The sequence below is a fragment of the Flavobacterium glaciei genome, from assembly GCF_003350545.1.
Taxonomy (GTDB): Bacteria; Bacteroidota; Bacteroidia; order Flavobacteriales; family Flavobacteriaceae; genus Flavobacterium; species Flavobacterium glaciei.
In genome coordinates this window covers 1-90126 of record NZ_QQBA01000014.1, presented here as the reverse complement: position 1 = coordinate 90126, position 90126 = coordinate 1, and the positions used below count along the sequence as shown (strand labels likewise).

General features: G+C 34.2%; 68 protein-coding genes, 3 tRNA genes and 1 pseudogene. 47 read left to right on the top strand and 25 right to left on the bottom strand.

What is annotated here, in order from left to right; genetic code table 11:
* Nucleotides 1-2984 (bottom strand): DUF11 domain-containing protein (locus DFR66_RS11855; RefSeq protein WP_244199331.1); only part of this gene is annotated, 2984 nt, incomplete at its 3' end.
* A gap of 345 nt (nt 2985-3329) precedes the next feature.
* Between DFR66_RS11855 and DFR66_RS11850 the strand changes: the two genes are divergently transcribed.
* Both DFR66_RS11850 and DFR66_RS11845 read left to right on the top strand, forming a co-directional pair.
* Complete coding sequence (locus DFR66_RS11850) at nt 3330-4802, top strand: sensor histidine kinase (protein WP_114755043.1); 1473 nt, start codon at nt 3330-3332, stop codon at nt 4800-4802.
* An 11-nt stretch (nt 4803-4813) separates the two neighbouring features.
* On the top strand, nt 4814-5467 hold the full coding sequence (locus DFR66_RS11845; protein WP_114755042.1) for a response regulator: 654 nt from the start codon (nt 4814-4816) through the stop codon (nt 5465-5467).
* Between the two features lie 179 nt (nt 5468-5646).
* Here the strand turns inward: DFR66_RS11845 and DFR66_RS11840 are convergent, their stop codons facing one another.
* The gene (locus DFR66_RS11840; RefSeq protein ID WP_114755041.1) at nt 5647-6306 is read right to left on the bottom strand and encodes a hypothetical protein; all 660 of its coding nucleotides are present in this window, start codon (nt 6304-6306) and stop codon (nt 5647-5649) included.
* 329 nt (nt 6307-6635) lie between these two features.
* Between DFR66_RS11840 and DFR66_RS11835 the strand changes: the two genes are divergently transcribed.
* From DFR66_RS11835 to DFR66_RS11815, 4 genes and pseudogenes are all read left to right on the top strand, one after another.
* Complete coding sequence (locus DFR66_RS11835) at nt 6636-7910, top strand: Y-family DNA polymerase (RefSeq protein WP_114755040.1); 1275 nt, start codon at nt 6636-6638, stop codon at nt 7908-7910.
* On the top strand, nt 7901-8341 hold the full coding sequence (locus DFR66_RS11830; protein WP_114755039.1) for a LexA family protein: 441 nt from the start codon (nt 7901-7903) through the stop codon (nt 8339-8341). Before DFR66_RS11835 ends, DFR66_RS11830 begins: the two co-directional genes overlap by 10 nt.
* A 779-nt stretch (nt 8342-9120) precedes the next feature.
* Nucleotides 9121-9801 (top strand): annotated as a pseudogene (locus DFR66_RS11825) (GLPGLI family protein); the annotation flags it as partial.
* A 137-nt stretch (nt 9802-9938) separates the two neighbouring features.
* A complete protein-coding gene (locus DFR66_RS11815) occupies nt 9939-12569 on the top strand; it encodes a carboxypeptidase-like regulatory domain-containing protein (RefSeq protein WP_114755037.1) in 2631 nt (876 codons plus the stop codon).
* Between the two features lie 812 nt (nt 12570-13381).
* Here the strand turns inward: DFR66_RS11815 and DFR66_RS11810 are convergent.
* From DFR66_RS11810 to DFR66_RS11790, 5 genes are all read right to left on the bottom strand, one after another.
* Nucleotides 13382-16549 (bottom strand): efflux RND transporter permease subunit, encoded by a 3168-nt coding sequence (locus tag DFR66_RS11810; RefSeq protein WP_114755036.1) that lies wholly within the window; start codon nt 16547-16549, stop codon nt 13382-13384.
* A gap of 78 nt (nt 16550-16627) precedes the next feature.
* Nucleotides 16628-17695, bottom strand: a complete 1068-nt coding sequence (locus DFR66_RS11805) for an efflux RND transporter periplasmic adaptor subunit (RefSeq protein WP_114755035.1) — start codon at nt 17693-17695, stop codon at nt 16628-16630.
* Between the two features lie 5 nt (nt 17696-17700).
* Nucleotides 17701-19041 (bottom strand): TolC family protein, encoded by a 1341-nt coding sequence (locus DFR66_RS11800; protein ID WP_114755034.1) that lies wholly within the window; start codon nt 19039-19041, stop codon nt 17701-17703.
* 1 nt (nt 19042) lies between these two features.
* Nucleotides 19043-19639 carry a TetR/AcrR family transcriptional regulator gene (locus DFR66_RS11795; protein ID WP_114755033.1) on the bottom strand — a complete coding sequence of 199 codons (597 nt, stop codon included), beginning with the start codon at nt 19637-19639 and terminating at the stop codon, nt 19043-19045.
* A 123-nt stretch (nt 19640-19762) separates the two neighbouring features.
* The gene (locus DFR66_RS11790) at nt 19763-20317 is read right to left on the bottom strand and encodes a YceI family protein (protein ID WP_242008688.1); all 555 of its coding nucleotides are present in this window, start codon (nt 20315-20317) and stop codon (nt 19763-19765) included.
* 164 nt (nt 20318-20481) lie between these two features.
* Here DFR66_RS11790 and DFR66_RS11785 point away from each other — a divergent pair, with 164 nt between their 5' ends.
* Nucleotides 20482-21456, top strand: coding sequence for a polyprenyl synthetase family protein (locus tag DFR66_RS11785; RefSeq protein ID WP_114755031.1), 975 nt, complete (start codon nt 20482-20484; stop codon nt 21454-21456).
* Nucleotides 21457-21596: 140 nt separating this feature from the next.
* A complete protein-coding gene (locus DFR66_RS11780; RefSeq protein WP_114755030.1) occupies nt 21597-21953 on the top strand; it encodes a hypothetical protein in 357 nt (118 codons plus the stop codon).
* Here DFR66_RS11780 and DFR66_RS11775 read toward each other — a convergent pair.
* Both DFR66_RS11775 and DFR66_RS11770 read right to left on the bottom strand, forming a co-directional pair.
* On the bottom strand, nt 21950-22510 hold the full coding sequence (locus DFR66_RS11775) for an outer membrane beta-barrel protein (protein ID WP_114755029.1): 561 nt from the start codon (nt 22508-22510) through the stop codon (nt 21950-21952). The two genes, DFR66_RS11780 and DFR66_RS11775, sit on opposite strands and share 4 nt — an antisense overlap.
* Before the next feature lie 18 nt (nt 22511-22528).
* A complete protein-coding gene (locus DFR66_RS11770) occupies nt 22529-23065 on the bottom strand; it encodes a porin family protein (RefSeq protein ID WP_114755028.1) in 537 nt (178 codons plus the stop codon).
* Nucleotides 23066-23190: 125 nt separating this feature from the next.
* Here DFR66_RS11770 and DFR66_RS11765 point away from each other — a divergent pair, with 125 nt between their 5' ends.
* From DFR66_RS11765 to DFR66_RS11750, 4 genes are all read left to right on the top strand, one after another.
* Nucleotides 23191-25962: a 2-oxoglutarate dehydrogenase E1 component gene (locus DFR66_RS11765; RefSeq protein ID WP_114755027.1), complete on the top strand. Its 2772-nt coding sequence runs from the start codon at nt 23191-23193 to the stop codon at nt 25960-25962.
* Nucleotides 25963-25979: 17 nt separating this feature from the next.
* On the top strand, nt 25980-26573 hold the full coding sequence (locus DFR66_RS11760) for a hypothetical protein (protein ID WP_114755026.1): 594 nt from the start codon (nt 25980-25982) through the stop codon (nt 26571-26573).
* A gap of 74 nt (nt 26574-26647) precedes the next feature.
* A complete protein-coding gene (odhB, locus tag DFR66_RS11755) occupies nt 26648-27874 on the top strand; it encodes a 2-oxoglutarate dehydrogenase complex dihydrolipoyllysine-residue succinyltransferase (RefSeq protein WP_114755025.1) in 1227 nt (408 codons plus the stop codon).
* A gap of 395 nt (nt 27875-28269) precedes the next feature.
* Entirely contained in the window at nt 28270-30120 is a 1851-nt protein-coding gene (locus tag DFR66_RS11750) for a T9SS type A sorting domain-containing protein (RefSeq protein ID WP_114755024.1), read from the top strand.
* Between the two features lie 58 nt (nt 30121-30178).
* Here DFR66_RS11750 and DFR66_RS11745 read toward each other — a convergent pair whose 3' ends face one another.
* Nucleotides 30179-30619: a retropepsin-like aspartic protease gene (locus tag DFR66_RS11745; protein WP_114755023.1), complete on the bottom strand. Its 441-nt coding sequence runs from the start codon at nt 30617-30619 to the stop codon at nt 30179-30181.
* Between the two features lie 143 nt (nt 30620-30762).
* On the opposite strand from DFR66_RS11745, the gene DFR66_RS11740 reads away from it, so the two are divergent.
* From DFR66_RS11740 to DFR66_RS11725, 4 genes are all read left to right on the top strand, one after another.
* A complete protein-coding gene (locus tag DFR66_RS11740) occupies nt 30763-31530 on the top strand; it encodes a TatD family hydrolase (protein ID WP_199755517.1) in 768 nt (255 codons plus the stop codon).
* 65 nt (nt 31531-31595) lie between these two features.
* Complete coding sequence (locus tag DFR66_RS11735) at nt 31596-32732, top strand: 1-acyl-sn-glycerol-3-phosphate acyltransferase (protein WP_114755021.1); 1137 nt, start codon at nt 31596-31598, stop codon at nt 32730-32732.
* A complete protein-coding gene (locus tag DFR66_RS11730; RefSeq protein ID WP_114755020.1) occupies nt 32719-33750 on the top strand; it encodes an asparaginase in 1032 nt (343 codons plus the stop codon). Before DFR66_RS11735 ends, DFR66_RS11730 begins: the two co-directional genes overlap by 14 nt.
* Nucleotides 33751-33805: 55 nt before the next feature.
* Nucleotides 33806-33892 (top strand) — tRNA-Ser (locus tag DFR66_RS11725).
* A gap of 237 nt (nt 33893-34129) precedes the next feature.
* Here DFR66_RS11725 and DFR66_RS11720 read toward each other — a convergent pair.
* The gene (locus DFR66_RS11720; RefSeq protein WP_114755019.1) at nt 34130-34348 is read right to left on the bottom strand and encodes a hypothetical protein; all 219 of its coding nucleotides are present in this window, start codon (nt 34346-34348) and stop codon (nt 34130-34132) included.
* Nucleotides 34349-34640: 292 nt separating this feature from the next.
* Here DFR66_RS11720 and DFR66_RS11715 point away from each other — a divergent pair, with 292 nt between their 5' ends.
* Nucleotides 34641-35369: a porin family protein gene (locus DFR66_RS11715; RefSeq protein ID WP_114755047.1), complete on the top strand. Its 729-nt coding sequence runs from the start codon at nt 34641-34643 to the stop codon at nt 35367-35369.
* Here the strand turns inward: DFR66_RS11715 and DFR66_RS11710 are convergent.
* Nucleotides 35364-35969, bottom strand: a complete 606-nt coding sequence (locus DFR66_RS11710; protein WP_114755018.1) for a hypothetical protein — start codon at nt 35967-35969, stop codon at nt 35364-35366. The two genes, DFR66_RS11715 and DFR66_RS11710, sit on opposite strands and share 6 nt — an antisense overlap.
* 226 nt (nt 35970-36195) lie before the next feature.
* On the opposite strand from DFR66_RS11710, the gene DFR66_RS11705 reads away from it, so the two are divergent.
* From DFR66_RS11705 to DFR66_RS11680, 6 genes are all read left to right on the top strand, one after another.
* Nucleotides 36196-38637: a bifunctional UDP-N-acetylmuramoyl-tripeptide:D-alanyl-D-alanine ligase/alanine racemase gene (locus DFR66_RS11705; protein ID WP_114755017.1), complete on the top strand. Its 2442-nt coding sequence runs from the start codon at nt 36196-36198 to the stop codon at nt 38635-38637.
* 85 nt (nt 38638-38722) lie between these two features.
* Nucleotides 38723-39139, top strand: coding sequence for a large conductance mechanosensitive channel protein MscL (mscL, locus tag DFR66_RS11700; protein ID WP_114755016.1), 417 nt, complete (start codon nt 38723-38725; stop codon nt 39137-39139).
* Between the two features lie 351 nt (nt 39140-39490).
* Nucleotides 39491-40480 (top strand): aspartate-semialdehyde dehydrogenase, encoded by a 990-nt coding sequence (locus tag DFR66_RS11695; RefSeq protein ID WP_114755015.1) that lies wholly within the window; start codon nt 39491-39493, stop codon nt 40478-40480.
* Nucleotides 40481-40633: 153 nt separating this feature from the next.
* Nucleotides 40634-40981 (top strand): hypothetical protein, encoded by a 348-nt coding sequence (locus DFR66_RS11690; RefSeq protein WP_114755014.1) that lies wholly within the window; start codon nt 40634-40636, stop codon nt 40979-40981.
* A gap of 73 nt (nt 40982-41054) precedes the next feature.
* On the top strand, nt 41055-43439 hold the full coding sequence (locus tag DFR66_RS11685; RefSeq protein WP_242008681.1) for a TonB-dependent receptor: 2385 nt from the start codon (nt 41055-41057) through the stop codon (nt 43437-43439).
* Nucleotides 43440-43450: 11 nt separating this feature from the next.
* Nucleotides 43451-44011: a type 1 periplasmic binding fold superfamily protein gene (locus DFR66_RS11680; RefSeq protein ID WP_114755012.1), complete on the top strand. Its 561-nt coding sequence runs from the start codon at nt 43451-43453 to the stop codon at nt 44009-44011.
* Between the two features lie 108 nt (nt 44012-44119).
* Here the strand turns inward: DFR66_RS11680 and DFR66_RS11675 are convergent, their stop codons facing one another.
* Nucleotides 44120-45247 (bottom strand): Fic family protein, encoded by a 1128-nt coding sequence (locus DFR66_RS11675; RefSeq protein ID WP_114755011.1) that lies wholly within the window; start codon nt 45245-45247, stop codon nt 44120-44122.
* A gap of 305 nt (nt 45248-45552) precedes the next feature.
* On the opposite strand from DFR66_RS11675, the gene DFR66_RS11670 reads away from it, so the two are divergent.
* The 5 genes from DFR66_RS11670 (at nt 45553) to DFR66_RS11650 (ending at nt 52467) form a co-directional block, all read left to right on the top strand.
* Nucleotides 45553-47652 (top strand): prolyl oligopeptidase family serine peptidase, encoded by a 2100-nt coding sequence (locus DFR66_RS11670; protein ID WP_394336353.1) that lies wholly within the window; start codon nt 45553-45555, stop codon nt 47650-47652.
* A gap of 422 nt (nt 47653-48074) precedes the next feature.
* Nucleotides 48075-48311, top strand: coding sequence for a hypothetical protein (locus tag DFR66_RS11665; protein ID WP_114755009.1), 237 nt, complete (start codon nt 48075-48077; stop codon nt 48309-48311).
* Nucleotides 48312-48481: 170 nt separating this feature from the next.
* Nucleotides 48482-48877 (top strand): (deoxy)nucleoside triphosphate pyrophosphohydrolase, encoded by a 396-nt coding sequence (locus tag DFR66_RS11660; protein ID WP_242008680.1) that lies wholly within the window; start codon nt 48482-48484, stop codon nt 48875-48877.
* Entirely contained in the window at nt 48874-52014 is a 3141-nt protein-coding gene (locus tag DFR66_RS11655) for a DEAD/DEAH box helicase (RefSeq protein ID WP_114755008.1), read from the top strand. The genes DFR66_RS11660 and DFR66_RS11655 overlap by 4 nt, the downstream gene beginning before the upstream one ends.
* Nucleotides 52015-52152: 138 nt before the next feature.
* Nucleotides 52153-52467 carry an HPF/RaiA family ribosome-associated protein gene (locus tag DFR66_RS11650; RefSeq protein WP_114755007.1) on the top strand — a complete coding sequence of 105 codons (315 nt, stop codon included), beginning with the start codon at nt 52153-52155 and terminating at the stop codon, nt 52465-52467.
* Between the two features lie 86 nt (nt 52468-52553).
* On the opposite strand, the gene DFR66_RS11645 is transcribed toward DFR66_RS11650, so the two are convergent.
* Nucleotides 52554-54137 (bottom strand): L,D-transpeptidase family protein, encoded by a 1584-nt coding sequence (locus DFR66_RS11645; protein WP_114755006.1) that lies wholly within the window; start codon nt 54135-54137, stop codon nt 52554-52556.
* A gap of 488 nt (nt 54138-54625) precedes the next feature.
* Between DFR66_RS11645 and DFR66_RS11640 the strand changes: the two genes are divergently transcribed.
* The 8 genes from DFR66_RS11640 to DFR66_RS11605 all read left to right on the top strand — a co-directional run bounded on the left by DFR66_RS11640 (nt 54626) and on the right by DFR66_RS11605 (nt 61856).
* On the top strand, nt 54626-57082 hold the full coding sequence (locus DFR66_RS11640; RefSeq protein ID WP_114755005.1) for an AsmA family protein: 2457 nt from the start codon (nt 54626-54628) through the stop codon (nt 57080-57082).
* 13 nt (nt 57083-57095) lie between these two features.
* The gene (locus DFR66_RS11635) at nt 57096-57605 is read left to right on the top strand and encodes a nuclear transport factor 2 family protein (protein WP_114755045.1); all 510 of its coding nucleotides are present in this window, start codon (nt 57096-57098) and stop codon (nt 57603-57605) included.
* 374 nt (nt 57606-57979) lie between these two features.
* Entirely contained in the window at nt 57980-58657 is a 678-nt protein-coding gene (trmB, locus tag DFR66_RS11630) for a tRNA (guanosine(46)-N7)-methyltransferase TrmB (RefSeq protein WP_114755004.1), read from the top strand.
* A gap of 46 nt (nt 58658-58703) precedes the next feature.
* Nucleotides 58704-59339 (top strand): LysE family transporter, encoded by a 636-nt coding sequence (locus DFR66_RS11625; RefSeq protein ID WP_114755003.1) that lies wholly within the window; start codon nt 58704-58706, stop codon nt 59337-59339.
* A gap of 52 nt (nt 59340-59391) precedes the next feature.
* Nucleotides 59392-59721 (top strand): MGMT family protein, encoded by a 330-nt coding sequence (locus DFR66_RS11620; RefSeq protein ID WP_114755002.1) that lies wholly within the window; start codon nt 59392-59394, stop codon nt 59719-59721.
* A 202-nt stretch (nt 59722-59923) separates the two neighbouring features.
* On the top strand, nt 59924-61051 hold the full coding sequence (locus DFR66_RS11615) for an Mrp/NBP35 family ATP-binding protein (RefSeq protein ID WP_114755044.1): 1128 nt from the start codon (nt 59924-59926) through the stop codon (nt 61049-61051).
* Nucleotides 61052-61119: 68 nt separating this feature from the next.
* Nucleotides 61120-61359 (top strand): NifU family protein, encoded by a 240-nt coding sequence (locus DFR66_RS11610; RefSeq protein WP_114755001.1) that lies wholly within the window; start codon nt 61120-61122, stop codon nt 61357-61359.
* Nucleotides 61360-61538: 179 nt separating this feature from the next.
* Complete coding sequence (locus tag DFR66_RS11605; RefSeq protein WP_114755000.1) at nt 61539-61856, top strand: 2Fe-2S iron-sulfur cluster-binding family protein; 318 nt, start codon at nt 61539-61541, stop codon at nt 61854-61856.
* 33 nt (nt 61857-61889) lie between these two features.
* Here the strand turns inward: DFR66_RS11605 and DFR66_RS11600 are convergent, their stop codons facing one another.
* The 6 genes from DFR66_RS11600 to DFR66_RS11575 form a co-directional block, all read right to left on the bottom strand.
* Nucleotides 61890-62786, bottom strand: a complete 897-nt coding sequence (locus DFR66_RS11600; RefSeq protein ID WP_114754999.1) for a serine/threonine protein phosphatase — start codon at nt 62784-62786, stop codon at nt 61890-61892.
* A 140-nt stretch (nt 62787-62926) separates the two neighbouring features.
* Nucleotides 62927-63709, bottom strand: coding sequence for a DUF3050 domain-containing protein (locus DFR66_RS11595; protein WP_114754998.1), 783 nt, complete (start codon nt 63707-63709; stop codon nt 62927-62929).
* Between the two features lie 92 nt (nt 63710-63801).
* Nucleotides 63802-64980, bottom strand: coding sequence for an acyl-CoA dehydrogenase family protein (locus DFR66_RS11590; protein ID WP_114754997.1), 1179 nt, complete (start codon nt 64978-64980; stop codon nt 63802-63804).
* Nucleotides 64981-65215: 235 nt separating this feature from the next.
* On the bottom strand, nt 65216-65929 hold the full coding sequence (locus DFR66_RS11585; protein ID WP_114754996.1) for a tRNA1(Val) (adenine(37)-N6)-methyltransferase: 714 nt from the start codon (nt 65927-65929) through the stop codon (nt 65216-65218).
* 90 nt (nt 65930-66019) lie between these two features.
* Nucleotides 66020-66544, bottom strand: coding sequence for a ribosome maturation factor RimM (gene rimM, locus DFR66_RS11580; protein WP_114754995.1), 525 nt, complete (start codon nt 66542-66544; stop codon nt 66020-66022).
* Between the two features lie 15 nt (nt 66545-66559).
* A complete protein-coding gene (locus DFR66_RS11575) occupies nt 66560-67108 on the bottom strand; it encodes a 30S ribosomal protein S16 (protein WP_086454734.1) in 549 nt (182 codons plus the stop codon).
* Nucleotides 67109-67308: 200 nt separating this feature from the next.
* On the opposite strand from DFR66_RS11575, the gene DFR66_RS11570 reads away from it, so the two are divergent.
* Together DFR66_RS11570 and DFR66_RS11565 are read left to right on the top strand one after the other, a co-directional pair.
* Nucleotides 67309-67794: a DUF6252 family protein gene (locus DFR66_RS11570; RefSeq protein ID WP_114754994.1), complete on the top strand. Its 486-nt coding sequence runs from the start codon at nt 67309-67311 to the stop codon at nt 67792-67794.
* Between the two features lie 156 nt (nt 67795-67950).
* Nucleotides 67951-68313 carry an RNA recognition motif domain-containing protein gene (locus DFR66_RS11565; RefSeq protein ID WP_035668600.1) on the top strand — a complete coding sequence of 121 codons (363 nt, stop codon included), beginning with the start codon at nt 67951-67953 and terminating at the stop codon, nt 68311-68313.
* Nucleotides 68314-68462: 149 nt separating this feature from the next.
* Here DFR66_RS11565 and leuB read toward each other — a convergent pair whose 3' ends face one another.
* The 5 genes from leuB to leuC form a co-directional block, all read right to left on the bottom strand.
* Nucleotides 68463-69524, bottom strand: coding sequence for a 3-isopropylmalate dehydrogenase (gene leuB, locus DFR66_RS11560; RefSeq protein WP_114754993.1), 1062 nt, complete (start codon nt 69522-69524; stop codon nt 68463-68465).
* Nucleotides 69525-69557: 33 nt separating this feature from the next.
* Entirely contained in the window at nt 69558-71084 is a 1527-nt protein-coding gene (locus tag DFR66_RS11555; RefSeq protein ID WP_114754992.1) for an alpha-isopropylmalate synthase regulatory domain-containing protein, read from the bottom strand.
* Between the two features lie 59 nt (nt 71085-71143).
* Nucleotides 71144-71740 carry a 3-isopropylmalate dehydratase small subunit gene (gene leuD / locus DFR66_RS11550; RefSeq protein ID WP_114754991.1) on the bottom strand — a complete coding sequence of 199 codons (597 nt, stop codon included), beginning with the start codon at nt 71738-71740 and terminating at the stop codon, nt 71144-71146.
* Between the two features lie 100 nt (nt 71741-71840).
* Nucleotides 71841-72227: a GxxExxY protein gene (locus tag DFR66_RS11545; RefSeq protein ID WP_114754990.1), complete on the bottom strand. Its 387-nt coding sequence runs from the start codon at nt 72225-72227 to the stop codon at nt 71841-71843.
* 40 nt (nt 72228-72267) lie between these two features.
* On the bottom strand, nt 72268-73662 hold the full coding sequence (gene leuC / locus DFR66_RS11540) for a 3-isopropylmalate dehydratase large subunit (protein ID WP_114754989.1): 1395 nt from the start codon (nt 73660-73662) through the stop codon (nt 72268-72270).
* 720 nt (nt 73663-74382) lie between these two features.
* Here leuC and DFR66_RS13935 point away from each other — a divergent pair.
* The 9 genes from DFR66_RS13935 (at nt 74383) to DFR66_RS11495 (ending at nt 89944) form a co-directional block, all read left to right on the top strand.
* A complete protein-coding gene (locus tag DFR66_RS13935; protein WP_158634652.1) occupies nt 74383-74556 on the top strand; it encodes a hypothetical protein in 174 nt (57 codons plus the stop codon).
* A gap of 146 nt (nt 74557-74702) precedes the next feature.
* Nucleotides 74703-75779, top strand: coding sequence for a helix-turn-helix transcriptional regulator (locus tag DFR66_RS11535; RefSeq protein ID WP_114754988.1), 1077 nt, complete (start codon nt 74703-74705; stop codon nt 75777-75779).
* A gap of 423 nt (nt 75780-76202) precedes the next feature.
* Complete coding sequence (locus DFR66_RS11525) at nt 76203-82028, top strand: MBG domain-containing protein (protein WP_114754987.1); 5826 nt, start codon at nt 76203-76205, stop codon at nt 82026-82028.
* A 73-nt stretch (nt 82029-82101) separates the two neighbouring features.
* The gene (locus DFR66_RS11520; protein ID WP_146841199.1) at nt 82102-82935 is read left to right on the top strand and encodes a porin family protein; all 834 of its coding nucleotides are present in this window, start codon (nt 82102-82104) and stop codon (nt 82933-82935) included.
* 213 nt (nt 82936-83148) lie between these two features.
* Nucleotides 83149-87693, top strand: a complete 4545-nt coding sequence (dnaE, locus tag DFR66_RS11515) for a DNA polymerase III subunit alpha (protein WP_114754985.1) — start codon at nt 83149-83151, stop codon at nt 87691-87693.
* Between the two features lie 224 nt (nt 87694-87917).
* Nucleotides 87918-88235: a thioredoxin gene (gene trxA / locus DFR66_RS11510; RefSeq protein ID WP_024980008.1), complete on the top strand. Its 318-nt coding sequence runs from the start codon at nt 87918-87920 to the stop codon at nt 88233-88235.
* A 167-nt stretch (nt 88236-88402) separates the two neighbouring features.
* Nucleotides 88403-89329: a DUF58 domain-containing protein gene (locus DFR66_RS11505; protein ID WP_114754984.1), complete on the top strand. Its 927-nt coding sequence runs from the start codon at nt 88403-88405 to the stop codon at nt 89327-89329.
* 86 nt (nt 89330-89415) lie between these two features.
* Nucleotides 89416-89489, top strand: a tRNA-Asp gene (locus DFR66_RS11500).
* Nucleotides 89490-89867: 378 nt separating this feature from the next.
* Nucleotides 89868-89944 (top strand) — tRNA-Asp (locus tag DFR66_RS11495).
* The last annotated feature ends 182 nt before the right edge of the window (nt 89945-90126 follow it).

Genomic DNA, 90126 nt, shown 5'->3' with positions numbered 1-90126 from the left:
GGCAAATTGGTCACCGTAGGCAGGTCATTGGAGGTAGCTGTCCCCGAAGTATCTTGAACCGAATCCCCTTGTGGATTTTCACCTACCGCAACAGCTGAATTAGTAACCATTCCGGCATCAATATCGGCTTGAGTGATAGTATATTGTAGGGTTACCACAGCTGTTTGTGATGGAGCTAATGTAGCAGGTGTTACAGCTAAATTACTCACTCCTAGTTTAGCATCATTGATAACAATGTTATCTACGGTAACGTTTCCAGAATTAGTTACAGAAAAGGTATAGGTAATAGTATCACCAACTAGAGCTTTAGTAGAATCACCGTTGTAAAGAGCCGTTTTAACCAGCGCTATTTTTGAATCTTGACTTAATGGCGTTGCTGTACATTCAGGACATGTTGAATTTACGGGACATGTAGTACAAGGTGAAGGATCGATAGATGTAGCAGTTATATTTGTGCCTATATTTGTTGTAGCAATAACCGTTGCTAAATTATAAACTACTCCTGCATCAATATCAGCCTGAGTAATATTGTAAGTAGCAGTATAGCTCGTAGTATCAGTAGAACCCGCACTTAAACTAGCAATTGGAGTTCCAACTAACGTAGCAGTGTCGTCTGATAAAGTTACATTGGTTAGAGTTTTAGCGCCTGTGTTTGTTATACTGAACAAATAATTAATTCTATCCCCAACATTTACAATTCCATCAGAATTTGCGTCAACATAAATACCATCTTTAGTTAATGAAATGGATGATAAATTACATTCTAAACCACTTCCAGAACCTCCATCGCTTTCTGATGTATTAACAAAAGCTCCATATACATTTATAGAGTTAATAACACTAGCTACTGAATTTAATGTCAGTTTGATTTCGTCAAAAGGTAAATTGGTTTTAAAACCAAAATTATAAACTCCGGGAGTCGATCCTAAAATATCAATTCCCAAAAGAGATAAATCAATTAATTGACCGGCTGATCTTGCTTCTTGAAAAACACCATTATTATAGGTACTTATTTCCAATGATTGAAGTAAATTCACCTGAGCTAAGGTTCCTAAATCTCTAATAACATATCCTGCAAAAGTTCCTTGAGGATAGGTATATAAATGATCTTTTACCGCAACAGAACCTGAGCCAACTACTCCTGCAATCAAAGTAATATTAGCAAAATCAGTTTCATCAGCGGTTAATAAATTACCAGTATTGTTCACAGCACAACCCACGCAAGCCAAACCATTAATGCCAGTGTTATCAAAATTTATTGTTACAGGAAAAGCTGGATTTGACCAAACATAATTTTCATTACACGCTACAACGGGATCGCATAATCTTTGAAAAACAGCATTGTAAACTTTAACTTCTCCTAAGTTTACAGCAACCAAATTTTGAAGAGTAATTTGAACCTCGTCAAAAGGCATTGTAGAAACAAAACCTATTGTTTGTTTCCCTGTTCCAACTAATAAATCAGTTCCAATAGCTACTAATGCGCCATTACCTGATTTTATTTCTTGTTGAACACCATCCAAATAAGTTGTTATCATTACAGCTTCTAAAGCATCAACATTTAGAAAGGCAGGATTTTCTATTGTATAACCAGCAAAAGTACCTACAGGATAATTAGTGATTTGGTCTTTTACTGATAAGCTTCCGGTTGTTCCTACAGCTACAGACAAATTAACACTTGCATAATTAGTAAGATCAGAATCTATTAAATTATCTTGATTAGTTACTGTACATAAAGCACACACTAAACCATTAATCCCCGAATTGACATTATTAATATATACTGGATATGTTGGCGTAGACAGAGCAGTTTGAAGATTACAAGGTAAAGTGGGTCCTGAGCAAAATTTTTGAAAAACAGCGCCATAAACCCGAGTCGTACCTAAACTCACACCTGCCGTTTGATTGACAGAAAGTTTTACCTCATCAAAATCCTGAGTGCTAATAAACCCTATTTTAAAACGTCCACCTGAAGAAAGTAATGATACATTAGCTACTAAATCAGTTCCAGAAAACTGCTCCCTAAACACTCCATTCAAATAAGTAGACACAACCACATTTCCTAAAGCAGCTAAACTTAAAAGATTTGTGTTTTCTATTTCAAAACCAGCATAGGTTCCTGCTGGATGATCAGTAATCGGGTCTTTTATTGCGATGCTTCCAGAAGCTATTAAACCAACAGTTAAATTAATTGACGCATAATCAGAATCATTAGAGCTAATTGCATTTTCAACATCAGCGACACTGCCCACACTAACCCCAGACACTCCTGTATTAGCCTGACTGATAGCTACTGGATAAGTGGGTAGACTTAATTTAGTAAGGGTGTTACATTCTAAAATGGGTCCAGCACAATATTCTCTTATAACCGCATGGTATATATTTGTAGAGTTCAATAAAGTAACTCCACCATTCAAAACAATTTCAATTGCATCAAATGTTGCGGAAGTATTGAAACCAATAATATAATCACTTGGACTTGTAAGCAAGCCTAAACTCAATAATGATGCGCCTGAGAATGTTTCTCTTAAAACACCGTTATTGTATGTTCTAATGGTTATACCGCCTAATAAATCTAAGTTGAGTAAACCTCCACTAGGTGAAATTTTAAATCCTGCAAAAGTACCAGCAGAAAATGTATCATTTCCATCAGTTACTCTTAAAGAATGATTAGTGCCTGCACTCAAAATTCCAAAACTAGCTGTAGCAAAATCAGTTAGGCTTGCATTTATTAAATTATTGCCATTATTTATACCGCAACCTACTATTGGAATGCATACACCAGTAGTATTTGTGGATACTGATAAATTATCAAAGGTAGTAGATACAAAAGGGGTTGGTATTTCTGCATTACATTGCTGTCCATAGCAATTTAATGACAGCAATAAAAAGCTTAAAAATAAGAACCTTTTATTTAGGTTTGTTTTAAACAATAATGCTTCAATAAAAATGGTATTTAATAGATTTGGGTAGTTTTTTCTCATAATAAAATGAGTTTAATTATAAAAAACAATCAATTTTAAGTTTTAAGTAATTAGTAGGTTTACTTAAAACTTACATTAATAAATACTCTTTTATAAAGGTAAAAAACTGACGGCTAACAAAATAGGGATGATTGCTGATATAAATCTATATTTCAGCAAAATAAAATTTATAAAAAAACGAATAATATTTTATTAAAATTTTTATTAATTCTTACAAAAACGTACCGTTGTATTGATGTGCTTGTACAATAATTGAATAAATATTAAAAAAAATTACTGTTTACGTCATAAAAATTTTTAATTTAGAATAAAATTATTTAACAAATTCACTTAGTAATTTTAAAATTGAAACAGAGCAAGAAAAATACTTTAAATTTTTTAATTGTAACAGTAGCTGCTTGTTCTATGTTAATATTCGTCAATTTTTATACAATAAAAACATTATCGGCTACAAGAGCGTGCCTCAATGGTGTTTCTCGTTATTCTAAAGGACATAATATCGCTACTCGTAATTTAATTAATTATTTATTTACTCTTGACAAAGAATATTTTAGCAAATTCAAAGTGAATCATAGTATTCCAATGGGTGATGCTAAAGCAAGAGTTGCATTGATAAAACAATTAGATGTTGAAACGATAAAACAAGGATTCAGAGAAGGCATGAATGAAGAAGAAGACTTGGATGATATGATCTGGTTTTTCAATTTTTTTCAAGAATTATCATTCTTCAAAAGAGCAATATTAGAATGGGAAGAAGGTGATCTATTAACGCAGAAATTATATCAAATAGGGATAATTATAGAAAAAAAAATAGAAACTAATCAATTAGACTATGCTTCAAAAATTGAGATACTTAAAGAATTAGATTTTATAAATAAAAAAATAGAAATCAAGGAAGATGCTTTTTCTAAATCATTAGTAGAAGGAACAAGAGAAATAGAAAATTATCTTTTACTAGTAAACATTTTTTTCATCTTTGTTATTATTAGCTCTATTGTTATTTATTGCAATGCTATGTTGCAAAAAATAACAATATCTAAACAAGAGTTGAATGAACAAAAAGTGCAACTTGAGTTAATTATCAACGATTTAGAAAAAACAAAGCAGGATTTATCTACTGAAATTGTTCAACATAAAAAAATAATTGGAACCATCAGTCATGATATAAGAAGTCCTTTAAAATACATTCAACTTATTGCAAAAAATTTATGTTCTTATGCCAAGAAAACAAATGATGATTTAATGTTTAGATATGCTAATTCTATTTTCAAATCTTCGTTTCAATTACATGAATTTACTAAAACACTTATTGAATATTCTAAAATATATATTGAGGATCGATATTACGACCGAAAAATTTATTCAGTCTACGATTTGATTGAAGAAAAAAAAGTATTTTTTGAAGATATTGCCGCTAATAATGACACTAAAATTATTAACAAAACTCATTTAAATCTTAAATCTGATATTAATATTAGAATTATTTCTATAATAATCCATAATCTATTGGATAATGCCGTTAAGTACACCAACTCGGGTACTATTGAGGTAGGAGCTCATACGGATTCTGATAAAATTACATATTGGGTAAAGGATACAGGCATGGGAATGACTCAGGACATTATTGATTATTATACAAATCTATTCAAAAATAGAGATACTGAAAAGCTTATTCTAAGTACTTACGGAATAGGTTTGCACCTAGTATTAGAGTTATTAATAATACTGAAAGGAAACATATCATTTTCAAATCCCTCTAATGAAGGAACAACAGTAACAATTGACATCTTTTTAAACTCGAACAAGTCCATAACTTAAATAGGTTAACTATGCAAAAAAAAATTCTTATCGTTGATGACCACTTAGTCGTAAGAACCGGTGTTTCAATCATATTAGAAGAAGGGATTAAAAATGTAGCGATTTCTGAGGCTAAAAATTTTAATGAGACGTTGGATATATTAAAAGAGAATACATTTGACTTAATTATTTTAGACATCAACATCCCAGGCGGCCGAAATACTTTGATGATTGAAGCAATCAGAAATATGCAATCTGACGTTAAAATATTGGTGTTTTCAGTTTATGAGGAGGAAACACATGCTTGTCCTTATATTATTGCTGGCGCTAATGGATATCTCAATAAGTTAAGTGACAAAAAAAAGATAGTGAATGCCGTAGAGACTATTTTAAAAATAGGTAATTATATTTCTCAGGGTATCATTAAAGAACTTGTACAAGCGTCTACAAATAAAAAAAGTATTAATCCATTGGATATATTATCTAAAAGAGAAAGAGAGATTTCGGAATTATTAGTTCAAGGAGACGGGAATATTGAAATAGCTAATAAATTAAACATCCAACTCACAACAGTTAGTACACACAAAAACAAAATGTTTAATAAATTAAACATAAAAAACGTCGTGGAGCTTGTCAGTTTATTTAATAAATCAATAGGTGTTAGTAATGTAGTTAAAAAATCCTAAAATAAGTTACTTGAGGTTGTTTGTCAATATGTAAACAAATTTCAAGTATAATGGATTTATGAAAATGTTTAATTAATAATAAAAAAGGGACTGTCTCTATTCTAATTTGAAACAGCCCCTTTGAATTACCTAATCATCACTTGCGCCAATATTAAAATAGGATTGCAATGAGAGTAATGTTAGTTTTTTCTATTGATAACAATAGGAGCGTTGTTTGATTTTTGTTCCTCTATTTTGTTTTTTGATCCTGAAGATCGGTAATAGAAGGAATCATCATCATTTGAATTATTATTGTTGCCATAGCCTATAGTATTAGGGTTTTGATCATAAAAGAATGGTCTATCACCTTTTACAGTCCCAATTCTATCTATAATTTGTCCTCTGCGGTTGTAAACAATTTCTAATCCACCTACTCGCTCTAGTGCAAACCTATTATAGCTCATGTAAACAGATCCTATTCGTTTTACACGGTCATTAGCATCGTAATTGATAAACACATTACCTACTTGTCTTACACGACCTAGTTGATCATGTTCAATTCTTACTCCATAATTGATGGGACGATTTCTATTTGGTGTTCCGTAGGTTCTATTTACTCTACTGTTTGAGTTTGTTTTGTAAAACATCTTACCTCGAGTTGTAGGTCTGGTATTAAAATCCAGTTGACCATCAGGAAACACATAAAAAGCTATGCCTCGTTCTATGAATGCTATAGGTTCGTCATCGTCAAATAATAAAGACGATTTTGTAATTACAGAGAAATCTTTTTTCTCTGTTGCGTTGGCTACACTACCTCCAAATACGAAGATACTAGCAACTAAAAGGGTAATTTTTTTCATGATACTTCAATTTTGAATTTTGCCTACTCTTGAGCTTTTCGGCTTTCGCTATAACTGTTTAGTTGTATAGGTATATTCAAGTAGCGTGCCAGAAAAAAATAATGGTAATCTGAGACTTTAGTTTTAATTAGTGCTTGTGCAATTTTATTATTGTGTAATATATTTAAAATCAAGAAGTTGAAAAATAAAAAAGAAGTAAAAAAATAATTTAGAAAACAGGATTGTGTTATTGTTTTTTAGAACTTACTTGCTACAACTAGTTATCAACACTGTCCAAAATTAACTTTTGTTACCAATAGAGATCAACGGATATTGAGTAATTTTGTACTATGTACGCACTAGTCGATTGTAATAATTTTTATGCTTCATGTGAACGTGTTTTTCAGCCGAAATTCAACGGGAAACCTGTTGCCATCTTATCTAATAATGACGGTTGCGTTATTTCACGTAGTAATGAAGCGAAGGCAGTAGGAATAGGAATGGGAGCGCCGGCTTTTCAAATTAAAGAGATTGTAAAACTGCATGATGTGCAATTATTTTCTTCAAATTATGCCTTGTATGGTGATTTGAGCAACCGAGTAATGAAGATTTTAGAACAGTTTACACCAAATGTAGAGATTTACAGTATTGATGAAGCTTTTTTAAACTTTGATGGATTGTCACTTGAGGACTATCACCAGTATGGGGTTCAAATGAAGAACCGTATACAAAAATGGGTAGGTATTCCGGTTTGTATTGGCTTTGCCGAAACCAAAGCATTATCAAAAGTAGCTAACAAGATTGCAAAGAAATTTCAAGATAGAACGCAAGGTGTTTATGTTATTGATAGCGAAGAAAAACGAGTTAAAGCGCTTAAATGGACTAAGATTGAAGATGTATGGGGTATAGGATATCGATGGAATAAAAAAATGAAAACTAGAAATATTGCAACAGCCTTAGATTTTACAGCACCCCAACACGAAGCCTGGATAAAGAAAGAAATGGGTGTGCTGGGAATGCGTCTCAAGTATGAACTAGAAGGTAAATCAGTTTTAGACCTTGAGCCTATTGCTACTCAAAAAAAGAGTATTGCTACTACCAGAAGCTTCCCTAAACAAATTGCGGAGTTTGATTTATTACGAGAGCGTGTAGCAACTTTTGCAGCCCAATGCGCAGAGAAATTACGCAAGCAAAAATCATGTTGCCACACCATAATAGTCATGCTAGTTGTAGATAAGCATAGCATACAAACATCTAAATATTATTTTAATTGCGCAGTAACATTGCCATATGGGTCTAACTCTACGTTGACTATTGCTAATGCTGCGATAGCCTTACTTAAAAAGCTTCATGCAGGTAATGAGCATTTAAAATTTAAAAAAGCAGGTGTTATTGTTACTGAACTTATTGATGAAAATAAAAAACAGTTTGATCTTTTTGAGGAAGAAAACCCCAAACACTTGCAACTAATGAAAGTAATTGATGGGTTGAATGCTAAAATAGGCGACAAGAAAATAAAATTAGCCTCGCAGAATTTAAGTTTGACCTGGAATATGAAACAAAACCATTTGTCACCTAGATACACCACCAGTTTTAAAGATATACTTGAAATAAAATGCCAGTAAACAAAACATCCAAACTTACTTTTTACTTTCCTGATTTTGAAAGTGAATTGCGTATTCCTTTTATAAACGAAGGAGTTTCAGCAGGATTTCCATCGCCAGCCGCTGATTTTATGGAAATGAGTATCGACTTGAACAAACAATTGAGTGAAAATCCGCTGGCAACTTTTTATATTAAGGTCAAAGGAAACTCTATGATTGATGCAGGTATTGATGACAAGGATGTACTTGTTGTTGACCGAAGCTTAGAGCCGCAAAATAATAAAATAGCCATTTGTTTCATTGATGGTGAGTTTACCGTTAAGCGCATGAAGGTAGAAAAAGATTGTTTGTATCTCATGCCAGAAAACTCAGATTATCCACCCATAAAGGTCACCGAAGAGAACGAACTTATCATTTGGGGTATTGTGACCTACGTGATTAAAAAGCTGTAGTTACCAAATAATTTTAATTTTTTGATAAAAACAAACGACCTGCTCTTGATAGATGCAGGTCGTTTGTTTTGATGTGGTAAGGTGTTAGTGCTTGGGCAATGTCATTAAGTTAAGGAATAATTCCTATGATTGTGTCATTCCGACGAAGGAGGAATCTCAACAAACGTACGTAACAAACAGAGATTCCTCCTTCGTCGGAATGACAAATAAACACCTAACTTAATGACATTGAGTGCTTGGGTGTAACTCCATCCTCACCTAATTCTCGGTGGTCGTAATCAGGAATTTTTTCAACTTTGTACGCTACATGTACTTTACTAGAAAAGAGCTTTGATTTTCAATATTCTGACAGTAAGTTTTTAAATTATTTTAAAAGAGAGTAAGTTTCTGAAAAACACTAATAATATTGCTAATTAAATGTTAAAGGTTTGTAATTTTTGTTTTTTTATTTTCAGATTTGTCTTGCAATTACATGTTATATTAAGCTCAAAACGTAGTCTTATATTCTTTGTTACTCATACTTATTGGTTAATTTGTATTCACAATAAATGTAAAATTAAGGTAGAAACGATAAAAAATATCGAGAAGGGATAAATGCCAAATTCAACAAACAAAGGTCAAAGCTTTTGCAGAAATGTTATGTAGAGTTTGTTAAATATTGTAAAATAGATCCTTTTTATCTCTTGATAATTTTTGAAATGAGAGAATTATAAAATAAAGTTCTTCCTAAATTGATATGATTTTTGATGCTGAGTTAGCCCTATTTAAAAAAAACAAAAATGAATATAAAATTACTTTTACTGCTAATTATTTTCCAATTTTCAGGAGTTTTAACTTACGCTCAAAATTTCCCAAAAGATACTTTACGGTATGAAATCACCTATGATTATTCATACCAAGTGAACAAAGGGGATACTCTTAGCAAACAGAAAGAGCAAATGGTATTGAAAATCGCCAAAAATTTTTCTTTTTACATTAGTTTGAATAACATGAAATTAAATGATTTGGAGAAAAATTGGAAAGAGTCCGATGGTCTTCCTGATAGAAAATCGCTACCTAAAACAAAACTGCATTATACTATTGTAAAAGAGTTTGCTACTAATCGAACTATTTTTTGTGACAAAATTGGACAAGGTACTTATACATACAGTCAAAATTTAGATACGTTTGATTGGAAATTACAAGAGGAGCAAAAAGAAATATTAGGCTATAACTGTAAAAAAGCAACAACGGAGTTTGCTGGTAGAACTTAAGTTGCATGGTATACCACAGAAATTAGTATAGCCGATGGGCCATATAAATTTCATGGTTTACCGGGTTTAATTTTATCGATTTATGATACCAATAAACATTATCAATTTACTGTTTCGAGTATAAAAAATAGTTCTAGTTTTTGTAATACAGGGGAGCAATTACAAAAACCTACACAAATAACTTATGAAGAGTATAAACAACTAAAAAAGAGATACAAGGAAAAACCATCAACCTTGATTAATTCGGGTGGAATGACTTTTCCAAAAGAAATGCTTGATTTAGCCGATCAAAGAGCCAAGGAGAAGATGAAGTTTGAAAACAATCCTATGGAACTTACAGATTAATGCGAATAGTTTTTTGGTTGCTGTTATTTTTATGTAATTGCCTGTATGCTCAAACCGTAATTAAAGGGCAAATTTCGGATACACGAAGCAAGGTAATTGTTAGTGCTAGTGTATCCATTTATAAAAAATCATCATCTGCTATCATAGCTTATGCCATTACAGATAGTAAGGGTATGTTTGCAATTACCTTTGTCAGTCCTGATCCAAAAGTAGATGTGGAGGTACGCTGTATGGGATATGAAACCGTATCAAGTGCAATTAATAATACTACGCAAACTAAAAATTTCATTCTTTCTGAAAAGTCATTTGTCTTAAAGGAGGTTTCTGTAAAAGCAGCGCCTATTTTACAAAAAGGTGATACGCTGCGCTATTTGGTAAATTCATTTTCAAAAGAGCAAGACCGAAGCATTGGTGATGTGCTAAAGAGAATGCCAGGAATTGAAGTGCTACCTGATGGTAAAATTTTATACCAAGGTAAAGCTATTAATAAGTATTACATTGAAGGTCTAGATTTGTTAGAAGGGAAATACAATTTAGCCAATGACAACCTGCCTTATCAAGAGGTTTCTCAAGTACAAATTCTGGAGAACCATCAGCCTATAAAAACACTGGATAGTTTACAGTTTTCTGATCGAACGGCGCTCAATATCAAACTTAAAAACTCCTATACTTTTACAGGTCAAGCTAGGCTTGGAAGTGGTTTTGGCCCCTTACTTTGGGATGCCAATATTACACCGATGCTTTTCTCTAAAAAAAGACAAATGCTCACTACCTACCAAACGAATAATACGGGAGATAATGTGGCGTCGCAGCTTAAAAAGGTAACAATTGAAGATTTACTAAATCAATTTGAAAACAATTCAGAGAAAATAGATTGGCTTGCAGTACAGCAATTAGCTAATCCGAAATTTTCTGAAAAGAGATGGCTTGATAATTCCATTCACTTATTGTCAAGCAATTATTTGCAGAAGCTAAAGAAAGACTATGAATTGCGTGTGAATGTTTCGTATTTAAACGATTATCAACAGCAAAAGGGTTTTACCAATACGCAGTTTTTTACACCTTCGGGTACAGTTGCATTGCTAGAAGAAAAATACAATCAATTTTATTACAATTCTTTACAAACAAATTTTACACTTCAAAAAAATACAACCAAAAATTATTTTAAAAACAGTCTGGAGTTTCAGGGCTTTTGGGATAGTCAGCGCGGGAATATCGTTTTGAATAACGAAGGTTTAAAGCAGGAGTTGAGTAATGAATATTTTAGGTTTTCAAATAATTTGAAATCAATTTTTTCATTAGGAAAACAAAAGCTTGTACTTTTTTCATACCTAGGTTTAAACAAAACACCACAAGAACTGCGCGTAAATCCCGGACAGTTTGATGGTTTGCTTAACGAAAATAAGCCGTACGACTCCGTTACACAACATACAGATTTACTCACCTATTACACAAACAATACGTTATCGATGATCAAAGCGGTAAAGTATTTTACATTGGAGTCAAAAGTAGGTTTGCAATTAGAAAATCAAAAACTCAATAGTGATATAGCTACATCAACTAATAGCGTTTTAAGTCCTGATTTTTCGAATACTTTAGATTGGTTTCGTTCTAAAATGTATGTTGATTTGCAAACTCAATTTAAAAAAGCGAATTGGCGAATTGAATTGTCAACCCCAATTAATTTGCATTCGTATAAAATAAAAGACGCTCCACTTCAACAGTTGGAAAATGTAAGTCAAACTACTTTTGAACCTAGACTGACAGTGAACTATGATATAAATTCCTATTGGAAAATTAATTCTTCGGCAGGAATTTCGAATCAATTTGGTACTATAAACCAGTTGCATTACGGTTATATTTTACAAAATTACCGAAGCATTAAGAGAATTGATTCTCCCTTGCCACAATCCACAATTCAAAATTTTAATGTGGCAGTCTCATTTAGGAATCCTGTAAAATCACTTTTTTTTAATTCCAGCTACAGCAATGTGCAAAATGAGAATAATTTACTGTACCAAAGTGAAGTTTTAGCAAATGGAGCAGTTGCAATTGAGGCGATTGAACAATTAAATACAAGATACAGTCATAATTTTTCAACCCGAATTGGGAAATATGTTTCAGCAATTAAGTCAAATCTAACGCTTAATAGTAGTTTTGCTTTGCAGGAATTTCAGCAAAGCATTAATGGTAATTTAGTAGATATAGCAAATCAAAATTTAATTTTTGGAAGTAAAATAGATACCGATTTAACAGAATGGCTTAACTTGGAATACGCAGGAAGTTGGACGTTTTCAAATAACAAATTAGAGGAACTAAAACAACCGCAAGTAAAACAACAAAATCATGTTTTGAATCTTAATTTTAATTTGAAGAGTAAACAATATGTAGGTTTAAAAACAGAATATGTAAACACGACCTTGTTCAATGAAAGAAACGAAAATGTATTTGCAGATTTTATTTATCGATACACGATTCAAAAGAAAAAAATTGATTTTGAGATGCAAGTGAACAATGTTTTTGACACCAATAATTTCAAGACCATCAATGTCAATGATTTTAGTTATGTGGCAACTAATTTTCTATTAAGACCAAGGCAATTGTTATTCAAAGTTAGATTTTCGTTGTAAAATTTCTTAATTTAAGGTCTGCATCAATGTTATTCTAAAATAGTTCCATTGTCAGTTCGAGCGCAGTCTAGAACCTTTGTGACATCTCGACTGCGCTCGATGAGACAAAAAAGGCTACAGTAATAAACTAAATGATATTTCCATTGTCAGTCCGAGCGCTGTCGAGAACCGTTGTGACATCCCGACTGCGCTCGATGAGACAAAAAAAGCTACAGAAATAAACTAAATGATAGTTCCATTGTCAGTTCGAGCGCAGTCGAGAACCGTTGTGACGTCTCGACTGCGCTCGATGAGACAAAAAAGGCTACAGTAATAAATCAAATGATATTCATATTGTCAGTTCGAGCGCAGTAGAGAACCGTTGTGACATCTGGACTGCGCTCGATGAGACAAAAAAAGCTACAGTAATAAACTAAATGATAGTTCCATTGTCAGCTCGAGCGCAGTCGAGAACCTTTGTGACATCTGGACTGCGCTCGATGAGACAAAAAAAGCTACAGTAATAAACCAAATGATATTTCATTGTCAGTTCGAGCGCAGTCGAGAACCTTTGTGACATCTGGACTGCGCTCGATGATACAAAAAAAGCTACAGTAATAAACTAAATGATAGTTCCATTGTCAGTTCGAGCGCAGTCGAGAACCGTTGTGACGTCCCGACTGCGCTCGATGAGACAAAAAAAGGCTACAGTAATAAACTAAATAATGTAGTTAAAACAAGAAAACATTTTTTTAATTCCATTAAACATAAGCCAAAAAAAAACGACCTGCATCTATAAAGAGCAGGTCGTTTTTTTATGAAGAGTGAAGGTGTTAGTGTTTTGGTGTAAATCCGTCTTCACTTAATTCGCGATGTTCGTAATCAGCTATCATTTCAGTTTCATAATTTACTTTTTCTCCTTTAGAGAATTTAGCAATTAATTTCTCCATGATTTCATAAATTACCGGAACAATAATCAAGGTCAAAAATAGGGACGAAATCAATCCACCAATAATTACCCAAGCTAATCCGTTTTTCCATTCGGCACCAGCTCCTGATGCTAATGCAATTGGGAACATACCAAATACCATGGCAATGGTAGTCATCAAAATTGGACGAAGACGTGCGTGATTCGCTTGAATTAATGCTGTTCTTATGCTCTCACCAGCAGCTCTTCGCTGATTGGTATAATCCACAAGCATAATCGCGTTTTTACAAACCAGACCAATTAACATAATCACCCCAAGAATAGTAAAAATATTCAGCGTATTATTGGTCAAAGCCAAGGCTAATAGTGCGCCAATAAACGAAAGTGGAATAGCAAACAATACCACAAATGGGTGTACAAAACTGTCATATAACGAAACCATTACAAGGTATACCAAGATAATAGCTGCCAATAAAGCAATTCCTAAGGTTCCAAAACCTTCTGTTTCATTCTCTTTTTGTCCCCCCCAAATATAATCTACACCAACTGGTTTCTTTAAGTTTTCAATTTTTTCTTCCCATTGCGATACAATCGTACCAGAAGCGACACCAACATTTTGGCCTTTAACAGTTACAGACGCTGTTTTGTCTCTACGCTCTAATTGGCTTGGGCCAGAACTTTCAGTTACCGTTGCAAATTGATTTAACTCGATTTGTTGACCCATATCGTTTATGAATATCAAGTTGCTTACATCAGCAATACTTTTTCTATCGAAAGCATTATACTTAATATTGATATCGTACTCGTATTCTCCAGCTCTAAAACGTCCGTCTGTGTTTCCACTAAAAGCAGTTTGCATAGTCATACCTACGGTTTGTAAACTCAAACCAAGTGCCGCCATTTTATCTCTGTCTACTTTTACGCTTACTTCAGGATTTCCGTCCTCTACTGATAATTCAATTTCAGTAGCTCCAGGAATTGTACGTAATTCTTTTTCGGCTGCTTTTGCAAATTTCATAGCGCTTTCTACATCTGGACCTGTTACAATAAGTCCTAAAGTAGCATCTTCAGCTGTTCCTAAAATACCTACGGGAACCGTTTTTACTTTGGCACCCACTAATAATTTTTCTAATTTACGTTTGGTTTTAGCGGCATACACATTTGCAGGTTCATCGCGTTTGTCAAGCCCTACCATTTTCACGTTAATTTCTGATTTATAAGCAGTAGATTGAGAAGCTCCCATGCCACCACTAGTCTGACCCACAATGGTAAATTGACTATGGACAAAATCTTCTTTGTCTAAAAAGGCTTCTGCTTTTTGAGTCATGAAGTTGGTTTGTTCTAGTGAAGCATCTTTTGGCATTTCGATTTGAACTAAAAACTCACCACTATCTGATGCTGCAAAGAACTCACCACCAATAAATCCTGCTGGTACTAATGCAATTGAGCTAAAGAATATAACTAAAACAATGGCAAGTGTTGTTTTATAATGATCCAAAGACCATGTCAGTAATCCAGAGATCCAGTTGATGAAACGGGTTAAATAACTTTCAAAACCAAGAATGACTCTTCCAAAAAGGTTTTTACCTTCAATATGTTCTAATTTTCCGTATCTAGATGATAACCATGGAATAATAGTAAACGAAGCAACTAATGATAATAAAGTGGATATAATTACCGTGACACAAAATTGCGTAATAATATTAGAAACCAGACCAGAACTCAATGCAATTGGTAAAAACACAACCACAATTACAAGCGTAATCGATACTACAGTTCCACCAATTTCGGCTGTACCATCATAAGCAGCTCGAACTTTGTTTTTGCCCATTTCCATGTGCCTGTAAATGTTTTCAAGAACTACAATCGCATCGTCCACAAGAATACCTACAACCAGTGACAATCCTAATAAACTCATTAAGTTTAAGGTGTAACCCATCAAGTAAATCCCAATAAAAGTGGCAATTAACGAAGCAGGGATAGATACCATTACAATCAAAGAGTTTCGAATACTATGCAAGAAAAACAGCATGACAAAAGCCACTAAAAGAACGGCAATAAGCAAATCGTGCACTACAGCATCAGCAGCTTCAAGTGTAAAAACAGTACTGTCTTTTGCAATTTCTAGTTTTAAATCGGCAGCCTTATATTCTTTTTCCAGTTTAGCAATGGTTTTTACCAATTCTTTACTTACAGCAACTGCGTTGGCATCAGATTGCTTGATAATTTGTAAAATAATGGCGCTTTTCTGGTTTACACGAGCCACTTTCTCCGTAATTTTTTGCGTGTCTTGTACATCTGCAACATCGCCTAAACGAACTTGGATTCCACCTCTTGAGGATACAATTAAGTTTCTTAACTCCTCTACGGATTTATACTTTCCAGCTAATCGGATTAATATTTTTTGTTCTCGAGTTTGAATGTTCCCTGTTGGGAAATCCAAGTTAGAGGATAAAATATTTTGTTGCACCTGAGGAATTGAGAGTCCGTAGGCTTGCATTTTTACGGCATCAAGGTTTACTTGAATTTCTCTCTCTTGACCACCAGTTATATTAACTTGAGCTACTCCTTGCACACGAGAAAGTACCGGTGCAAGTTTCTTGTCTATTAAGTCGTAAAAAGCAACTTCGTCCATTTTTCCGTTGGCACCAATGGTCATGATTGGTAAATCGCTTAACGAAAACTTGTTTAATGAAGGCGCCTGAGCGTCATCTGGTAAGTCATTGATGATGGCATTTATTTTACGTTGCGCATCATTCATAGAGATATTTACATCAGCATTAGATGTTAATGTTATCGAAACTGAGGATAAACTTTCAAAAGACTTAGAATCTATTTTTTTGATGTTTTCTAAGGATGAGATGGCATCTTCAATTTTTTTGGTAATGGTATTTTCGACCTCACTAGGTGAAGCACCCGGATAAACCGTTGCAATCGAAATCACGTTGGTTTCAAATTTCGGGATCAACTCATAGCCTAATTGGCTGTAACTAAATAGTCCTCCGAGAGTTAGGATTGTAAACAATACAATCACTAACGACGGACGTTTTATGGATATTTCTGCTAATTTCATATGTTTTAGTTTCAGGTTTCAAGTTTCAGGTTTCAAGTTTTGTAACTTTAAACTTTAAACTTGAAACAAATTTTTAATCTATTTAATAACCTCCACTTTGCTTCCGTCTTGCAAGTTGATTTGTCCTGTTACAATTACTTGTTCTCCTTCTTGAAGGCCGTCTAAAATCTCTACTTTATCACCTAGGATTCTACCAGCGGTTACTGTTTTTAACTTGGCAGTTCCGTTTTCAATTACAAATACTTGGTTGCTACTTACACTACCTACAAAAGCATTTCTTGGAACAATTCTCAAGGCTTGTTTTTGCTGATTTGATGCAAATTTTGCCGTACCGTACATTCCTGCTTTAAGATCTTTGTTGGAATTGTTTGTAATTTCTATTTCTACTGGGAAGTTCAAAGTTTCATCAGCTTTAGCGGCAATGAAAGTTATTTTTCCCGAGAAAGTTTTGTCAGGATAAACGCTTGCAACTACATTAGTTGTGCTTCCTACTCTTAATCCAGCTACTTGACTTTCGTTTACGTTAACTTTCAATTTTAATTTAGATACATTAACAATATCAAACAATTGTGTTGCAGGCATTCCTGTAATGATAGATCCTACTTCAATGTGTTTTTTATTGATGAATCCGCTTATTGGTGCTTTGATTCTAGTGTCACCTACGTTTATGTTTGCTTGAGTCAATTGTGACTTAGCATTTACCATTTGTAATTTTGCTTGATCAAGTTGTTGCTTGGTTACACCACCAGTTTTAAATGCGTTTTCAAATCGGTTGTAATCAGCAACAGCGTTTTGATAAATAGCGTTTGCATTTTGAGCATTTACATTCACGACATCACTACGCACGATAGCAAGAGTTTGTCCTACGCTCACGTAATCTCCTTCTTTAGCTAAAATTTTAGTTATTTTTCCTGATTTTTCAGCAGAAAATTTAAGTTCTTGAACTGGTTCAAAATTTCCGTTTGAAACAAAGTCAAGAGATACTACTTCTATTTTTACCACATCAGTTCTTACGGATATAGTTGCATTTTTCTCTGCTACAATCGCAGTTTTAGCTTCGTTCTCTTGTTTGTTATTGGTAAGTATGTAAGCAATAATTCCTAGAGAGGCAGCAATTACAACTATTGTTATGATAATTTTTTTCATTTTGATTATTTATTGGTTAATGTTTTTAGTTCTCCTTTTGCTTTTATTAATTGTATTTCGGCTAATTTGTAATCTAACAACGCCGTGGTGTAATTGTTTTGGGCTACAACAAGTTCGCTTTCTGCTTCAAGTAAATCAGTAAGTGACGCTAAGCCTTGAATGTAATTGTTGTTCGTATTTGTTAAAACTTCTTGAGCAAGTTTTGAGTTTTCTTTTTGATTGTTGATCGATACAATACTATTCTCGATTTGCGTTTTTGCATTGCTGTATTGTAAATCTAATGCCAGTTTTGTTTCCTCTAAGTCTACCTTTATAGAAGCAAGTTTGTTATCAGCTTGGCTTACTCTTGCTTTTGTTCCAAATCCTGAAAATATTGGAACTCGTAAATTTAGTCCTACAGAAGCAAAGTCTGACCAGTACACACCATCTGAAGGCTTCCTGAACCAAGGCATCTCTGGACCTTGACCGATGAAGTTATATCCAGCATTTAGTGATAAACTTGGATAATAAGCCGCCTCAATAGATTTTTTTTGGTATTCTAATAATTGTTCGTTCTTTTTAAGTAACAAATATTCAGTTCGTGTTGTCGTATCTGCTGCTAATGAAAGTGCGCTTGGTGTAATCTCAAATTCTGTTTCGGGAATAGAAATGGCCGTGGCTACAGGTAAACCCATGAAAAATTTCAAAGCGTTTTCTTGTAGCGTAACAGCGTTCAGAGTTTGCTGGCGAAGTGTATTGATGTTTGAGATACGAACCAGCGTTCTATCTAAATCAATTTTTTTAGCAAGACCGTTATCATATTGTCCTTTTAAAATGTCCTTAACTTTAAGAGTGTTTTTTAAATTATTATCTAATACAGTCAGGTTTTGACGCGTTACGTAAACTTGATAATACGCATTGGCCACGCGCTCAATAACCTGTTCCTCTGTTAATTGTGCGTTTATTTGATAAAACTCTCGTGTCGATTTAGCGGCTTTTAAACCTATAAATACGGCTTGGTCATACAACGCTTGATTTAGGGAAACTCCTGCTGTTGAGTTCCATTTTTGACCAAAAGCGGCTTGAATGGTAGTTCCTGGTGCGCCAAAACCTGCTCCGTCAATTACTGTAGTTTGTAAAATAGGGTTGTAGTTTAAACTTCCGTTTGCTGCTATTTGAGGCAAAGCTCTGGATCGCACTTCTTGAATTTCATATTCTCCTTTTTCTATTTGTAATCTTGCTTTTTTAGCATCGGCTTTGTTTTCAAGAGCATACGTGATAGCATCTTTCAGGGTGAGATTTTTTATTTCTTGTGCATTGATGCTCAGGGAAAGCAGCACGGTCATTAGTATTATTGTTGTTCTCATTTTATAAGCTTGATTTAATTAAATTTTTCTCTAGTTCCAGAATTCCTTTGTCTGTTGCCATGGCTCTGGTATGGTATTGTAGTGCTTCCAACTCAAGTGCAAAGGCTTCTCGTTCTGATCGAATGTTTTCATTTATCGAAAAAATTAATGTGTAGTAAAACTTGATGTAAGCATCTTTATTTAAATCTTTTCGATACAATCCTTGTGCAATTCCTTTTTCGATGTTTTTTCTAAAACAGGTTTCACACATTTCAACTTGATCTGATAACACTTTTTGGTACACTTCGGGGTAGTGTTTTTTGAGTTGGTACACTGGCGAAGTATCTGTGGACTTAAACATGTTTTCAAACATGCGTCTGATTTCAAAATTTTCTTCAATGGCATTAAAATCCTGTGAAGTTATCGTATTGATAATGTTGTTTACTTCGGTATGTATTACTTGAACGCTTTCCTCTACAAGCAATTCTTTATTAGCAAAATACTTGTAGATTGTTTTCTTTGAAATACACATTTCTCCAGCAATATCATCCATAGTGATGCTTTTGAAACCAAGTTTCAAAAACATTTCCTTCGCTTTTGATATAATTTTCTCTTTCATTTTTTTGTTTTTAATCAGTTGTATTTTTTTTAACTGTTAAATTTGATGCAAATATATTTTGGAAACTTTGAAAACAAAAATAGTTTCCTTAAGTTTTATAATTATTTAACATTGACTTTCTTGTTAAGCTGTTAATTCTAAGTTTGCCATAAACTTAATATCTTGCCCTATAGCTAAACCGCTTGTTTGATTAAATGAGGTGTAGTTCAAACCAAAATCCTTGCGATTAATATGACCTGTTATTTCAAAAGCAGCTTTTTGATTGCCATCATACGTGTTGAACCCCGTGAATTCAGCATCAAGCTCTACAACTTTTGTGATGTTTTTGATGGTAAGATTACCTTTCAAAAAGTTAATATTCTTATTTACTTTTTCGAATGAAGTTGACTTGAAACTAATAACAGGAAATTTATTAATTTCAAATAAGTCGTTTAATACCAGTTTAGTATCTATTTGCTCTAGCTTTGAATCTTTGTTATTGATGTCTAAATAAAATTCGATTGAAGCATCTTCTATCTCATTGTCCTCAATATCAATATGTCCGTTAAATTTATTTGTTGAGCCAGCCAGATACGCGATTATCGAATGTCTCATTTTTATCAGAACATCTGATTGATTCGAGTCAACTGTCCATTTTGTTTTCATAATTCGTTGGCGTTGTGTTTGTAATTTATTCAAAGCTGCTATAAATTTAAAAATGTTAAATTTTAGTTGGCAAATGTAACAAGGAAACTTCGAATACTAAAATAGTTTCCAATGTATTTTGATTTATTTAACATTTGTTCACAAAAGGGAGTTTGTAATACAAATTGAATACTGTAAATTAGCCAAAAAATTATTTTATGCATTCCATTTACCAGTATCAAGAGTTTCTTTCGGATTATTTGCAATCTCAATATGAAACTAAAGAACCTAGAAACTTATACGAGCCAATACATTATATTTTAGATCTTGGAGGTAAAAGAATGCGTCCTGTGCTTACCTTGATGAGTGCTGAAGTGTTTGATGCGGATTACAAAAAAGCGCTTCCGGCAGCACTAGCTGTTGAGGTTTTTCATAATTTTTCATTAGTACACGATGATATTATGGACGATGCGCCTTTACGAAGAGGGCATGAAACGGTTCATGAAAAATGGAATATCAACACCGGAATTTTATCTGGTGATGCTATGTTGATTTTAGCTTACCAATATTTTGAGCAATACGAACCCTTAATTTTTAGGGATTTAGCTAAGCTTTTTAGTAAAACAGCACTCGAGGTTTGCGAAGGACAACAATGGGATGTTGATTTTGAAGATCGTACCGATGTGACTATCGAGGAATATCTTAAAATGATTCAGTACAAAACAGCGGTTCTTGTAGCGGCAGCTATGAAAATGGGAGCTATCATTGCAGAAACCTCAGTAGAAAATGCAAATTTAATCTATGATTTTGGTCTTAATTTAGGATTGGCTTTTCAGTTACAAGATGACTTTTTAGACGCTTTTGGAAACCCAGAAACTTTTGGAAAACAAGTTGGCGGCGATATCATTGAAAACAAAAAAACCTATTTATACCTTAAAGCTGTTGCGTTCTCAAATGAAAAAGAAGCGGAAGAACTGAAAAGGTTGTTTTCTAATCAACCAGAAGACAGCACTGATAAGATAGAGCGAGTAAAGGCACTTTTTAATAGTTCTGGTGCGTCTAAAGCTACTCAAGATGCCATTCAAGATTATACGTTTAAGGCATTCCAAACTCTAGATAAGATGAATATTAGTGTAGAGAAAAAGCAAATGTTGAGAACCTTTGGTGAAAACCTGATGGGAAGGAAAGTGTAATTCAATCTCAATCACAGTCTCAAAAATTCAAGAGCATTCTTGATATTGAAAATTGATATTTAGTATTTAAAAAGAAGTAAATTATACCCAATAGCAATATTGAAAATTGAACTAGATATTGCCATCGAAATTTTTAAAATATGTTTGTAGCACCTATAAATACTGATTTACTTCTTGCTGAAGCAGAGGGCGACAACTTGTACTTAAAATTAGTAGAACAACTAAACAAGGATTTTAATTTAGCTAATGAAGCTGTAGATTTCCCGTTGAGTACTTCTCCCACGGAGTTGAAGTTACAATTACATGAAAAAATCTACCGACTCATTCAGTATAAATTTGCGGAGTATCTCAATTTACTTTATATCATTGATGTATCTGAAGATGAAATTAAAAAACTCGATGGCTCAGATTTAGTTGTTCTAGCGGAACAAGTCTCTTTTTTAATTCTAAAAAGAGAATGGCAAAAAGTGTGGTTCAGGAATAAATATTCAAATTAAAAAGAAATATTTACAAAAGGAATCACAGGGCTAGTATAAACGCTTCTTCCTTCTTTATATAGAAAATTATATTTAGCACCAACTGATATTTTACTTGTAATATTATATCCAGCTCCTGCAAATAAGGCAGAGTCCCAATAACTATCGGTGCTTTTCTCTGTTGGAGTATCTATTTTAGTGATAACTCTTAATTCAGAAAATTCTAATAAAGTCGTTAATTTTTTTACTGGATTGTATCGCCCTAATACGTTTGCCCCAAAAGTAGTTGTGTTTTGTAAATTTTTTATTGCTGCGTAACTTCCTTGTAATCCTCCTCCCACTTCTATTTTATCGCTTATAATGTATGTTAAGTTAGGAGAAACATTAATATTTGTACCCCCAACAAAGTTTATTCCGAATCCACAACCGAATTTTAATTTTTCTGGTTTTTTAAAAACAGTTGTATCAGCTACTTTTTGAGTGATACTATCTTTTGAGGTTTGCGAAAATATTTTTGGACAGCCAATAAATAGGCATAAGTAAATGATAATCTTGCAAATGATTTGTTGTTTTTTCATAATTATTTAAGTTTTTTGTTAAAAATAAAATCTCACAAAAGGCATAAAACGGCTTCCGTAAATATTGTTTTCATCTTGAAGGACATTGTAGCGCACACCCATAGTGGCAAATCCTGAGCGGTAACCAGCGCCTAAAAACAAACCAGTATTCCAAAAACTTTGAGAATTACCATTAGATCCATCTGCGTTTACATTTACTCTAAGTTGCTCTAATTCTGCAGAAAGCTGAATTTCTGGTAAAGGATTTAATAACCCAATAACGCTTCCTCCGTATAGGTGTGATGCAAAACTGTTTTGCTGTTTCAAGTATTTATATTGCAAACCAAGTCCTAGAGAGCCATATTCATTTACATTGTAAATGGCGCTGGGTGCCAAAGAAATATCTGTAAACCCCGATCCAAAACCAAGACCTATTCCGCCTCCAAATTGTACTTTGTCCCAAAATTGTGGTTCTGCTGGAGCAGTAGTGTTGTTTTGTTGTGCTTGCATTTCATTAGAAAAAAACAAGACAAACAAGACAAAAAGGGTTTTAAAACGATTGAAAAAGCATTTCATGGTTATAAGTTTTTAGTTTTTTAACAATATATAACGTAAAAGTATCTTAAAATAAATAATAAATTTATTCTATTATTGTACTTTTGCCAAACTATTTTAACAAAAAAGTATATTCACTACATATTATGGATAGGTTTTCATTTTTAAACGCAGCACATACCGAATTTTTCGCACAATTATACGATCAATATTTAGAAAATCCAGACAGCGTTGAGCCAAGTTGGAGAAGTTTTTTTCAAGGTTTCGATTTTGGGATGGCGACTTACAATGAGGAGAACAAAGTGGAACAAATCGCTCATTTTGCGGCAACTAATTCAGATATTAATTTAGTATCGGATAAGCTTCAAAAGGAATTTAATGTATTGAAATTGATAGATGGATACCGTTCACGAGGTCACTTGTTTACCAAGACAAATCCAGTTCGTGAAAGAAGAACTTCATCGCCTACACTTGATATTTCTAATTTCGGACTTTCATCAGCAGATTTAAACACTGTTTTTGATGCTGCAAAGGTTATCAACATACAGCCTTGTACGCTTCAGGAAATTATAACTCACCTTGATACCATATATTGTCAGCACATTGGAGTGGAGTACATGTATATTCGTAATCCAGAAGTGGTGGAATGGATTCAGAAAAAATTAGGGGTCAATGATAATCAACCTAAATTTTCATTGGATGAAAAGAAATCAATTCTAAATAAATTGAATCAAGCCGTTTCTTTTGAAAACTTTTTGCATACAAAATATGTAGGTCAAAAACGTTTTTCTCTTGAAGGTGGAGAATCAATCATACCAGCTTTGGATGCTTTAATAGAAAAAGCAGCCGAAAAAGGAGTAGAGCAATTTGTAATGGGAATGGCACACCGTGGCCGTTTAAATGTTTTGGCAAATATTTTTGGCAAATCAACTCAAGACATTTTTGGAGAGTTTGATGGTAAAGATTACGACCAGGAATATTTTGATGGGGATGTTAAGTACCATTTAGGACTTACCGCTGACAAAGTTACAAGCTCTGGAAAAAATATAAATATCAATTTGGCTCCAAATCCTTCTCACCTAGAAACTGTAGGTGCGGTTATTGAAGGAATTACAAGAGCAAAACAAGACAAATATTTCCCTAACGATTTCTCAAAAGTATTACCAATTGCCGTTCACGGAGATGCTGCAATTGCAGGTCAGGGGATTTTGTATGAGATAGTACAAATGGCACAACTAGACGGTTATAAAACTGGAGGGACAATCCATATTGTAATCAATAATCAAGTAGGTTTTACTACTAATTACCTTGACGCGCGTTCGTCTACCTATTGTACGGATGTTGCCAAAGTAACGCTTTCGCCAGTGCTACACGTAAATGCGGATGATGCTGAAGCCGTAGTACATGCCATGTCATTTGCATTGGATTTCAGAATGCAATTTGGTCGTGACGTTTTTATCGATTTATTAGGATACCGAAAATACGGGCATAATGAAGGTGATGAGCCTCGTTTTACTCAGCCTGTATTGTACAAAATCATAGCAAAGCACAAAAATCCACGTGACATATATATGGATAAGTTGCTTGCAGAAGGTGTTGTTGACAGCACTTTTGTAAAAGGATTGGAACATGAATACAAATCAAACTTGGAGGTAAATTTAGAAGAATCCCGTAAAAAAGATTTGACTATTATTACTCCATTTATGAAAAATGAGTGGAAAGGTTTTGAGCAAGTTTCTGATGCTGAAATGCTTAAAAAAGTAGACACTTCATTTCCTAAAGTAGCATTAGATTCCGTTATAAAAACGGTTTCTACATTGCCATCTGATAAGAAGTTTATCAACAAAATCAGTAAAATTGTTACCGATAGAAAAACTGGATACGACAACAATACCATCGATTGGGGAACTGCAGAGACCTTAGCTTACGGTGCACTTTTGACCGAAGGTTTTGATGTTCGAATTTCTGGTCAGGATGTAGAGCGTGGGACTTTCTCTCACCGTCATGCTGTTGTGAAGGTAGAAGATTCTGAAGAAGAAGTTGTTTTATTAAATGCAGTCGAAAATAAAAAAGGGAAGTTTAATATTTATAACTCTCTTTTATCTGAATATGGTGTGCTAGGATTTGATTATGGGTACGCTTTAGCAAATCCAAATACACTGACCATTTGGGAAGCGCAATTTGGGGATTTCAGTAATGGAGCCCAGATTATGATTGACCAATATATCTCTTGTGGGGAAGACAAATGGAACAATCAAAACGGAATTGTTTTATTATTGCCACACGGTTATGAAGGTCAAGGAGCAGAGCATTCCTCAGCAAGAATGGAACGTTATTTACAACTTTGCGCCAGACATAATATGTATGTTGCTGATTGTACAACACCAGCCAACTTTTTTCACTTGTTGCGAAGACAAATGAAAACCACTTTCCGTAAACCACTTGTGGTGTTTACACCAAAGAGTTTGTTGCGTGATCCAAGATGTGTATCTACAGTAGAGGAATTAGCAACAGGTAGTTTTCAAGAAACATTCGATGATGCAACAGTAACTAAAGCTGATGTGAAAACACTGGTTTTCTGTACAGGTAAATTCTATTATGACATTACTGCCGAAAGAGAAAATAACGGTCGTAAAGATGTAGCAGTTGTTAGAATCGAACAATTATTTCCATTGCCTGTAGAACAATTAAAAGCAATTATCGCTACATATCCAAATGTTGATGATTATGTTTGGGCACAAGAAGAGCCAAAAAACATGGGAGCTTACAGTTACATGTTGATGAATTTTGATTTAGTAAAATGGAGATTAGCTTCACTAAAAGCATATGCAGCTCCAGCGGCAGGAAGTTATACAAGAGCAAAACGCCGTCATGCCGATGCTATAAAAATGGTTTTCGATAAAAATTTATTTAGATAAACTCAAATTTTGTACTTATGAAGAAACTTTTAACCTTATTATTTTTTAGTTTAATTTTCAGTTTTTCTTATTCTCAAGAATTAAAAAAACCTAGCGAAGGAAAATCATTAGTGTATTTTACAAGAGCGACAGCGACAGGTTTTTTGATCAATTTTAAATATTTTGATGGGGAAAAATATTTAGGTAAATTTAATTATGGAAAATACTTGGTTTACGAATGTGAACCTGGAAAACATTTATTTTGGTCTAAATCTGAAAATACTGACTTTTTAGAAGCAGAATTAGAAGCGGGTAAAGTTTATATAATTGATTCGGAACCTCAAATGGGTGCTTTTAAAGCAGCTGTAAAATTAATGCCTTTTGATAATGATTTTAATAATTATAAGAATATCAAAAAGTACGAAAGAAAAAAAGAAGGAATATTAAAAGCTATTTCAGGAGCTAAAGAATATACTATAAGTGAAGATGATTTGGCTGAAGCCAAAAAAGATCAAGAAGATTTAGTGAAACGTTCTATTGAGAAATATACCAAACGAAAAGCAGAAGGAGAAGTTTATCCTACGATGACAGTAAATAGTAATTATGTTTCAAATTTAGAAACAGGCAAATAATTCAATTGCTAGTAAATAAAAAAACATAAGTAATTGTAACAAGAATTAAAATTCATAATTTAAAATAATAGAACATGATTTTAGAAATGAAAGTCCCGTCACCAGGGGAATCTATAAAGGAAGTTGAAATTGCAACTTGGTTGGTAAAAGACGGAGATTATGTAGAAAAAGACCAAGCAATTGCTGAGGTTGATTCTGATAAAGCAACATTAGAATTGCCAGCAGAAGCAAGCGGAATCATTACTTTAAAAGCAGAAGAAGGCGATGCAGTAGCAGTAGGAGCGGTAGTTTGTTTAATTGATACGAGTGCAGCAAAACCAGCAGGTGATGCACCAGCGGCGGCAGTTGAAGCACCAAAAGCTGAAGTTAAAGCAGAAGCACCAAAAGCGGCTCCCGTAGCAGCAGCTCCAGCAGCAACTTACGCTTCAGGAACTCCATCTCCAGCAGCAAGAAAAATATTAGACGAAAAAAATATAGCGCCAGCCTCTATAACAGGAACTGGAAAAGACGGAAGAATAACTAAAGATGATGCCGTAAATGCAGTGCCTTCAATGGGAACTCCTACAGGTGGATCTCGTGGAACAGAGCGTACTAAATTATCTATGTTGCGTCGTAAAGTGGCAGAAAGATTAGTTGCCGCTAAAAACGAAACGGCCATGTTGACTACTTTTAATGAAGTAAACATGACGCCAATCAATTTGATTCGTAATGAATACAAAGATGCGTTCAAAGCAAAACATGGCGGAATAGGTTTAGGATACATGTCTTTCTTTACTAAAGCAGTAACCAGAGCATTGCAACTTTTCCCAGATGTAAACTCAATGATGGATGGTGATCATAAGATTGCTTTCGACTTTTGCGATATTTCAATTGCAGTTTCAGGTCCAAAAGGATTAATGGTTCCTGTAGTTCGTAATGCTGAAAACTTGACTTTCCGTGGAGTTGAAGCTGACATTAAAAGATTAGCTCTTAAAGCACGTGACGGACAAATCACAGTAGATGATATGACTGGTGGTACATTCACTATTACTAATGGTGGTGTTTTTGGAAGTATGTTAAGTACACCAATTATCAATCCTCCACAATCAGGAATTCTTGGAATGCACAACATTATTGAGCGTCCAATTGCTGTAAATGGTAAAGTTGAAATTCATCCAATGATGTATGTAGCATTGTCTTATGACCATAGAATAATTGATGGTCGTGAGTCTGTTGGATTCTTAGTTGCAGTAAAAGAAGCGTTAGAAAACCCAATGGAATTATTGATGGATAACAATCCTAAAAAAGCTTTAGAGTTGTAATATATTATCTTAGTCACTTGACAAAAAAAATTAATCCTATCTTATTTCGAAAGATGGGATTTTTTTTATTAAAATAGAATGGTAAATGTGTAATATATTTAGATTTTTTTTACGTTTACCTTTTTTTATTACAAAAAAAATTACGATTAGTGCATTTATAATTAATTATGAGCTAGGATTTACCTTTACATTACCACAACAATTATAAATAATATATGATTAGCAGTGATATTCTAGTCGTCGAAAAATAGAGTTAAGTGCTAGTAATACTTATGTTTAAAGTTGTTTTTGAGTAAAATATATCTTTGTGTAGTTGTATAGTTTTTAGATACTTTTATTTTATTATCGTAAAAGAATACATTCATAAATTTGAATATAACTAATAACTCTAGATTATGAAAAAAATTACTTTATTCATTTTGCTGTTAATTTTCTCAGTAGGATTTTCACAAAATGCACCCATTACATTTGAAACCGGTGAGTTTGGTTCTACATGGTCATTTGCAACTTTTGAAAATGGTTCAGGAGCTGGATACTCGAAAGTTGCTAATCCATTTCCAGGTGGTATAAACAGTTCAGCAACTGTGGGGAAGTTTGTTGCAGGAACAAGTGCATCTGGTGCTCAGCCATATGCAGGATTTGAAACGGCTCATGCTTCGGGTGCAAATGGCATTGGAACTTTTACTTTGAGTACTTCTAATTGTATCATCAAAATAATGGTCTACAAAACAGTAATTAGTGACGTAGCTTTGAAATTTGCTATAGCGAATGGTGGTGCTCAGCCAGAAATTAAAGTGCCAAACACTAAAATCAACGAATGGGAAGAATTGACTTTTGACTTTTCAGGGAAAATTGGATTAAATGAAACCATCAACATTGATCAAATGATATTCTTTTTGGATTTCAATGCCAGAACAGTTGAAACTACAAGTTATTTTGACAACGTTACTTTTTCTGCAAAAACTGCTGCGCCAACTCCAACAGAACCAATGGTAGCTGCACCAACTCCTACAAAACCAGCCTCAGATGTTATATCGCTGTTCAGTAATGCATATACTAATGTTCCAATTACTACTTGGAGAACAGATTGGTCCGCAGGTAGTACATTAACGGATATGCAAATTGCTGGAAATGACACGAAGAAATATACAAATTTGAATTATTTTGGAGTTGATGTCACTGGTACAATCGATGCGACAGCAATGACGTTTATTCATATTGATATATGGACACCAGATTTAACAGCTTTCAAAATAAAACTGGTTGATTTTGGTCCAAATGGAGTCTATCAAGGAGGTGATGATAAGGAATTTGAAATTACACGTACGCCTACATTATCAGGGTGGAATAGTTTTGACATTCCTTTGTCAGAGTTTACTGATTTGACTACTAGAGGAAATATTGCTCAATTAGTGTTTTCAGGAGCACCGGCTGGAACTGTTTATATTGACAATGTCTATTTTAGTAAAACTGCTGCGCCAGCTCCAACTCCAACAGAACCAATGGTAGCTGCACCAACTCCTACAACTACGTCCGCAGATGTCATTTCTCTATTCAGTAATGCGTATACTAATGTGCCAATTACGACTTGGAGAACAGATTGGTCAGCAGGTAGTACACTAACGGATATGCAAATTGCAGGAAATGACACGAAGAAATATACCAATTTGAATTATTTTGGAGTAGATGTTACTGGTACAATTAACGCTACGCCAATGTTGTATTTTCATATTGATGTATGGACACCAGATTTAACAGCTTTCAAAATAAAACTGGTTGATTTTGGTCCAAATGGAGTCTATCAAGGAGGTGATGATATGGAGTTTGAAATTACACGTACTCCTACATTATCAGGATGGAATAGTTTTGATATTCCTTTATCAGAGTTTACTGGCTTGACTACTAGAGGAAATATTGCTCAATTAGTGTTCTCAGGAGCACCAGCTGGAACTGTTTATATTGACAATGTTTATTTTAGCAAAACAGCTTCTACCTTAAGTGTTCCTACTTTTGAAATTTCAAAAGTGATGATGTATCCAAACCCGGTTACTAATTATTTTACAATTGATGCTAATAGTGAAATAGATAATGTAAGTGTTTATAATGTATTGGGTCAGGAGGTTTTAGTTAGAAGTCCAAAAAGTAATTCTACAACCATCCAAACAAGTCAACTTTCAAAAGGAGTTTATATTGTAAAAACAGTTGTAGAGGGAAAAGTAGCCACCACTAAAATGATCAAAGAATAAGTTTGTTTAGGTTTGTAGTAGAAGTAGAGCGTATTGATTTTCGATACGCTCTTTTCTTTTATTTCAATAAATACAAATAATGGTTGTAATAATCCACAATCGCTTTTCCTTTCATTAAAACATCAGCACCTATTATTCCATGCACTGGTTTTGCTTTGTGTTGTAATAAAGCCTCATTTACGTGTGATAAATCGAAAACAACAATATCAAAAGCGATGTCTTTCCAGGAGCCCAATTTCAATTCGTTTTTTGTGGCAATTTGTGTAAACATTCCGGTAGCGCCAGCACCAGAAGCTTTTGTTTTTGATTTTTTTGCTTCTAATGAAAACAAATCAATACTCTCAAAACCTACGCAACTGTTAGATGCTCCTGTGTCTAAAATAAAATTCCCTGTTATACCATTTATTGTAGCTTTTATCAAAAGATGCTGCGTTTTAGTAATCTTAAATTTTACTTTTTTGTAGTTTTCTTTTTTAAGAATATCTTGAAGATTTTTCATAGTTTCTGTTGGGATTTTGAATCTTTATTTTTCGATAAATAATTATTAAAATTAACATCTTGGTAGTTTACAGGTTTGGGAAACTACGTCTAATAATCGTAATTTTGTACTTCAAACCTGAAAAAACACACTTGGAAACAAATATAGTCATCACCGATACACATACCCATTTATACTCAGAAGAATTTGATCAAGATAGAAACGAAATGATACAGCGCGCTATTGATGCTGGTGTTTCGCGTTTTTTTATTCCTGCAATCGATTCTACTTGTACCGAAGCAATGTATGAATTGCAGAAAAACCATCCCAATAATGTATTCTTGATGATGGGTTTGCATCCTACTTATGTAAAAGACAATTACCTGGAGGAATTGCAACATGTAGAAAATGAACTTGCCAAAAGAAAATTCTATGCAGTAGGCGAAATTGGAATCGATTTGTATTGGGATAAAACTCATTTGCCGCAACAACAAATTGCTTTTAGAAAACAAATTCAATTGGCAAAACAATACAAATTACCTATTGTGATTCATTGTCGGGAAGCTTTTGACGAAATATTCGAAATTTTAGAAGAAGAGAAATCACCAGAATTGTTCGGTATCTTTCATTGTTTTACAGGTACTTATGAGCAGGCACTGCAAGCGATTTCGTATAACATGAAACTAGGAATTGGTGGAGTTGTAACTTTCAAAAATGGCAAAATAGACCAGTTCTTGAATCAAATAGACCTTAAACATATTGTTCTCGAAACGGATTCACCGTATTTAGCACCGATTCCTTTTAGAGGAAAAAGAAACGAAAGTAGCTATATTGTTAATGTGGTAGATAAATTAGCGCAAATTTATAACCTGTCAGTAAATGATATTGCTGCAATCACCACAGAAAATTCTAAAGCTATTTTTGGTATTTAAAGTAGATTTTACCTTATTTTGATATTTTTTTTGTTCATTTGTCCACACAAAAATTGAGAACCAAAATGCAGAAATTTGACGCTATTCGGCCTTTTTATGATTCGGAAATAAATGAAGCACTTCATAATGTGATAAATCATCCAATGATGAAGGCATTAATGAATTTTACCTTTCCAGATGTTGCGGATGAAGTTTGGAAAGAACAACTTCGCAAAACGCATTCTATTCGTGATTTCCAGTGTAATTTCATTTACCAATCGGTCCAAAAAGTATTGGAAAAAAGCTCTGAAGGATTGACGACTTCCGGTTTTGAAAATTTAGAACCTAATACTTCTTATTTATTTATATCAAATCATCGCGATATTCTCTTAGATACAACGTTGTTGAATACTGCTTTGTTTGAGCACAGTTTAGTAATGACTGCCTCAGCGATTGGTGATAATTTAGTCAAAAAAGTTTTTTTGAATACGTTAGCAAAACTGAATCGTAATTTCTTAGTACAACGAGGCTTAACGCCAAGAGAAATGTTGCAAAGTTCAAAGCTATTGTCCGAATATATTGGAAATTTATTACTTCATGAAAACCGTTCCGTTTGGATTGCACAACGCGAAGGAAGAACAAAAGACGGTAATGATGCCACTAATCCGGGTGTTTTGAAAATGCTAGGAATGGGTTCTAATGAAAAGAATTTGATGGATTATTTTAAGAAAATCAAAATCGTACCAGTTTCTATTTCGTATGAATACGATCCAACGGATGCTTTGAAAATGCCTCAATTGATGGCTGAAGCCAATAATGAAGTATATGTCAAGGAGAAGAACGAAGATTTTATGACCATTCTTAGTGGAGCTTTGGGTCAAAAGAAACGAATTCACATTCATGTAGGTAAGGTTTTAGAAAATGAAATAGAGCAAATAAAAGCCAATAACGACAATTCAAATAAGCAAGTTGCTGCGCTAGCGCAGGAAATTGATGATGCGATATTGAGTAATTACAAGTTGTGGCCTACTAATTTTATTGCGTATGATATTGTTCATAAAACAAATGAATATGCCCACTTGTACACTGAAAATGAAAAATCTTTATTTGAACGCCGATTAGAAATGCGCATAGACCATGATAATCCCGTGGCACTTGATGGTTTTTTAGCCATGTATGCTAATCCCGTTGTCAATAAATTAAAATACCATGACATTGCATAAAGCCAAGATACTTTTAATTTATACCGGTGGAACCATTGGTATGCGCAAGGATTTTGAGACAGGAGCGCTCAAAGCATTTAATTTTAATAAATTGTTGCAAAGTATTCCTGAGCTTAAACAGTTAGATTGCGAAATTGAAACGGTTTCATTTGAAGTGCCTATTGATTCCTCTAATATGAATCCTGCTGAATGGTCAAAGATTGCGACCATAATTGAGCAAAATTATACTTCCTACGATGGTTTTGTAGTACTACATGGTTCAGATACTATGTCTTACTCAGCTTCGGCATTGAGTTTTATGCTTGAAAATTTATCAAAACCCGTTATTTTTACGGGATCACAATTGCCAATAGGTGATTTGCGCACTGATGCCAAAGAGAATTTAATAACAGCCATTCAAATTGCATCTTTGCGAGACAATGATGAACCTGTTATTAGTGAAGTTTGTCTTTATTTTGAATACAAATTATATAGAGGAAACAGAACAACAAAGATTAATGCCGAACATTTTAAAGCATTTACGTCTCCTAATTATCCTGAATTGGTAGAGTCTGGAGTACATTTAAAAATAAATCCAGAAATGTTTTTGCCAAAGAGCGCCAATACAACGTTTCAAGTGCATAAAAAACTTGATAATAACGTTGCCATTATAAAAATGTTTCCAGGTATTAGTGAAGCCGTTTTAGCCGCTATTTTTGAAATCCCGAATTTAAAAGGAATTGTTCTAGAAACGTACGGCTCAGGAAATGCGCCTACAGAGCCTTGGTTTCTTAACTTGTTGCAAAACGCAATCAAAGCAGGATTGCATATTGTGAATGTAACACAGTGTTCTGGCGGAAGTGTAAGCATGGGGCATTATGAAACCAGTACCGGGATGAAAGAAATAGGAGTAATTTCGGGGAAAGACATTACTACTGAGGCAGCTATTACAAAACTGATGTATTTATTGGCTCAAGATATTGCTAGTAAGGAATTTAAAACATTATTTGAAACACCATTGCGTGGCGAAATGATTTAAAGTCTGAATTTGCTTTTCTAAGTCAGTTTTTTTTAAGTTATTTGCAATCCCAATTAGAGAGGTGTCCGAGTGGTTGAAGGAGCTAGCCTGGAAAGCTAGTATATGGGTAACTGTATCGAGGGTTCGAATCCCTTCCTCTCTGCAAAAAATATAATGCTTCCTGTAAAGGAAGCATTTTTTGTTTTAAAGCATGGCAAACTTTTTAGTTTCTCGAAGTGTATAAAACAAAAAAAAGGCTCTCTGCCAATGGTCAAGAGCCCTCCCTTTTCGGGCAAAAAGGAATTAGATATCTGTAAATCTATATTTAATAGTTGTATTGTAACTTACAGTAAGGAATTGTGTAAAGTTTCCATTTTTTTTTCTAGCTTGTAAATTAATTTCACACCTTTCGCAAAATTTGCGTGGCTTGAGCCATGTTAAACACAACTGTTGCAGCTTCTGTTCCGGTGTTGCTGTCATAAATGTCTAGCAGCGCCACTTCTGGGACATTCACGTTCAAAAGATGTGAAGCAATGTTTAAATCATTGTTGTCTTGAGCATTTACATTGCTAGCAAATAATCCAGCAACAGTTACAAGTAATAGGTTAACTTTTTTCATGATATTGGGGTTTTTTGATTATTAATATGTCATAAAACTACAATCTATCTCAATTGTGAGGCCTGATTATTCGATAGACCGCATTGAAGTATAGACGAATAAAAGCCTTTGTAAGTTTTTGAGAAAATAGGAAATCAAAAAAGTGTTGGTTAACGGAGAAGGATTAGTTTTATGTTTTTCTTTTCGCTCTTTATCTTTGTTGTCGAGAAAATTCATCAAATAAATGGGTCAAAATCCTATCTTTGTATGGCTATATAGAATAGCACTCGTCAATAAAATATCAAAAGGAAATATGAAAAGGACATCTATCAAGAACAAATCTGTTTGGTTGTTATTAAATTGCTTTCTACTACTTCCTTTTTCGGCAGTTTTTTCTCAAGAAATAACACCAGTAAAAGAAGAAGTTATTCAAATAGATTCTTTGTATCGAGAAGATCAGTTTTATTTTGGTGTAACGTATAATACTTTGATGGATAAGCCAGCTGGAGTGTCACAAAGAAAATTTTCCTCGGGACTATCGGCAGGATTTCTGAGAGACATGCCGATTAATAAAAAACGAACAGTAGCCGTTGCCTCTGGTATTGGTTTTACTTATAATAATTACAATCAAAATCTTGCCATTTCCTCACCTGCGGGAAAACCGATATACACTATTATCGATTCGGAGTTTGAATATGATAAAAACAAGTTCTCTTTACTTTCAGTTGATGTTCCTATTGAGTTCAGATGGAGAACCTCTACTTACGAAAGTCATAAGTTTTGGAGGATTTATGGAGGGTTTAAGATGAGTTATTTACTCTATGACAGGTCTATTTTTAATAGTGCTGATGGTAAAGTAGTGGTGACTGGAAATCAAGATTTTAATAAATTTCAGTACGGGGCTTACATTTCATCAGGTTACAATACGATTAATCTATATGCGTATTACGGTTTGAATTCGTTGTTTAAATCTGCTAAAGTCAATGACGAATCAGTTGCTATGAGATCATTGAATATTGGTATAACATTCTACATCCTATAACCACAAGACTAACAAAAGCAACTGAGGCACAGCTCCAAGGAAAAACCCCAAAATTAATTCTTTGTTTGTGTGTGCTTCCATTTCTAAACGGGAAGAAGCTACAAAACCATTGAGTAGAATCAAAGCGGTGATTAATAATGTGTTTTGAAGTTGAAGGTGTAAGCTTAATCCAATTATAAATACCGTTAAGGAACTGATTGCTATCATGTGAAGGCTTGCTTTTACATTGATAAACAAAAGAATAAGCGCTAAGATAGTACTCAAAAGTGCACCTAGAAGAAAAAAATGCAACTCAGGATATCGATCTATTGTAATGCTTTTTTTTACCAAAAGGATGAGCAAAAAACAGTGAAATATTAATGGAATTTTGCGCTGAGATACTTCGGTTAGCATAATAGAATCTATCTTTCCTATTGTGCGTAATAATAAAAATATCAAAGAAGGTAATAGTACTGTTACCACGAGAACCTGAAAAAAAACAAATAGTTTTTCTTGAAATGCAAACTCAGCATCGTTAAAAGAGAGGTACAACATTGTTGCCATTGCCGGGATGAATATTGGATGGAAAACATAGGAAAACAATGGGAGTATCTTTTTCAAAACGTCATATTTTTATCTTAAAAACAAATATAAGTAATCTGCTAAAATTAGTAAAGCTATTGCTATTGTTTCTTTTTTCTAGAATAATCAGAAATGGGTATAATTATAGTATAACGGAGTCGTCGTTTTGAAAAGAAGTGTTATTTTTGAGAAAGTTTTATAAGTAGCGAACCATTAAAAGAATAATTTCTATTCCAGAAATCTATTGCAATCTCTTTCTAATTCCATGAGCCAGAAAATCCTAAAAAGCATTCAAAATGTCCCTGCTACATTTATTGGTAATAACACTAATTGGGCATTAGAAACCATTTCTATAGATAGTCGTTCTCTGCAAAACGGACCACAAACTTTGTTTTTTGCATTAGTAGGAGCTAATAATGATGCGCATCAATACATCAAGGATTTAATTGCTACTGGTGTTCAGAATTTTGTTGTGACTTATATTCCAAAGGAATGTGAGGGTAAAGCTAATTTTTTTGTTGTACAAAACACCCTGATTGCTTTACAACAATTTGCAGCAAACTATCGCAGTCTTTTTAATTTTCCTATCATCGGACTAACCGGAAGTAACGGTAAAACGATTGTCAAGGAATGGCTCAACTTTTTATTGAGTCCTGATTATAACGTAATCCGAAGTCCTAAAAGTTATAATTCGCAAATTGGAGTTCCTTTATCAATAATTGCGATTAATGAGCAACACAATCTTGGGATTTTTGAAGCGGGTATTTCCACACGTTCTGAAATGGATAAATTACAGGAAATTGTTAAACCTACCATAGGAATTCTAACTAATATTGGAACTGCACACGATGAAGGTTTTGTAAATACAGAGGAGAAAATATCCGAAAAATTGAAACTTTTTAAGCACGTTGAGGTTTTAATTTATCATAAAAATAAAATAATTGATCTTATAGTAGATTCAGAAATCAATCTTTTTTCATGGAGTTTTAATGATAAGAGCGCATCAGTTTTTGTTTCCAAAAAAAGTGTTTTAGACAAGACAGTTTTGAATATAGAATTCGGTCAAGAATATTATGAGATTAAAATTCCGTTTCAAGACGAGGCATCTGTAGAAAATGCCATCACTTGTTTGATGGTTTTATTGTATTTTAAATATGATGAAAAAACCATTCAAAACCGAATGGAATTGTTGTATCCGGTAGAAATGCGTTTAAAAGTCAAGAACGGAATCAACAATTGTAGTATTATTGATGATAGTTACAGCTCTGATTTTCAGTCATTGAAAATAGCGTTGGATTTTCTCGAAAGTCAAAAGCAATACAAGAAGAAAACGGTAATTCTTTCGGATATTTTTCAAAGCGGTTTGTCTAATGACGAATTGTATACTAGGGTTTCCCAGTTGATTGTTTCTAATAAAATTGACCGTGTTATCGGAATTGGAGAAACTATTTCAGCATTCGAAAAGAAGTTTGTCAATTGTGTCAGTTATAAAACCACAGCGGAGTTTATAGCTAAATTTAATGATTTGAATTTTGCTAATGAAACCATTTTAATAAAAGGAGCAAGAACGTTTCAGTTTGAAGAGATTGTTGCGCTGTTAGAAGAAAAGACACATGAAACTGTACTGGAAATCAACCTAAATGCTATTAGTGATAACTTAAATTTTTTTAAATCTAAGTTGAAGCCGAATGTCAAAATCATGGTAATGGTTAAGGCTTTTGGATATGGAAATGGCGGTTTTGAAATCGCTAAATTACTGGAACATCACAAAGTGGACTATCTGGGTGTTGCTTTTGCCGACGAAGGGATTTTGCTTAAAAGCGCCGGAATTCATTTGCCTATTATGGTTTTAAATCCCGAAACGACTAGTTTTCCTGCGATAATCCAACACCAATTAGAGCCTGAAATTTATAGCTTAAAAGGACTTCATGCGTTCCTGAAAATTGCCGAACAAAAGCAGTTAAACCAATTTCCGATACACATAAAGCTCGACACAGGAATGCACCGTTTGGGTTTTGAGGACAATACCATCGATGATTTAATTGCGACTTTAAAAGGAAATCAAACTGTTAAAGTAAAAAGTATTCTGTCGCACATGGCAACAAGCGATAACTTAGAATTTAAAGATTTTGCGTATGCACAAATTGATTTATTCGAAAAATTATCGTCTAAATTGATGTCAGAATTGCAAATAACGCCATTGCGACACATCTTAAATACCTCAGGAATAAGTAATTTCCAAGAAGCCCAGTACGACATGGTTCGATTGGGAATAGGATTGTATGGAGTTTCAAATGATGCCGAAGAACAAAAACAACTTGAAAATGTGGGTACGCTGAAATCAATTATTTCGCAAATAAGAACGATTTCAAAGGGAGAAAGTGTGGGTTATGGCAGACGATTCATTGCGGAGAAACCTACAAAAATTGCCACAATTCCTATAGGATATGCCGATGGAATTTCTAGAGGCTGGGGAAATGAATTGGGATTTGTGATGATAAAAAATGCTAAGGCTTATATCGTTGGCAGTATTTGTATGGATATGCTTATGGTTGATGTTACTGATATAGAATGTTTAGAAGGAGATCAGGTGATTATTTTTGGCGAATGCCCAACAGTTTCCTATATCGCAAAAAAATTAAATACAATCCCTTATGAAATACTCACTAGTGTTTCTCAGCGGGTAAAACGTGTTTTTTATCGATAAATACTGTTTTTTTTACGTTAAGTATTAAAAGTATGTTAAAATTTAACTATTTTCGTTTTTAATATTTAACAATTAAAAAAAAACTATGGGATTTTTCAGTGATTTTAAGGCTTCTTTAATGAAAGGAGATGTTTTAAGTTTAGCAACTGCAGTTGTTATTGGTGGTGCTTTTGGTAAAATCGTGGGGTCTGCCGTCGATGATGTTATTATGCCTATTGTAGGTTTGTTAACTGGAGGTATTGATTTTACCCAGAAATTCGTAACACTTGATGGAAATAGTTATGCTGATTTAGCTGCTGCTAAAACTGCTGGCGCTGCCGTGATAACTTATGGAAATTTGGTACAAGCTATTATTAACTTTGTTATTATAGCTTTCTTTATTTTTGTGGTTTTAAGAGCTGCTGAAAAAGCTAAGAAAAAAGAAGAAGTTGCTCCTGCTGCTCCAGCTGGACCAACTCAAGAAGAATTATTGACTCAAATCAGAGATTTGTTGAAAAAATAATTACCGCTACATTTTATATTCTAACTAAACCGCTTCGTAACTGAAGCGGTTTTTCTTTGAAAGTTAGTCTAAAACAGTAGTGGTTTTTTACCGTCAAGAAAGTAAGATACATCGAGAAGCAATTTAAAAATTAATCTTCTTAATTCTTTAATGGTTCAAATATTATATAGAATGTCATTTCGCTACTTTTTTATTAAAACAACAACAATTACTGGAGACAATTTTCTTTTCCATGCCTTTAATTAAATGTTGTAAATTTAACATTTTGTTATTTTTTGTGAACGGTATTGAAATGTTTTCAATATTAATTACTTTTGTTTTTCAAATGTAAACCTAGAAAATACACATAAGATGAGAATAGCAGTTGTAGGCGCTACTGGAATGGTTGGCGAAGTAATGTTGAAAGTTTTAGCAGAAAGAAATTTCCCTGTAACAGAATTAATTCCAGTTGCGTCTGAGCGATCAGTAGGAAAAGAGATTGAATATAATGGTAAAAAATATAAAGTAGTGAGCATGCAAACCGCAGTAGATATGAAAGCAGATATTGCTTTGTTCTCAGCAGGTGGCGACACATCTTTAGAATGGGCTCCAAAATTTGCAGCTGCAGGAACAACGGTTATCGATAATTCTTCGGCGTGGAGAATGGATCCAACTAAAAAATTAATTGTTCCAGAAATCAACGCAGCGGAATTGACAGCTGCAGATAAAATCATCGCAAATCCTAACTGTTCTACCATTCAAATGGTATTGGTTTTAGCTCCTTTGCACAAAAAATACAACATCAAACGTGTGATTGTTTCTACCTACCAATCCATAACTGGTACTGGTGTAAAAGCAGTGCAACAATTAGAAAATGAATATGCTGGTGTTCAAGGTGAAATGGCATACAAATACCCAATTCACAGAAATGCGATTCCACAATGTGATTCTTTTGAAGAAAACGGATACACAAAAGAAGAGATGAAACTAGTTCGTGAAACTAAAAAAATCTTAAGCGACAATACAATCGCTGTTACGGCTACTGCGGTTCGTGTGCCAATTGTAGGTGGACACAGTGAAGCGGTAAATGTGGAATTTTCTAATGATTTTGATGTAAATGAAGTAAGAAACATTTTGCATCACACTGATGGTGTAGTAGTTCAAGATAACAACGATACATTTACGTACCCAATGCCAATGTATGCACAAGGAAAAGATGAGGTTTTTGTAGGTAGAATTCGTCGTGACGAAAGTCAGGAAAATACATTGAATATGTGGATTGTTGCAGACAACTTGAGAAAAGGAGCTGCTACAAATACAATTCAAATTGCGGAATATTTGATTGCAGCTAAATTAGTGTAACATTTGAGATAGCAAACACACTATATTTTTCAAAGGAAAAAAAAGTGTTGCAATTTGATTTTTGATTAAAATTTTTGAAATCCATTTGTTTTTACGAAATGTATATTTTGTTAAAACAAATGGATTTATATTTCAGTATTCATATATTTGCCAATGATGAAAAGCAAATTTTCTACATTTAGTTTCTTATTGACGATGACAGTGTTGCTATCGATGCTGTTTCAATCGTTGCATAAGTACGAACATATAGCACAGCAACTCTCTGAAATACAATGTGTGCATGAGAAAAATGCTGAAGCAGAAATTACGCATCAGCATCACAATTTTGATTTCTGTGAAGCTTGCGACTATAAATTAAGCAGTTTTACATTTCCTACTTTCCATCATTTTGAATTAAATTCAGTAGAATTATACCTAAATAATACGGGTTTCAAGTCTTTTGAAATCACACAATTCTTTAAAGGAAGCCTTTTTGCGCTTCGAGCTCCTCCCTTAGTTTAAGAATATTCGCATCAATATATCATTTTCAATTATAGGAAATGATTCACATGTTTATATATTTTGAACAAGGAAAATGCAAACAAAAATCTATATTGTTTTGTGCTTCTGTATGTTTTGTATGCTAAGTTTTGCGCAAAACACCGTAAGTGGAAAAATCACTACTCAAGAGGGAATGCCTCTTTCTGGGAGTCACATACACATTGGAACAAAAACCGTGTCTTCGGATGTTTCTGGGAATTATAGTATAAAAAAACTACCTGCTGGGAATGTCAAAGTATTCGTTTCGTATGTTGGTTATAAATCGGTAGACACACTGATAAATATTTCTGGTAATCAAGAATTAAATTTTACTCTAAAAGTAAATACGGACCAACTTCAAGCGGTAGTCGTAAGGCAAAAAGCCAATACGCTGAACAAGTCGATTTTAGAACAAAAGATCAAAACAGAAACTATCGAAAAATTCAGCAATCAGACACTTGGAGACATTCTCAAAGAAATAGCGGGTGTTTCTAGCTTAAAAACAGGAAGTTCCGTGGTGAAGCCGGTTATAAATGGTTTGTTTGGGAGTCGGGTTCCAGTAATCAATAACAATGTGCGATTAGAAGATCAAGAATGGGGAACGGAACACGCACCTAATTTTGATGTAAACGCTGCGGGAAAAATCACGGTGATCAAAGGCGCTTCTGGGCTGCAGTATGGCGGTGATGCAGTAGGAGGTTTAGTGGTTATAGAACCGGTTTTGGTAAAAAAAGACACGCTGTTTGGCAAAACCATTCTGAATTTAGCGTCTAATGGTCGAGGCGGTTCCGTTAGTACAAGTTTACACAAAGGAAACGACAAAGGATGGAGTTGGAACGCTTTGGGAACTTTTAAGTATTCAGGCGACAAAGAAGCTCCGGATTATGTATTGTCTAATTCAGGAAATCGAGAGGCTAATTTTTCTGGAGATGTAAAATTCACTGGAAAAAAATACGATATTTCCGGTTATTACAGTTTTTACAATACTACGATTGGTATTTTGAGTGCCTCGCATACTGGGAATGTAAACGATTTGTACAATTCCATTACCAATAAAATTCCTTCGGTTGTAAATAATTTCACTTACACAATAAAAAATCCTAAGCAGAGGGTAAAGCACCATTTAGCTAAGATGAACTACAACTATTATTTTGATGAAACTGCTTCTTTGGCAGTGCAATACTCTTTTCAGTTTAACAAAAGAATGGAGTTCGATGTACGCAGAGGAGATTTTAATGATGTTGCCGCTTTAGACTTGGAGTTAACCACACATGCTATCAATGTAGATTACAAAAAAACGTTGCATGACTGGACTTTAAAAACAGGATTCAATACCTCAATACAAAATAATTTTGCAAATCCGGCAACGGGAATAAAACCTTTGATTCCTAATTTTGACCGAATCGAATTTGGAACGTATGGAATAGCCAGTTATGATTTGTCCGATAGTTTTTCTGTAGATGCAGGACTGCGTTATGACTTTTCGCAAGTGGATGCTACCAAGTTTTATCTAAAATCCAGATGGGAGGAAAGAGGCTATACAACTGAATTTGCTGATTTTATAGTGGGAGAACAAGGCAATCAATGGTTGACAAAGCCAAGTTTTACATTTCATAATATCTCAGCCAGTGCAGGCTTTCACAAGGAATTTGAGACAGGCTTTAATTGGTATTCTAATGTCAGTCTTGCTACAAGAAACCCAAATCCATCAGAGTTTTTTAGTGACGGTTTGCATCATTCTACAGGGATTATCGAGTTAGGCGATTTAGCGTTAGACAAAGAACAAGCAATCAAATTATCGACGACATTGCAAAAAAAATGGACTGCTTTCTCGGTTGAGGTAAATCCTTTTATCAATAGCATCCGTAATTTTATGTTCTTGCGACCTGTTGGTTTTGAGACAACCATTCGTGGTGCTTTTCCTGTTTGGGAATATCAACAAACTAATGCAAGATTGGCGGGAGTTGATGTACAAACTCATTGGAAAATAAACAAACAATGGCAATACGATTTTGCTTTGGCCTATGTCAACGGGAAAGACCTGACTAACAAGGAATCGTTAATCGATATTCCGCCTTTGAATCTTAATAATAAAATTCAGTTTTCAAAAAGCGAATGGCATGATCTGAAACTCGAATTAAAGAGCGAAGTGGTGCTGCGTCAAAATCAGTTTCCAGACAATAATTTCACTACAAACATTGTCGTTAATAATGAGTTAGCGCCCGTTCTGGTAGACATCAGTACGCCGCCACCGGGGTATCAATTGTTGCATTTTTATTCGGAAATGAAATTTAAAACTTTTGGTAAAACCAATGCAACGGTCGCATTTTCTGTTCAAAATATTTTAAACACTACTTACAGGGACTATCTCAACAGGCAACGTTTTTTTGCCGATGAAATGGGTAGAAACTTTCAAATTCAATTAAAATTTAATTATTAAAAAGTAAAAAAATGAAAAATTCAAAAATTTTAGCAATCGCATTAATATCAATATTCACTTTTTCATCTTGTAACAATGATGAGGATCCAATCGCAGTAAATGAGGAAGAAGTAATCACAACGGTGACTACAACTCTGACTGCTGGAAGTCAGACAGTAATTTTGACTTCCAGAGATCTTGACGGAGACGGTCCAAATGCTCCAGTGGTAACGGTTTCTGGAAATTTGTTAGTTAATACAACATATACAGGAGCCGTTAGATTCCTAAATGAATCAGTAACCCCCGTTGATGATATTACGCTCGAAATAAAAGAAGAAGGTGATGAGCACCAACTGTTTTTTCAAGCACCAGCAGCAATAGGAGCTTTTACTTATGCTGATGCCGATGTTAACGGGAAACCTATTGGATTGGATTTTACTTTAAAAACAGGAACAGTAGCAGCAAGTGGAAATATAGTGGTTGTGTTGAGACACGAGCCAGCTAAAAGTGCTGCTGGAGTTGCAACGGGTGACATTACAAATGCGGGTGGTGCAACAGATGCACAAATTACATATCCAGTTCAAGTCAAATAAGTACTTCGTTCTGATGTCAACCATTTTAGTAAACGCTATTCGAAAGAGTAGCGTTTTTTTGGTTGTTAAATACTAGGCACTAATTTTTAATTTTTTAATAAATGAATGTTAATCGTGATTGAATAAATCTAAATAATCTTTAAAAACATATAACTTGTTTCGTTGTGCTCCAGATATTTCTTTTATAATATCTAGTCGCTCTAAATCTGCCAAAAGTTTATAAGCTGTAACTGATGACTTTTGTAATAGTTCTTCCACTTTTGTTACCTCAATTATTGGCTGAGTATAGAGGTAATCTACTACTTTTCGTGCGTCCATATTGCGATTCCCCAATGACTTTAATTTATCTTCTAAACTTTTTTGCAGTTGCAAAATGCCATCAAAAGTAGTTACCCCTTTTTTTGCAGTTTCAATAATACCAGTTAAGAAAAATTTTAACCATTGGTTAATGTCGTTATGGGTTCTGGTTCGCATTAGATTATCATAATATAATATTCTGTTTTTTTCAAAAAAATCAGAAAGATATAGAATGGGTTGTTTTAGGATTCCCTTGCTGACTAAATATATGGTTATAAGTAATCTACCAACTCTACCGTTTCCATCTAAAAAAGGGTGAATAGTCTCGAATTGATAATGTATAATTGCAATTTTTATTAAATCAGGCAGTGGTGATATTTCATCGTTTGCAAATATTTCAAGATCTGAAATTAACTCATTAATACTAGAGTGAATGGGAGGAATAAAAGCTGCGTCACTAATACTAGCTCCTCCAATCCAGTTTTGGCTAGTTCGATATTCTCCAGGTAATTTGTGTTCGCCACGTACACCCTGCAAAAGTATCTTATGTGTTTGTTTTATAAGTCGGGATGAAAAAGGAAGTCGGTGTAATAGTTTAACCGCTTCATTCATTGCGCTAATATAGTTTTGTACCTCTTCCCAGTCGTCTCTTTTTTCATAAGGGATTTCTTCTTTGCTTAAAAAAGCTTCTTCCATATTGGTTTGAGTACCTTCAATTTTTGAAGATTGAGTAGCTTCTTTGGCGATATGCATTCTGATAAACAAGTCAATGTTTACGTATTCTGAATACATATCTAATCTGCCTAAATGTCTGTCGGCTTTACTTAGTAGGCGAATAACTTCCATATCATTCAATATCCAGTCTCTGTGAATGGTGTTGGGTTGAAAGCTTTTGTAATATCCTTGATTGATATATTTGCCAGAAGTAAATTTTTCCATTTTGATGATTTAAAAACTTAAACAAATGTATTCTTATTTAAGTAAATTGACAAAAAACTTAAATAACTTTTTCTTTATTTAAGTAAATTGATAAAAAACTTAAATAAGGAATGGGTAATTTAAGTAAATGAAAGAGAATCTTAATTAGTGTTTTGAACTTAAAAAAAATATTTTATAAAATCAGATTTCTCTAAACACTAGCTTTTTTAGTTTTATTTAAGACATTCGCACCTTTACCACACTAACTATTTCCCTATTTTTGTAACAACCTAAAAAATTAACTAATGAAGAAATCCTTTTTAATAATGGCTGTAACCTCTGCAATGGCAACTTTTGGTCAAAATAAAAACGAAAAAATAACCTATCCTACTACCAACAAAGGAGAAACAGTAGATACGTATTTCGATACCAAGCTCCCAGATCCATACCGATGGCTCGAAGATGATAAATCGGCAGAAACTGGTGCTTGGGTAAAAGCCCAAAACGAAGTAACCTACGGATATCTCAACCAAATTCCGTTTCGTGATGCGTTAAAAGCAAGAATGGAAAAACTGTGGAATTACGAAAAAATAGGAGCCCCTTTCAAAGAAGGGAATTTTACGTATTACTATAAAAATAACGGTTTGCAAAACCAGTCGGTGTTGTACAGAAAAGACGCCAAAGGAACAGAAACCGTATTCTTAGATCCCAACACGTTTTCTAAAGACGGAACCACTTCGCTTGGCGGATTAGATTTCTCTAAAGACGGTTCAAAAGTAGCCTATGCCATTTCAGAAGGCGGAAGCGACTGGAGAAAAGTCATCATCATGGATGCCATTTCCCAAAAAATAATCGAAGACACGATTGTCGATGTCAAATTCAGCGGCGTATCTTGGAAAGGAAACGAAGGTTTCTACTATTCCAGTTATGACAAACCAAAAGGAAGTGAATTATCCGCAAAAACCGACCAACACAAACTGTATTTCCACAAGTTAGGAACCGCACAAAAAGATGATAAAGTCATTTTTGGTGCCGACCAAAAACGCCGTTATGTAGGCGGTGGCGTGACTGAGGATGACCGTTATCTGGTAATCACAGCGTCTAATTCTACTTACGGAAACGAATTGTACATCAAAGATTTGACAAAACCCAACAGTCCTATTGTGACTATTGTGGATAATTTCAAGAGTGACAACAACATCATCGAAAACGAAGGCGGAAAATTATTCATAGAAACGGATTTGAATGCGCCCAACAAACGCATCGTTACTGTGGATATCAAAAACCCAAAACCAGAAAACTGGAAAGACTTTATTGCAGAAACAGAGAATGTGTTGTCACCATCAACAGGAGGCGGGTATTTCTTTGCTAATTATATGAAAGATGCCGTTTCGGTAGTAAAACAATATGATTATTCTGGGAAATTAGTACGTGAAATAAAATTGCCGGGAGTAGGAACTGCCGGTGGTTTTGGCGGAAAGAAAAAAGAGAAAACCTTATATTATTCTTTTACAAATTACATTACTCCAGGTTCTACTTTTTCATTCGAACCACAAACAGGAACTTCTACGGTATATCAAAAACCAAAAGTAGATTTCGATAGCGAGAAATACGAGTCTAAACAAGTGTTTTATACCTCAAAAGACGGTACCAAAATCCCAATGATTATCACCCACAAAAAAGGATTGAAACTCGATGGTACAAATCCAACGATGTTGTATGGTTACGGAGGATTCAACGTGAGCTTGACACCAAGTTTCAGTATTGCTAATGCCGTTTGGATGGAAAACGGAGGCGTGTATGCCGTACCCAACTTACGCGGTGGTGGCGAATACGGGAAAAAATGGCATGATGCCGGAACCAAAATGCAAAAACAAAACGTATTTGATGATTTCATTGCAGCAGCCGAATACCTGATTGCACAAAAATACACCTCTTCACAATACTTAGCCATTCGTGGTGGGTCAAACGGAGGATTGCTTGTAGGCGCTACCATGACACAACGCCCAGATTTAATGAAGGTAGCCTTGCCTGCAGTAGGCGTGATGGACATGTTGCGTTATCATACCTTTACCGCAGGAGCAGGTTGGGCGTATGATTACGGAACAGCTCAGGACAGCAAGGAAATGTTTAGTTACATCAAGGGATATTCACCGGTACACAACGTAAAAACAGGAACCCAGTATCCAGCCACTATGGTCACAACGGGTGATCATGATGATAGAGTAGTGCCGGCACACAGCTTTAAGTTTGCCGCTGAGTTGCAAGAAAAACAAACCGGAACAAACCCAACCCTTATTCGCATAGACATCAATGCAGGACACGGCGCCGGAAAATCAGTAGCAGCAACCATTCAGGAAAATGTCGATATTCAGGCATTTACCTTATTTAATATGGGAGTGGTGTTATTGCCAGAGTTGGAATAACAACAATTGTAATACCGATTTTACCCTGAGCGATCCCGAAACTTCGGGAGAAGGGAGGAGCTTAATCCTGCTATCCGTTACAATCTTTATATCCGCCGAAAAGGCGGAAATAAAGGATTTTCACTTTTATCAGGGCTAGGGCATTCGATTCCTCACACGATTGTCTTCACAAGGAACAAAGCCATCACCACACAAATTTCAAAAAACGCTATTCGAAAGAGTAGCGTTTTTTTTGTTTTAGATTAATTCTGTTTTAAAAAATCAAGTTGAAAACTAAAAATTAATAAGGTCAATTGTAGGCGGGTCAATTGTATAATTAATTATAATTTGGGCTATTGGATATTTTGACTCTATGTGACTAATAAACCGTTGTGTAAAAATTAAAATGTAAATAGAATTGTTTAATTTGAATTTTTAAAATTATGACTATAAAAGAAATTACTTTGGAACTTGATAAAAAGGCAGTTAGCGGAATTGAAATCACTAAAAGAAGAGGGATGTTAACTAGTACTTGGTTAATTTATAAAAAAGAAAAGTGTTATTATTATTTTGATGTTAATGAAAAAATAATTTTTGATGAAAATCATAAATATTCTGCAGAAGAACTTGAGATGGAGTTTCAAGATTCAAATTTTGAATTAGATTGCGAAATCATTTAATAGCAATAAACTAAAGAAGTTTAGAAATAATTTTCGTTTTCGGAAGAGAGTGGTTTTTTTATAGACATAATTAAATACTATTAAATGCAATATAAAATTGAGCTTAGAAACCATAAAATCTTACTATCTTTCGTACAAATTAAATGTAATTTTTTATAATTATTCATGATATGTCAAATATTGTAAACGTTACTTGTGCTATTGTCGTAATTGAGAATAAAATTTTAGTTACTCAACGCAGTGATAAAATGAAACTTCCTTTAAAATGGGAGTTTCCAGGTGGTAAATTAGAGGAAAATGAAAGTGAAATAGATTGTATAAAAAGAGAAATTAAAGAAGAAATAAATATTGAAATTGAAATTTTAGAAAAATTATCTAATATTATTTATGATTACGGAACTTTTAAAATTAATCTCATTCCTTTTATATCAAATTATGTTTCTGGAGAAATCATTTTGTCCGAACATAAAGATTATAAACTACTTGATAAATCAGAATTATTAAATTTAGATTGGGCAGAAGCAGATTTGCCAATTGTCGAAGAATTTTTAAAACTTGAACTATGAACCAAGGATTATATGAAGAATTAGTTACGAAACTAATCAATTATAAATTAAACGAATTAGATAAGAATACTTTTCAAGTAAAGAAAACCTCAATTGATAAAGCGGAAGCAGCTCAATTATTATCTCAACATATTGGTAGAACCATAAAACAAGCTTTTAACTTAATTAAAGGCGAAGACATTCTTGAAACTCAAATTGAGATAGCTAATAAAATTATTCTTTTTTTAAAAGAAGAATTGAAAAAAGAAGAGTTTGAAGATGATTTAATAGAAACGGAAGGCAAAATATTAAAAGCAGTTTTTACTAAAGTTGACAGTCATTTTACAGATTTAGATTTGCATTTAAAAGAGATTACTCCTTACACAAGATTGATTCATAGTGAACTTTTTACTGGTGGAAATTCAGGGACAACGCTAGAAAGTGAATTAAGAAAAGAAATATTATCGTCTGATGAAATTGATTTATTAGTTTCTTTTATAAAATGGAAAGGAATTAGAATTCTGGAACGTGAATTGAGAGAATTTACCGAACGAGGCGGAAAACTTAGAGTAATTACAACAACATATATTGGTGCAACTGATGCGAAAGCAGTTGAGTTTTTATCTTCTTTAAAAAATACTGAAGTCAAAGTTTCTTATAACACAGGAAATGAAAGACTACATGCAAAAGCCTATTTGTTTAGAAGAAATACAGGTTTTCATACTGGCTACATTGGTTCATCTAACTTTTCTCGGTCTGCTTTAACAGACGGATTGGAATGGAATTTAAAAGTAACGACTAAAGAAGTTGGACATATTATTGATAAGTTTAAGAAAACATTTGAGGCATACTGGCAAAATACAGAGTTTGAATTATATGATAAAAACATTCATTCTGTAAAGTTAGTTGAAGCTTTAAAACAAGGAAAATTTTCTAAAGAATACACTTTTACAACATCTTATTTTGATTTAAAACCGTTTCATTATCAAAGTGAAATATTAGAAAAATTAGAAGTTGAAAGGTCAGTTCACAATAGATATAGAAACCTTTTGGTTGCCGCAACAGGAACTGGAAAAACAGTTATTTCTGCTTTTGATTATAAAAGTTTTAGAAATAATAATCAATCATCAAAGTTACTTTTTGTTGCTCATAGAAAAGAAATTTTACAACAAGCAAAAGCAACTTTTCAAGGAATTTTAAAAGACAATAATTTTGGTGATTTATGGGTTGATGGATTAGAACCAAACTCAAATGAATATGTTTTTGCTTCGGTTCAAACTTTAAATAATCGACTTAAAGAAATTAAACTTTCACCAGAGTATTATGATTTTATAATTGTTGATGAAGTTCATCATATTTCGGCATCAACATACCGGCCGATAATTAATTATTTTAAACCAAAAGTTATTTTAGGATTAACAGCTACTCCTGAAAGAATGGATGGGGAAAATATTTTGGAAGATTTTTGTAATCGTATTGCTGCTGAAATTAGACTTCCTGAAGCACTAAATAAAAAATTATTAAGTCCATTCCAATATTTTGGAATCACAGATAGTATTGATTTAACAAATGTGAAATGGGAAAAAGGGAAGTATGTTGCAAGTGAGTTGACAAGTTTATACACAAAAAATGATGTTCGTGTTGGTCAAATAATATCAAATCTAGATAAATATACAAGCGACTTAAACGATGTTAGAGCAATTGGATTTTGTGTTACTGTCGAGCATGCAATTTTTATGGCAGATAAATTCAATTTGGCGGGTTTAAAAGCAGAATGTTTGACAAGTAAAAATTCAAATGACAGAGATAGAATTCGAGCACAATTCAAGAAAAAAGAATTCAATTATTTATTTGTAGTTGACATTTTTAATGAAGGTGTCGATATTCCAGAAATTGATACTGTTTTGTTTTTAAGACCAACAGAAAGTTTAACTGTCTTTCTTCAACAATTAGGACGTGGATTGCGTTTAGCAGAAGGTAAAGATTGTTTAACTGTTTTAGATTTTGTTGGTAATTCAAGACCAGAATATGATTTTGAAAGTAAGTTTAGAGCTTTGATTGGAAAAACAACTACATCCGTTTTAAAAGAAATTGAAGATGATTTTCCTCATTTACCTTTAGGATGTTCAATTATTCTAGAAAAGAAAGCGAAAGAAACGATTCTTGAAAACATCAAAAAAGCTACATCTTTGAATATAAATCAATTGATTGTGAAGATTAGAAATTTTCAACATCAAACAACGTTGCCATTGACTTTAGAGAATTTTATCAGTCTGAATCATATATCGATTGAAACAATTTACAAAAAAGATAATTGGTCAAGATTATGTCAAAAAGCAGGAGTTATTGAAGATTTTGAATCGATAAATGAAAAACAAATTTATTCAGCCATTGGAAAAAAATGGTTGTCCACAAATTCTACCAGTTATTTCAATTTCATTTTGAACATTGCAAAGCGTGGTTTTAATATTGACATCAATGATTTTAGTGAAAATGAAAAAACGATGTTATTAATGTTGCACTATGATATTTGGCAGAGTGCTGGTGGATTTAATTCTCTGGAAAAAAGTATAAAACAAATTGGAAAAAATAAGACACTTGTTAATGAAGTCATTGAAGTATTAGAAATTTTAATTGACAAAATAGGTTTTAAGGAAATCGATATTCAATTACCATACAATCAACCATTAAAATTACATGCACGTTACACAAGAGACCAAATCTTAGTCGCATTTAGGCTTAGTACATTTGATAAAAAATCTTCCAACCGAGAAGGAGCAGCCGAAAACAAAAGGTTAAACACTGAAATTCTCTTTATCAATTTAATTAAATCAGAGGAAAATTTTTCTCCAACAACGATGTATGATGATTATGCAATTAGTGAAACATTATTTCATTGGCAATCACACAATGCTTATGGTCCAGAGACAGGAAAAGGATTGTCCTACATAAATCATGGTAAATTGAACAAAAAGATTCTTCTCTTTGTTCGAGAAAAAGCAAATGATGAAAACGGAAATACTCTTGGTTATGTTTTTATAGGTGAAGCAAATTTTAGAGAAACAGAAGGTTCAAAACCAATGAGTATTAAATGGGAACTCAATGAGCCAATGCCTAATTATTTGTGGAAAGAATCTGCTAAAATGTCAGTAGGATAATTAAGTTATTACTTTCAAACTGTATATTATTGAGAAATAATATTTCTCTCTTTTATTTTCCCAATGTTTTATTAATTGGTTCGGTTTTTTGTGTTGCAATCGGTAAATTTGAGAATAGAACATTAAATATTAAAAATTATGACAGTACAAATCAACACAGACAATAACGTAGAAGGACACGCACGTTTGAAAGCGTATATAGCGGAGGAAATAGCAACAACTTTGGCGCGTTTTGAAGATAAAGTAACCCGTTTAGAAGTGCATCTTGCAGATGAAAATAGTGATAAATTTGGAATCAACGACAAACGTTGCCTTATCGAAGCCAGACCTATGAATATGCAACCCGTTGCAGTCACCAATCATGCTGATACAACAGAAAAAGCCTTTCACGGTGCCTTAGATAAAATAAAAAAAGTGTTAGATACCGCTTTCGAAAAACAGAAAGCGTACTAAATAGTTGCTTTTTAGCAAACAAAAAAATGACACTGTCTGGATAAGATAGTGTCATTTTTTTTTGCTTCTGAATTTCTTGATTCAGTTTATGATTGATTTTGAAATAATAAGGCAGCCAGAGCTCCATCTCTTTTGTATATATCTTCATAAAAATGTACAACACCATCATCACTTACCCAAGCAGTAAAATATCCTATATAAACCGGAATTTTATTCTTTAGTGTATACCAGTATTCCTCTCCGCCGTTCATCGCTGTTTCTATTTTTTCAGGATTCCATTTTTTATCGTCTTTCATAATTATGGCAGCCAGTTCTTTTGGTTTGGCTACACGAATACATCCGTGGCTAAAAGCGCGGTCTTCCTTGCCAAATAAACTTTTAGATGGTGTATCGTGCAAATAAATCGCATTTGAATTTGGAAACAAAAACTTCACCAGTCCCAATGAATTTTCCGGTCCAGGTCTTTGTCTTACGTAGCTGTCTTTCCATTCCATGTCATGTTCTTCCAGGTAATTAGGGTTTTTTTCAATAGCAGGAAGAATTTCTTTCTTAAGGATACTGGCTGGGACATTCCAATAGGGTCTGAACACGATATATTTCATTGGTGCACTAAAAATCACTGTTTTATGCAAAACTTTCCCCACCACAACTTTAGAAATTAATTCGGGTGCTCCATTCCTAAAAAACGTCAGTTCATAAGCAGGAATATTAACAATGATTAATTCTTTTGATTTTGTAACATCGTTCGATATCCATCGGCATCGTTCCATATTGACCATTATGGTTTTGATACGTTCAGCTACAGGAATATTCATGTATTTAATGTGCTCCGGCAGAATGGTTTTGTCGATGGTGTTACCGCTTCGCTTTTTGAATTTCAAAATGGCTGTTTCTAATTCAGAATCATACACAGCGCTCTTCGAATCACGAGAAATATCGCCAGTAATTAATAATCGTGTTCTAATTTGAGCAATAGTTGCAGCACTATCGCCTGGTTTGTATGATTTAACCTTTGGGTCTAAAGCTATGGTTTTCCATCCGCCCTTTTTTTGCATGACGCGGTATTCCTGCAAGGCGGCTTTTAGCAAGTAATACTGTTTTAAAACACCTTTTTCTTCCTTGTTTATCAACGAAGGATCGATTAGAAGTGAATCTAAATAATTTACGTAAGATTGTTTTTTTCGAGGTAAAAACCATTCCAGATCCTTAGATTTTTGAGTGCTGATGCCGTCATACACTTTGTCAGCATAGAAAAAATAGAGCGCTGAACTTAGCAGTTCGATATCAAGATCTGCTTTTTGAATGTCACTAGTGTCATCATAAATAGCATCAATTTGATCGCTGTAAGGAATAACGGTTTGAACTCCTTCTTGAGCAAAATTATTAATTTTAGTGTATAATACTCCTGCAAATTCATTAAGTCCATCTTTATCATACCAGATATAATGAAATTGATGTTTGCGATATAGTTTTAGGACATCTGCCTGATACATTTTTAATTTAGGATGCTTTTCAAAAAAAGTAGACACCTGCGTGCTGTCAAAAGTGGCATTTTCTAGGTTTTTTGAACCGCTTTGATTTTCTAACGGTTCTGTTTTCTTTTTACAGGAAACGGCAGTAATTAGTATTGTAAAAACAATAATTAGTATTGGTGAAAATAATTTTTTCATAAGTCAACTTTTAATTCGTAAAGAACCCAATTATGGGCTTACAAAAATACGTCAAATCACATGTCGTACTACCAGCAGGGAAGTGAGTGCGTTTATTATAATTGAAAATTTCTCAGTAATCGAAAAGCTTTTTTTTAGGAAACATTAGGCTTAAGATATTAATAATTAGTTGTTTGCGTGTTTTTAATTACCGCTGTTGCCGATTTTTTCTTTCCAATTTAATTTTAAAAATCCAAAAATTATGAAAATAATAGTCCAATATACAATAGCTATATTGCTGTTTTTATCTTTTATTTGAATGGAGTAAGGCATTAATTTAGAGTTTAGTAACTTTTTTGTAAGCGTTTAATTTTTTTCTGAAGTTTTATAACGCAATTGCTACTGTACTCTAAGAAGGTCTAGACAACCGAATCACATTTTGTAGATTCAAATCAGCAGGAGAGTCATTTTATAAGCTACCTTCTAACTTAAACACTAAAGGAATTCGCATGAATCAATTTTGGCAGCGCACAAAGGCATATTTTAGAACAGCGGGTTTCTGGAAAATAATCAAAAAAATTGGTTTTTTCTTTCTGGGAATTGTCATGCTTTTTTTGCTGTCTTCAGTAGTTTTAGCGCTTTATTTCAAAAATAACAAAGCGGAAATTGTAACCCAAATCAATACTAAAATCAACGAAAATATTACGGGTACAATCGATATTGGTGATATCAGATACAAGTTTTTAAAGGGTTTTCCTAATATGACTTTGGCACTAAGCCAAGTGGAATTAAAAGATAGTTTGTGGAGTGTGCACAAGCGCACCTTGCTAAAAGCAGAACAAATTGAGGTTCGGATTGATCTTTGGGACTTGCTTTCAAACGAAATTAATATAAACAAAATCGAAATTCAGAAGGCTACTTTGTATTTGTTTAAAGGAAAGAACGGAATTGTAAATACCGCTATTTTTAAACCAAAGCCGAAAGGCGAAAAATCAAAAAGCAATACCACTTCCTACATCAACGAAATTGTATTAGACCAAGTACATTTTATCTCTGAAAACCAACTGGGAAATAAATTATTTGATTTTAATGTTTTGAGTTTGCGAAGCAAAATAGATTTTGATGGGGACAATTGGCGCACTAATTTACATTTGAAAACGCTGGCTAAAGATATGGCTTTCAACACCCAAAGAGGTAGTTTTATCAAAGAAAAAATCGTAGAAGGTGTTTTAGCTGTTGCTTTTTCGAATCAAAAAAACCGAATCAGTGTAGCAACCGAAAATCTCGAAATAGGAGAAGAACTTTTTGACATTAACGCGCATTTTAGTTTGGACAAAAACAAGTCTCCTTTTGATATTGCAATTAAAACTAATATTTTGTGGAGAGATGCTTCAGAATTATTGAGCGCTAATATCAGCAGCCGAATCAATCAATTTGATTTAAAAAAGGCGATAAATGTGGGTTGTACAATCGTGGGCGACATGAATGCTGCAGGAGATCCTGAGATTGTGGTGACTACGAAAATAGAAAATAACGAACTCACGATACCGGACGGAATCATCACAGATTGTAGTTTTGACGCCACATTTACCAATCAACATGTAAAAGGTGCGGGCTGTAACGATAGTAACTCGACGATTACTTTGACGGATTTTTCGGGAAAATACAAAACCATTCCGTTTACAATTCCAATCGGAATCATTTCTAATTTTGAGAAAACGATAGCGGCAGGAACTTTTAAATCAGATTTTCCAGTTTCCAGATTGAATGAAATAGTCAATAAGGATTTGATGCATTTTTCTGATGGTCAGGCCAATGTGGATTTAGATTTCAAATTTGATATTAGAGATTTAAAAATACAAAAACCATTGTTTACAGGGAATGTAGCCGTTAAAAATGCGACAGTAAATTACGGTCCACGGAATTTAACTTTTGTAAAAACAGATATCCAACTTGACTTTACAGAACAAGCGTTATTGATCAAAAAAATTAATTTCAAAGACCGTCGCAACACGGTTTTTATGGAAGGGAAAATTGATAATTTTCTGACTTTGTATTACGAAAATCCTGAAAAAATGCTTGTTAATTGGGATATTTATGCGCCTTTTCTGGATATGAAACAGTTTGTGGGTATTTTTACAAGTACTGGAAAAAAAGCGCCAAAGACCAAGAATAAAAAAGATGATTTTTCAGAAGAACTCTATTCTGTAGTTGATAAATGCCAAGTTGCTTTATATCTAAAAGCTGACAAAATGGTCTATAGTAAACTAGTGGCTACTAATGCTAAAGCCACGATTTTATTAGTCAATAATCAGTTAATCGTAAAAAATGGACAGGTGCAGAGTTCAGGGGGAACAATTGCTTTTGACGGGAAATTGACTCCAAATGCGGATACTTTCCTGCTTGAATCCAATACAAAAATCAATAGGGTAGATATTGCCCATTTCCTGACTTCGTTGAATAATTTTGGGATTCAGTCTTTCAAACCTAAAAACATAAAAGGGTTTTTGTCAGCTTCGGCATCGGTAAAGGGGAAATTGCTTGCTGGAGGACAATTAAAAACAAACTCGCTTACTGGCGTGGCAAAATTTGATGTAAGCCAAGGAGCTTTGGTTGATTTTGAACCTATAAAAAATATTGGTAAGTTCGCTTTTCCTTTTAGAGATGTAAATAATATTGTTTTCAGAGATTTGTCTGGAAATTTTAAAATAAATGGTGATTTAGTGTATGTGAATGATTTGAAAGTGAGTTCTAATGTTTTAAATTTAGATGTAAACGGTGTATATTCGTTTAATAGAGGAACAAATCTAGCGATGACTATACCACTGAGAAATCCAAAAAAAGATGAGTTCATTACAGATAAAATCGAAAGAGCTGAAAAGAGAAACAATGGAATTGTATTGCATTTATTAGCTGTAGACGTTGATGGAAAAATAAAAATTAGATGGAATAAAAATCATGAATAAATACCTAAATAACATGAAAAAAATACTGGCTGTTCTTATCGTTCTTACTTTATCTGGTTGCAAAAGCGTGATGGAGAATCAATCAATTGCAGAAGCAAATATCAATGTAACGTTAGATTCTTGGCAAAAAGCTGCAGCAACAGCTAATTATGAGGATTATTTTGCTTTAATGGCTGATGATGCTGTTTTTATTGGTACTGATGCGACTGAAAATTGGAATAAAAAAGCTTTTCAGGCGTATGCAAAGCCACATTTTGACAAAGGAAAAGCGTGGAGTTTTACTGCGTTAGAACGCCATATTTTTGTTGATGCAACAGGAAAAACAGCTTGGTTTGACGAATTGTTGAATACCCAAATGAAAATTTGTCGTGGTTCAGGTGTTTTAGTAAAAATAGGTAAGGAGTGGAAAATAAAACATTACGTGTTGTCGATGACGATTCCAAATGAAAATTCGGATGAAGTCATAAAAGTGAAATCGGCACTGGAAGACGCGATGATACAAACATTACAATCGAAAAAATAAATAGAAACAACATTTTTTGCCTAAACGACCTCTGTATTTGCAGAGGTTTTTTATTAGTTAAAAATTAAATGATAACCAGATTTATGCATTTTTTTGTGGAGCTATCTTAGCCTCTTGCATTTCATTTTTGTTACGGGAAACAGTGAGGGTCTCTTTGCCAAATTATAAAATTGCTTTTAAAAACATATTTTCTGATGACAAGATTATTAATTTAAGATTAAGAATATTTTCAAAGATATAAAGTGAATTAACAGCACTGTTGTGACTTGGAATATTTTTAATTGGCCTAATTTTCAAAACGTTTTTTCATTTTTTCGTCTGTAGGCTGTTCGGTCTTATATATTTCCTTAATTTTGCCGAAATATTCTGAAAAAGTGGGAAGCAAAAATAAATTAAAAAGATTCAAAGAAAACGAAACATTCACAAACGTTTTTCAACCAACGAGAGAAGAGGTAGTAGGAGATTTATTCCCGCTTAAAGGCAAATGGAATTCGGAATTCTTCAAAAACGAAAATCCATTAGTACTTGAATTAGGTTGTGGAAAAGGAGAATACTCAGTAGGTCTAGCCGAAAGATATCCAAATAAAAATTTCGTAGGAATAGATATTAAAGGAGCACGTTTTTGGCGTGGAGCTAAAACCGCTGTTGAAACTGGATTGCACAATGTAGCTTTTATCAGGACTCAAATCGAATTAATCAATCACATTTTTGCTGAAAATGAAGTAGATGAAATCTGGATTACTTTTCCAGATCCTCAAATCAAATACAAACGCACGAAACATAGAATGACTAATTCAGAGTTTTTGCAATTGTATAAAAAAATCCTCAAAAAGGACGGTGTCGTAAACTTAAAAACCGACAGTGAATTTATGCATGGATATACTTTAGGGTTGTTGCATGGCGAAGGACATGAGGTATTGTATGCCAATCATAATGTATATGTAAATGAGGGAAGTCCAGAGGAAGTGACTGCCTTTCAGACGTTTTATGAAAAGCAATATTTGGAGATTAATAAAGCAATTACCTATATTCGATTCAAAATCAAAGAATAGTCTTATATTTGAAACAGAATTATTTTTTTGATATTGTATTTTGCCTATGAATTTAATCACTTCTTTACTTTTGGGTTTTGTTACTGCCTTTATAGGGATTACGCCTCCGGGATTAATCAATATGACAGCTGCTAAAGTGAATCTTAAGGAAGGAAAAAGAAGTGCTTACTGGTTTGTTCTGGGTGCAGTAATCGTCATTTTCTTTCAAACAGCGCTCGCAATATTGTTTGCACAGTTTATCAAAGAGCGCCCGGATGTAATTGTTTTGCTGCGCGAAGTGGGTTTTGGGATATTTGTAGCATTGACAGTTTATTTTTTGTTGATTGCTAAAAAGCCAAAAAAGAAAAAAGAAAAAATTAAAAAAAAGAGTACTTCCACTCGTTTTTTTCTCGGAATGCTGCTCTCAGCCCTTAACTTTTTCCCCATTCCATACTATGTTTTTGTAAGCGTTACATTAGCTTCTTACAATTTGTTTTATTTTGAAATGAGTCACGTTTTTGTTTTTGTTTCAGGGGTAGTATTGGGGTCTTTTTTAGTGTTTTATTTTTATATTACTTTCTTTCAGAAAATACAGGACAAGACAGATTATTTCATGCGCAACATGAATACCATCATAGGAAGTATTACGGGCTTAATCTCTTTAATCACTCTTATAAATATCATACGGTATTATTTGAAGTAGATTTTTAAGTAAAATCCATCTCGATTTCATTTTTTTTATCAGATACAAAACCATGTCAAACGACAATTTTTTCGAAAGAGTGTATGCCATCGCCAGACAAATTCCTTACGGAAAAGTGACTTCTTATGGTGCGATTGCAAAGGCTTTAGGAACAGCTCGTTCTGCTAGAATGGTAGGTTGGGCAATGAATGCTTCTCATAATCTTGAAGATGTTCCAGCACATCGTGTTGTCAATCGTAAAGGATTGCTAACAGGGAAACTTCATTTTGACGGAACAAACCTGATGCAACAACTATTAGAAAATGAAAATATAAAAGTTGTTGACAACCAAATTGTAGATTTCGAAAAACATTTTTGGCAACCTGAAGTTGCGCTCGAGTAATATATAAAAGCCCAATAATTGAGTTTTTTTGATGTTAAAAAAGCGATATTTTTTCGAATAGTCATTCTCAATTTCTCCATCAATAAATGCCATACAAATTCTTTATATTAAGAACTTTTCATAGTATCTTTGTAATCTGAAATCAGTTTAAATAAAGATAATGTTTTGGCATAAAATGCCAATTGAAAAAAGTAAACTAAAAATGAAATTAGATAGAAAAGAAATTCTTAAAGCCTTAGAAACAATTACTATAGCTGGAGAAGGGAAAAATATGGTTGAAAGTGGTGCGATAGCAAATGTAATTACTTTTGGCGAAGAAGTTATAGTAGATTTAGTATTACACACTCCAGCTATGCATATAAAAAAACGTGCTGAAGAAGATATTAAAAAAACAATACTTGAATTAGTATCTCCGGATGCTAAAATTAAAATCAATAGTAAAGTTGAGGTTGCGGACAAACCAGAAATCAAAGGAAAATCCATACCGGGAATAAAAAATATTATAGGTGTTGCTTCTGGAAAAGGTGGAGTTGGGAAATCTACTGTTACTGCAAATTTAGCGGTATCACTAGCAAAAATGGGTTTCTCAGTTGGAATCCTTGATGCAGATATTTATGGACCTTCTATGCCAATAATGTTTGACGTAGAAAGTGAAAAACCAATCTCTGTAACAGTTGATGGGAAATCAAAAATGAAACCCGTTGAAAGCTACGAAGTAAAAATTCTTTCGATAGGGTTTTTTACATCGCCAAGTCAAGCAGTAATCTGGAGAGGTCCAATGGCCTCTAAAGCGTTGAACCAAATGATTTTTGATGCTGATTGGGGAGAATTAGATTTTATGTTGATTGATTTACCTCCGGGAACAGGAGACATTCACCTTTCAATCGTGCAATCATTACCAATCACGGGTGTTGTCATAGTAAGTACTCCACAAGCAGTAGCTTTGGCCGATGCTAAAAAAGGAGTATCTATGTTCATGTCAGAAGCTATAAATGTTCCTGTTTTAGGAATTATAGAAAACATGGCGTACTTTACACCGGAAGAGTTACCTGAAAATAAATACTATATCTTTGGAAAAGAAGGAGCCAGAAATCTTGCAGAAGACTTAGGCGTATCATTCCTTGGCGAAGTGCCAATCGTTCAATCCATCCGTGAAGCTGGAGATTACGGTCGTCCTGCAGCGATGCAAACAGGGTCAATTATCGAAACTGTTTTCGAAGGAATCACAAGAAACGTAGTACAAGAAGTAGTAAGCAGAAACGAAAATCTACCTGCGACAGAGGCTGTTAAAATCACAACGATGGCCGGTTGTTCCGCAGTAAAAAAATAGAAATTAGAATGTTTGAATTGATATTTAATCTTTCAAATTTCTAATCTTTCAATCTTTAAATAAAGAAAATGACATCAGAAGAATTATTAGTAGAAGTTCAAAAAGCACTAGAAGAAATCAGACCATTTTTGAATTCTGACGGTGGTGACATCACACTGATTGCTATCGAGGACGACAAGCACGTAAAAGTGCGTCTTGAGGGAGCTTGCACCAGTTGTAGTGTAAACCAAATGACATTAAGAGCCGGCGTGGAAACCACAATCAAAAAGTTTGCTCCTCAAATAGAAACTGTCGTAAATATACTATAAATTTGACATCCTGAGCGTAGTCGCAGTAGGGCGTGCCCTTTTTAAGAAGAAAGGCTACTCGATATACTGGGTAGTTGCCTTTTTTCTTAAAACGGTCGGGCTATACGCGCTACTTCGGTAGCTAGCTGCTATCCCTCACGCATACACACAACACATAACTTATAACTCTTAGCTGATTTATGGACGTATTAATAAAAATTAAAGATAGAGAAGGACTAGTACATGAATTACAGGCTCCTACAGATATGGCCATGAATATCATGGAATTATGCAAAGCCTATGAACTTCCAGTAGAAGGAACATGTGGCGGAATGGCTATGTGTGCTTCTTGTCAGTGTTATGTTCTAAATGACGTAGCGTTGCCAGAAATGGGAGATGATGAAGAAGCGATGCTTTCAGAAGCATTTTACGTAAAATCAAACAGTCGTTTGGGCTGTCAAATCCCAATCACTGAAGAGTTAGAAGGATTAGAATTAGAGTTGGCTCCAGAAAATTAATTAAGAAAACGTTTGTTATAGCAAACGTTTTTTTTATTTATAATCCTTTAGATTTGTTGGTCCTTCAAGTACTTCTCTAACAACTTGAAGCACTCCATTTTCCTTAGTATCAATAAACCATTTTATCAATGTTAGGGTTCCGTTTACAATTTCAATTCCGGTAATGCTTCTGGGGTGTACACAGCTTCCGTCATTAAAATAAGGGGTTGATTTTTCATTTGGAAATGCAAAACTTGGACGATGCGTATGGCCAACAATGGTGATTTTTCGATTGTTATTTTCAATCCATTTTTTTATGCGTAATTCGATTTTTATACGTTCCACATAATTTTTAGCGGGACTTGTAGGGTCGGATATTCCCCAAATCTGGAGTGGTTTCCATAAAACACGTACCATAAATCTGTTGATTTTCCAACCTACGTAATTCATAAAATCGGCTTGATGACCATGGGTCAAAAATAATTCTTGGTTGGTTTCTTTATGGACTAATACAATAGCTTCATGACATTTAATACCTGTAAACAAAGGTTCGACTCTGTCGTTTTGGGTGTTCGTATACGTCGTAAGTGTTTTTTCTACATGATCTTTATCCCTAAAAGTCATTTCATGATTGCCCCAAATCTTATGATATCGATTTGAATCGTGGAATTTCTTAAGCAAAAGATACACATTTTTGTGTGCTTCAAATATAGTTTTAAAAAAGATGTTCTCCCATAATTCATCTCCATCACCTAATTCGCAATATGTAAACCCATCATTGTAATATTGAGTCAACGCATGAAAATACACATTTCGATTGCTTGCAAAATCATCAGCAAAGCTGTTGTCGCTTCGATGGCAGTCACTAAAAAGGATAAATTTTGATTGATTGTCAAAAGGTATTCGTTGTGCCTCTTTGTAAGCTCTGGTTAATCGTTCTTGGGAAGACATTTATTTAATTTAGAAATAAAGATAAAAAAAATAGCTAGTAAAGCTATTTTTTTTGTCGGTACTTATTTTAAGAATTTTTTTTATTTAGAAATGGGATAATTAATTGCAAGCGTTACGTTCTTTTGTTGAGAAGAATACATTTATGCTAATTCAACTTTCATCATAATTGTTTCTTCTATTGCATCCCAAAGTCCAATGCGTTTTTCTAAGGCTAATTTCGAAACTTCTTCTACATCAGACCATTTTTGTGCATCTGTTCCGCAAAGATCTGTGATCATTTTCATCGCCATTGGTCCGTGCTCGTCAGCATCCAGTTCGATGTGTCTTTCAAAGTAATATATCAGTTTACTCAAATCAGTTTCAGGGAAGTTTGCTTGAAAGTTCCTCAAGATTTCAGTGAACATACTTGGAATCAAATCTTCTCTTCCAAAAGTGAATGCAGCCGCAATTTCGTGAGATTTCCCTTCGTCAATAACTCTGAAAGTAAAATCTAAAAAAGCTTTGATATTAGGATGTAGATTGCTTGTTTTAATAGCTACAAAAATGTTTTTCAAGGAATCTACTTCTTTCAAAAACTGATGTATTCCATCTGTGTTTGCTTTGCAAGCTTCCATAGCTTCAATATACATTTCATAATGACTGGAGCGTTTACCATCTAAAGTCAAATCAGACTCTTCGGCTAACACGATTTCATTAATTAAATATCGTGTTTCAGGATTTGCTGTTGCGAACCAAGGAGTTGTTGTGCACGTTAATTTTGATTGTAATGCTTTTAATAAAGACATAAAATCCCAAACGGCATAGACATGATTTTCTAGAAAACAATGCAAGTCCTCAATTGTTCTTACTTTTTTATATAAAGAATGTTGTAACAATAGTTCTTTTTGGGGCTGAATACTATTGTTGATAGTAGCAATATTCATAAGTGGTATTTTTTATGTAAAAGTAAAAAAGCTTCTTGTTTCCAAGAAGCTTTTTCAATCAATTTTATAAATACTTTAATAGTTGTTGACTACTATTTAAAAGCTGGAATTCCAGTGATATCCATTCCGGTAATAAGCAAGTGAATGTCATGTGTTCCCTCATAAGTAATTACTGATTCAAGATTCATCATGTGTCTCATTATAGAGTACTCTCCTGTTATACCCATTCCACCTAACATTTGTCTGGCCTCGCGTGCAATATGAATCGCCATATTAACATTGTTTCTTTTTGCCATAGAGATTTGTGCTGTAGTAGCTCTTCCTTCGTTTCTTAGTACTCCTAATCTCCAAGTTAATAGTTGTGCTTTAGTGATTTCAGTAATCATTTCAGCCAATTTTTTTTGTTGCAATTGTGTCCCTGCGATAGGTTTGTCAAACTGGATTCTTTCTTTTGCATATCGCAAAGCAGTATCGTAACAGTCCATAGCGGCACCGATAGCACCCCAAGCAATTCCGTAACGTGCTGAATCAAGACAACCAAGTGGCGCTCCTAATCCAGATTTATTTGGTAAAAGGTTTTCTTTTGGAACCTTTACATTGTCAAAAATTAATTCTCCTGTAGATGATGCACGAAGTGACCATTTGTTATGAGTTTCTGGAGTAGAAAAACCTTCCATTCCGCGTTCTACGATTAAACCGTGAATTCTTCCTTCTTCATTTTTTGCCCAAACGATCGCAATATCAGCAAACGGTGCGTTAGAAATCCACATCTTGGCACCATTCAACAAATAATGGTCACCCATATCTTTGAAATTGGTTATCATACTTCCTGGATCGGACCCGTAATTAGGTTCTGTTAATCCAAAGCATCCCATGTATTCTCCTGTAGCTAATTTTGGTAGATACTTCATACGTTGTTCTTCGTTTCCGTATTTCCAAATAGGATACATTACTAAAGAGGATTGAACAGATGAAGTAGAACGAACCCCAGAATCACCGCGCTCAATTTCTTGCATGATTAAACCGTATGATATTTGGTCTAAACCGGCACCGCCATATTCTTCTGGAATGTATGGTCCAAAACCACCTATTTCTCCCAAACCTTTAATGATTTGTTTTGGGAATTCTGCTTTTTGAGCATATTCTTCAATAATAGGCGATACTTCTTTCTTTACCCAAGCACGTGCGGAATCGCGCACAAGTTTGTGTTCTTCGGTTAGTAAATCGTCTAAGTTATAATAATCTGGTGATTGAAATAAGTCTGGTCTCATGGTTTAGTACTTTTTATAGCTACAAATTTACATAAAGAAATATAACAAAAGCATTAACAATTGTTATATTTTTTTATTTTTTTTTAAAATATCTAATTTTTCAAAATAATTAGATGTTTTTCAAAGCTTGATTAAAAAAAAGCAAGTTTCCTTCTAATACACAATAAAATTAGGGATTGTAGTTTGAAACTTATTTTTAAATGATTTGCTAGACTAATTGGGGTAAAATTTCAGTTTACATTTTCAAATAAAACTCTTGAGTTAAGGAAATGTATTCTGGGGTATAAATATGTCTAGCAGTTTCGATAATTAATTCGTCGATTGGAAAATCAATAGTTTTATTTCGGGTAAATGCGAGTAAGCTACGTTTGATTTCAGTGGTAGGTGTTCCTTTTACGCGAGTGATTTTCATAGGATACAACTCGTATTCATTGGCTAAAGCCAAAAAGCTTTCTTCTTCTTTAAAAGGAATGATTACGGAGAATATTCCGTTTTCAGAAAGTAATAAATCTGCGGCCTCAATTAATTCTTCAAAAGGCATCGCATCAGCAAAACGGGCTAAATCGCGCTGCTCGTTATCAGTTTTGTAATCTTCGTTGTAAAAAGGGGGATTGGATACAATTATATCGTACTCGTCTTCGGGTTCTTCAACAAATTCATCTAAACCGGCATGATAACAAAATAACCGATCGCTCCAAGGTGAGTTTTCAAAATTATCTGTTGCTTGTTCGTAGGCATCTTCATCAATTTCTAAAGCATCAATTTGTTCAGCGTTGCTTCTTTGTGCAAGCATCAGGGCAATGATTCCAGTTCCAGCACCAATATCCAAAATACTATAAGGATTATTAGTGATGGGAGTCCAAGCGCCAAGAAGAACTCCATCGGTGCCAATTTTCATAGCGCAACGGTCTTGTTCAACTGCAAATTGTTTAAATTGAAATTTAGACATAAAGACAAAAAAAATTAAACCATTAAGAAATAAAGGGAATTGAGAGAAAAACTTAATGAACCTTAATTTCTTAATGGTTCAAAAAATAAATTAAAGATACATTTCAATTAACCCTTCTGGTAAATCCATGATTACTTTTTTGTTTTCACGATCTATTTTAACTAAGAAATGGTCGATCATAGGGATTAAGATTTCTACACTGCCATTTAAAACCTCAAATAAAGGTTGTGCAGTAGTGTCATTGATAGATTCTATTTTGCCAACGATTCCTAGGCGTTTGTCTTCAACTTCAAAACCAATAACTTCATGGAAATAAAACTTGTTGCCGGTTAGTTTTGGCAACATTTTAAGCGGTAAATACAAATCATTGCCTATGAGTGCATCGGCTTCTTCTTCGGTATTTGTATCTTCAAAACGGATTCGCAAAAAATCGTTTTTGTGCAGCGAACTGCTTTCAATAAAAAAAGGAACCAAGTGTTTGTTGCATTCAACAAACACTGATTCCAAGTTTTCGTATAACTCAGGTTCGTCCGTGTCTAAAAAGGCAAGAACTTCCCCTTTGAAACTAAATTTTTTAGCGATTTTACCTAAGTAGAAACAATCTTCTTTACGCATCGTCGCTTACTAAAATTATGCTTCTGTAGTTTCGTTGTTTTCTTCAGCAGCAGGAGCTTCTTCAGCAACTTCTTCTTCTACAGCAGGAGTTGCAGCAGCAATAGCATCCGCTTCTGCTTGTGCAGCAGCAGCTAAACGTTTTGCATTTACTTCTTGTTCTGCTTTGAAAGCTTTTGCTTTATCAGCAGCTTGAGCTTTAGTCAAACCTTCTTTTTTAGCGTCAACTTTACCAGCTTTAGCTTCTAACCAAGCCGCTAATTTTGCATCAGCTTGCTCTTGTGTTAAAGCTCCTTTACGAATACCTCCATCAAGGTGGTGTTTCAATAAAGCACCTTTGTAAGAAAGAATTGCTTTTGCAGTATCTGTTGGTTGTGCACCATTGTGTAACCATTTTACTGCGCTTTCAAGGTTTAACTCGATAGTCGCTGGGTTAGTGTTAGGATTGTAAGTACCAATTTTTTCTAGGTATTTACCATCTCTTTTTGAGCGTGCATCTGCAGCTACAACCCAGTAAAAAGGTTTTTGTTTTTTACCGTGTCTTTGTAATCTAATTTTTACTGACATAATCTTGTGATTAAATTTTGAGGTACTCGACCTCGATTAATTAAGGGTGCAAAGATACATTTTTTATCGATAAATACTAATTCGATTAGTATTTTAATGAACAGTAATGGTTTAGGTCTTGTATTTGTTTTTATTTTTAGTTCAATTTCTGTATTTTAACATCTAATGTCATACTTTTGCTTCTCTAAAAGATGCGTTTTATGAAAAAATATTTTGTGTTTATTGTCATGCTTTTTTCAATAATCTCTTGTGAAGAAAATATCAATTTTAATAATCCTTCGCTACAAGGGATGAAGGACAATGTGTTTTGGAGAGGCATTCAAACTAAAGCGACACTTGCTGCTGATGGCTCTTTGCTAATAGAATCTTTTACAGCAAATGAAACATTATCCTTAAAAACGACTTCTACAAGTAATCAAATTTATTTTTTAGGAACTAGTGAGTCCAAAAAAGCGATTTATACAGTTACTGATGCTACAAATGGTTTGGTTACATTTTCTACTGGGTTTGGAATAGGTGAGGGGCAAATTGAGATAACCGAATATGATGCTGTCAACAATACTATCACTGGTACTTTTAAGTTTAGTGCTAAAAATGCAAATAGCAATTCGCTAGCTAACCCAGTTGTAAATTTTCAACATGGAGTTTTTTATAAGATTCCTGTAGTTCGTTCTCTAGGACAGTAATCTACGAGCAGTAAGTTTACTAAAAACACTTTAAATATTGCTTTAGGATATTTGTTTTCTTTTTTTTGAAATTAAAATAAAAACATAAATAAGCTAATGTATAGTAGATTAGAATAAAATTAGAGTACATTTGTTCTATTATTTAAATAAGTACATATGAATATTTTTGTTGGAAGCCTTCCGTTCAGTATTGAGGAAGCAGATTTAAGAGAGTCTTTCGAGGCTTACGGAGCAGTTGATTCAGTTAAAATCATTACTGATAAATTTACTGGAAGAAGTAAAGGTTTTGGTTTTGTTGAGATGACAAATGATGACGAAGCTCAAAAAGCAATTGATGAATTGAATGGTGCGACTGTTCAAGGACGTGCAATTGTAGTAAACAAATCTGAGCCTAAACCAGAAGGTGAAAGAAGAAGTTTTAACAATAACAGTCGTGGTGGAGATTCACGCGGTGGTTATGGTGGTGGAAACAGCCGTGGTGGAGATAACCGTGGTGGTGGAAACAGAGGAGGATATTAATATTTTTTTCTACAATATAAAAAAAGGTGTCAATTTATTGACACCTTTTTTGTTGTTTATAACTTGTTTAAGTCTGAGTAAAAGCTAAGAGGCGTGTTGTTTTCTAGGTTGTATTCTTAGCGATTACTCAATTTTAAACAAATGAAACTTTACAGATTTGCAACTAACCAGTCGCCCACTTCACTGGTTTTGTATGCTTTTGCATCTTTTCCAGCTAAATCCTCTGTGACAATTCCTTGTTCTAATGATTTGTTAACAACTGCTCTAATAGCTTCTGCTTCTTCTTTTAATCCAAAAGCATCTTCAAACATCATAGCTGCAGACAAAACAGTTGCTAATGGATTAGCGATATTTAATCCTGTGGCTTGTGGATAAGATCCATGAATAGGCTCGTACAATGAAGTATGTTCTCCTACTGATGCAGAAGGCATCAATCCCATAGAACCTGATATAACAGAAGCTTCATCAGTTAATATATCTCCAAATAAGTTTTCAGTAATCAAGACATCATAAGAGTTTGGCCATTGTACTAAACGCATCGCTACAGCATCTACAAACTCATAACTTACAGTTACTTCAGGATAGTCTTTTTCCATTGTCTGTACCGTTTCTCTCCACAAGCGAGAAGTTTCCATCACATTGGCTTTGTCTACACAACATAGTTTTTTAGTTCGGGTCATGGCTAATTCAAAACCTTTCTTAGCTAAACGTTGTACTTCAGATCTGGTATAAGTACAAGTATCGAAAGCAGTTTCGCCATCGTCTTTTCTTCCTTTTTCTCCAAAATAGATTCCTCCAGTAAGTTCTCTTAAGAAAACCAAATCAGTTCCTTCAATACGTTCTCTTTTTAAAGGAGAATTATCTATCAAGGATGGGAATGTAAAGGTTGGACGTACATTAGCAAACAAACCTAATTTTTTGCGCATTAATAACAAACCTTGTTCGGGTCTTACAGGCGCACTTGGGTCGTTATCGTATTTTGGATGTCCAATAGCTCCGAATAAAACAGCATCGGCAGCCATGCAAATTTCATGTGTTTCATCAGGATAAGGAACTCCAACGGCGTCAATGGCACAAGCTCCTGTAAGTGCAGGCGTCCAAGTGATTTCATGATTGAATTTTTTTGCAATAGCATCCGAAACTTTTACAGCTTCATTGATTACTTCGGGTCCAATTCCGTCTCCGGCTAAAAGGGCTATGTTAAATTTCATTAGGTATATTTTATATTTATGTATTTCTATTTATTATTGGGTAGCAACGACATTCAACATCTTTTGTGTTGCAATGATTGCGGCAACTGTTTGGTCTGAATCAAGTCCTCTGGTTTTGAATTCTTTTTCATTGTTCGTCCAGGTGATTATGGTTTCGCATAAGGCATCAGAACTACTTCCTGGCGGAATTCGTACAGCATAATCAATCAATTTAGGCAATTCTAAATTTTTGCTTTTGTATATTTTTGCCAGAGCATTCATAAAAGCATCAAATTGTCCGTCACCCTGTGCGTGCTCCTCAATTATTTCGCCGTCTATTTTTAAAGATAAAGTGGTCGATGGACGCATGCCTTTTGCATGAGATAATATATAGGACTCAACAATAATTTTTTCTTGATAGGTTTGGCTGTCTAAAACATCAGAGATTATATAAGGTAAATCTTCTTTGGTAACAGTTTCTTTCTTGTCGCCTAATTCGATGATACGTTGCGTAACTAACTTTAAATCGTCAGGGTTTAATTGAAGGCCTAATTCCTGAAGGTTTTTTTCAATATTAGCTTTCCCAGATGTTTTTCCAAGAGCATATTTTCGTTTTCTTCCAAAACGTTCTGGAAGTAAATCATTAAAATATAAATTATTTTTATTGTCACCATCAGCATGAATACCGGCTGTTTGTGTAAATACATTGTCACCAACAATTGGTTTATTAGCCGGAATTCTGTAACCTGTAAAAGTTTCGACCAACTTACTCACAGAATATAATGAAGATTCTTTTACGCCAATTTCTATTTGTGGAAAAAAGTCGTTTATTACAGCAACAGTGCTCTCAAGTGGAGCATTTCCAGCGCGTTCTCCCATTCCGTTTACGGTCACGTGGAGTCCTTGAATACCAGCTTTTACAGCTTCCATTACATTTGCGATGCTTAAATCGTAGTCGTTGTGTGCATGAAAATCAAAATGGGTATTTGGGTATCTTGCTATAATTTTCGAAATAAATTCAAAAGTTTCCGAAGGTATTAAAACGCCCAAAGTGTCTGGTAACAAAACTCTTTTGATAGGTTGTTTGGTCAAAAAATCAAGATACTGAAACACATATTCAGGGGAATTACGCATTCCGTTACTCCAGTCTTCCAGGTAGACATTAGTTTCTATATTATTTTTTTTAGCTAACTCTATTGTATGTGCAATTTCGTTAAAATGCTGTTCGGGTGTTTTTTTTAACTGATGCGTTAAGTGATTCAAAGATCCTTTAGTTAGTAAATTCTGAACTTTTGCTCCGGTTTTTTTCATCCAATCTATTGAAAGGCCGCCATCAACAAAGGTTAAAACTTCTATCCTATCAGAGTACTCTTTTTCATTAGCCCAAGTCATAATCCCTTGTACGCCTTGAAACTCTCCTTCACTTACACGTGCCGAAGCAATTTCGATTCTGTCAATATTTAATTCTTCCAGCAATAATTGCGCTATGGTTAGTTTTTCTGCAGCAGAAAATGATACTCCCGAGGTTTGTTCACCGTCACGGAGTGTCGTATCCATTATTTCAATTTTTCTTTTTTCCATTATAAATTTGATGCTAAAAGCAGTTTTTCTTCAGTAGTTTGAAGTGGTATTATTGTTTTTTAATAAGGAAGTTTGTCAGCAAACCCAACAATCTCTTCTTTGATGTTTTGCAAATAATCAATATCATCAAAACCATTCAACATATTATTTTTTTTGTAGCCATTAATGTCAAAAGATTCTTTTTGACCAGTCGCTTTTAGCGTAATAGTTTGTTCCGGAAGATTGATTTCCAATTCTGTTTTTGGATCAGCTTCAATAGCCTTAAAAATTGTGTCTGCAAATTCTGGACTCACTTGTACCGGTAGAACACCAATGTTCAAGCAATTTCCTTTGAATATATCAGCAAAAAAACTAGAAACAACAGCGCGGAATCCGTAATCGTAAACTGCCCAAGCCGCGTGCTCTCTTGAAGAACCTGATCCGAAGTTTTTTCCGCCAACTAATATTTTCCCGCTATACGTTGTGTCATTTAGTACAAAATCTGCTTTTGGAGTACCATCTCCATTGTATCTCCAGTCACGGAAAAGGTTGTCGCCAAAACCAACACGTTCGGTTGCTTTTAAGAAACGTGCAGGTATTATTTGATCTGTATCCACATTTTCTATTGGTAGTGGCACCGCACTACTGGTAAGAATATTAAATTTATCGTATGCCATTTGATTTTATTTAACCGCAAAGGCGCAAAGGCACAATGCTATATTAATTATTATTTAACTGGTAAAGCGTAAAGCTTTTTCTTGATAGAATTAATAGATTTTAGTAATTATTTACAAACCTTTTAAAACCACTTTTTATAATCGGGACATTAAAATTAATTAGAAATCCCATTCTTTTATCTGCTAATTTTAGGTATGATATTATTTGGGCATGATGTACCGGTAATATTATATCTATGGATTTTAATTCTATTATTATTTCTTTTTCAACTAAAATATCAATCCTATATTCTTTCGATAAATCAAAACCTTTAAATTGCAAAGGAATACCTACTTGAGTTTCTGCTGAAATATTTCTCAATTGTAATTCTTTTAAAAGACAAATTTCATATACAGATTCTAATAAACCGGGTCCCATAATTTTATGAACCTCGAGGCTAGCAAAAAAAATTGCCTTTGCTAATTCTTCATAACGATCTATATCCATATCTGTTTACTCTGCGCCTTTGTGACTTTGCGGTGAAAAGTTAAAAAAGGTCTCTAGGATCTGTCAATACTCCCGTTACTGCAGCAGCAGCTGCCATAATTGGACTTGCTAATAATGTTCTTGAACCTGGACCTTGACGACCTTCGAAGTTTCTGTTTGAAGTACTTACTGCATATTTTCCTGCAGGAACTTTATCGTCATTCATTGCTAAACAAGCAGAGCAACCTGGCTGGCGCAATACAAAACCAGCTTCAGTAAGAATGTCTAATAATCCTTCTTCTTTGATTTGTGCTTCTACTACGTGAGAACCCGGAACTAACCAAGCCGTAACATTATCTGCTTTTTGTCGCCCTTTTACAATTTCTGTAAAAGCCCTGAAATCTTCAATTCTACCATTAGTACAACTTCCCAAGAAAACAAAATCAATTGGTTTTCCAATCATTACGTCATTTTCTTCAAACCCCATGTAGGCTAAAGATTTTTTGTATGTTTCTTCGCCACCTTCTACTTGGTTGGCATTCGGGATATTTTTTGAGATACCAATTCCCATTCCAGGATTAGTACCATATGTAATCATTGGTTCGATATCTGCAGCATCAATATTTAATTCTGCATCAAAAACAGCATCAGCATCGGTTTTTAGAGTTTTCCAATATTCAACTGCTTTTGTCCAAGCTTCGCCTTTTGGAGCGTATAATCTTCCTTCTAAGAAATCGAATGTTTTTTGGTCAGGTGCAATCATACCACCTCGAGCACCCATTTCGATACTCAAGTTACAAACAGTCATACGGCCTTCCATCGACATATCTTCAAAAACGTTTCCTGCATATTCTGCAAAATATCCGGTACCTCCAGAAGTTGTTAATTTAGATATAATATAAAGTGCAACGTCTTTTGGGCCAACACCTTTGCTCAATTTACCATTTACGTTGATGCGCATTTTCTTTGGTTTTGGTTGCATGATACATTGTGTAGCCATAACCATTTCAACCTCCGAAGTTCCAATACCAAAGGCAATTGCGCCAAAAGCACCATGCGTAGAAGTGTGTGAATCTCCACAAACAATAGTGGCACCAGGCAAAGTAATTCCGTTTTCAGGACCTACAACGTGTACAATTCCATTTTTTTTATGACCTAGTCCCCAGTGCGAAATACCGTATTCTGCAGCGTTATCTTCTAATGCCTTAAGTTGATTGGCAGATAATGCATCTTGAACCGGTAAATGTTGATTTATAGTTGGTGTATTGTGATCGGCAGTAGCAAAAGTACGCTCTGGATATAATACTGAAATTCCTCTTTCTTTTAAACCTAAAAAAGCTACAGGACTAGTAACTTCATGGATGAAATGACGGTCAATAAAAAACACGTCCGGTCCATCTTCAATTTTTCGCACCACGTGCGAATCCCATACTTTGTCAAATAATGTAGTGCTCATTTTATTATGTTTTTAATGTATTTTTTTATAGCCAAATTGGCTAAAGTGATAACAATGGAAGCAAAACTAAAAAAAGAATCAAATCTATATTTTTGAATATTGCATTATATACGATACCCAAAAACACTTTATGCAGATATCCGAAAATATTTTTGTAATTTTTATATAGAAAGTCTTCTTTTGTTTCTGCTTTAATTCTCCTCTTTAGAAGCGTCAATATTTATAGGTAATTGTTTTTAATAATTTATCAAATTAATGTAATTGCGATACAATAACTGATTTTTAGCATCAAAATCATGGTTTTTTAATAAAATCAGTAATAATTAGCGGGTTTTGTACTTGGTTATTAGATGGTATTTTGCTTCTATTTTTTAAATTAAAGGCTTTTAAAAGTGGATATTTTTCTTTTTTACAAAGATTTAATTTTACGACATCCAAAAGAGAATTATTGCCGTTGTTTTTTTAATTACAAATATAATTTAGGCTCAAATAAAAAAGTTAATGCTGTAATGTTAGAAAAATAAAAAGGCAATTTTCATTTAGAGGGTTCATATTTATTTAAAAATAGTTGCGTAGCTTTTTTGGCTTGAAATAGTTTTTTGTTAATTTGCTCTAAATTTAGTCCTCTTTGATGCGGCTCTACAAGATCTATTGGATTTTTTAGTAAAAGAATCTTAATTGAAGGTTTTGACGCTCAGATATGATATGTAAATTAAAAATATGAATTTAACAAAGTGGTACCAATTTATCAAACCCAATTTAAAATTTTATCAATCTGGTTTTTTTGAATTTCCTTTTTTGGCAAATACGCCAGAGTTGATGATAGAAGCAACTATAAAAACTCCAGGAAGCAAGCATCATGTAAAAGATCAGCTAGTGACTTATGTAAAATAATCGTGTTGTATTTCTGGTATTAAATAAATTTTGTTAATTTGCTTAAAATTTATTCTTGTATGATATGGTTTTTAATTTTTTTAAGAATTGTTTTCTTAGAAATCTTATTGAAAAGGTTCTGTTACTAGGATATGTAAATCAAAAATATGAATTTATCAAAATGGTTCCAATTTATCAAGCCTAATTTTAAGTTCTATCAGGATGGTTTTTTTGAATTCCCTTTTGTAGCAAATACCCCCGAATTATTCATAGAATCCACAATAAAAAGTCCTGGCAGTAAACATTTTGCTAGTGAACAATTGGTTCGTAGAAACAATCCTTTTATTAAAGGTACCATGCGTTATCGCAAAATAGATGATGGCTTGTGGCTTACCATTACTGATATAGAGTTTAAGCATGATAGCGTAATAAAATCAGTCTATGCTCCTGATGTTCCTAGTGATCATTATTCCATAACATTTTCGGTTTTTGAAAGTGAAGTGAAGTTGAATAATATGTTTATCAATAAAATGCCTTTCCAAAATAAATTTTGGGCTTTCAAAAAACCTGGTGTTGATGTGGGTGCTTGTTTTTATAAAGGATCTAAATGCCTCTTTTATATCTATTACGTTAGCCCAAGTTGGATTCAAGATCATATTCCGCTGGATCAATTGGATCGAAATATTCCTTTCAAAAAGTTTTTAGATTCTGACAAAGGTTTTATATCCTATCAAGATATTGTGCCCAATGCGGAGGAATTATCTCAAGATATTTTAGAAACATTCAAAATATTTAATTCAGATGTTTTAAATAAAACAATTTTGAAATCACAATCGCTAAGTTTGTTAACTTCCTTTTTTAAGCATGTTTTTTTAGACAATCGCACTAATGATTACCAAGGAAAAGGGTCTGTGGATTATAAAAAAATAGCAAAATGTGAGTTGCTAATTACTACAAATTTATCCAAACCTTTTATTGGAATAGATGCATTGTCCGAGAAACTCCGGATTTCTAAATCAAAATTAAAAACAGACTTTAAATCGGTTTATGGTTCTTCTATACTACAATATAATATCGATAAGAGAATGGAACTAGCTTTACAGATGCTTAAAAACACAAACATGCAAATTAAACAAATTGCGCTCGCAGTAGGCTACGACAGTCCCGGTAAATTTAGTGCGGCCTTCAGACGAAAGCATGAAAAACTCCCTTCAGAGTTGCGTCCAGAAAGTACGATACAGTAAAATTACTTTTTTAGATTCAAAATTATTGCCACCCATTAAAAGGATTTATGCAACTTATCATTTTGCATGAATCCTTTTTTTGTTGCTTGTTTTTTACGTTGGGTATATCCTTTTGTGTTCAAGGATTTATGTTTTTTTTTTTTTTTTTTTTTTTTTTTTTTAAAAAAAAAAAAAAAAAAAAATTTTTTTTTTTTTTTTTTTTTTTTAATTTTTTTTTTTTTTTTTTTTTTTTTTTTTTTTTTTTTTTTTTTTTTTTTTTAAGTTTTTTTTTTTTTTTTTTTTTTTTTTTTTTTCTTCTTAAAAAAAATAGTGAAAATGTCCGAATGGGCTATCGATTTGTCCGAATGGGCTACTCGAATGTTTTTTTTCTATAATATCTTTGCACTCTTTTATAGTTTGTTAAAAATAACTAAAATATAAGATATGAATAAACTTTACTCATTACTGGCTTTTCTATTTTTTAGCCAAATCTATGCGGTTAACTTTACAGTTAACAACATAAGATACACAGGGAGCGATAACGCACCCTACACTGCAACTGTTACGGGTCATACTTTTTCGTTCTTTGGTGCCGCTGATTTATCAACGGTAACCTATAATGGAAATAACTACACCGTAACTTCTATTGGGATTAATGCTTTTAGTGGGTCTAGGTATTTAACTTCAGTAACTATTGGGCATGCAGTAACTTCTATTGGAGATTTTGCTTTTAAATCTTGTACTAGTTTAGCATCTGTAACTATTCCTAATTCGGTGACATCTATTGGAAATAGTGCTTTTGGAAGTTGTAATAGTTTAACTTCTATAACTATACCAAATTCGGTGACATCTATTGGTAATGCTGCTTTTGAATATTGTACAGGTTTAACATATGTAACTATTGGTAATTCGGTGACATCTATTAGATATAATGCTTTTTTTTCGTGTACTAGTTTAACATCTGTAACTATTCCTAATTCGGTGACATCTATTGAAAGTAATGTTTTTTCATTTTGTTCTAGTTTAACATCTGTAACTATACCAAATTCGGTGACATCTATTGGGTCGCAAGCTTTTTATAATTGTACTAATTTAACAACAGTAAATTGTTATGTGTTAAACCCTATTGCTATTAGTGCAGATGTTTTTCAAATAATAAATCAGTCAGCGTGTGCTTTAAATGTACCTATTGGTAGTGAAGCAGCTTATGAGGCAGCAGCAGTTTGGACAAATTTTAACCCAATAAATGGAAATTTAAACATCGCTCCAACAGACATTTTACTTTCTGCATCAGCTATTAATGAAAACAAAGCTGCCAATTCAACCGTTGGAACTTTTGGTTCTACAGATGCAAACACAGCAGATACATTCACATATACTTTGGTTGCAGGAACAGGAAGTACCGACAATACTTCTTTTAATATCTCAGGAAATACTTTGACAATCAATGCTAGTCCAGATTTTGAAACCAAGTCGTCTTACTTAATTCGTGTAAGAACCACCGATAATGGCGATTTAAGTTTTGAAAAAGAGTTTACCATTACTGTAAATAATGTAAACGAAGCACCAACAGATATTTCACTTTCTGCATCAGCTATTAATGAAAACGTAGCTGGCAATTCAAGCGTTGGAATTTTTAGTTCTATAGATGCAGATGCAGCAAATACATTCACATATACTTTAGTTGCAGGAACAGGAAGTACCGACAATGCTTCTTTTAATATCAGCGGAAATAGTTTAAGAATTACAGCAAGTCCAGATTTTGAGACTAAAAGCTCGTATGCAATTAGAATTAGAACTACAGATCAGGGAAATTTATTTTTTGAAAAGCAGTTTACTGTTGCTATTAACAATTTATGTGATGTATCTTTTACAGTGGCTCAAACCAATGTGTCTTGTAACGGTGGATCCAATGGTAGCGCAACAGTTACTGTATCTGGTGGAACATCAGGTTATACTTATTCATGGTCTCCAACTGGAGGAACAGCTGCAACAGCTACTGGTTTAACAGCAGGAACATATACATGTACAATCACTGATGCAAATTCGTGTACAACAACAGCAAGTGTTACCATTACCCAGCCAAACGTTATGACTGTAGATGCTGGGCCAACAACTGTAACCTATTGTGCAAATGCTATTACGCCAATTACAGCTACAAATATATCAACGAATTTTCAAGGAGCTTATGCACCAGCTAACTGGGCTTTTGCTAACGCAAATGCCGATGGTAATGTAAACACAACTAATGCTCCGGCAAGTATAACTATTACTGGTGGAAATAATAATGGGGATAATTTTTTTGGTGGAAGCCCAGGGGATTCTAGTTATTCTATTACTTTTACTCCCAATACAACTGTTTCATTTAATTGGGCATATAGTACAGATGATGGAGGTTTTTCTGATTATCCTCAAGTCATAGTAAACGGAGTTGCGACAATAATGCAAGGATATAATATTAATACTTCACGCCCAGAAACTCAATCAGGTACTATGACAGTCAATGTAACAGCTGGTCAAACATTTGCATTTAATATGCATACAGTAGATAATAAGTTTGGAGCTGCAACAGTTACAATTAGTAATTTAGTAATTAGCAATTCAGATGGTAGTTATTCTTGGGTAGCTACCAATGGAGGTTCTATAACAGGAGCTACTAATACAGCAAATATGACACCTGCAACATCAGGTACATATACGGTTACAGCAACTAATGCTAATGGTTGTTCAGCTACAGATAGTGTTGCGGTAATTATTGCAACAGCAACTACATCGCAAACAGATGTGTCTTGTAATGGAGGATCAAATGGGGCAATCAATTTAACCCCAACAGGAGGAACTGCTCCCTACACTTTCAACTGGGGTGGAGGAATCACAACTGAAGACAGAACAGGATTAGCCGCAGGAACATATACATGTACAATCACTGATGCTAGTTCGTGTATAACAACAACAAGTGTCACCATTACAGAACCAACAGCTTTAGTGGCAAATCTTACAACGCAAACCAATGTGTCTTGCAACGGTGGTCCTACTGGAAGTGCAACAGTATCTGTATCTGGTGGAACATCAGGTTATACTTATTCATGGTCTCCAAGTGGTGGAACAGCTGCAACAGCTTCTGGATTAGCCGCAGGAACATATACTTGTACAATCACTGATGCTAATTCTTGTACAACAACAGCAAGTGTTACCATTACACAACCAACGGTAATTGATTTCACAACAACAGTTTTGTCTGGTTATGATTATAATACTGGATATAGTCAAACTATAGTAGCTTCAGGAGGAACAGGATCTAAAACGTATGCAGTCACAGCGGGAAGTTTGCCTTCTGGTTTTTCGCTATCAACAGCTGGACAGATAACAGGTATTTCGACTCAAATTGCTGATAGTAATTTTACGGTTACCGCTACTGATGCTAATAGTTGTAGTGCTACCTATGATTATATACTGAAATTAAATCAAATCCCAATTACCGTAACTGCAACACCTTCTCAAACTAAAGTATATGGGGAGAGTGAACCTGTTTTAACTTATACAGCGTCACCAAGTTTGCTTTCTGGAGATTCATTTACAGGATCTTTAACAAGAGTTAGTGGTAAAAATATTGGTAATTATGCTATTAATCAAGGTTCACTTTCTGCTGGGTCTAAATATTTAATTACTTACGCTGGTGCTAACTTTTCTATTACCGCAAAACCAATCACAGTAACAGCTGATGCTAAAACAAAAGTGTATGGAGCAGTAGATCCTAGTTTAACGTATTCAGTTTCGCCAAGTCTGGTAGGAACAGATGTTTTCACAGGAACTTTGACAAGAGTTTCAGGTGAGAATGTGAGTACTTATGCAATCGAACAAAATGACTTAAGTGCTGGATCTAATTATGCAATCACTTATGAAGCTGAAGATTTTGCTATTACCGCAAAACCAATCACAGTAACAGCTGATGCTAAAACAAAAGTGTATGGAGCAGTAGATCCAAGTTTAACGTATTCAGTTTCGCCAAGTCTGGTAGGAACAGATGGTTTTACAGGAACTTTGACAAGAGTTGCAGGTGAGAATGTGGGTACTTATGCAATAACACAAGGAGATTTGAGCGCAGGTTCTAATTATACAATTGCTTATGTAGCTAAAGATTTTGCTATTACTGCAAAACCAATCACAGTAACAGCTGATGCTTCACAAACTAAAGTGTATGGAGCAACAGATCCTAGTTTAACGTATTCAGTTTCTCCAGGTTTGGTAGGAACAGATGCTTTCACAGGAACTTTGGCAAGAGTTGCAGGTGAGAATGTGAATACTTATGCAATAACACAAGGAGATTTAAGCGCAGGTTCGAATTATACAATTGCTTATGTAGCTAAAGATTTTGCTATTACCGCAAAACCAATCACAGTAACAGCTGATGCTTCACAAACTAAAGTGTATGGAACAACAGATCCTAGTTTAACGTATTCAGTTTCGCCAAGTTTGGTAGGAACAGATGCTTTTACAGGAACTTTGTCAAGAGTTGCAGGTGAGAATGTGGGTACTTATGCAATAACACAAGGAGATTTGAGCGCAGGTTCGAATTATACAATTGCTTATGTAGCTAAAGATTTTGCTATTACCGCAAAACCAATCACAGTAACAGCTGATGCTTCACAAACTAAAGTGTATGGAACAACAGATCCTAGTTTAACGTATTCAGCTTCGCCAAGTCTGGCAGGAACAGATACTTTCACAGGAACATTATCAAGAGTAGTGGGAGAGAACGCTGGTACTTACGCGATTGCACAAGGAACATTAAGTGCTGGAGCTAATTATACAATATCGTTTGTTTCGTCAGATTTTACAATTGCAGCTAAACCAATCACAGTAACAGCTGATGCTTCACAAACTAAAGTGTATGGAACAACAGATCCTAGTTTAACGTATTCAGTTTCTCCAAGTCTGGTAGGAACAGATGCTTTCATAGGAGCCTTGGCAAGAGTTGCAGGTGAGAATGTGGGTACTTATGCAATTGAACAAAATAATTTAAGCGCAGGTTCGAATTATACAATTGCTTATGTAGCTAAAGATTTTGCTATTACTGCAAAACCAATCACAGTAACAGCTGATGCTTCACAAACTAAAGTGTACGGAACAACAGATCCTAGTTTAACGTATTCAGTTTCGCCAAGTCTGGTAGGAACAGATGTTTTCACAGGAACTTTGTCAAGAGTTGCAGGTGAGAATGTGGGTACTTATGCAATTGAACAAAATAATTTAAGCGCAGGTTCCAATTATACAATTACTTATGTAGCTAAAGATTTTGCTATTACCGCAAAACCAATTAACGTAACTGCAGCTGCAAAAACTAAAGTATATGGCACAACAGAGGTTCCTCTAACTTATATTGTTACACCTAGTTTACTTAGTGGAGACTCCTTTACTGGAGCTTTAAATAGAGCAATAGGTGAGAATGTTGGGACATATGCAATATCGCAAAACACTTTAAGTGCTGGTGCTAATTATGTAATTAATTTTGTGTCTGCCAACTATAACATTACTAAAGCCAACCAAGAAATTACTTGGAATCAAACCTTAGTTTCAGATTGTGGTAGCTCAGCTTCAATAGCGTTGACTGCGACTTCTACTAGTGGTTTAGGAATCAGTTTTTCATCTTCAAATAGCAATGTGGCAACAATTGTAAATAACGAATTGGTGTTTGTAAATCCTGGTTCAGCAACGATTACAGCTTCTCAAGTAGGAGATAATAATTTCAATGCAGCACCAAGTATTGTATTGCCTGTTGTAAATAGCCAGCCAAATTTGATTAGAAAACAATTTGAAGATGTTATCTTCTTCGACAATAGTTCAAATCAATTTGTTGCTTATACATGGTATAAAAACGGAGTAGTAGTTGCTGGTCAAACAGCGCAATACTTCAAAGAAACAGGCGTATTAAATGGTACTTACTATGCAGTTGCAACAAAGAAAGACGGAACACTAATTAGTACTTGTCCGTTAGTTATAACATCTAATGGAGTAGTAGAAACCATGAATATTGCTCCTAATCCAGTACGAAGTAACTCAAGCTACCAATTAATTACCAATATAGAGTCTGCTAAAATCCAAAATGCTCGCGTGACGGTGTTCAATATACTTGGGTCATTAATGACAGACAAAGTGGTTAATGAAAGCACAATTGAGATGGTTGCACCAAGTGTAGACGGTATTTATATTGTGAAACTTACTTTGTCTAATGGTAAGATGTTTACGAAAAATCTTTTAGTAAGAAACTAACTAATTTATGGATATGAAATCCTCTTTTTTAAACAAAGAGAGGATGGATTATTCCTATGAAAATAACATACATATGAAATTTAATAATAAACAGATACTAGTACTAGTTGCCGCGCTTTTCTCTACAGCAGCAAGTGCCCAGTTTTACGTTGGCGTACAGTCAGGAATTGCTAATATTCAAAGCGATGTAAAAGGTGTTAGAGCAAGTCATAAAATAGGAGGCGCTGTTAAAGCAGGATACATTTATAATATAACAGAACACATTGGTATTGGATCTGGTGTCGAATTTGCACAATACAAACAAAAAGTATTTTTGACTAAGGGCGATGCAATACAATCAAATTTTGAAGTTGATGAGACTACATCTGCATTTATTTATAACGTAACAAGTGCTAATTATCGAGAGGAGCAAACATTGCAAGCTATTCAAATTCCATTTTTTGTGCAGTATAGAAGAAATATTAATGTTGGTGTTGATTTCAACTTTAGAGCTGGAGTTAAGTATTTTTTACCTGTAAATTATAAGATCGAAGCTTCTGCAAATGCTGTTACTGGAGTTGGTTATTATCCGGATGTTAATTTAACTATTAATGATTTGCCAGACTATGGTTTTGGAACACAATCGCCTTATTCTCAATCAGGAGAATACCAGACAAAAGGTATATTGATGAGTAGTTTTGAATTGGGTTTTACTTTTCAGATGGGAGAGAAGAACGCCTTATATGCAGCTATGTTTTTAGATAGTGGATATAGTTCCATTTTAGATCAAAAACAGAATGAGTCTTACATTGGATATAGTCAAAAATCGATTACCGATAGAAAAGCAAATGGTTTATACAGCACAGATAAAGAGGCAACAATCAAGCCTGTAGCGTTTGGATTAACATTAGGTTGGAATTTTAAATAAGTATTTTGGTTTGAATAATTACTAAGGTCTTGAGAAATCAAGGCCTTTTTTTGTTCATAACTTCCCTTTTCTTTAGACTAAAAAAAGCCTAAATTTGAAATTCATTTTTTGCTACTTTCATTAATTTTAAAGTGTTTAAAACCAGTTAAATACACTGTCTAAATCTATGGGTTTAGGCACCCTTCTCTTTGGGGAGGGCTGGGAAGGGGATTTATGTACTTAATATTCGATACCGAAACTACAGGATTACCAAAACGTTGGGGCGCTCCCATTTCAGATACGGATAATTGGCCGCGTTGTATTCAAATTGCTTGGCAGTTGCACGATGATATGGGAAAACTCATCGAGCATCAAGATTATTTGGTCAAGCCCGAAGGTTTTAATATTCCTTATGACGCGGAACGAATTCACGGTATTTCTACGGAACTAGCTGAAGCTGAAGGTATTTCGTTGGTGGAAGTTTTGGAAAAATTCAATATTGCCTTAGGTAAAGCTAAATTTATTGTGGGTCAGAATTTAGGTTTTGACATCAATATTATGGGTTGTGAGTTTTATAGAATGGGCGTTGAAAGCCATATGAGTTCCATGCCCATTCTCGACACTTGTACGGAAGTTACCGCTTCCTTATTGAAATTGCCGGGTGGTCGAGGAGGAAAGTTCAAATTGCCTACGCTAACGGAATTGCACTCTTATCTTTTTAATAAACCTTTCGGCGAAGCGCACAATGCGACTGCCGATGTGGAGGCAACTACGCGTTGTTTCTTGGAGTTGATTCGTCGTGATGTTTTCACAAAAGAGGAACTGGATGTTCCAGCTAGTTATTTTCAAGATTTTAAAAGTAAGAATCCAAATGAGATTAAACTCATTGGTTTAAAGCATATAAATCTCAAGGAAGCATCTGATAAAATTCGTCAGCAGTTTGGAGAAAAACAAGCTCCTGCCGTTTCCAGAGCAGAACTTTCTGAGAATAAAAAGGTTCTTGTTGATACACAGTTCGTTCATTTACATAATCATACACAGTTCTCAGTGTTGCAATCTACCATTAGCATTGCAGCATTGGTAAAAGCAGCGGCACAACAAAAAATGCCAGCCGTAGCCATGACGGATCATGCGAATTTGATGGGTGCTTTTCATTTTGTCCGAGATATTTTATACCATAATAAAGCGGCTGAAGCCAAAAATAAAGCGGCAATCGAAAATGGTGAAGAACCTACCGAAGTTCCGATGAAACCAATTGTGGGTTGCGAATTTTTTGTTTGCGAAGACCATAAAAATAAATCTGTTAAGGACAATGGGTACCAAATAGTCCTTTTGGCGAAGACCAAAAAAGGCTATCATAATTTGGCTAAAATGTCCTCTATTGCATATACAGAAGGTTTTTATTATGTGCCCCGAATCGATAGGAAAGTCATTCAGGAATTCAAAGAAGATATTATTGTTTTGTCTGGAAATCTCTATGGCGAAATCCCAAATAAGATTTTAAACATTGGTGAAAATCAAGCCGAAGAAGCTTTGATTTGGTGGAAAAACGAATTCAAGGAAGATTTCTACATTGAGGTGATGCGTCACAATCAGGAAGATGAAAATCGGGTGAATGCGTCTTTGATTTCATTGGCAAGAAAGCACGATGTTAAGATCGTTGCTACAAATAATACCTTTTATATAGATAAGGAAAATTCTAATGCACATGATATTTTGTTGTGTGTGCGAGATGGTGAAAAGCAAACTACGCCTATTGGCCGTGGTCGCGGCTATCGTTACGGATTGCCTAATCAGGAATACTATTTCAAGTCGGGAGACGAAATGAAACAGCTTTTTGCAAATTTGCCAGAAGCAATTTCGAATATTTCAGAGATTGTGGATAAAATCGAGATTTTCGATTTGGCGCGTGAAGTTTTGCTTCCAAAATTTGAAATTCCAGTTGAATTTAATAATCCCGAAGATGCAGTTGATGGCGGAGTACGTGGAGAAAATGCGTATTTAAGACATCTTACTTTTGAAGGAGCTAAAAAAAGATATCCTGTAATTACTGAAGAAATTCAGGAACGATTGGATTTTGAATTGTTAACGATTTCTAATTCTGGTTATCCTGGTTATTTCCTGATTGTACAGGATTTAATCGCTGAGGCGAGAAGCATGGGAGTTTCTGTAGGGCCTGGAAGGGGTTCAGCTGCGGGTTCAGTGGTGGCGTATTGTTTGAAAATCACCAATATAGATCCCTTAAAATACAACCTGCTTTTTGAGCGTTTCCTGAATCCGGATCGTGTGTCACTTCCCGATATTGATATCGATTTTGACGACGAAGGCCGAAGCAGCGTAATGGATTATGTAATCCGAAAATACGGTTCGAAACAAGTGGCGCAAATTATTACATACGGTAAAATGGCAACAAAATCGGCGATTCGTGATACCGCCCGTGTTTTGGATTTACCGTTATTTGAAGCCGATAAAATTGCGAAATTGATTCCAGGAATGATGCCTTCCAAGTGGAATTTAGCTCGTTTTTTAAATGAAAAAGAAGACATCATTAAGAAAGCGGTTCGTCCAGAGGAATATGATAAAATTAAAGAATTAATAAGCCTTGCTAATGAAGATGATTTGGGTGGAGAAACCATTCAGCAGGCAAAAGTTTTAGAAGGAAATTTAAGAAACACAGGTATTCATGCTTGTGGGGTGATTATTACACCTAGCGATATTACGAATTTTGTTCCTGTGGCTACCGCCAAAGATTCGGATTTGTATGTAACTCAATTTGACAACTCGGTGGTAGAAAGTGCCGGTTTGTTGAAGATGGACTTCTTGGGTTTGAAAACCCTTACCCTGATAAAAGATACGGTCAAATTAGTTAAATATAGAAGTGGAATCGACCTTAATCCAGATGAGTTTCCAATTGATGATTTAAAGACATACGAGCTTTTTCAGCGTGGTGAAACGGTAGGGATTTTCCAGTATGAGAGTCCGGGAATGCAGAAATACATGAAGGAATTGAAACCAACAGTATTTCCCGATTTGATTGCCATGAATGCGTTGTATCGTCCAGGACCAATTGCTTATATTCCGAGTTTCGTAAAGCGAAAAAATGGCGAAGAGGAGATTATTTATGATCTTGATGCTTGTGAAGAATTACTAAAAGACACCTACGGAATTACCGTTTACCAAGAGCAGGTAATGCTTTTGTCCCAAAAACTGGCAGACTTTTCCAAGGGTGATGCCGATGTTTTGCGTAAAGCAATGGGAAAAAAACAAAAGGACGTTCTGGACAAAATGAAACCTAAATTTATCAGTCAGGCTGCTGCCAAAGGTCATGATGAAGATAAGCTGGAGAAAATTTGGAAAGACTGGGAAGCCTTTGCAGAATATGCCTTTAATAAATCGCACTCTACTTGTTATGCATGGATTGCCTATCAAACAGCTTATTTAAAAGCTAATTATCCTGCTGAATATATGGCGGCTGTATTGTCTAATAACATGAGTGATATCAAGCAAGTTTCTTTCTTTATGGAAGAATGTAAGCGAATGGGATTGCAGGTTTTAGGGCCTGATGTGAACGAGTCTTTTTATAAGTTTACCGTTAACGATGATTACGCGGTCCGTTTTGGAATGGGAGCTATTAAAGGAGTAGGTTCTGGGGCAGTAGCGACTATTGTAGAAAATAGAAAAGATGGAAAATACAAATCGATTTTTGATCTGACAAAGCGTATCGATTTGCGTGCAGCGAATAAAAAAGCATTAGAAAATCTGGCTTTAGCTGGAGGATTTGATTCGTTTACAGGAACTACGAGAGCACAATATTTTCATGATGATGGTGATGGAATTACTTTTTATGAAAAAGCGATTCGATACGGATCGAAATTTCAGGAAAATGAAAATTCATCGCAAGTAAGTTTGTTTGGAGATACCAGTGAAGTGCAAATTGAAGAACCTGTTGTTCCACCATGTGAGGATTGGAGCACTATGGAAAAATTGGCAAAAGAAAAAGAGGTTGTTGGGATTTACATCTCGGGACATCCGCTTGATGATTACAAATTTGAAATGAAATATTTCTGTAATGCCAAGATAGAGGCATTAAAAAATATGGAACTTCATGTTAATAAAAACTTGGCGTTTGGTGGAATTATCAATAATGTGCAGCATCGTGTAGCCAAAAATGGGAAAGGCTGGGGTATGTTTACCTTAGAAGGTTATGATGAAAGTTATGAGTTTAGAATTTTTGGAGAGGAATATCTAAAGTTCCGCCATTTCTTTATACAAAATAATTTTACGTTTATCAAAGTATTGGTAAAAGAGGGTTGGACTGATCGTGACACTGGAAAAAAAGGGGAGCCGAGATTGCAATTTGTGGAGGTAAAGCAATTGCAGGATGTCTTAGAAGCCTTCGCTAGAAAGTTAGTTGTACTTTTGAATATTGCTGATTTAAAAACAGATTTTATCCATAAATTGAGTCACCTTTTTCAAGATAATAAGGGAGATAATACAGTAACTTTTGAAATTATGGAATTAGAAAAAACAAAAAAAATGGTTTCTGTTGCTGCTGTTGAAATTGAAAATGAAGAGGTAGCTTTTGCAGATGAGAATGAAGATTCTGAAACGGGAACTCTTGAAATTCCAGAGACAGGAACAGATGCTAAAATAGAAGAAGTTGAAGAAATAAAAGTGGTTACTAAGCTAGTTATGCCAAGTAGAAAGCTAAAAATCAAGATTTCTAACGAATTACTAGTGGAGCTGGAGAAAATGCAAATTAACTTTAAGCTGAATTAGAACCGTATTTCATGGCCCTGAGGCAGACAGTTAAAAAGAACTAACGAAGCAAATAGCTACTAAACCTTGCAAACTTAAATGGGTTGAAATAGTTTGATAAGAATTGACAATATATTAATAGTCAAAACTAATTTACTAATAGCGTTTGATTAGTTTTTAATTTCTAAATTTGTATCCTAGTTGGAATTTAAATTTTCAAACAATAAATCTAAATAAAAATAAATATGGCATTAGCAATAACAGATGCTACTTTTGAAGAAGTAGTTTTGAAATCAGACAAACCGGTAATGGTAGATTTTTGGGCAGCATGGTGTGGACCTTGTAGAATGGTAGGTCCAATCATTGATGAGTTAAGCAATGAATACGAAGGAAAAGTTGTTGTAGGGAAAGTAGATGTTGATGCAAATCAAGAATTTGCTGCCAAATACGGAGTGAGAAATATCCCAACAGTATTAGTTTTTCATAACGGAGAAGTTGTAGGGAAACAAGTAGGAGTTGCTCCTAAACAAACTTACGCGGATAGTTTAGACGCTTTGTTGTAATCGGTAGATTATGATTTATATAGAATCTGTATGGATTCAGATAAAAGGTTTGGCGAAAGTCAAGCCTTTTTTTTGTTTAAGCTAAATTTATTTCAGCATCTTGATTTATTTTTGATTCTGTAATTCTTTAATTTTTAAATCGAACAATCTTTTAATATATTTGGAATATGAAGATCGACTCGCAAATAGAAAAAATTTCCAGTTTTCAGCATTTAGAATTACTAGCCAATCAAGTGGTTGAAGGTTTTATATCAGGAATGCATAAAAGTCCGTTTCATGGTTTTTCGGCTGAATTTGCAGAGCATAAAGTCTATAACGTAGGCGAAAGTACTAAACATATTGATTGGAAATTGTTTGCCAAAACAGATCGTTTGTACACCAAGCGCTTTGAGGAAGAAACTAATTTACGATGTCATCTTATTATTGATAATTCTTCGTCGATGCATTATCCTAAGTTAAAAGACAGTCAGCAATTTTTTGAAAACAAAATCGGCTTTTCGGTTTTGGCTTCGGCAGTTTTAATGAATCTTTTAAAGAAGCAACGCGATGCTGTTGGACTTAGCGTGTTTTCGGATACATACGAGTACTACGCGCCTGAAAAAGGCAGTGATCGCCATCACCGAATGATTTTAAATACACTTGAAGGGCTTTTAGAGAAATCTGTGGTTAAGAAAAGTACTGATACAATTACATTCTTGCATCAAATAGCCGAGAAAATCCACCGTCGTTCTATGATTATCCTATTCACGGATATGTTTCAGTCCGATAATGAAGAGGCGTTGTTTAATGCATTGCAACATCTGAAACACAACAAGCATAAAGTGGTCTTATTTCATGTTGTCGATAACAAAACAGAGCTGAATTTTGACTTTGATAATGCTCCAAGGAAGTTTATTGATGTTGAAACGGGAGAAGAAGTGGCTGTTTTTGCTGATAATGTCAAAGATGAATACGAAAAACAGATAGAAAGTTACTTCAAGAAAATCGCTTTGACTTGCTCGCAAAACCGAATAAAGTATATTCCGGTAAGTGTTGGGGAAAATTTTGAAAAAATTTTAATGACATACTTAGTTGAAAAACAAAACTTTGGGTAATAAGGTTAAAATTTATCAATATTTTTTTCTAAAAATGCTTGTGTAAACGGAAATCTATTGTATCTTTGCCACCGCAATAACGCAGAGGTTTGGTAGTTCAGTTGGTTAGAATACATGCCTGTCACGCATGGGGTCGCGGGTTCGAGTCCCGTCCAGACCGCAATATTGGGAAAAGCCTTTCATAACAGAAAGGCTTTTTTGCCCACATAAGGTTTTTAACGTTAGTTGTGTTGTTTGCTACGAATTTGTAACTCGTAGTAGGTTTAGTAGTTAGACCAATGAAAAGCTTTTCGCCTCGGCGAATAGCTTTTTTGCTTTAAGAGAAGGCTACGGTCATTTTTTTAGTCCTTTAACTATCAGGTTTAAGTGAGTGTTTTTCAATCCATTTTGAATGAAAATACTAAATTTTGAATAAAGAATAATACTGGTTTGGTAGTTCAGTTGGTTAGAATACATTCCTGTCATCTCGTTTTGAGAACGAGACGGGTTCTATTCCAGAACTGGGTTGAAGAATTAGAATGTTATAGATTAAAATACTGGTTTGGTAGTTCAGTTGGTTAGAATACATGCCTGTCACGCATGGGGTCGCGGGTTCGAGTCCCGTCCAGACCGCCAGTAATAAAAAGCTTTTCTTTAAGAAAAGCTTTTTTGTTTTAGCATGTTTATTAATTAAAACAACTCTGATTTATATTGCCATACAATGGATCAATCCTAAAACCTGTGGGGAAGCAAAAATTAAGCATAAATATTAGTTAGCCTAAAAAGGAAAAACGCAACGTTTCTAACGCCTCTAAATT

Excerpts from the sequence above, each read along its gene's own strand:
- DFR66_RS11720 (WP_114755019.1), bottom strand. The coding sequence starts at position 34,348 with ATGAAAAAAGTTAACCTATTACTTGTAACTGTTGCTGGATTATTTGCT.
- trxA (WP_024980008.1), top strand. The coding sequence starts at position 87,918 with ATGGCATTAGCAATAACAGATGCTACTTTTGAAGAAGTAGTTTTGAAA.
- DFR66_RS11690 (WP_114755014.1), top strand. The coding sequence starts at position 40,634 with ATGATGAAAAGCAAATTTTCTACATTTAGTTTCTTATTGACGATGACA.
- DFR66_RS11775 (WP_114755029.1), bottom strand. The coding sequence starts at position 22,510 with ATGAAAAAACAACAAATCATTTGCAAGATTATCATTTACTTATGCCTA.
- DFR66_RS11650 (WP_114755007.1), top strand. The coding sequence starts at position 52,153 with ATGACAGTACAAATCAACACAGACAATAACGTAGAAGGACACGCACGT.
- DFR66_RS11640 (WP_114755005.1), top strand. The coding sequence starts at position 54,626 with ATGAATCAATTTTGGCAGCGCACAAAGGCATATTTTAGAACAGCGGGT.
- DFR66_RS11840 (WP_114755041.1), bottom strand. The coding sequence starts at position 6,306 with ATGAAAAAAATTACCCTTTTAGTTGCTAGTATCTTCGTATTTGGAGGT.
- DFR66_RS11635 (WP_114755045.1), top strand. The coding sequence starts at position 57,096 with ATGAAAAAAATACTGGCTGTTCTTATCGTTCTTACTTTATCTGGTTGC.
- DFR66_RS11835 (WP_114755040.1), top strand. The coding sequence starts at position 6,636 with ATGTACGCACTAGTCGATTGTAATAATTTTTATGCTTCATGTGAACGT.
- DFR66_RS11735 (WP_114755021.1), top strand. The coding sequence starts at position 31,596 with ATGCAGAAATTTGACGCTATTCGGCCTTTTTATGATTCGGAAATAAAT.
- DFR66_RS11525 (WP_114754987.1), top strand. The coding sequence starts at position 76,203 with ATGAATAAACTTTACTCATTACTGGCTTTTCTATTTTTTAGCCAAATC.
- DFR66_RS11730 (WP_114755020.1), top strand. The coding sequence starts at position 32,719 with ATGACATTGCATAAAGCCAAGATACTTTTAATTTATACCGGTGGAACC.
- DFR66_RS11620 (WP_114755002.1), top strand. The coding sequence starts at position 59,392 with ATGTCAAACGACAATTTTTTCGAAAGAGTGTATGCCATCGCCAGACAA.
- mscL (WP_114755016.1), top strand. The coding sequence starts at position 38,723 with ATGGGATTTTTCAGTGATTTTAAGGCTTCTTTAATGAAAGGAGATGTT.
- rimM (WP_114754995.1), bottom strand. The coding sequence starts at position 66,544 with ATGCGTAAAGAAGATTGTTTCTACTTAGGTAAAATCGCTAAAAAATTT.
- DFR66_RS11590 (WP_114754997.1), bottom strand. The coding sequence starts at position 64,980 with ATGAGACCAGACTTATTTCAATCACCAGATTATTATAACTTAGACGAT.
- DFR66_RS11505 (WP_114754984.1), top strand. The coding sequence starts at position 88,403 with ATGAAGATCGACTCGCAAATAGAAAAAATTTCCAGTTTTCAGCATTTA.
- DFR66_RS11570 (WP_114754994.1), top strand. The coding sequence starts at position 67,309 with ATGAAAAAATATTTTGTGTTTATTGTCATGCTTTTTTCAATAATCTCT.
- leuD (WP_114754991.1), bottom strand. The coding sequence starts at position 71,740 with ATGGCATACGATAAATTTAATATTCTTACCAGTAGTGCGGTGCCACTA.
- DFR66_RS11770 (WP_114755028.1), bottom strand. The coding sequence starts at position 23,065 with ATGAAATGCTTTTTCAATCGTTTTAAAACCCTTTTTGTCTTGTTTGTC.
- DFR66_RS11655 (WP_114755008.1), top strand. The coding sequence starts at position 48,874 with ATGAACCAAGGATTATATGAAGAATTAGTTACGAAACTAATCAATTAT.
- leuC (WP_114754989.1), bottom strand. The coding sequence starts at position 73,662 with ATGAGCACTACATTATTTGACAAAGTATGGGATTCGCACGTGGTGCGA.
- DFR66_RS11695 (WP_114755015.1), top strand. The coding sequence starts at position 39,491 with ATGAGAATAGCAGTTGTAGGCGCTACTGGAATGGTTGGCGAAGTAATG.
- DFR66_RS11555 (WP_114754992.1), bottom strand. The coding sequence starts at position 71,084 with ATGGAAAAAAGAAAAATTGAAATAATGGATACGACACTCCGTGACGGT.
- DFR66_RS11830 (WP_114755039.1), top strand. The coding sequence starts at position 7,901 with ATGCCAGTAAACAAAACATCCAAACTTACTTTTTACTTTCCTGATTTT.
- DFR66_RS11520 (WP_146841199.1), top strand. The coding sequence starts at position 82,102 with ATGAAATTTAATAATAAACAGATACTAGTACTAGTTGCCGCGCTTTTC.
- dnaE (WP_114754985.1), top strand. The coding sequence starts at position 83,149 with ATGTACTTAATATTCGATACCGAAACTACAGGATTACCAAAACGTTGG.
- DFR66_RS11625 (WP_114755003.1), top strand. The coding sequence starts at position 58,704 with ATGAATTTAATCACTTCTTTACTTTTGGGTTTTGTTACTGCCTTTATA.
- DFR66_RS11785 (WP_114755031.1), top strand. The coding sequence starts at position 20,482 with ATGCATTCCATTTACCAGTATCAAGAGTTTCTTTCGGATTATTTGCAA.
- DFR66_RS11600 (WP_114754999.1), bottom strand. The coding sequence starts at position 62,786 with ATGTCTTCCCAAGAACGATTAACCAGAGCTTACAAAGAGGCACAACGA.
- leuB (WP_114754993.1), bottom strand. The coding sequence starts at position 69,524 with ATGAAATTTAACATAGCCCTTTTAGCCGGAGACGGAATTGGACCCGAA.
- DFR66_RS11565 (WP_035668600.1), top strand. The coding sequence starts at position 67,951 with ATGAATATTTTTGTTGGAAGCCTTCCGTTCAGTATTGAGGAAGCAGAT.
- DFR66_RS11545 (WP_114754990.1), bottom strand. The coding sequence starts at position 72,227 with ATGGATATAGATCGTTATGAAGAATTAGCAAAGGCAATTTTTTTTGCT.
- DFR66_RS11645 (WP_114755006.1), bottom strand. The coding sequence starts at position 54,137 with ATGAAAAAATTATTTTCACCAATACTAATTATTGTTTTTACAATACTA.
- DFR66_RS11795 (WP_114755033.1), bottom strand. The coding sequence starts at position 19,639 with ATGAAAGAGAAAATTATATCAAAAGCGAAGGAAATGTTTTTGAAACTT.
- DFR66_RS11745 (WP_114755023.1), bottom strand. The coding sequence starts at position 30,619 with ATGAAAAATCTTCAAGATATTCTTAAAAAAGAAAACTACAAAAAAGTA.
- DFR66_RS11660 (WP_242008680.1), top strand. The coding sequence starts at position 48,482 with ATGTCAAATATTGTAAACGTTACTTGTGCTATTGTCGTAATTGAGAAT.
- DFR66_RS11575 (WP_086454734.1), bottom strand. The coding sequence starts at position 67,108 with ATGTCAGTAAAAATTAGATTACAAAGACACGGTAAAAAACAAAAACCT.
- DFR66_RS11805 (WP_114755035.1), bottom strand. The coding sequence starts at position 17,695 with ATGAAAAAAATTATCATAACAATAGTTGTAATTGCTGCCTCTCTAGGA.
- DFR66_RS11705 (WP_114755017.1), top strand. The coding sequence starts at position 36,196 with ATGAGCCAGAAAATCCTAAAAAGCATTCAAAATGTCCCTGCTACATTT.
- DFR66_RS11675 (WP_114755011.1), bottom strand. The coding sequence starts at position 45,247 with ATGGAAAAATTTACTTCTGGCAAATATATCAATCAAGGATATTACAAA.
- DFR66_RS11665 (WP_114755009.1), top strand. The coding sequence starts at position 48,075 with ATGACTATAAAAGAAATTACTTTGGAACTTGATAAAAAGGCAGTTAGC.
- DFR66_RS11535 (WP_114754988.1), top strand. The coding sequence starts at position 74,703 with ATGAATTTATCAAAATGGTTCCAATTTATCAAGCCTAATTTTAAGTTC.
- DFR66_RS11715 (WP_114755047.1), top strand. The coding sequence starts at position 34,641 with ATGAAAAGGACATCTATCAAGAACAAATCTGTTTGGTTGTTATTAAAT.
- DFR66_RS13935 (WP_158634652.1), top strand. The coding sequence starts at position 74,383 with ATGAATTTAACAAAGTGGTACCAATTTATCAAACCCAATTTAAAATTT.
- DFR66_RS11680 (WP_114755012.1), top strand. The coding sequence starts at position 43,451 with ATGAAAAATTCAAAAATTTTAGCAATCGCATTAATATCAATATTCACT.
- DFR66_RS11765 (WP_114755027.1), top strand. The coding sequence starts at position 23,191 with ATGGATAGGTTTTCATTTTTAAACGCAGCACATACCGAATTTTTCGCA.
- DFR66_RS11585 (WP_114754996.1), bottom strand. The coding sequence starts at position 65,929 with ATGTCTAAATTTCAATTTAAACAATTTGCAGTTGAACAAGACCGTTGC.
- DFR66_RS11845 (WP_114755042.1), top strand. The coding sequence starts at position 4,814 with ATGCAAAAAAAAATTCTTATCGTTGATGACCACTTAGTCGTAAGAACC.
- DFR66_RS11670 (WP_394336353.1), top strand. The coding sequence starts at position 45,553 with ATGGCTGTAACCTCTGCAATGGCAACTTTTGGTCAAAATAAAAACGAA.
- DFR66_RS11610 (WP_114755001.1), top strand. The coding sequence starts at position 61,120 with ATGACATCAGAAGAATTATTAGTAGAAGTTCAAAAAGCACTAGAAGAA.
- DFR66_RS11750 (WP_114755024.1), top strand. The coding sequence starts at position 28,270 with ATGAAAAAAATTACTTTATTCATTTTGCTGTTAATTTTCTCAGTAGGA.
- DFR66_RS11815 (WP_114755037.1), top strand. The coding sequence starts at position 9,939 with ATGCGAATAGTTTTTTGGTTGCTGTTATTTTTATGTAATTGCCTGTAT.
- DFR66_RS11760 (WP_114755026.1), top strand. The coding sequence starts at position 25,980 with ATGAAGAAACTTTTAACCTTATTATTTTTTAGTTTAATTTTCAGTTTT.
- odhB (WP_114755025.1), top strand. The coding sequence starts at position 26,648 with ATGATTTTAGAAATGAAAGTCCCGTCACCAGGGGAATCTATAAAGGAA.
- DFR66_RS11780 (WP_114755030.1), top strand. The coding sequence starts at position 21,597 with ATGTTTGTAGCACCTATAAATACTGATTTACTTCTTGCTGAAGCAGAG.
- DFR66_RS11615 (WP_114755044.1), top strand. The coding sequence starts at position 59,924 with ATGAAATTAGATAGAAAAGAAATTCTTAAAGCCTTAGAAACAATTACT.
- DFR66_RS11685 (WP_242008681.1), top strand. The coding sequence starts at position 41,055 with ATGCAAACAAAAATCTATATTGTTTTGTGCTTCTGTATGTTTTGTATG.
- DFR66_RS11605 (WP_114755000.1), top strand. The coding sequence starts at position 61,539 with ATGGACGTATTAATAAAAATTAAAGATAGAGAAGGACTAGTACATGAA.
- DFR66_RS11800 (WP_114755034.1), bottom strand. The coding sequence starts at position 19,041 with ATGAGAACAACAATAATACTAATGACCGTGCTGCTTTCCCTGAGCATC.
- DFR66_RS11595 (WP_114754998.1), bottom strand. The coding sequence starts at position 63,709 with ATGAATATTGCTACTATCAACAATAGTATTCAGCCCCAAAAAGAACTA.
- DFR66_RS11810 (WP_114755036.1), bottom strand. The coding sequence starts at position 16,549 with ATGAAATTAGCAGAAATATCCATAAAACGTCCGTCGTTAGTGATTGTA.